The sequence below is a fragment of the Micrococcus sp. iso_229 genome (genome assembly GCF_058072725.1).
The window spans coordinates 1-107,925 of the sequence record NZ_JBYRDV010000002.1; the positions used below are offsets into that span (position 1 = coordinate 1).

General features: G+C 69.2%; 122 protein-coding genes, 1 tRNA gene, 2 pseudogenes and 1 other annotated feature (1 of these 126 only partly in view). Of the genes and pseudogenes, 72 read left to right on the forward strand and 53 right to left on the reverse strand.

Features of this window, described 5'->3' with window-relative positions; all coding sequences use genetic code 11:
- Nucleotides 1-1,020, forward strand: a 1,020-nt coding sequence (locus tag AC3RKA_RS11170; RefSeq protein ID WP_126860354.1) for a replication protein RepA, incomplete at its 5' end; no start/stop codon positions are given.
- A gap of 52 nt (nt 1,021-1,072) precedes the next feature.
- Here the strand turns inward: AC3RKA_RS11170 and AC3RKA_RS11175 are convergent.
- From AC3RKA_RS11175 to AC3RKA_RS11185, 3 genes are all read right to left on the reverse strand, one after another.
- Nucleotides 1,073-1,699, reverse strand: a complete 627-nt coding sequence (locus tag AC3RKA_RS11175) for a hypothetical protein (protein ID WP_250162140.1) — start codon at nt 1,697-1,699, stop codon at nt 1,073-1,075.
- Between the two features lies 1 nt (nt 1,700).
- Complete coding sequence (locus tag AC3RKA_RS11180; protein ID WP_031943869.1) at nt 1,701-2,624, reverse strand: ParA family protein; 924 nt, start codon at nt 2,622-2,624, stop codon at nt 1,701-1,703.
- Nucleotides 2,625-2,808: 184 nt separating this feature from the next.
- On the reverse strand, nt 2,809-3,105 hold the full coding sequence (locus AC3RKA_RS11185) for an ArsR/SmtB family transcription factor (protein ID WP_031943868.1): 297 nt from the start codon (nt 3,103-3,105) through the stop codon (nt 2,809-2,811).
- A gap of 171 nt (nt 3,106-3,276) precedes the next feature.
- Between AC3RKA_RS11185 and AC3RKA_RS11190 the strand changes: the two genes are divergently transcribed.
- The 28 genes from AC3RKA_RS11190 to eno (AC3RKA_RS11325) all read left to right on the forward strand — a co-directional run bounded on the left by AC3RKA_RS11190 (nt 3,277) and on the right by eno (AC3RKA_RS11325) (nt 27,408).
- Nucleotides 3,277-3,954 (forward strand): SAF domain-containing protein, encoded by a 678-nt coding sequence (locus tag AC3RKA_RS11190; RefSeq protein ID WP_250162139.1) that lies wholly within the window; start codon nt 3,277-3,279, stop codon nt 3,952-3,954.
- Nucleotides 3,951-4,775 carry a P-loop NTPase family protein gene (locus AC3RKA_RS11195; RefSeq protein WP_031943866.1) on the forward strand — a complete coding sequence of 275 codons (825 nt, stop codon included), beginning with the start codon at nt 3,951-3,953 and terminating at the stop codon, nt 4,773-4,775. The genes AC3RKA_RS11190 and AC3RKA_RS11195 overlap by 4 nt, the downstream gene beginning before the upstream one ends.
- A complete protein-coding gene (locus AC3RKA_RS11200; protein WP_061873037.1) occupies nt 4,772-6,355 on the forward strand; it encodes a TadA family conjugal transfer-associated ATPase in 1,584 nt (527 codons plus the stop codon). Before AC3RKA_RS11195 ends, AC3RKA_RS11200 begins: the two co-directional genes overlap by 4 nt.
- Complete coding sequence (locus tag AC3RKA_RS11205; RefSeq protein ID WP_061867357.1) at nt 6,352-7,218, forward strand: type II secretion system F family protein; 867 nt, start codon at nt 6,352-6,354, stop codon at nt 7,216-7,218. Before AC3RKA_RS11200 ends, AC3RKA_RS11205 begins: the two co-directional genes overlap by 4 nt.
- Nucleotides 7,215-8,087 (forward strand): hypothetical protein, encoded by an 873-nt coding sequence (locus tag AC3RKA_RS11210; protein WP_061867358.1) that lies wholly within the window; start codon nt 7,215-7,217, stop codon nt 8,085-8,087. Before AC3RKA_RS11205 ends, AC3RKA_RS11210 begins: the two co-directional genes overlap by 4 nt.
- Before the next feature lie 99 nt (nt 8,088-8,186).
- Nucleotides 8,187-8,369, forward strand: a complete 183-nt coding sequence (locus AC3RKA_RS11215) for a hypothetical protein (RefSeq protein WP_087114221.1) — start codon at nt 8,187-8,189, stop codon at nt 8,367-8,369.
- A gap of 42 nt (nt 8,370-8,411) precedes the next feature.
- A complete protein-coding gene (locus AC3RKA_RS11220; protein WP_250162137.1) occupies nt 8,412-8,822 on the forward strand; it encodes a hypothetical protein in 411 nt (136 codons plus the stop codon).
- Nucleotides 8,819-9,268 carry a pilus assembly protein gene (locus tag AC3RKA_RS11225; protein ID WP_250162136.1) on the forward strand — a complete coding sequence of 150 codons (450 nt, stop codon included), beginning with the start codon at nt 8,819-8,821 and terminating at the stop codon, nt 9,266-9,268. The genes AC3RKA_RS11220 and AC3RKA_RS11225 overlap by 4 nt, the downstream gene beginning before the upstream one ends.
- Before the next feature lie 2 nt (nt 9,269-9,270).
- Entirely contained in the window at nt 9,271-9,687 is a 417-nt protein-coding gene (locus tag AC3RKA_RS11230; protein ID WP_049159529.1) for a pilus assembly protein TadG-related protein, read from the forward strand.
- Between the two features lie 15 nt (nt 9,688-9,702).
- Nucleotides 9,703-10,404: a hypothetical protein gene (locus AC3RKA_RS11235; RefSeq protein ID WP_031943858.1), complete on the forward strand. Its 702-nt coding sequence runs from the start codon at nt 9,703-9,705 to the stop codon at nt 10,402-10,404.
- The gene (locus tag AC3RKA_RS11240) at nt 10,398-11,336 is read left to right on the forward strand and encodes a hypothetical protein (protein WP_250162135.1); all 939 of its coding nucleotides are present in this window, start codon (nt 10,398-10,400) and stop codon (nt 11,334-11,336) included. Before AC3RKA_RS11235 ends, AC3RKA_RS11240 begins: the two co-directional genes overlap by 7 nt.
- A gap of 163 nt (nt 11,337-11,499) precedes the next feature.
- Nucleotides 11,500-11,667 carry a hypothetical protein gene (locus tag AC3RKA_RS11245; protein ID WP_031943856.1) on the forward strand — a complete coding sequence of 56 codons (168 nt, stop codon included), beginning with the start codon at nt 11,500-11,502 and terminating at the stop codon, nt 11,665-11,667.
- 398 nt (nt 11,668-12,065) lie between these two features.
- Complete coding sequence (locus tag AC3RKA_RS11250; protein ID WP_489727608.1) at nt 12,066-13,118, forward strand: hypothetical protein; 1,053 nt, start codon at nt 12,066-12,068, stop codon at nt 13,116-13,118.
- Between the two features lie 94 nt (nt 13,119-13,212).
- Nucleotides 13,213-16,698 (forward strand): hypothetical protein, encoded by a 3,486-nt coding sequence (locus AC3RKA_RS11255; protein WP_135101135.1) that lies wholly within the window; start codon nt 13,213-13,215, stop codon nt 16,696-16,698.
- Nucleotides 16,679-17,314 carry a prepilin peptidase gene (locus AC3RKA_RS11260; protein ID WP_119218012.1) on the forward strand — a complete coding sequence of 212 codons (636 nt, stop codon included), beginning with the start codon at nt 16,679-16,681 and terminating at the stop codon, nt 17,312-17,314. The genes AC3RKA_RS11255 and AC3RKA_RS11260 overlap by 20 nt, the downstream gene beginning before the upstream one ends.
- Before the next feature lie 4 nt (nt 17,315-17,318).
- The gene (locus tag AC3RKA_RS11265; protein WP_119218013.1) at nt 17,319-17,873 is read left to right on the forward strand and encodes a hypothetical protein; all 555 of its coding nucleotides are present in this window, start codon (nt 17,319-17,321) and stop codon (nt 17,871-17,873) included.
- 96 nt (nt 17,874-17,969) lie between these two features.
- A complete protein-coding gene (locus AC3RKA_RS11270) occupies nt 17,970-18,818 on the forward strand; it encodes a glutaredoxin domain-containing protein (RefSeq protein ID WP_262391184.1) in 849 nt (282 codons plus the stop codon).
- Nucleotides 18,808-19,011: a hypothetical protein gene (locus AC3RKA_RS11275; protein WP_119218014.1), complete on the forward strand. Its 204-nt coding sequence runs from the start codon at nt 18,808-18,810 to the stop codon at nt 19,009-19,011. The genes AC3RKA_RS11270 and AC3RKA_RS11275 overlap by 11 nt, the downstream gene beginning before the upstream one ends.
- Nucleotides 19,012-19,056: 45 nt before the next feature.
- Complete coding sequence (locus AC3RKA_RS11280) at nt 19,057-20,826, forward strand: hypothetical protein (RefSeq protein ID WP_262391185.1); 1,770 nt, start codon at nt 19,057-19,059, stop codon at nt 20,824-20,826.
- A complete protein-coding gene (locus tag AC3RKA_RS11285; protein WP_153239422.1) occupies nt 20,819-21,598 on the forward strand; it encodes a hypothetical protein in 780 nt (259 codons plus the stop codon). Before AC3RKA_RS11280 ends, AC3RKA_RS11285 begins: the two co-directional genes overlap by 8 nt.
- Nucleotides 21,595-22,056 carry a hypothetical protein gene (locus AC3RKA_RS11290; RefSeq protein ID WP_135101137.1) on the forward strand — a complete coding sequence of 154 codons (462 nt, stop codon included), beginning with the start codon at nt 21,595-21,597 and terminating at the stop codon, nt 22,054-22,056. The genes AC3RKA_RS11285 and AC3RKA_RS11290 overlap by 4 nt, the downstream gene beginning before the upstream one ends.
- Nucleotides 22,057-22,066: 10 nt before the next feature.
- Complete coding sequence (locus tag AC3RKA_RS11295; protein ID WP_119218016.1) at nt 22,067-22,801, forward strand: DUF4145 domain-containing protein; 735 nt, start codon at nt 22,067-22,069, stop codon at nt 22,799-22,801.
- Between the two features lie 479 nt (nt 22,802-23,280).
- Nucleotides 23,281-23,787 (forward strand): universal stress protein, encoded by a 507-nt coding sequence (locus tag AC3RKA_RS11300; protein ID WP_002854163.1) that lies wholly within the window; start codon nt 23,281-23,283, stop codon nt 23,785-23,787.
- 5 nt (nt 23,788-23,792) lie between these two features.
- Nucleotides 23,793-24,530 (forward strand): 2,3-bisphosphoglycerate-dependent phosphoglycerate mutase, encoded by a 738-nt coding sequence (locus tag AC3RKA_RS11305; protein WP_063718739.1) that lies wholly within the window; start codon nt 23,793-23,795, stop codon nt 24,528-24,530.
- Nucleotides 24,527-25,030, forward strand: coding sequence for a fluoride efflux transporter FluC (locus AC3RKA_RS11310; RefSeq protein ID WP_002854165.1), 504 nt, complete (start codon nt 24,527-24,529; stop codon nt 25,028-25,030). Before AC3RKA_RS11305 ends, AC3RKA_RS11310 begins: the two co-directional genes overlap by 4 nt.
- Complete coding sequence (locus tag AC3RKA_RS11315; protein ID WP_002854166.1) at nt 25,027-25,398, forward strand: fluoride efflux transporter FluC; 372 nt, start codon at nt 25,027-25,029, stop codon at nt 25,396-25,398. The genes AC3RKA_RS11310 and AC3RKA_RS11315 overlap by 4 nt, the downstream gene beginning before the upstream one ends.
- Before the next feature lie 47 nt (nt 25,399-25,445).
- Nucleotides 25,446-25,931, forward strand: coding sequence for an inorganic diphosphatase (locus tag AC3RKA_RS11320; protein WP_002854167.1), 486 nt, complete (start codon nt 25,446-25,448; stop codon nt 25,929-25,931).
- 142 nt (nt 25,932-26,073) lie between these two features.
- On the forward strand, nt 26,074-27,408 hold the full coding sequence (eno, locus tag AC3RKA_RS11325) for a phosphopyruvate hydratase (protein ID WP_002854168.1): 1,335 nt from the start codon (nt 26,074-26,076) through the stop codon (nt 27,406-27,408).
- Here eno (AC3RKA_RS11325) and AC3RKA_RS11330 read toward each other — a convergent pair.
- Complete coding sequence (locus tag AC3RKA_RS11330; RefSeq protein WP_002854169.1) at nt 27,393-28,319, reverse strand: LysR family transcriptional regulator; 927 nt, start codon at nt 28,317-28,319, stop codon at nt 27,393-27,395. The genes eno (AC3RKA_RS11325) and AC3RKA_RS11330 overlap by 16 nt on opposite strands.
- Before the next feature lie 70 nt (nt 28,320-28,389).
- On the opposite strand from AC3RKA_RS11330, the gene AC3RKA_RS11335 reads away from it, so the two are divergent.
- The 5 genes from AC3RKA_RS11335 (at nt 28,390) to AC3RKA_RS11355 (ending at nt 33,081) form a co-directional block, all read left to right on the forward strand.
- Nucleotides 28,390-29,547, forward strand: coding sequence for a TDT family transporter (locus AC3RKA_RS11335; protein WP_002854171.1), 1,158 nt, complete (start codon nt 28,390-28,392; stop codon nt 29,545-29,547).
- A complete protein-coding gene (locus AC3RKA_RS11340) occupies nt 29,544-30,128 on the forward strand; it encodes a uracil-DNA glycosylase family protein (protein WP_002854173.1) in 585 nt (194 codons plus the stop codon). The genes AC3RKA_RS11335 and AC3RKA_RS11340 overlap by 4 nt, the downstream gene beginning before the upstream one ends.
- Nucleotides 30,129-30,268: 140 nt before the next feature.
- Nucleotides 30,269-30,871, forward strand: a complete 603-nt coding sequence (locus AC3RKA_RS11345) for a recombinase family protein (protein WP_002857200.1) — start codon at nt 30,269-30,271, stop codon at nt 30,869-30,871.
- A 6-nt stretch (nt 30,872-30,877) separates the two neighbouring features.
- Nucleotides 30,878-32,272, forward strand: coding sequence for a TnsB C-terminal domain-containing protein (locus tag AC3RKA_RS11350; RefSeq protein ID WP_002857201.1), 1,395 nt, complete (start codon nt 30,878-30,880; stop codon nt 32,270-32,272).
- Entirely contained in the window at nt 32,269-33,081 is an 813-nt protein-coding gene (locus AC3RKA_RS11355) for an AAA family ATPase (RefSeq protein ID WP_002857202.1), read from the forward strand. The genes AC3RKA_RS11350 and AC3RKA_RS11355 overlap by 4 nt, the downstream gene beginning before the upstream one ends.
- Nucleotides 33,082-33,236: 155 nt before the next feature.
- On the opposite strand, the gene AC3RKA_RS11360 is transcribed toward AC3RKA_RS11355, so the two are convergent.
- Nucleotides 33,237-33,908, reverse strand: coding sequence for a metal-dependent transcriptional regulator (locus tag AC3RKA_RS11360; RefSeq protein ID WP_049147408.1), 672 nt, complete (start codon nt 33,906-33,908; stop codon nt 33,237-33,239).
- A gap of 25 nt (nt 33,909-33,933) precedes the next feature.
- The gene (locus tag AC3RKA_RS11365; RefSeq protein ID WP_080981713.1) at nt 33,934-35,208 is read right to left on the reverse strand and encodes an Nramp family divalent metal transporter; all 1,275 of its coding nucleotides are present in this window, start codon (nt 35,206-35,208) and stop codon (nt 33,934-33,936) included.
- A 190-nt stretch (nt 35,209-35,398) separates the two neighbouring features.
- Between AC3RKA_RS11365 and AC3RKA_RS11370 the strand changes: the two genes are divergently transcribed.
- Both AC3RKA_RS11370 and AC3RKA_RS11375 read left to right on the forward strand, forming a co-directional pair.
- A complete protein-coding gene (locus AC3RKA_RS11370; RefSeq protein WP_002857209.1) occupies nt 35,399-35,551 on the forward strand; it encodes a hypothetical protein in 153 nt (50 codons plus the stop codon).
- A 46-nt stretch (nt 35,552-35,597) separates the two neighbouring features.
- A pseudogene (locus tag AC3RKA_RS11375) lies at nt 35,598-36,489 on the forward strand (IS5 family transposase); the annotation flags it as partial.
- A 328-nt stretch (nt 36,490-36,817) separates the two neighbouring features.
- Here the strand turns inward: AC3RKA_RS11375 and AC3RKA_RS11380 are convergent.
- From AC3RKA_RS11380 to AC3RKA_RS11420, 9 genes are all read right to left on the reverse strand, one after another.
- Nucleotides 36,818-37,873 (reverse strand): AAA family ATPase, encoded by a 1,056-nt coding sequence (locus AC3RKA_RS11380; RefSeq protein WP_489727609.1) that lies wholly within the window; start codon nt 37,871-37,873, stop codon nt 36,818-36,820.
- 136 nt (nt 37,874-38,009) lie between these two features.
- The gene (locus tag AC3RKA_RS11385) at nt 38,010-38,339 is read right to left on the reverse strand and encodes a DMT family transporter (RefSeq protein WP_020628217.1); all 330 of its coding nucleotides are present in this window, start codon (nt 38,337-38,339) and stop codon (nt 38,010-38,012) included.
- A complete protein-coding gene (locus tag AC3RKA_RS11390) occupies nt 38,339-38,683 on the reverse strand; it encodes a DMT family transporter (RefSeq protein WP_031943843.1) in 345 nt (114 codons plus the stop codon). Before AC3RKA_RS11390 ends, AC3RKA_RS11385 begins: the two co-directional genes overlap by 1 nt.
- Nucleotides 38,680-39,210: a TetR/AcrR family transcriptional regulator gene (locus AC3RKA_RS11395; protein WP_002857203.1), complete on the reverse strand. Its 531-nt coding sequence runs from the start codon at nt 39,208-39,210 to the stop codon at nt 38,680-38,682. Before AC3RKA_RS11395 ends, AC3RKA_RS11390 begins: the two co-directional genes overlap by 4 nt.
- 191 nt (nt 39,211-39,401) lie before the next feature.
- Entirely contained in the window at nt 39,402-40,214 is an 813-nt protein-coding gene (locus AC3RKA_RS11400; RefSeq protein WP_002857202.1) for an AAA family ATPase, read from the reverse strand.
- Nucleotides 40,211-41,605, reverse strand: coding sequence for a TnsB C-terminal domain-containing protein (locus AC3RKA_RS11405; RefSeq protein ID WP_002857201.1), 1,395 nt, complete (start codon nt 41,603-41,605; stop codon nt 40,211-40,213). The genes AC3RKA_RS11400 and AC3RKA_RS11405 overlap by 4 nt, the downstream gene beginning before the upstream one ends.
- A 6-nt stretch (nt 41,606-41,611) precedes the next feature.
- Nucleotides 41,612-42,214 (reverse strand): recombinase family protein, encoded by a 603-nt coding sequence (locus tag AC3RKA_RS11410; protein ID WP_002857200.1) that lies wholly within the window; start codon nt 42,212-42,214, stop codon nt 41,612-41,614.
- 140 nt (nt 42,215-42,354) lie between these two features.
- Entirely contained in the window at nt 42,355-42,939 is a 585-nt protein-coding gene (locus tag AC3RKA_RS11415; protein ID WP_002854173.1) for a uracil-DNA glycosylase family protein, read from the reverse strand.
- Nucleotides 42,936-44,093, reverse strand: coding sequence for a TDT family transporter (locus AC3RKA_RS11420; protein ID WP_002854171.1), 1,158 nt, complete (start codon nt 44,091-44,093; stop codon nt 42,936-42,938). The genes AC3RKA_RS11415 and AC3RKA_RS11420 overlap by 4 nt, the downstream gene beginning before the upstream one ends.
- A 70-nt stretch (nt 44,094-44,163) precedes the next feature.
- Here AC3RKA_RS11420 and AC3RKA_RS11425 point away from each other — a divergent pair, with 70 nt between their 5' ends.
- A complete protein-coding gene (locus AC3RKA_RS11425; protein ID WP_002854169.1) occupies nt 44,164-45,090 on the forward strand; it encodes a LysR family transcriptional regulator in 927 nt (308 codons plus the stop codon).
- Here AC3RKA_RS11425 and eno (AC3RKA_RS11430) read toward each other — a convergent pair.
- The 6 genes from eno (AC3RKA_RS11430) to AC3RKA_RS11455 all read right to left on the reverse strand — a co-directional run bounded on the left by eno (AC3RKA_RS11430) (nt 45,075) and on the right by AC3RKA_RS11455 (nt 49,202).
- Nucleotides 45,075-46,409: a phosphopyruvate hydratase gene (eno, locus tag AC3RKA_RS11430; protein ID WP_002854168.1), complete on the reverse strand. Its 1,335-nt coding sequence runs from the start codon at nt 46,407-46,409 to the stop codon at nt 45,075-45,077. The genes AC3RKA_RS11425 and eno (AC3RKA_RS11430) overlap by 16 nt on opposite strands.
- A 142-nt stretch (nt 46,410-46,551) precedes the next feature.
- Complete coding sequence (locus tag AC3RKA_RS11435) at nt 46,552-47,037, reverse strand: inorganic diphosphatase (protein WP_002854167.1); 486 nt, start codon at nt 47,035-47,037, stop codon at nt 46,552-46,554.
- 47 nt (nt 47,038-47,084) lie between these two features.
- Nucleotides 47,085-47,456, reverse strand: coding sequence for a fluoride efflux transporter FluC (locus tag AC3RKA_RS11440; protein WP_002854166.1), 372 nt, complete (start codon nt 47,454-47,456; stop codon nt 47,085-47,087).
- A complete protein-coding gene (locus AC3RKA_RS11445; protein WP_002854165.1) occupies nt 47,453-47,956 on the reverse strand; it encodes a fluoride efflux transporter FluC in 504 nt (167 codons plus the stop codon). The genes AC3RKA_RS11440 and AC3RKA_RS11445 overlap by 4 nt, the downstream gene beginning before the upstream one ends.
- Complete coding sequence (locus AC3RKA_RS11450) at nt 47,953-48,690, reverse strand: 2,3-bisphosphoglycerate-dependent phosphoglycerate mutase (protein WP_063718739.1); 738 nt, start codon at nt 48,688-48,690, stop codon at nt 47,953-47,955. Before AC3RKA_RS11450 ends, AC3RKA_RS11445 begins: the two co-directional genes overlap by 4 nt.
- A 5-nt stretch (nt 48,691-48,695) precedes the next feature.
- Nucleotides 48,696-49,202: a universal stress protein gene (locus AC3RKA_RS11455; RefSeq protein WP_002854163.1), complete on the reverse strand. Its 507-nt coding sequence runs from the start codon at nt 49,200-49,202 to the stop codon at nt 48,696-48,698.
- 300 nt (nt 49,203-49,502) lie between these two features.
- Here AC3RKA_RS11455 and AC3RKA_RS11460 point away from each other — a divergent pair, with 300 nt between their 5' ends.
- Together AC3RKA_RS11460 and AC3RKA_RS11465 are read left to right on the forward strand one after the other, a co-directional pair.
- Entirely contained in the window at nt 49,503-50,099 is a 597-nt protein-coding gene (locus AC3RKA_RS11460) for a recombinase family protein (protein WP_087114237.1), read from the forward strand.
- Nucleotides 50,100-50,325: 226 nt separating this feature from the next.
- Complete coding sequence (locus AC3RKA_RS11465; protein ID WP_127445826.1) at nt 50,326-51,156, forward strand: hypothetical protein; 831 nt, start codon at nt 50,326-50,328, stop codon at nt 51,154-51,156.
- 60 nt (nt 51,157-51,216) lie between these two features.
- Here AC3RKA_RS11465 and AC3RKA_RS11470 read toward each other — a convergent pair whose 3' ends face one another.
- Nucleotides 51,217-52,023 (reverse strand): YfbU family protein, encoded by an 807-nt coding sequence (locus tag AC3RKA_RS11470; RefSeq protein ID WP_087114241.1) that lies wholly within the window; start codon nt 52,021-52,023, stop codon nt 51,217-51,219.
- A gap of 172 nt (nt 52,024-52,195) precedes the next feature.
- Here AC3RKA_RS11470 and AC3RKA_RS11475 point away from each other — a divergent pair, with 172 nt between their 5' ends.
- The 3 genes from AC3RKA_RS11475 (at nt 52,196) to AC3RKA_RS11485 (ending at nt 56,681) form a co-directional block, all read left to right on the forward strand.
- Nucleotides 52,196-54,934 (forward strand): DNA methyltransferase, encoded by a 2,739-nt coding sequence (locus AC3RKA_RS11475; RefSeq protein WP_087114238.1) that lies wholly within the window; start codon nt 52,196-52,198, stop codon nt 54,932-54,934.
- Nucleotides 54,935-55,101: 167 nt separating this feature from the next.
- Complete coding sequence (locus AC3RKA_RS11480) at nt 55,102-55,767, forward strand: HNH endonuclease family protein (protein ID WP_087114239.1); 666 nt, start codon at nt 55,102-55,104, stop codon at nt 55,765-55,767.
- Between the two features lie 449 nt (nt 55,768-56,216).
- Nucleotides 56,217-56,681: a hypothetical protein gene (locus AC3RKA_RS11485; RefSeq protein WP_069941825.1), complete on the forward strand. Its 465-nt coding sequence runs from the start codon at nt 56,217-56,219 to the stop codon at nt 56,679-56,681.
- On the opposite strand, the gene AC3RKA_RS11490 is transcribed toward AC3RKA_RS11485, so the two are convergent.
- Both AC3RKA_RS11490 and AC3RKA_RS11495 read right to left on the reverse strand, forming a co-directional pair.
- The gene (locus AC3RKA_RS11490; protein ID WP_127435104.1) at nt 56,678-56,938 is read right to left on the reverse strand and encodes a hypothetical protein; all 261 of its coding nucleotides are present in this window, start codon (nt 56,936-56,938) and stop codon (nt 56,678-56,680) included. The two genes, AC3RKA_RS11485 and AC3RKA_RS11490, sit on opposite strands and share 4 nt — an antisense overlap.
- Nucleotides 56,939-57,090: 152 nt before the next feature.
- Nucleotides 57,091-57,267: a hypothetical protein gene (locus tag AC3RKA_RS11495; RefSeq protein ID WP_153239426.1), complete on the reverse strand. Its 177-nt coding sequence runs from the start codon at nt 57,265-57,267 to the stop codon at nt 57,091-57,093.
- 309 nt (nt 57,268-57,576) lie between these two features.
- On the opposite strand from AC3RKA_RS11495, the gene AC3RKA_RS11500 reads away from it, so the two are divergent.
- The 4 genes from AC3RKA_RS11500 (at nt 57,577) to AC3RKA_RS11515 (ending at nt 60,807) form a co-directional block, all read left to right on the forward strand.
- Nucleotides 57,577-57,876 (forward strand): hypothetical protein, encoded by a 300-nt coding sequence (locus AC3RKA_RS11500; RefSeq protein WP_031943823.1) that lies wholly within the window; start codon nt 57,577-57,579, stop codon nt 57,874-57,876.
- 3 nt (nt 57,877-57,879) lie between these two features.
- Nucleotides 57,880-58,329 (forward strand): helix-turn-helix domain-containing protein, encoded by a 450-nt coding sequence (locus AC3RKA_RS11505; RefSeq protein WP_119218018.1) that lies wholly within the window; start codon nt 57,880-57,882, stop codon nt 58,327-58,329.
- Nucleotides 58,330-58,430: 101 nt separating this feature from the next.
- Nucleotides 58,431-59,063: an HNH endonuclease family protein gene (locus tag AC3RKA_RS11510; RefSeq protein WP_238692754.1), complete on the forward strand. Its 633-nt coding sequence runs from the start codon at nt 58,431-58,433 to the stop codon at nt 59,061-59,063.
- 82 nt (nt 59,064-59,145) lie between these two features.
- Nucleotides 59,146-60,807, forward strand: a complete 1,662-nt coding sequence (locus AC3RKA_RS11515) for an RNA-guided endonuclease InsQ/TnpB family protein (protein WP_410992435.1) — start codon at nt 59,146-59,148, stop codon at nt 60,805-60,807.
- Nucleotides 60,808-61,292: 485 nt separating this feature from the next.
- On the opposite strand, the gene AC3RKA_RS11520 is transcribed toward AC3RKA_RS11515, so the two are convergent.
- From AC3RKA_RS11520 to AC3RKA_RS11590, 15 genes are all read right to left on the reverse strand, one after another.
- Nucleotides 61,293-61,844 (reverse strand): hypothetical protein, encoded by a 552-nt coding sequence (locus tag AC3RKA_RS11520; protein ID WP_127435106.1) that lies wholly within the window; start codon nt 61,842-61,844, stop codon nt 61,293-61,295.
- Between the two features lie 28 nt (nt 61,845-61,872).
- Nucleotides 61,873-62,142, reverse strand: a complete 270-nt coding sequence (locus AC3RKA_RS11525; RefSeq protein WP_119218020.1) for a hypothetical protein — start codon at nt 62,140-62,142, stop codon at nt 61,873-61,875.
- 79 nt (nt 62,143-62,221) lie between these two features.
- On the reverse strand, nt 62,222-62,491 hold the full coding sequence (locus AC3RKA_RS11530) for a hypothetical protein (RefSeq protein WP_119218021.1): 270 nt from the start codon (nt 62,489-62,491) through the stop codon (nt 62,222-62,224).
- Between the two features lie 160 nt (nt 62,492-62,651).
- Nucleotides 62,652-62,981 (reverse strand): DUF3846 domain-containing protein, encoded by a 330-nt coding sequence (locus AC3RKA_RS11535; protein ID WP_127435107.1) that lies wholly within the window; start codon nt 62,979-62,981, stop codon nt 62,652-62,654.
- A gap of 393 nt (nt 62,982-63,374) precedes the next feature.
- Nucleotides 63,375-64,040, reverse strand: coding sequence for a hypothetical protein (locus tag AC3RKA_RS11540; protein ID WP_119218023.1), 666 nt, complete (start codon nt 64,038-64,040; stop codon nt 63,375-63,377).
- A gap of 250 nt (nt 64,041-64,290) precedes the next feature.
- Complete coding sequence (locus AC3RKA_RS11545; RefSeq protein ID WP_127435108.1) at nt 64,291-64,941, reverse strand: hypothetical protein; 651 nt, start codon at nt 64,939-64,941, stop codon at nt 64,291-64,293.
- A 152-nt stretch (nt 64,942-65,093) separates the two neighbouring features.
- Nucleotides 65,094-65,324, reverse strand: a complete 231-nt coding sequence (locus AC3RKA_RS11550; RefSeq protein WP_087113807.1) for a hypothetical protein — start codon at nt 65,322-65,324, stop codon at nt 65,094-65,096.
- 191 nt (nt 65,325-65,515) lie between these two features.
- Nucleotides 65,516-65,806, reverse strand: a complete 291-nt coding sequence (locus AC3RKA_RS11555) for a hypothetical protein (RefSeq protein ID WP_087113805.1) — start codon at nt 65,804-65,806, stop codon at nt 65,516-65,518.
- Between the two features lie 112 nt (nt 65,807-65,918).
- Complete coding sequence (locus AC3RKA_RS11560) at nt 65,919-66,632, reverse strand: hypothetical protein (protein WP_087113804.1); 714 nt, start codon at nt 66,630-66,632, stop codon at nt 65,919-65,921.
- A gap of 265 nt (nt 66,633-66,897) precedes the next feature.
- Nucleotides 66,898-67,596, reverse strand: coding sequence for a hypothetical protein (locus AC3RKA_RS11565; RefSeq protein ID WP_087114598.1), 699 nt, complete (start codon nt 67,594-67,596; stop codon nt 66,898-66,900).
- Between the two features lie 268 nt (nt 67,597-67,864).
- On the reverse strand, nt 67,865-68,311 hold the full coding sequence (locus tag AC3RKA_RS11570) for a hypothetical protein (protein ID WP_087114597.1): 447 nt from the start codon (nt 68,309-68,311) through the stop codon (nt 67,865-67,867).
- A 256-nt stretch (nt 68,312-68,567) separates the two neighbouring features.
- A complete protein-coding gene (locus AC3RKA_RS11575) occupies nt 68,568-69,248 on the reverse strand; it encodes a hypothetical protein (RefSeq protein WP_087114596.1) in 681 nt (226 codons plus the stop codon).
- Between the two features lie 296 nt (nt 69,249-69,544).
- Complete coding sequence (locus AC3RKA_RS11580) at nt 69,545-69,802, reverse strand: hypothetical protein (RefSeq protein WP_087114595.1); 258 nt, start codon at nt 69,800-69,802, stop codon at nt 69,545-69,547.
- 209 nt (nt 69,803-70,011) lie between these two features.
- Entirely contained in the window at nt 70,012-70,989 is a 978-nt protein-coding gene (locus AC3RKA_RS11585) for a DUF4192 family protein (RefSeq protein ID WP_087114594.1), read from the reverse strand.
- 154 nt (nt 70,990-71,143) lie between these two features.
- Complete coding sequence (locus AC3RKA_RS11590) at nt 71,144-71,455, reverse strand: hypothetical protein (protein WP_087114593.1); 312 nt, start codon at nt 71,453-71,455, stop codon at nt 71,144-71,146.
- A gap of 77 nt (nt 71,456-71,532) precedes the next feature.
- Here AC3RKA_RS11590 and AC3RKA_RS11595 point away from each other — a divergent pair, with 77 nt between their 5' ends.
- The 3 genes from AC3RKA_RS11595 (at nt 71,533) to AC3RKA_RS11605 (ending at nt 74,390) form a co-directional block, all read left to right on the forward strand.
- Nucleotides 71,533-72,312 (forward strand): hypothetical protein, encoded by a 780-nt coding sequence (locus tag AC3RKA_RS11595; RefSeq protein WP_087114328.1) that lies wholly within the window; start codon nt 71,533-71,535, stop codon nt 72,310-72,312.
- 1,361 nt (nt 72,313-73,673) lie between these two features.
- Nucleotides 73,674-73,937 (forward strand): hypothetical protein, encoded by a 264-nt coding sequence (locus AC3RKA_RS11600; protein ID WP_087114329.1) that lies wholly within the window; start codon nt 73,674-73,676, stop codon nt 73,935-73,937.
- A gap of 213 nt (nt 73,938-74,150) precedes the next feature.
- Nucleotides 74,151-74,390, forward strand: a complete 240-nt coding sequence (locus AC3RKA_RS11605) for a hypothetical protein (RefSeq protein ID WP_061873209.1) — start codon at nt 74,151-74,153, stop codon at nt 74,388-74,390.
- A gap of 146 nt (nt 74,391-74,536) precedes the next feature.
- On the opposite strand, the gene AC3RKA_RS11610 is transcribed toward AC3RKA_RS11605, so the two are convergent.
- The 6 genes from AC3RKA_RS11610 to AC3RKA_RS11635 all read right to left on the reverse strand — a co-directional run bounded on the left by AC3RKA_RS11610 (nt 74,537) and on the right by AC3RKA_RS11635 (nt 80,726).
- Nucleotides 74,537-75,451, reverse strand: a complete 915-nt coding sequence (locus tag AC3RKA_RS11610) for an AbiTii domain-containing protein (RefSeq protein WP_087114330.1) — start codon at nt 75,449-75,451, stop codon at nt 74,537-74,539.
- Between the two features lie 444 nt (nt 75,452-75,895).
- Nucleotides 75,896-76,126 (reverse strand): hypothetical protein, encoded by a 231-nt coding sequence (locus tag AC3RKA_RS11615; RefSeq protein ID WP_031943917.1) that lies wholly within the window; start codon nt 76,124-76,126, stop codon nt 75,896-75,898.
- Nucleotides 76,127-76,329: 203 nt separating this feature from the next.
- Complete coding sequence (locus tag AC3RKA_RS11620) at nt 76,330-76,725, reverse strand: hypothetical protein (RefSeq protein WP_031943916.1); 396 nt, start codon at nt 76,723-76,725, stop codon at nt 76,330-76,332.
- Between the two features lie 33 nt (nt 76,726-76,758).
- On the reverse strand, nt 76,759-78,102 hold the full coding sequence (locus AC3RKA_RS11625) for a hypothetical protein (protein ID WP_087114331.1): 1,344 nt from the start codon (nt 78,100-78,102) through the stop codon (nt 76,759-76,761).
- Between the two features lie 103 nt (nt 78,103-78,205).
- Nucleotides 78,206-78,511: a hypothetical protein gene (locus AC3RKA_RS11630; RefSeq protein WP_031943914.1), complete on the reverse strand. Its 306-nt coding sequence runs from the start codon at nt 78,509-78,511 to the stop codon at nt 78,206-78,208.
- A gap of 1 nt (nt 78,512) precedes the next feature.
- Nucleotides 78,513-80,726, reverse strand: coding sequence for a type IV secretory system conjugative DNA transfer family protein (locus tag AC3RKA_RS11635; protein WP_489727610.1), 2,214 nt, complete (start codon nt 80,724-80,726; stop codon nt 78,513-78,515).
- Between the two features lie 552 nt (nt 80,727-81,278).
- On the opposite strand from AC3RKA_RS11635, the gene AC3RKA_RS11640 reads away from it, so the two are divergent.
- Nucleotides 81,279-82,007 carry a formylglycine-generating enzyme family protein gene (locus AC3RKA_RS11640; protein WP_489727611.1) on the forward strand — a complete coding sequence of 243 codons (729 nt, stop codon included), beginning with the start codon at nt 81,279-81,281 and terminating at the stop codon, nt 82,005-82,007.
- 18 nt (nt 82,008-82,025) lie between these two features.
- Here AC3RKA_RS11640 and AC3RKA_RS11645 read toward each other — a convergent pair whose 3' ends face one another.
- On the reverse strand, nt 82,026-82,382 hold the full coding sequence (locus tag AC3RKA_RS11645) for a hypothetical protein (RefSeq protein ID WP_061873204.1): 357 nt from the start codon (nt 82,380-82,382) through the stop codon (nt 82,026-82,028).
- A gap of 625 nt (nt 82,383-83,007) precedes the next feature.
- Here AC3RKA_RS11645 and AC3RKA_RS11650 point away from each other — a divergent pair.
- The 20 genes from AC3RKA_RS11650 (at nt 83,008) to AC3RKA_RS11745 (ending at nt 99,416) form a co-directional block, all read left to right on the forward strand.
- Nucleotides 83,008-83,217, forward strand: coding sequence for a heavy-metal-associated domain-containing protein (locus AC3RKA_RS11650; protein WP_006213359.1), 210 nt, complete (start codon nt 83,008-83,010; stop codon nt 83,215-83,217).
- Complete coding sequence (locus AC3RKA_RS11655) at nt 83,217-84,158, forward strand: DUF8832 domain-containing protein (protein ID WP_061873203.1); 942 nt, start codon at nt 83,217-83,219, stop codon at nt 84,156-84,158. Before AC3RKA_RS11650 ends, AC3RKA_RS11655 begins: the two co-directional genes overlap by 1 nt.
- A gap of 46 nt (nt 84,159-84,204) precedes the next feature.
- Complete coding sequence (locus tag AC3RKA_RS11660) at nt 84,205-86,475, forward strand: heavy metal translocating P-type ATPase (protein WP_061873202.1); 2,271 nt, start codon at nt 84,205-84,207, stop codon at nt 86,473-86,475.
- A 53-nt stretch (nt 86,476-86,528) separates the two neighbouring features.
- Nucleotides 86,529-86,780, forward strand: coding sequence for a YHS domain-containing protein (locus tag AC3RKA_RS11665; protein ID WP_006213356.1), 252 nt, complete (start codon nt 86,529-86,531; stop codon nt 86,778-86,780).
- Nucleotides 86,781-86,846: 66 nt separating this feature from the next.
- Entirely contained in the window at nt 86,847-87,200 is a 354-nt protein-coding gene (locus AC3RKA_RS11670; RefSeq protein WP_006214162.1) for a metal-sensitive transcriptional regulator, read from the forward strand.
- 47 nt (nt 87,201-87,247) lie between these two features.
- Entirely contained in the window at nt 87,248-88,393 is a 1,146-nt protein-coding gene (locus AC3RKA_RS11675; RefSeq protein WP_061867615.1) for an FAD-dependent oxidoreductase, read from the forward strand.
- Between the two features lie 45 nt (nt 88,394-88,438).
- Nucleotides 88,439-89,674, forward strand: a complete 1,236-nt coding sequence (locus tag AC3RKA_RS11680) for an MFS transporter (RefSeq protein WP_061873201.1) — start codon at nt 88,439-88,441, stop codon at nt 89,672-89,674.
- Nucleotides 89,671-90,000, forward strand: coding sequence for a ferredoxin (fdxA, locus tag AC3RKA_RS11685; RefSeq protein ID WP_061867617.1), 330 nt, complete (start codon nt 89,671-89,673; stop codon nt 89,998-90,000). The genes AC3RKA_RS11680 and fdxA overlap by 4 nt, the downstream gene beginning before the upstream one ends.
- Nucleotides 90,001-90,097: 97 nt before the next feature.
- Entirely contained in the window at nt 90,098-90,697 is a 600-nt protein-coding gene (locus tag AC3RKA_RS11690; RefSeq protein WP_061873200.1) for a YdhK family protein, read from the forward strand.
- 70 nt (nt 90,698-90,767) lie between these two features.
- Nucleotides 90,768-93,005 carry a heavy metal translocating P-type ATPase gene (locus AC3RKA_RS11695; protein WP_189290202.1) on the forward strand — a complete coding sequence of 746 codons (2,238 nt, stop codon included), beginning with the start codon at nt 90,768-90,770 and terminating at the stop codon, nt 93,003-93,005.
- 10 nt (nt 93,006-93,015) lie between these two features.
- Complete coding sequence (locus AC3RKA_RS11700) at nt 93,016-93,321, forward strand: metal-sensitive transcriptional regulator (protein WP_006214168.1); 306 nt, start codon at nt 93,016-93,018, stop codon at nt 93,319-93,321.
- 64 nt (nt 93,322-93,385) lie between these two features.
- The gene (locus AC3RKA_RS11705) at nt 93,386-94,039 is read left to right on the forward strand and encodes a DUF8185 domain-containing protein (protein WP_223246362.1); all 654 of its coding nucleotides are present in this window, start codon (nt 93,386-93,388) and stop codon (nt 94,037-94,039) included.
- 41 nt (nt 94,040-94,080) lie between these two features.
- A complete protein-coding gene (locus AC3RKA_RS11710) occupies nt 94,081-94,446 on the forward strand; it encodes an ArsR/SmtB family transcription factor (protein ID WP_061873197.1) in 366 nt (121 codons plus the stop codon).
- 13 nt (nt 94,447-94,459) lie between these two features.
- The gene (locus tag AC3RKA_RS11715) at nt 94,460-94,978 is read left to right on the forward strand and encodes a carboxymuconolactone decarboxylase family protein (RefSeq protein WP_061873196.1); all 519 of its coding nucleotides are present in this window, start codon (nt 94,460-94,462) and stop codon (nt 94,976-94,978) included.
- A 15-nt stretch (nt 94,979-94,993) separates the two neighbouring features.
- A tRNA-Cys gene (locus tag AC3RKA_RS11720) sits at nt 94,994-95,067 on the forward strand.
- Between the two features lie 44 nt (nt 95,068-95,111).
- Entirely contained in the window at nt 95,112-95,258 is a 147-nt protein-coding gene (locus tag AC3RKA_RS11725; protein ID WP_157554209.1) for a hypothetical protein, read from the forward strand.
- Nucleotides 95,259-95,581: 323 nt separating this feature from the next.
- Complete coding sequence (locus AC3RKA_RS11730) at nt 95,582-96,172, forward strand: LysR substrate-binding domain-containing protein (protein WP_197459321.1); 591 nt, start codon at nt 95,582-95,584, stop codon at nt 96,170-96,172.
- A 136-nt stretch (nt 96,173-96,308) separates the two neighbouring features.
- Complete coding sequence (locus tag AC3RKA_RS11735) at nt 96,309-96,698, forward strand: ArsR/SmtB family transcription factor (RefSeq protein ID WP_061867931.1); 390 nt, start codon at nt 96,309-96,311, stop codon at nt 96,696-96,698.
- A gap of 2 nt (nt 96,699-96,700) precedes the next feature.
- Nucleotides 96,701-97,642, forward strand: coding sequence for a cation diffusion facilitator family transporter (locus AC3RKA_RS11740; RefSeq protein ID WP_061873195.1), 942 nt, complete (start codon nt 96,701-96,703; stop codon nt 97,640-97,642).
- A 1,000-nt stretch (nt 97,643-98,642) separates the two neighbouring features.
- Nucleotides 98,643-99,416 (forward strand): alpha/beta hydrolase family protein, encoded by a 774-nt coding sequence (locus AC3RKA_RS11745; RefSeq protein WP_489727612.1) that lies wholly within the window; start codon nt 98,643-98,645, stop codon nt 99,414-99,416.
- A 129-nt stretch (nt 99,417-99,545) separates the two neighbouring features.
- Here the strand turns inward: AC3RKA_RS11745 and AC3RKA_RS11750 are convergent, their stop codons facing one another.
- Together AC3RKA_RS11750 and AC3RKA_RS11755 are read right to left on the reverse strand one after the other, a co-directional pair.
- A complete protein-coding gene (locus AC3RKA_RS11750; RefSeq protein WP_250162154.1) occupies nt 99,546-99,989 on the reverse strand; it encodes a hypothetical protein in 444 nt (147 codons plus the stop codon).
- Between the two features lie 10 nt (nt 99,990-99,999).
- Complete coding sequence (locus tag AC3RKA_RS11755; protein WP_081304916.1) at nt 100,000-100,746, reverse strand: AraC family transcriptional regulator; 747 nt, start codon at nt 100,744-100,746, stop codon at nt 100,000-100,002.
- Nucleotides 100,747-101,096: 350 nt separating this feature from the next.
- On the opposite strand from AC3RKA_RS11755, the gene AC3RKA_RS11760 reads away from it, so the two are divergent.
- Nucleotides 101,097-101,729, forward strand: a complete 633-nt coding sequence (locus tag AC3RKA_RS11760) for a LysE family translocator (protein WP_065572599.1) — start codon at nt 101,097-101,099, stop codon at nt 101,727-101,729.
- A 141-nt stretch (nt 101,730-101,870) separates the two neighbouring features.
- Here the strand turns inward: AC3RKA_RS11760 and AC3RKA_RS11765 are convergent.
- The 5 genes and pseudogenes from AC3RKA_RS11765 to AC3RKA_RS11785 all read right to left on the reverse strand — a co-directional run bounded on the left by AC3RKA_RS11765 (nt 101,871) and on the right by AC3RKA_RS11785 (nt 107,293).
- A pseudogene (locus AC3RKA_RS11765) lies at nt 101,871-103,047 on the reverse strand (IS3 family transposase).
- Nucleotides 102,643-102,776: a sequence feature (AL1L pseudoknot), on the reverse strand. Its footprint overlaps the pseudogene before it by 134 nt.
- Before the next feature lie 100 nt (nt 103,048-103,147).
- Nucleotides 103,148-103,936, reverse strand: a complete 789-nt coding sequence (locus tag AC3RKA_RS11770; protein WP_065572596.1) for an SDR family oxidoreductase — start codon at nt 103,934-103,936, stop codon at nt 103,148-103,150.
- Nucleotides 103,937-104,161: 225 nt separating this feature from the next.
- Nucleotides 104,162-105,184 carry a YdcF family protein gene (locus tag AC3RKA_RS11775; protein ID WP_135019348.1) on the reverse strand — a complete coding sequence of 341 codons (1,023 nt, stop codon included), beginning with the start codon at nt 105,182-105,184 and terminating at the stop codon, nt 104,162-104,164.
- Between the two features lie 43 nt (nt 105,185-105,227).
- Nucleotides 105,228-106,550: a hypothetical protein gene (locus AC3RKA_RS11780; RefSeq protein WP_065572594.1), complete on the reverse strand. Its 1,323-nt coding sequence runs from the start codon at nt 106,548-106,550 to the stop codon at nt 105,228-105,230.
- Nucleotides 106,550-107,293, reverse strand: coding sequence for an ABC transporter ATP-binding protein (locus tag AC3RKA_RS11785; RefSeq protein ID WP_065572593.1), 744 nt, complete (start codon nt 107,291-107,293; stop codon nt 106,550-106,552). Before AC3RKA_RS11785 ends, AC3RKA_RS11780 begins: the two co-directional genes overlap by 1 nt.
- Before the next feature lie 188 nt (nt 107,294-107,481).
- Here AC3RKA_RS11785 and AC3RKA_RS11790 point away from each other — a divergent pair, with 188 nt between their 5' ends.
- A protein-coding gene (locus AC3RKA_RS11790; RefSeq protein WP_210241381.1) for a mycothiol transferase crosses the window boundary here: on the forward strand, nt 107,482-107,925 show its 5' portion. It continues 531 nt past the right edge of the window; the window shows 444 of its 975 coding nt (coding positions 1-444); the start codon lies at nt 107,482-107,484; its stop codon lies off the right edge, out of view.

The window sequence follows — 107,925 nt, forward strand, 5'->3', positions numbered from 1 at the left end:
ATGAGCCCCCGTCACAAGATGCACGTGGATAACTCCCCGGCGACCGCAGTTCTCCACACCCGCTCCGTCCCCTCCACGCCCACCCGTCATCGGGTCCGAAAGGTCACCTCAGCCATGAACCACACGCCGGACATCACCTCCATCGAAGCGGCCACGCGCCCGGCCCTCTCACCCAGGCGCCTGCGGCTGCTCGAGCTCAGCGAGGAGATCGAGCAGAACCCCGGCGAGGTCGCCTTCTCCACCCGCATCTGGGCCCAGCTGAGCCTGCCCTACCGCGACCCCGGAGCCACGGTCCCCCACTGGAGCCGACGCAACGGAGACACCACCCTGACGCTCTCCCCCGGCCCGGCTGGCTTCCCCTTCGGCGTCCTGGCCCGCTCCCTGCTCACCTGGATGTCCACCGAGGCCGTGCGCACCCGCTCCCGCCACCTGGACCCCGGCCCCTCCCTGCGCGCGTTCCTCTCCAGCGTCGGCACCTACCCCTCCGGGGCGAATCAGCGCCGTGTGATGGACCAGCTCCACCGGCTCAGCACGACCTCGATCATCATCGAGACCAGCCGCGAGACGCCCGGCCGGCGCACCCTCAGCGGCCAGAACATGCACGTGGCCCACCGCTACGAGCTCACGTACCAGCGTGGGGCAGACCATGCGCGCATCGAGCTCAGCGAGCCCTACTTCGAGGAGGTCATGCGCTCCCCCGTTCCGGTTCTCTCCTCCGCCCTGGCAGCCCTGGGCGGCTCCCCCATGCGCATGGACCTCTACGTCTGGCTCTCCTACCGGATGTCCACGCTTCAGCGCACCACCACCGTCTCCTGGCACCAGCTGGAGACCCAGTTCGGCGCCCAGTACGCTCAGCCGCGCCAGTTCAAGGCCGCCTTCTTGAAGAACCTCGAGCCCGTGAAGCTGATCTACCCCCAGGCGAAGGTGGCCGTGGTGGACTCCGGCCTGCGCCTGCACCCCTCCGCCACCCACGTCCCGCAGGCAGCCCACCAGCGCCCCCGGCACCTGCGCGTGGGCTGATGCACCACGAAGGGGGCGGCCATGCCGGGCCGCCCCCCCTGCTCATGCCGGCTCAGCTCTTCGGCAGCCAGGCGTCGTACACCGAGGCGACCATGGCGCTCCGGGAGGGGGCGCCTAGACGGGCCACCTGCTCATCCAGCCAACCCCGCTGCTCCTGATCCAGGCGCAGCTGCACCTGCACGCCCCCCTGGCCGCGCGCGGCACCTCGGCGCCCACGCGGCATCCCCCCGTCCGCACGCGGCTTGTGCCCGCAGGCCGCCAAGAGCTGATCGTCGCTGAGCTCGTCGAACGCGTCGATCAGCAGGTCCGTGTAGGTCCGATGCCGCTTGGCGGCCGCGGCCCTCAGCCGCTCCAGGACCGGGACGGGGAGGTAGACGGCCGTGTTGCGCACGACCAGCTCTTCCTCTTCGGGGGCGTCCTCACGGTCCAGCTCGGCCACCTGCGCGCCTTCCTGCGGGACCGCGCGCCTCACGTCTGGCATCAGTTCCGGTGCGGTCTCCCGCGTGGCGACAGGTACCGTTTCCGGTGTGGTGTCCTGCGTGGATTCCGGTGTGGCATCTGGCGTGGTTTCTGGCATGGCGTATGGCACAGAGTCGACCTTCTCCGCCGGCTTCTTCTTGCCCCGGCCACGCGCGTTGAACACAGCGCCGAGTCCGTCTGCTCGATTGGGGGTCTCCATCTCAGGCGTCCTCCTCCTCGTCCTGGCCCAGGGCGCTCAGGCGTCCCAGAATCTCCTGGGCCAGTGCGGCGTAGTCCCCTGCCAGGCCATCCATGGTCGACGCATGGAAGGTCGAGGCTTCACCGGCCTTGATGCGCGCGAAGCGCTCTCGGTGAGCGCGGGCCACATCGCTCTCGAGCTCGTGCACCAGGCGTCCGCTCTTGCGCAGGTCCTGGGCGGCGCCGGCGGCGTGCCGAATACGGGCGGTGAAGACGGCCTCGTCGAAGGCCAGCCCCTGGAGCATCTGCTCGAGCGCCTGGCGGGCCTCTCGCTCGATCTTCACGGCGCGCGCCTCCACGTCGAACAGCGCCAGGCCCAACAGCTGCACGTCGGGGTTCGTGGTCTCGTGAACGGCCTGGAAGCGCTCGGCCGTCACAGCGACGCCGTCGAGGGAGCGGAGATCCGTCTTGGAGACGATGACCACGCCCTCGGCGACGCTGAAGGCGGCCTCGACCAGGGCGCGGTCTCCCGGGGGTGTGTCGATGACGACCAGGTCCCACTCCTCCATGACCTGGCTCAGGCTCCGGTGCAGAAGAGCCCCGAGGGGCGGGGCGTCGTAGCCGCGTGCCACCAGCAGGCTGATGATGTCGGCCAAACGAGGGCCGCCGCGAACGACGCCCAGGCCTGGGCGCATGGGATCCGTGGAGATCGGCAGCGGCGCCCCATCTTCGAGGGCTCGACGCAGCTCGATTCCGTCCGACTTCCCTAGACCGAGGTCGGGGGAGAGGTTGCCCTGGGGATCCAGGTCGATGGTGAGGGTGCGGATGCCGGCGGCCGCGGCCAGACCGGAGAGGTTGGCGACCAGCGACGTCTTGCCGGTACCGCCCTTGCCGTTGGCGACCGCCAGGACGCCTGGGATGGCGTATGAGCGCGCAGGGGTGGACATGAGGACCTCCTAGGTTCCCTGTGATCTGACTCCTCCAGTCTACTGCATCTCTCGGGAAATACCGAGAGATTTCCCTCAGTGGTATGGCGTGCAACTGGTGTAGCGGACGGTTGGGGACTGGCGCGCATACGGCGGTGTTATGGCATGAACGGCACTCCTGATGTGGTGCCGGTATGGCATGAGGTCACCGCTCGACGATCGCGCCCAGGGCCTCGATCATCGCGCTGTAGGCCTCCCGGTTGAGGCGGTAGGTCAGGCGTCGGCCCCGGCGCGCTTCGGAGGTGTCGCTGGAGGTCAGCAGGCCGGCTTCCTCGAGGGTGCGCAGGTTCAGGGAGAGGGTTGCGCGGGGGGTGTCCAGGGACGTGGCGAGGTCGTGGGCGCCGAGGCCGGGGGAGCGGGCGATCAGCACGAGGATGCGCATGCGCAGCGTGGAGTTGAACGCGACGACGGCCGTGTCGAGGGGGGATGCGGGGGCGCTCATGCAGAAATGTCTACCGTACAGAGGGACATGAGGGGGCGGTCCGGGCTTTATGTCTGGTGAAGGACCAAGCCACCTGCTATTACGGCTGGCAGGTTTGATACGCTCCCCGTGCAGTCCCCTCAGTAGCGAGAAAGGCAGGCCAAGGTGGCTCTGAGAAAGCGGTCGCCCAAGGTGACCCCCACCGAGAACCCGCGCGTCAGCGAGGCCGGCTCCAGCGCGGCGGCTCCCGTGGGCCGTCCTGCGCCGACGCCGGTGGCCAAGCGCCGCGTGGGCGGTGTGGCTGTCGCCGTCGCCCTGGCTGCCCTGGGCGGCCTCGGCGCGTTCGTGGGGACCCAGGCCAACGAGGCCAAGCCCTACCTGGTGGTGAACGCTCCCGTGGAGCGAGGGCAGAAGATCGAGTCCTCCATGCTCTCGTCCGTGCGCGTGGCTGGCGACCCCAGCGTGCTGGTCCCCGCGACCGAGGCCCAGCAGATCCAGGGGCAGGTGGCCACGACCGACCTCCAGCCGGGCAGCACCATCACGCGCACGTCCACGGCAACGTCCTTGGGCGTGGAGGACGGAGAATCGCTGGTGGGCCTGGCTCTGGAGGTCGGGCGCCTGCCTGCCCGGGAGATGGCCGCAGGAGATCACGTCCAGGTCCTCTTCACCCCGGGCAACCAGAACACCAAGGCCGGTGACGAGAACCAGAATCACGACCCCGTCGCGGCCGTGGTCGAGGCCAGCCACCATGACGAGAACAGCGGGAAGACCACCGTGGATCTGCGCGTGAAGCAGGCCGACGCCCAGAAGGTCGCCACCTGGGGTGCCGCCGGCACCGCCAGCGTGATCATGCAGGGAGCGCAGAAGTGAGCATCCTGACCCTTGCGGCCTTCGGCGTCAGCCCGGGGGTGAGCACCACGGCCGTGGCCATGACGTTGCAGTGGCCGCGCCCTGTGCTGCTCGTGGAGGCCGACGTCAGCAAGCCCTCATCCGTGCTCGCCGGGTGGTTGCAGGGCAGCATGCCGGCCGACAGCGGCCTGATGGGCATCGCCCACAACTCCATGCGACAGGCCCTGACGGAGCAGGACATCTGGGACTACGCCGTCGACCTGGGAACGGGCCAGGACGCTGGCCAGCCTTCCCGCTGGCTCCTGCCCGCCATGTCCGAGCCGCTGGCCGCGCGATCCATGCGGGGCCTCTGGCCGGAGTTGATGATGGCTCTGCGCGCCGTCTCCGGCCAGGACATCGACGTGATCGTCGACGCTGGCCGCTCCGAGAACGCCCACGGCCGGGAGGCGCTCTGGCGCGACAGCGACCACCTGAGCGTCGTGGTGCGCAGCGACCTGGTCTCCGTGGCCGCGGCGCGTGCCTATCTGCCGGCCGTGCTGGAGGCCCGCGCCACCGCGGGGGCAGTGGACACGTCCTCCCTGCTCGTGGTCGAAGATCGAGCCCAGGAGTTCCCCTCCAAGGACATCTCCAAGGTGCTGGGCCTGCCGGTGCGTGGACGCCTTCCCCAGAGCCCGGAAGCCGGCGCTCACTTCGGCGGGGGCGCCCAGGCGACGTCCTGGAGGCTGCGTTCCTACACGCGGGCCATCGGTGCCGCCAACGCCTCCCTCGCGGACGCGCTGATGGCCCGCCGCCAGCTCATCGAGGCGGATATGCCCACCGAGACCGGAGGAGAGCAGCGATGAAGGATCAGACCCCCGACATGTCCCTGGACCTGCTCAACCTCCCGTTCCTGACCGAGAGCACCCCGGCCAAGCCGGCCCGGCCGTCCCTGATCCCCGCCTCCGCCGGCGCTCACCTGGCTCGCCCGCTGGGCACTACCCCGTCTCCCACCGATTCCGCTGAGCTGCCCGGGCTGTCCCGGCCGCTGACTGCTGTGCCCGAGCCGGCACCGCAGGCCGAGCAGAGCGCCCCGGCCCGGCCGAGCAACACCACGGAGCTGACGGGCTTCTGGTCGATCGTCGACGTGCTGCGCGCCAAGGCCGTGGACTGGCACGCCGAGGAGACCGCCGACCGCATCGACCTGCCCGAGAGCGAGCTGCACGCCATGGGCTGGCGGCACATCGACCGCGCGATCATCGAGCAGATGCGTGAGAACGTGCAGACCGGCGGCCGCGACGCCGCATGGACTGCCGAAGAGCAGGCGGCACTGCGCCAGGCCACCTTCGATGCGATGTTCCGTCTGGGCCGATTCCAGGCACTCGTGGACGAGCCCGGGGTGGAGAACATCCACATGATCGGTTCCGACCACGTCTGGGTGGAGAAGGCCGGCGGCAGCATGGAGCGCCGCCCTCCCGTCTTCGAGACCGATGAGCAGATGATGGCCGAGCTCCAGTTCCTCGCCGCGAACGCGGGGGAGGAGTCCCGCCCCTTCTCTGCGGCCCACCCCGACCTGGACATGGACCTGATGGGCTCGGTCCGTCTGGCCGCCACCGCCCGCCCGGTCTCCACGCGGCCCACCGCCGTATTCCGCATCCATCGGCTGGTGAACATCACCCTGGAGCAGCTGGTCGACAACGGCACCCTGAGCCCCCTGGCCGCCGAGTTCCTCACGGCGCTCGTGCAGGCCGGCAAGACGATCGTCATCAGCGGCTTCGGCGGCGACGGCAAGACGACCCTGATGCGCGCCCTGGCGGAGAAGATCGGCCCGCTGGAGCAGATCGTGACCATCGAGAAGGAGCGCGAGCTGCACCTGGACCGGCTCGACTCTCGCCTGGTCCCGCCGATCGAGCTTCAGGCTCGCCCCGGATCGGGCGAGCGCGCCGCCGACGGCAGCACCATCGGCGAGTACACGTTGACCATGGCCATGGAGAAGGCCCTGCGTCTGAACTCCGCACGCATCCTGGTCGGCGAGGTCCGCGGTTCGGAGATCGGCGCGATGATCTCCGCGATGCAGACCGGCGCGGGAACTTACTGCACCGTCCACGCCTACTCCGGCGAGGAGGCCGTGCGCCGTCTGGTCGGCCTGGGCATGAACGAGTTCTCCGAGACCTACATGGCTCGCCAGCTGGGCTACCACATCGACGTCGTCGTGCAGATGCGCAAGGTGCCTCAGCCCGATGGCTCGGTGAAGCGCAAGATCATCTCGATCTCCGAGGTGCTGCCCGGCGACACCGACAAGGGCATTTCGGTGGCCGACCTGTTCCGCATGGGTCCCGGCGACGAGAACGCCGTGCCCGTGGCCCCTCCCGTGGACAACCGCCTGCGCAACGATCTCGAGCGCACCGGCTTCGACCTGCTGCGCCTGGCCGGAGGTGCCCGATGAGCTCGCTCCTGCTCCCTCTGAGCTTTGCCCTGGGCATCCTCGGCCTGGGCATGGCTGCCGTGAACTGGCTCTGGCCCGCCCCTCCCAAGGCCCCTGCACCCGATCCGCGCTGGCTCACCGCCCTCAAGGGACTCGGCCGCCGCATGGACCGCAACACGTGGATCATGGTGGGCATCGCCGCCGCCGTGGGCTTCTTCATTGCGCTGTTCACCGGCCTGCTCGTCTACCTCGTCGCCCTGCCCGGCGCCGTCATCCTCCTGCGCTTGGCCTTCGGCTCCGGCGGGGGATCGGCCCAGATCGAGAAGCTGGCGCAGATGGAGATGTGGACGCGCTCGCTCTCCGGCCTGATCGTCGCAGGAACCTCCCTGGAGACCGCACTGGCCGCTTCCATGCCCAACGCCGGCGACCTGATCCGGGACGAGATCGCCACGATGAATGCCCGCATCAAGGCCGGCTGGCCTACCGCAGACGCCCTCAAGCGCCTGGGCCTGGAATGGGGAGACCAGACCGGCGACCTGGTCGTCATGCAGCTGATCCTGGCCGCCAATCAGCGCGGCCAGGGCCTGGCGAACGCCCTGGACGACCTCTCCACCTCCGTGGAGGAAGAGGTCTCCAAGCGCCGGGCCATCTACGCCGACCGCGCCGGCGCCCGCCGTGAGGCCCGCATCGTGATCACCATCGTGGTGATTTCCCTGTGCCTGGTCCCCGGAATGGGCGGGCCCATGGCCGCCTACCAGACCCCGCTGGGCCAGGCGCTCTACCTCGTCCTGGCTCTGGTCACCGCAGGGCTCATCATCTGGATGACCCGCGTGGTAGCCCCGCCGCCGCAGGTCCGCCTGCTGACCGCTAGGAGCTCGTCATGATGATGATCATCATCGCCGGCATGCTGTTCGGCCTGGCCGCGACCGCGCTGATCTGGCCCCTGCTGCCCCAGCGTCCGCGCCTGCGCGCGGCGGCCTTCGACGGCATCGTGACCAGCACCTCCGGAGGCGGCGCGCTCTCTTGGCAGGAGCGGGCCTCGCAGTGGACGATGCGCACGCTGCCGCCGGCCCTGGTCAACGGCCTCACCGACGCCGACCTGGACATCCTGGGCACCACCCGCAGCCGCCACACCTGGGCCAAGATCTACGGCGCCACACTCGTGTTCGTGGTCTGCCTCGCCCTGAGCGTGGCCGCACAGGTGCTCTACTCCCTGCCGCTGTGGCTGTCCCTGCTGATCAGCCTGCTCGTCGCCGCCGTCGCCTGGCTGGCACCTGACTCGGCCGCCCGCAAGCGAGCGACCAAGGCACGCACTGACTTCGCACGCGCGGTCGCGGTATTCGTCGAGCTGCTGGCCTCTGAGCGCGGCCGCAACGCCCAGCCCACGGTGGCTCTGGAAAACGCAGCCGCCATCGGCGACACCTGGGCTTTCCAGCGGATCCGTCAGGAACTGGTCCGGGCTCGCTTCACCAAGGTCCAGCCCTGGACCGCCCTGGAGACCCTGGCCACGCAGCTCCACGTCCCCGAGCTCACCGATGCCGCCCGCATCATGCGCCTGAGCGGAGACAATGGGGCCAGCGTCTACGAGCCTTTGCGCGCGTTGGGTCGCAACATGCGCGTGCGGATGCTCAACGCCGAGGCAGCCCGTGAGAATGAGGCTTCCGGCCGCATGAAGAACATCATCATGTTCATCGCGTTGATGTTCACGCTAATCGTCCTCACCCCTCTGATGCTGACGCTGATGAGCGCGTGAGACGCGCGAGCTCCTCCCGGAGATCGTGATCTCCCATCCACCCACCCACCCGCATCGGGACCGTCCCGAGGCCATTTCCACCACACGAGGGGACTCACCATGAACAAGCTGATGCAGCAGTACCTGATCCTCCGTACCTGGATCCAGGACAAGCACGAGGACGAGGCTGGCGCCGAGACCATCGAGATCATCCTCGGCGTGCTCGCCGCCGTCGTGCTGGCCGCCCTGGTCTGGGCCGGCATCAACACCTTCGCCACCAACAAGGTCGGCGAGCTGGGCTGACTAGACCAGCCAGGGACGGAACACCACGAGCGGGGGGTCACCATGAACATCGCGGCACCGCTTCGAGCGCACCTCGAGGCCCATGCACGCAACGAGACGGGTTCCTCGAACATCGCCTCGCTGCTGATCGTGCCGGTGGCCCTCCTGCTCGTGTTCCTCGTCCCCCAGGCCGGTGCCTACTACCAGGCCTCGACCGTGGCTCAGTCCGCGGCCAACGCGGCCTACGCAACTTCCCGAGTCATGGGCGGCTCGAGCGCCGAGGGCCAGGCGGCCGCCCAGCAGGTCATCTCCCAGCACTCCGGCACCCTCCAGGGCGCCTCCGTGAACATCAGCACCACCGGGGAGCGGATGACCGTCACCGTCACCGGCACCGCGCCGGCCTACACCGGGCAGTGGATCAGCCCGTCCGTCTCCCGGTCCGTGACCGGGCCCGTCGAGAGGGTGGTCAAGTGAACCTCCGCGACATGTCCCTGGCCTGGCTGCGTGATGAGCGCGGCGAGTCCGGCGTCGGGCTGCTCATCGTGGCTCCGGCCATCGGGCTGCTCATCGCCCTCGCCGTCATGGGCGGCCGCATCGGAGCAGCACAGACCTCCATCGAGTCGGCGGCCGGCGTCGCCGCCCGCGAGGCCACCCTGGCCCGCAACCCCGGCCAGGCCGAGTCCAATGCGCGCCAGTCCGCCCGCATGACCCTGGACCAGACCGACTTCACGTGCGGCTCCCAGAACATCACGCTGGACACCTCCGCCCTGCGCAACGCCCCCGGCATCCCCGGGTCCGTCTCCGCCACCATCACCTGCGCGGTGCCGCTCTCCGACCTGGCCATCCCCGGCACTCCCGGGTCCTGGACCATCACCGCCGACGCCACGTCCCCCGTGGACACCTATCGAGAGAGGGGCTGAGCATGATCGCCCGCTTCCGCGCCTGGCTCGGCCGCGAGCACGGAGAGTCCTCCCTGCTGGTCCTGATGCTCGTCCCCATCATCGTGCTCGTCGGCTTCGGCATCGGCATCGACTGGAACGGCAAGGTGCGCGCCTCCGAGGAGGCCGTCACCATCGCCCACCAGGCCGCCCGCGCCGGCGCCAACGCTGGCACCACGGCCGGAGCCGCCCGCGGCGAGGACATCACCCTGGACAGAGCGGCCGCCGCGCGCGCCGCCCAGGGGATGATCGCCGAAGCCGGAGCCACCGGCACCGTCAACGTCACCCCCACCAAGGTCACTGTGGACGTCGACGTCCCCTACACCCCACGCTTCATCCCCACCGGCGTCCTGACCGGCCACGGCCAGGGCACCGCCCAGATCCACTCGAACACCCGCTGACCGCAAGGAGACACCATGAGCCGCGTCACCAAGACCACCGCATACACCGGAGCCGTCCTGGCTCTGGCGCTCACGCTCACCGGCTGCAACGGCGGCGGCCAGCCGAGCGGCGATTCCACGTCCGCGAGCGCCTCGCAGTCCTCGCTGGAGCCGATCCAGGATGTGCCGTCGTCCGCAAGCGAGGCATCTTCGTCAGCTGGGAGTGCAAGCTCTAGCAGCAAGGCTTCGACGTTCGCTGCGGTGACGTCCGACCGGCCGACGAATGATGAGATGGCGAAGGAGCACGGCTTCAAGGCTTTGCAGTTGTACTACGCCATCAACGACCACTTCTTGAAGCAGAACTCTGTGGATGGGGAGCTGCTGGGTCTCGCGGCTCGGGACCCCTACCTCAGTCAGGACCTCGAGCAGCTGAAGGCCATCGAGTCATCCGGTGAGACTTACACGGGAAAGTCTCGAGTCGAACTGCTGGAAGCGATCATCGGGGGGACTAGCAACGTGGAGGGCAAGCAGGTCCCTCACTCCAACGCCCAGCTGCTGGTGTGTGAGGACAACACCTCCGTTTCCGTGAAGGACAAGAATGGCAAGCCTGTCTCTTCTGGATCGGCGCTGCGCTACCAGACCACATACATCGTGACCTGGCAGGACGACGACAGCTCCTGGAAGGTTGCTACTCGAGACGTGATGCGAGACGAGAAGGGGAATCCGAAGTCATGCTGATGCAGATGCGAGGAGTCACCTGTCTGGGCAGTGCTCTGCTGGCGGCGGTGGCCATGATGATGGCGGCGGTCGTTGCCCCTCCCGTAGCCAGTGCCGCCGGCGACGCCGAGTGCCGATTCGGCGCTTGCACGGTGCGGGGGGAGAAGCCGGGAAGCCCTGGTGGCGGCGATCTGACGCAACCCGTCGTGGGGCCCGGGGAGAGCGAACCAACGTCGAACTACTGCCAGACGGGCTGGACGCACGAACGTGGGGAGTGCGACCAGAACGTCGACCCGGCCAAGAACTGCATGTGGCGCCTCATGGAGAACCAGCCGCCGCCTCCTGACGGCAAGGACCCGTCTCGCGGCGCGTGGGAGGAATGCGTGCCCGAGTGGCAAAGCGCAACCGACGTCTTCAGGAACTACCCCCAGCGCTGGTGGGAGCGGCCGTCCGCGGCAGGAGCGGCGGATGCGGAACAGGCGGCACGTGAGCTCGTGACGCAGATGCAGCTCGAGGGGATCGAGATCGGCATGGTGCCGTACTCCGTGCAGGAGGACGGCACCGGAGCGGTGGGCCTGCCCGCGTGGATGTGGGTGGAGAACACGGAAAATCCGCGGGCGTGGGGGCCGTACACGGTCAGCAAGGACATGAACGGGGTTGCGGTGCAGGCCACGGCGCGGCCGGTGCGCGTTACCTGGGATATGGGCGACGGTACGCAGGTGATCTGCGACGGGCCGGGCACGCCGTATGAGGACCGCTTCGGCAAGGAGGAGTCCCCGGACTGCGGGCACACGTACATGAAGATGTCGAACCCGACCTACACGGTCACGGCGATCACGGCGTGGTCTGTGGAGTGGACGGCCCAGGACCAGTCCGGGGTAATCGAGACCGTGACGCGCTCGTCGCAGGACGTGCGAATCGGGGAGTTCCACGCCCTGAACGTCCGGCCGTGAGCAATCGCCGGGGCAGACCTTTGGTCTGCCCCGGCGTGTTGTTTCCAGACACGGACTCGGACGAATCGGATTGGGATACTCTGTGACCATGCGCACGCCCCCGTCGAACCCTCGCCCCACCAGGCGCACTGGCGGTCGCCCGTCCAAGGGAGACCGCTTCAGCGTGACCACCAAGCTCCCCCGGTCCTACGAGCAGAAACTGCACGCCCGCGTCGACTACCGGGGCGAGACCGTCACCGACTACGTCGCATCCCTGATCCTGGCCGACCTCGACGCCAACGAGGTCCCCGAGTCGAACGGACAGGAGGCCTTCGACGTGAAGATCGCCTGAGCATGCAAGAAGGCGGCCCCGCGCCAACGGAACCGCCTTCTTGCGACTAGCACCCCGCCAAGGGTGCCGGTCTGAAGATTTCAGTTGTTCGAGAGCTGCTTCTCACTCGCCAGTGAAGCTCTCGATCTCGGGTGGATCCCCGCCAAGGGATCCGGCTCTGTCCCTCCCTGGAAGGAGGCACGTTGCTGTTGTCGTGCCCAAGTCTACCCAAAATCCCTCTCCGCGACACGTCCCCCCTCCCGTCGGCCGTGTCCTCGGCGCCGTGCCTGGGGGAGTCCACCCTCGCCCGACTGCTGCGTCATCGCCGGAAGTCGACCCGGCCCGTGCGGGGTCGGATCACGAATCCGTGCCGTCAGAACTGGCGCCGGCCCTCGCGTGCCCGGGAGGGCGACATCGACGTGATCTTGGCCGCGGTGCCCGCCGGGTCCCGGCGTCTGGAGCACCTGGGCGACGCCGTTCCCGCCCTGCGGGCACTGCCTGCCTGGCAGGACCTCTCCCGGACCCGTCGGCGGCTGATGGAGTCCCTAGTGGGTGCGCTGGTGGCCTGCGCGGACTGGTCGAAGATGATCTCCCGTCCCGGGCACAAGCGCCTGGCGAAGATGATCGGCCGGAGCGCCTCGACGGTGACCGCGGCCATCGCCTGGCTGATGCGACACGGGGTGATCGGACGCGTCGCCGCCGGACGCTCTGCCGCCTACGCGACCCCGGACGAGCGTGGCAAGCGGATCAACGAGGCGGCGGTCTACGTGCTGTGCTGCACTGCCCACCTGGACGTGGAGAAGATCCTCGCCAGGCACCGTGCCGACGCCGCGGCCGAAGCACGGGAGCGTGCAGGTCAGCGTCGGATCCGTGGGGCTGTGGAGAAAAACTGGCACCCTTCCTCGCTAGAGGATTCACTTACTAGAACTCGTAGAGGAACCACGCACGCGCGCGACCGCGGACTCGTCGAGCTCTGGCCCTGCAACCGCGCTGTGGCCACCCGTCGTCAGCAGCTGGCCGCCGCCCGCACCGTCCAGGATCGCGCTCTGGGTCTGCGCGTGCTCTCGGCCCGGGACGTCCGCTCGCTGATCCGTCCCTTCCTCGAGGCCGGCTGGACCCCGGCCGACCTGCTCCACGCCCTGGACCACACCCCCCAGGGCGCGCACCGGCTCCACAGCCTGGACGCCGGCCAGGACACCGCTCGAGCTCGCGGCTACCTGCGGTGGCGCCTGGAGCACTGGAAGGACGCCGGCGGGCTCGTGCTCGCCTCAGCCTCTGCCCGGGCTCGTGAGCGGGCGGAGGCGGCGCGCGAGGCGATGCACCGGGATCGCCAGGCGGATGCGCGAGCGCGCGCGGCGGCCGCGGGAGTGGAGTCTCCGGCTCGAACCGCGGCCCTGGCGGCCATGCGGATGCTGTTCCGGCAAGGTGGCGCGGAGCGTGACAGCCTTGAGGCGGCCCACCTCACCGCCTAAACTGACCTCAGATCAACTTAGAAGGGACATCGGGGGACCGCCCCAGCCTTCTACCCCGTGAAGACCTCTACCCACGCGAGCGGAGACACGCCCCATGCGCACCCTCAAAGGCCTTGCGGCCCTGCTGGCCCTGACCGCCCTGGTGGTCGGCATCCCCGCCGCCCTGATCCTGCTGGCCGGCAACCCCATCCCCAGCACCGCCGAGCTCCAGCAGGCCCTGACCGGCATCGACTTCGGCGGCACGTTCCTGATGGGCACCGTGCTGCCCCTGATCGCGTGGGGCTTCTGGGCCTCCTTCGTCTACTCGCTCGTGGTCGAGGTGATCAGCCTCATCCGCCGCGTCGAGACCCCCAACCTGGGCGGAGCGCTGCGCCCGCAGCAGGCCCTGGCCGGCGCGCTGATCGCCGCCGTGCTCGCCCTCGGCGGTGGCAGCCCCGCCTTCGCCCTGACCCCGCAGGACACCGCCTCCGCTCCCGCCGCCGTCGCCATGGCCCAGGAGGGCCAGACCACCCAGGACACCCCGGCCGCCGCGGGGGAGCGGACCTACACCGTGCAGGAGGGAGACACGCTCTGGGGCATCGCCCGGGACGAGCTGGGCCAGGGCAGCCGGTGGGGCGAGCTCGCCGAGCAGATGCGCTCCACGCCCCAGGCCGACGGCCAGACCCTCACCGATCCCGACCTCATCATGACCGGCTGGACCGTGGAGCTGCCCGACGGCCCCACCGGCGCCGGCTCCACTTCCGCGACACCGGCCCCCTCCCAGCAGGCCCCCGCCCCGGCGCAGACCGACACGGACGCCCAGCCGGCCCCCGCCCCGGCGGCGCCCTCCGCATCGGCGTCGGCCGAACCCTCCGCCCCTGCCGACGACTCGGCCACGGCGGCCCCCGAGGCGGCCGCCGCCCCGAGCGCCGCCTCGGACTCCACACCGGCCCAGGACGCCCAGCACCCGCTGCCCGGCGAGGCCGTGTCTGCGGCACCCTCCACGGCCCCCGCCGAGCAGGAGGGCCCCTCCGCCGTCCCCGGCGGCGCGTTCACGCAGACCGCGCCGGCCCCCGCCGATCTGTCCTCCCACCAGGAGCAGGCTGCCCCGGAGGAGGTCCCCGCATGGGCCACCATCGGCGGCATCGGCGCCTTCGCCGCGGCCGGACTGCTGGGCATCGTCGGCCTGCGCCGCCAGCTCCAGCGCCGCCGCCGCCAGCCCGGCCAGTCCGTCCCCATGCCCGAGGAGCAGACCGCGCAGCTGGAGACCCAGCTGCGCGTGGTCGCCGAGCCCGAGCAGGCCGAGGAGCTCGACGTCGTCCAGCGCTGGCTGGCCCGCTGGGCCCACGAGAACGGCCAGGACCTGCCCGAGCTGTTCCTCGTGCGCGTCTCGCCCGAGCAGATCGCCCTCTACCTCATGGCCCCCGCGCAGCTGCCCGAGCCCTTCGTGGCCGAGACCGACGACGGCGTCGTCTGGACGCTGGCCTCCGGCTCCATCGACATCGACCCCGACCTGCCCGCCGCCCCCTACCCCTCGCTGGTCACCGTCGGCCAGGACGACACTCGCTCCCAGGTCCTGCTCGACCTCGAGCGCCTGGGCACCCTCGGCATCGACGGCGACCCCCAGCTGACCACCCAGGTCCTCGACGCCATGGCCGTGGAGCTGGCCACCTCCAGCTGGTCCGAGAACGTCACCATCACGCTCGTCGGAGTCGCCGACGGCCTGGCCAAGGTCGTCAGCGACGGCCGCGTCCGCCAGATCGACGACCTGGACCAGCTGATCGGCCAGCTCGACGGCAAGGCCAAGGACATCCGCCGCGCCCTCGACGAGCAGGACGCCGCCACCCTCGACCAGGCCCGCGCCGCCAACCAGGAAGAGGCCTTCGGCCCCGAGATCGTCCTGCTGGGCCTGGAGCCCACCCCCGCCCAGGCACGTCGCCTCACCGACCTGGCCGGCGCCATCCCGCGGCTGGGCATCGCTGCGGTCACCACCGCCAACCCCCTGGCCTCCGACTGGATCCTGAACCTCGAGGACGAGGACCACGCCGACCTGCTCCCGGTCAATCAGCACCTGCGCCCGCAGAAGATCACCCCCGAGGAGGGCGAGCGGATCAAGGAGCTGCTGGCCACCGCCCTGGAGAACCCCCGCTCCACCGGCCGTGGGACGACCACCACGATCGACATCAACACCGTCCTGGACGAGCGCCTCCACCTCAGCGCGGTGGCCGATCTCGAGGAGATGCTCCACGAGGAGGAGAACACCCAGGACCTGCCCCTGACCCCCGAGCCCGCGGTCCCCGCCGCTGAGACCGCCGAGGACGAGACCGATCCGGCCGAGGAGAACGAGGAGGACGTGCTCGCCGCCCAGGCCGCCCGCCACACCCCGACCCCTGCGCCCGCCCCGCACGACACCATGGACGAGGACGAGGACGAGGACGAGGAGAGCCAGGACCAGGCCGCGGCGGCCGCCGTGCCGACCGAGCCCGAGGACATCACCCCCGAGCCCCAGGACCAGACCCCGGCCGTCGTCGCAGTCACCGAGACCGCGGGACCCGCCGAGACTGCCCCCGAGCCCGAGCCCGAGCCCGAGCCCGAGCCCGAGCCCGAGCCCGAGTCCGAGCCCGAGCCCGAGTCCGAGCCCGAGCCCGAGCCGGCCGCGACCGCCGAGCCGGCGCGGCAGGAGGCGGCCACCGATCTCCACGACACGTCCCCCGCGGAGGACGAGGACGAGAAGGACGCCGCCCCCGAGCAGCTGGCCTCGACCGACCCGCAGAAGCAGATCGACCTGGACGCCGCACACCTGCTGGAGCAGGCCACCACCCAGGCCCCGATGATCCTGATGCTCGGCGAGCTCAAGCTCGTCGGCGCCCAGGGCCAGGCCCCCGTCACCGCAGCCACCGGCGAGGTCTCGGCGACCCAGACCGCCCGCTGCGTCGCCCTGGCCGCCTACCTGGCCCTGCACCCCGGCGCGAGCGCCGAGGCCGTCCACGCCGCGTTCTGGCCCACCCAGCGCTCCGACGGCAAGTCCGCCTCCAGCAACCGCAACAAGCTCACCGGCCAGACCCGCCGCCTGCTCGGCCAGGCCGCGGACGGCACCCCCTACCTGCCCGCCGTGGGCAGCGAGGGCTACCGCGTCCACGAGGACGTGCTCACCGACTGGCAGGTCGTGCAGTCCCTGATCGGCGATGACCCCGTGAAGGCCTCCACCCCCGCCCTGGTCGCCGCCATGCGTCTGGTGAGGGGAGTGCCCTTCGAGCACGCCAAGGCCTCCAACGTCGCCTGGACCGAGACCCTGGTCCAGGAGATGGTCCAGACCATTTGCGACGCCGCCCACGAGCTCGTGGCCCGCTCCCTGGCCGCCGGCCACCGCGAGCACGCCCAGCTGGCCGCCCGCGTCGGCCGCGCGATCGACCCCGCCAACGAGGCCGCCTGGCGCGACGCTCTGGTCACCGAGGCCGCCGCCGGCAACCACACCGAGGTCACCCGCCTGATCGAGAAGCTCTACTCCTACCTGGAGTCCTTCGAGGAGGACCTCGAGCCCGAGGTGGAGACCACCGCCCTGATCGAGGAGCTGCGGGCCCATGGCTACCGTGTCGCCTGATCTCCACGACACGTCCCCCGCGGCCACCGACCCCGCGCCGGCGCCCTACACGGTGCCGCCGCGGACGGTGCGCACCCTGATCGGCCCCGGCGCGGCCCTGGCTGCCCTGCTGGGCATCACCGGCGCCGCGGTCGCCGGGCTGCCCGTGCTCATGGTCCACGCCGCGCTCGCCCTGATCGCCCTGGCCTGCCTGGGCACCTACATGGCGCGCGTGGACCGGGCCCACCGGCTCATCCCGAACTGGGCCGTGGCCGCCCTGGGCACCATCAACCTCGGCGCCGCGGTGGGCCTGCTGGTCACCGGCTACGGCGCCTGGGCCCTCCAGGGGCTGGTGGTCACCGTGATCGCCGCCGTCGTGCTGATGGTGATGCACCTGATCGGCGGCACCGGCATGGGCGACGTCAAGCTCGTCACCGTGGCCGCCCTGGCCATCGGCGCCCACGGCCCCGGTGCCTGGGTGCTGGCCATCCTGGCCAGCTACGTGCTCGCCGCCCTGTTCGGCGCGGTCCCGGCCCTGCTGCGCGGCCAGCGCAAGACCCGCGTGCCCATGGCCCCGTACCTCGTCGCCGGGCACGTGCTCGCCTTGCTCGCCGTCCTGGGCTACCTGGCATCCTGACCAGGTGCCCCGCACCTTCTCCGCCCGCGACCGCCGTGCACTGACCGGCCTGCTCACCGCCGGGCTCAAGCACGCCCAGCTCGACGACCTCACCGCGGCCCACCCCGTTCCCGGCGACCCCGGCCACGACTCCGGCAAGGCCGGCCGCGTGGGCCTGATCGTGGCCACCTGGCTCGCCAGCGGCGACCACACCGGACTCACCAGCGCCCTCGAGCTGCTCGAGACCGCCAAGCTGCCCCCGGACCGCCACGCCGACCTCGCCCGCCTGCAACGGAAGGCCGGCCTGAACTCCACACCACAACCCACGCCAGAAGCCGAGCCAGAAGGCACCCTCACTGCGGATGGTGCGACGGAGCCGCCGCTGCCGGCCGCGCCGGCCGAGGAAGCGGCGCCGCCCGCATCTCCGCGACACGTCCCCCTGGTCCTCCTCCAGGACCTGGCCGAGGACCATCCCGCGGTCCAGGCCCTGCTGGCCGCCGGCCTCAAGGTTGGGCACCTCGAGCACACCTCGACGATCCCCGCCGACGCGTTGCTGCTGCACCCGGCGCATGAAATCTGACCCCGGAACGGGGAGGGACATCAGCGCCGGATGCCGGCCTTATGGGAAGTGAGGGCCGGCCATGGCCCCGACCATCTCCCTGACCGAGGAGCACCCATGTACACGATCTACACCAGCCCCGGCTGTGGCCCCTGCATGACCGTGAAGGCCCACCTGCGCGCCCACAAGATCCCGCACACCCTCGTCGACGTCTCCCAGGACCCCGCGGCCGTCGAGAAGCTGCGCAAGATGGGCTACTCCAGCGCGCCGGTCACCGTGGACGAGGCCACCGGGGAGCACTGGTACGGCTACCTCCCCGACCGCTACGCCTCCCCGGCCCCGGAGGCCGCGCCGGCCGCCGACGTGCAGGCCACGATCGACGTGGGCCCCGCCGAGGCCGGAGAGCACGTGCTCTGGGACCCCCGCCAGGGTCACCTGCTGATCATCGGCGACCGCGACAGCGGCAAGAGCGTGATCCAGCGCGGGATCATGGAGACCGCGGTCTCCGTGGGCTGGCAGGCCTGGGGCCTGGGCCTGCCCGGGGAGCTGGACAAGGTCGAGGACCATCGGTATGCGCAGGTGGTCACCGCCGACGTCAGCGACCAGCTCGAGCGCATCCGTGCCGCCAGCGAGCTGATGCGCGAGCGCTACCACCTGGTGGAGGTCGCCTCCCTCGCCAAGGAGCGCCCCGAGCCCTTCCAGCCCATCGTTCTCGTCCTGGACGGCTACGCCCATCTGCGCCAGCGCTGGGCCGACCTCGCCCCGGCCGGGGAGCACGAGGCCGACGTCGCCGAGAACCTCCTGCTGGGCATCCACCGCCTGGGCCGCTCCGTCGGCATCCACCTGTCCGTCTCCTGCCGCGGCATCGCCCACCACCTGGGCCAGACCATGGCCGCCGGCTCCACCGTGGTGCACACCTCGCTCTGGCGCAGCTCCCTGGAGACGGAGATGGCCCATGCCAGGTGACCGTCGCCGCCTGGCCCGCCACCGCAGCCGCCACGGCGGTGCCCACACCCTGGCCGCCGAGCTCGCCCTGCTGGCCCGCGCCGGCCAGCCGACCCCGGAGGCCGGCACCGACGATCTCCACGACACGTCCCCGCCCGCGGTGCTGCCCGGCCAGCTCGACGCGCTGGACCTGCTCCCTACCGAGGAGGTTTAGCGCAATGTAGGGTTGTCCTAACTGTCAGATCGACCGGAGGTCCCCATGGCCTACTCCAACCGCGAGCGTCCCGGAGGGCGCGCTGGCCTGCGCGACAACACCCCCACCACGTTCCGCCCTGTGGCCTACCGCAACCTCGCCGCCCGCAAGAACCTGTGGGCGGACTACACCACGGGCCGGGGCGTGTTGGACAACGGGCAGGCGGTGCCGCCGAAGATCGGCCCGCGTCGGAAGAACCCGAACCTCACCGACATGCTCGACACTGCGGCCGCCGTCGGTGTGGACCGGATCTTCTTCACGGGCAAGACCCCGGTGGCCGCGCCGGGCAAGCGCCACTGGCTGCTGGTGCAGACTCCCGGCTGGATCGACGGAGGACACAACCTCGGCTCCCCGGCCACCGGCCGTTTCGAGCACCGCCAGACCGGCAAGCGCATGCTGGTGCAGTTCGTCTCCGGGTGGTTCGGCGACGCCCCGCTGAGCCCGGAGCAGGCCCGCCTGGCCTGGCAGGCCACCGAAGGCATCATCGGTGCGCACTTCCGCGGAGCCAAGCTCATGGACAGCCCCACCGCCACCGGCGCCAACCTCTGGGCCCTGACCCTGCCGAAGAACCTCGAGCCGTACCCGCTGACCGAGGACATCGCCGAGGAGCTGCACCGCACCTCCGGCCAGCACCACGTCGAGCACCTTGTGGCCGGATCCTCCTCGGACACTCACCCGGACTGCATCCCCCTGCACGACCCGGTGAAGACCCCCAAAATCGACGGCTTCGCCTACGTCGACGGCCGCTTCATGTACGGAGCCATGTGCAGTGAGCTGGGCATCGGCCCCGGGTACCGGCTGCGCCGCGACGACACCGCGGACATGCTCCGGGAGAACCCCTACGCCCGCGCTCGCGTGCACGTGCAGTTCAAGGTCCCCGACACCTGGGACCACATCGGCCTGATCGGCGTCCAGCACGAGAAGGCCTCCGAGGGCTGGTACTGGCCCAACCGCCCCGGCGCCACCGGGAGCGCCTGGATCGACGCCGCCGAGTTCTTCGTCGCCGCCCGCCACGGCTGGCAGCTGGACCCCATCGAGTCCGTCGCGTTCACCACCGATGTCCCCGGCGCCCGCGACCGCGACCGGCGCGTGCGCGCACGCCCGCTGGACACCTGGAAGGACAACCTGGTCAAGGCTCGCGCCGCCGTCGCCGGCGACCCGCTGATGGACGAGGTCATCAAGACCGCCGTCTCCGCGGCACTGCGCTCGATCCTGATCAACACGATCGGCAACTTCGCGGCCCGCGGGCGCGTGCAGACCCACATCACCTTCGACCCCAAGGAGGTCCCGGCCAACGCCCCCGACGTCAAGCAGCACGGCAAGGCCTTCATCTGGACCACCAAGCCGCGCTTCGACGGCCAGGCTCAGCGCTACTACCACCCCGAGTTCGCCGTGCAGGTCTGGGGCCGGGCCCGGGCGCGCATGCTCTCCGGACCCATGGCCGATGGCTTCCAGGGCGGGGCCCTGCACGTGCCGGCCCACACCCTGCTGGGCGTGCGCGGCGACGCGATCTACACCACCGAGGTCCCCTCCTGGTCCCTGACCGAGGAGCGTGGCGGCGGTGATGACGGCCGGGTGGGACGCATGCGCCTCCAGGGCTACGTCCCCGGACCGCTGAAGATTCCCGCCGACGAGACCGCCCGCAACAGGCTGCGCGCCAAGGCCGCGCGCCTGGGCGTGGACGCCGCCTACTCCGAATACGAGATGCAGGCCGCCCCCGTCGACGGGACGGACTACCTGCCCGGCGACGACGAGCAGGAGGCCGACGGTGAGTGACCCGGCACAGCTGAGCCCCGCCGAGCTCGTCACCCGGGTGCGCTCGGCCTACGGACTCACCTGGGCCGAACTCGGCGCGGCCATGAACCGCTCCCCGCGCATGATGCAGAAGATCGCCCGCGGGGAGACCTCGGGCGAGTCCTACCGGGACGCGCTGACCGAGCTGCACGAGACCGGCGCCGTCTCTAAGGCGCCCCGGCGCCGGCGCAACGCGGCCGGCAAGATCGTGCCCGTGCGCGCCAAGCGCGGAGCCAAGAAGCCCACCGTGGTCCCCAGGGACACCCGGCGCGGGCCCTCCCTGACCCGCCACTCCACCACGACCACCCACCTGCCCGACGGCAACCGGATCGTGCGGATCCAGCTGCCCAAGACCGTCGGATCGCCCGAGCGCGGGGCCGGCCTGCACGCGGCCCGCATGTCGATCGTCAACGTCGCCCGCGGCGCCCGTCACCAGGACAAGCGCGTGCACATCCGCGCCACCGTGGACATCGGCGGCGGCCGCACCCGCACCTTCGACGTCGGCTCCAAGGGCGGCTACCTGGCCGCCGACGTCGTCTCCGACGTGCGCGACCGCAACGGCGGGGACATGGGCGGCTGGATCGCCTCCCAGATGGGCGACCGCTACGCCCGCGACGCCGTCACGCAGGGCCAGCTGGTGGGACTGTCCGTGACCAGCTTCAACGCCGTGCGCTCCAAGGAGGAACGCGTGGCCCAGGATGAGGCCGGCGCCCGCCGGTGGGGACGACGAGGAGGACGCACCCGATGGGGATGAATCAGCACGAGAAGCCGGCCCCGCCGGCACGCCGGTGGGACGAGGCCCTGGACCCCCACGCCCACCAGGGCCCCTACCGGCCCCCCGCGGCACTGCTGGACATCCTCGCCCGCGCGGCCGGGGCCAACTCCTACGAGGCGGCCACCACCGCCGTGCGCCACCGCGCGGCCAGTGCGGCCACCGAGCTGCACGAGGCGGGCCTGGACCCGCGGGTGATCGGCCTGATCGCCGAGCCGCGGGTCAACGAGCTGCTGGGCGTGGCCGAGCGCTCGGCCCGCTCCCTGCGCCAGCGCGACCGCCAGTTCCCCGAGCCGGTCACCCGCGGACGGCTCTGGTGCGAGCCTGACGTCGTCGACTACCTGGCCTTCAAGCACGAGACCTCCCCCCGCCCCGGAGCGCTGCACAGCGCGCGTGTGGCCCAGCGTGAGCAGGCCCAGCCGCGCGGAGCCCGCCCCTAGACTGACCGGCATGAGCGAGGACTTCACCGACGGCACCGGCCTCTGCCCCCACTGCGGACACCACGTGGCAGCCCACCTCGTCGGCCAGGCGCAGGTGAGCCCGACCTGGGATCCGTACTACGCGCGCCAGCCCGTGCCAGACCCGGCTCAGGGGGGTGCGACCGGGTACCTCGAGAGGATGCGCCAGGCCAGGGACTTGGTCCTTGTCTACAGCTGCCAGTTCTGCGATCGCACCATCGTCCTCCTCGAGCACTCGAGGGAGCGTGAGGCCGACGACCGGACGATGACCGCTGAGGAACGGACGTCCCGGACGATGATCGTGCCGGCCAAGCCCCCGCGGCAGCTTCCCGAGGCCGCCCCAGCGGGCGTCGCCTCGATCTACGAGGAGGCCAGCATCTGCGAGGACGCCGGGGCACTGCGCGCCGCCGGCGTCCTCTACCGCGCGGCCACCGAGGAGATGGTCAAGGACCAGGGCGGCACCGGCCGGGACCTCAAGGCCAAGATCAACAGCCTGACCCCGCGGCTGGACGCCGAGGTGCTGGAGGACCTGCATGAGTCCCGCGTCGTGGGCAACGACAGCATCCATGCCGGCGTGCAGTACGCCCCCGAGGAGATCGCCGACGTCGCCGAGCTGCTCTGGGAGGCCGCCTTCGTCCTCTACGAGCAGCCGGCCCAGAAGGCCAGCATGCGCGCGGCCCGCAAGGCTCGCCACGACGCCGCCCGCGGACCGCGCGCGGCGTCGTGATCCCGGTCTACGAGCCGCCGGCCTTCCGCAGCCCCGAGGAGGTCCACTCCGCGCTCTACCAGGACGCCCCCTACGTGCGGGTCATGCTCCCCGACCGGGGACGGGTCGATGCGATGGCTGCCCGCTGGTCGAGCACCCATGTGCTGATCGCCTGGGAGGAGGCGCCCAGCACCGAACGGTTGCAGGCATGGGTGCCCGCTGGGTGGGTCACCCGCATTCAGGCAGAAGAATCGGCCTGGCGTGTGAACAGCTTCGCTCTGTGTCGTCCTTCAAGCTTCTCTCCCTGTCGTCCCGCGTCACGAAGCGGACCGGTTCTCGAGGTGCGGAAGATCGTCGGTGCGGGCATGGGGTGGTGGGTGCATACTGGTGGTGTCTTCGGACCCGGCAGTGGGGCTTGCCGGACCCAACCTCGACACTCGTCGACAACAGTCCCTATCTCAGCTGGTTGCGCTTCTGTGCGCCTGAGGTAGGGAGATGTCATGGTCGAGTCGAACACTGCCGGTGTTGTCGTGGTCGGTGTGCAGTCCGGGCAGGGGCACGACGTCGTCGGTGTCGCGGCTGCCGTCGCTGAACGCTTCAGCGCCCGCCTGGTGTGTGTGGTCGTCGATCCGGCGCTGCTGTCAGCGGGGGTGCGTGCGGACGGGTCGGAGATCATCGAACCGATCGACCCGGACACGGCGGACAGCGACCCGCAGCAGCTCCCCGACGAAGACATGCGGGTCATCAGAGATCTTGCTGCGGCGCGATCGGTCGACGTGGACTTCGTCTCCCGCGTCGGGGACCCGAGTCACGCACTCGCTGCGGTGGCTGAGGAACGTGACGCGGTGATGATCGTCGTCGGATCCCAGGCTGGCCGACGCCGGATAGCGGAACTGCTCACCGGGTCCGTCGCCGCGCACCTGACGCATCAGCAGCACCGGCCGATACTGGTCGTCCCGCACGACCCGGTCGGCGCCACCGTCCTCCTCCCGTCGGAAGCCCCGTGACGGGCATGCTGACGCTCCTGCGGCATGGGGAGAGCACCGCGAACGAAGCCGGCACCTTCACCGGGCTCCTCGACGTCCCGCTCACGCACCGCGGCGAACGGCAAGCATCCGCAGCCGGACAGCTCCTCCGGTCGAACCACATCACGCCGGACGTCGTGGTCACCTCCACATTGCGCCGTGCCGTCCGCACCGCCGAACTGGTCTGCGACGCCCTCGGGACACAGCTGCCCACGGAAGCGGTGTGGCAGCTCAACGAACGCAACTACGGTGCCCTGACCGGGATGACGAAGACCGACGCCCGTCGGATGCTCGGTGACGACGAGTACGTGCGGCTCCGCAGGTCCCGTACCGGCACACCGCCACCGATGTCGCTGCACCTGTGGGAGGAACTGCGGTCGAGCTCCGCGCTGCGCGGCCTGCCCGACGGCGCCCTCCGACGCACCGAGGCACTCTCGGACGTCATCAAGCGGGTCCGCCCCGTCTTGCACGACCGGCTCCTGCCGATGGTGCGGTCAGGGCGGAGCGTCCTCGTCGTCGCGCACGGGAACTCGCTCCGCGCACTCTGCGCATGCATCGACGACCTCACCGACCCGGAGCTCGAGCAGCTCAACCTGCCGACCGGGCAACCCGTGCAGTACCACCTCGCCCCGACGGGTGCTCTCGTCCCGCGGGGTGGGGCGTTCCTGGATCCGGTAGCAGCACAGCACGCCGCGGCGCTGGTCGCGGCAGAAGGCGGAACATGACCACCCGAACGGACACCCCGATGCCCGACGACCAGCTCCCTCCCGACCCGGACGTCGACGTCTCCGACCCGGCAACGACCATGCGGCCGGTGCATCTGCGGTGGCGGTACGTCGGCCTCGTCGCCGTCGGTGGGGCCGGCGGTACTGCCCTCCGCGACGTCATCAGTAGCGTGCTCCCTGCCGATGGCGGGGTGAGTTGGTCGATCTTCTGGATCAACATCACCGGGGCGCTGGCCCTCGGTGTGCTGTTGGAAGCGCTCGCGCACCGTGGGCCCGATGCCGGTCGCCGGAGGGTGCTGCGGCTGCTCCTCGGGACAGGGGTCCTCGGCGGGTTCACCACCTACAGCACCCTCGCCGAGTCCACCGCCGCCCTGTTCCTCGACGGCCACGGCCTCGCTGGCACCGGCTACGCGCTCCTCACTGTCCTATCCGGCGCGATCGCGACCGCCTGCGGTCTCGTCGTCGCCGGCTGGTTCCGTCCCCGAACGGAGGAAGCATGAACGCCGCCCTCATCGTCGTCGTCGCCCTCGGTGGCGGTGCCGGCGCTGCCGGTCGGTTCCTCCTCGACGGGCTGATCAACACCGGCCGGGAGTTCCGGCTCCCCGTCGGCACGCTGACGATCAACATCACCGGGTCGCTGCTGCTGGGGATCATCGTCGGCGCCGCCACGCACCTCGGCGCGGTGCCGGTCGCGGTCCTCGGCACCGGGGTGATGGGCGGCTACACCACGTTCAGCACCGCCAGCTTCGAAACCGTCCGCCTCGCCCGCAGCGGACGGATCACCGCCGCCGCGATCAACGGTCTCGGAATGCTCGTCGTCTCCGTCGCCGCCGCGACCGCCGGCATCCTCCTCGGCGGCACCCTGTGACCACCCCACTCACTGACCACCCACCCGCTCCAGCACCGGAGGTACCCATGCTGTTCGACGTCACGATCGAGATTCCCCGCGGCAGCGGCAACAAGTACGAGGTCGACCACACCACCGGCCGGATCCGGCTCGACCGGGCGGTGTTCACCAGCATGGTGTTCCCCCAGGACTACGGCTCCATCGACAACACCCTCGGCGATGACGGCGACCCCCTCGACGCCCTGGTGCTCCTGCCCCGTCCCACGTTCCCCGGCGTCGTCATCACGGTCCGGCCGGTCGGGATGCTGCGCATGGTCGACGAGAACGGCGGCGACGACAAGATCCTCACCGTTCCCGCTGGCGACGACCGCTTCGCGCAGCTGCGGGACATCACCGATGTGCCGGAACACACGCTGGCGGAGATCGAGCACTTCTTCGCCCACTACAAGGAGATCGAGCACGGCAAGCACGTCACCACCAACGGGTGGGCCGACCGTGCTGCTGCCGAAGCCGTCATCCGCACCGCACAGAACGCCCACACCCGACACCCGTGACCCACGGGTCCACAGACTGCCGCGGGGAGGCACTGGCGCTGAGTGATCGCCAGCAGGTCGTCCCTCCGCCTCCCCGCGGCTTCCCCTTCCAACCACAGACCAGCTCGACGCATGACCCGAACCGAACCGAAGGAGCGTCACCATGAACGACTACATCAGCGGCATCCACCACCACGGAGCCCATCAGGGTGAGTACGTCACCCACCACGACCACCCCGTCACCATCGACGCCGTCCACGGCGCCCGCATCCTCGACTCCCGCGGCTACCCGACCGTCCGCGTGTCCCTCGAGCTCGACGACGGCCGCACCGTCACCGGGGACGCCCCCGCGGGCGCATCCACCGGCGCCCACGAAGCCGTCGAGCTCCGCGACGGCGGTTCCGCGTTCGGCGGCCGCGACGTCACCCAGGCGCTCCACCTGATCGACACCGACATCTCAGGGCTCCTCACCGGCCGGTCGTGGTCGGCGATCGGGCAGATCGACGCCGCCCTTGCCGAACTCGACGGCACCACCGGGTACCGCCGGCTCGGCGCGAACAGCGTTGTCGCCACCTCGATCGCCGCATCCAGGGCCCTCGCCCATGCCGCGGACCTCCCGCTCTGGCAGTGGATCGCTGAGATCACCGGCTCGACGCCGCGGATGCCGGTCCCGCACTTCAACGTCCTCAACGGCGGCGCGCACGCAGCGAACGAGCTGGACTTCCAGGAGTTCATGATCGCTCCCGTCAACGCAGGCTCGATGGCAGACGCCGTCCGAATCGGCGCAGACGTGTACCACGCTCTCGCGGCGCTGGTTCGGGACCGGTTCGGCAGCCTCGGCCTCGGCGACGAGGGCGGTTTCGCACCGTCGATCGCTGCGCCCGAGGAAGCGCTCGACCTGCTCGTCGACGCGATCCGTACCGCCGGCTACGAGCCGGGCGTCGATCAGGTGGCGATCGCGCTCGATCCGGCCGCGAACGAGTTCTCCCAGGGCGACGGCTCCTACCGGGTGCTCAACGACAGCCTCGACCGGGACGGGCTGGTCGACTACTACCGGCACCTCATCGACACGTATCCGATCCGGAGCATCGAAGACGCGTTCGCGGAAGACGACCATGAGGGGTTCCGCCGCATGCAAGCGGCGCTCGGCGACCGGATCCAGATCGTCGGCGACGACCTCTACGTCACCGACCCACAGCGGATCCGCGACGGCGGCGAGCAGCAGCTGACGAACGCGGCACTGATCAAGCCGAACCAGATCGGGACCGTCTCCCAGACCCTCGGCGCGATCGCCACCGCCAAGAGCATCGGGATGGCCAGCATGGTCTCCCACCGTTCTGGGGAGACCACGGACACGTTCATCGCGGACCTCGTTGTCGGGACCGGCACCGGGCAGATCAAGTCCGGCGCACCCGGCCGCGGGGAACGCGTCGCGAAGTACAACCGGCTCACCGAGATCGCCGAGCAGCACCCGGAGCTGCCCTACGGACTGATCTGACCACCGGTACTCGAGCTGCGAGCAGTGTCCAGGAACGCCGTCACAGCGGGCCCCGGGCGGCCTGACCAGATCGCTCGCAGCGGCCGGATCAGTGGCGGGCCGAGCAGTAGCGCCCGGACGAGGGCACCGTCTTCGAGGTCAGTGTCGACGGTGCGGAGACTCATCACCGCGGGCGCGATGCCCGCTCGAGCGTTGGCGCGGATGATGCCAGTCGTTTCCAGCACTGCAGCCGGCGGGACCAGGGTCAGACCCGCGTCGTCGAGCCACGCTTCGACCGTGGAGCGGGTGCCGGACCCTTCCTCACGGAGCAGCAGGGGTGTCTCCGCGAGGTCATCCGAGGTGATGGCCGAAGCGCTTGCCCAAGGATGGTGCGGGGCGACGACGACCACGAGTTCGTCCTCATCGACCACCAACGATGAGAGGCCAATCGGCGCAGCAGGAGTCTCCGTGAACCCGACGTCGGCAGCGCCGGAACGGACGAGGTCGGTCACGTCGGCGGAGTTCCCCGCGATCAAACGCACCGACGCATCCGGCGTGGCAGCACGGTGGGTGAGCAGCCATCCGGGCAGCAGGAGTTCGGCGATCGTCTGCGACGCTGCGATCACGAGGGATCCCGCCGGTTCCCGCAGCGCGGCGACGCCTGCTTCAAGCCGCCGGGAGGCCTCCAACACCGGGACGGCGAGACCGAGCACCACCCGGCCGGCGTCGGTCAGCGCGGTCCCGGATGCCGTCCGGTGCGCCAGCGGCTGACCGGTCGCCTGCTCCGCGGCACGCAAGCGCGCAGACACCGCCTGCTGTGTCACCCCCAACACCTCGGCCGCGCGGGTCAACGACCCGGTCTCCGCGACGCGGACGAGGACCTCGAGGGTGTCGAGGTCCAGGATCCGGTCCGTCAACCGCCGCAGTGCCACAAGCAACCATTGTGCCCTGCCAACGAGTCCGCCGTTCCCGAACCACGGGGCACACGCGCACGATGGGTGCATGTCCGCTCACCTCGCCCACGCACCCGCAGCCTCTGAGCACGGTGTGCGCGACCGGCGGCTGTTCCGGGAGCTGGAGCGGCCCGGCCTGATCGTGTCGAACCTGACCCCGAACTGGTTCGCGTCGATCATGGGGACCGGGATCGTCGCCGTCGCGGCCGCGTCGTTACCGCTGCAGTTCCCCGGTCTGCGCACGGCGGCGACGGTCGTCTGGGCGATCGCGGCGGTCCTGCTCGTCGCCCTCACCATCGCGACGGTCCTGCACTGGGTCCGCTACCGGAGCACCGCAGCGAAGCACCACCTCAACCCGGTGATTTCCCACTTCTACGGCGCACCGCCCATGGCGTTCCTCACCGTCGGCGCCGGCACGATCCTCCTCGGCAAGGACTGGATCGGCCTCCCCGCCGCCGTCACCGTCGACTGGGTCCTCTGGACCATCGGCACCATCGGCGGCCTGCTCACCGCGGTCCTGGTGCCGTACCTGGCGTTCACCCGCCACGAGAACACGCCCGAATCCGCGTTCGGCGGCTGGCTGATGCCGATCGTCCCGCCGATGGTGTCCGCCTCGACCGGTGCGCTCCTCCTGCCGTATGCCCCCGCCGGGCAGGCACGGGAGACCCTGCTGTGGTCCTGCTACGGCTTCTTCGGCCTCAGCCTCATCACGTCCCTGGTCGTCATTACGCTGATCTGGAACCGTCTCGCGCAACACAAGGTCGGTGCCGCCGGTATGGTGCCGACCCTGTGGATCGTCCTCGGACCGGTCGGACAGTCCATCACCGCGGTAAACCTCCTCGCATCGAACGCCCCCGCCGTCGTCGACGCGTCGACCGCCCACGCACTGCTGGTCGTGGCGCTGGTGTACGGGTTCGCGATGCTCGGCTTCGCGCTGCTGTGGACCGTCATCGCCCTCGCCATCACCATCCGCACCGCCCGCGAACACCTGCTGTTCAGCCTGACCTGGTGGTCATTCACGTTCCCCGTCGGCACCTGCGTCACCGGCCTGAACGGCCTGGCCCTGCACTCCGGACTCACCGTCGTCGCCGTCCTCGCAGTCGTCTACTACGTGGGCCTCGTCGCCGCGTGGATCACCGTTGCCGTCCGCACCTTCCACGGCTCCGTCATCCGCGGCACACTCCTCGCACCACCACAGCCGGCATGAGCACCCCCGACGAACTCGCGGACGAGGTCGCGGACGTTCGATCCCTGAACGCCCTCGCCGAGGCATGGCGCACCGCACCCGACGGTTCACGGCGGTTCGTCCCGAACTTCGACCCGAGATCCGGCGGCACATCCAGCCGCGTCCTGGTCCTCATGCAGTCGCCCGGCCCCCAGACGATCGCCGCAGCGCACACGGCGATCTGCAGCGAGGACAACCCGGGCCCGACCGCGGCCGCGTTCCGCGCAGCCCGCATCGAGTCCGGACTCGCACGCAACGACTACCTCCGCTGGAACCTCATCCCGTGGGAGATTCTCGGCCGCGTCCGACCTGTGGACATCGACGAGGGGCGACACGCCCTCGAAACTCTGCTCAAGGTGCTCCCCGTGCTCGATGCCATCGTCACGTACGGTACCGCCGCCCTCAACGGAGTCATGCGGCACCTCACCCTGGACGAGCACCCCCGACTCGTACCCGTCATCGCGGCACCACACCCCTCTCCGGCCAACGGCCGCCATCGCGCGGAACAACAACGACGTTCCGTCCAAGCGCTCCGGCTCGCGGCGCTGACTCACCGGCTGTAGCAAATACGAACGACTCCGCTACAACTGCCCGTGCCGACGGTTCGGCAGCGTGTGAGGCGGCGTGTCTTGTAACGGAACCCAATCCCGGAATCTACGTGCCGCCACTACCCCTCCTGGTCGAGTTTCGCTACGTTCTCTCCATGGGTCACCTCCTCGGGTACGCGCGCGTGTCCACCACCGACCAGGACGCGTCGCTACAGATCGACGCGCTGGGCGCCGCCGGCTGCTACCGCGTGTTCGTCGACACCATGTCCGGGTCGCTGCAACACCGGCCCGAGCTCGACAAGCTCCTCGACCAGCTCCGCCCCGGCGACACTCTCGTCGTCTGGCGACTCGACCGGCTCGGTCGATCCATCCGGCACCTCATCGACCAGCTGCACGCACTCGCCGAACGCGGCATCGGGTTCCGGTCGCTGCAGGAGACCATTGACACCACCTCACCCGGTGGCCGGCTTGTGTTCCACGTCTTCGCTGCGCTGGCGGAGTTCGAACGGGACCTCATCAAGGAACGCACCAACGCCGGCCTCGCCGCCGCCCGAGCCCGCGGCAGAACCGGCGGCCGACCATCTCGGCTCTCCGCGGACCAGGTGCGCACCGCACGCCGGCTCTACGAACAGCAGGACATGACCGTCGCGCAGATCGGCGATGTCCTCGGCGTCAGCCGCACCACCATCTACCGGACGCTCGCGAAGCACGCCGAACCCGTCGCCCGCCGACGCGCAAAGCCCTCACCGACGATGTAGCCGGTCATGGACGCGAGCGAGCGGTGGCGAATCCTTCGACTGCACGTCGAGGACGCAATCCCGCTTGCCACTCTGGCCCGCAGCACGGGCGTCACCGAGCGCACCCTGCAACGCTGGCTCGCCCGCTACCGGACAGGCGGATACGCCGCCCTCGCCGACGACGCTCGCGCCGACCATGGCGTCCGACGCACAGCACCGGAACTCGTCCGCCTGGTCGAAGGGCTTGCGCTCACCAAGCCGCGGCCGTCGATCGCCACCATTCACCGTCAGGTTGGCGTCCACTGCGCTGAACGGGGACTGCCGTCGCCGTCGTACTCCGCCGTGCGGTCGATCGTGAACGGGCTCGATCCCGGAATGGTGACGCTCGCACTCGAGGGGCCAGCGTCATACCGTGACAAACACGAGCTGCTGCTCCGACGTCGCGCGGACCGCCCGAACGCGATCTGGCAGGCGGACCACACGATGCTTGACCTGCTCATCGTCGGGCCCAACGGCAAGCCCGCACGGCCGTGGTTGACGGTGATCCTCGACGACTACTCCCGCGCGATCTGCGGGTACATGGTGTTCCTCGGTGCCCCGTCAGCGGCGAACACCGCGCTCGCGCTGCGCCAAGCGATCTGGCACAAGCCGGAACCGGACTGGCCCGTCTGCGGGATCCCGGACGTGCTCTACACGGACCACGGGTCCGACTTCACCAGCCATCGTCTCGGCGACACCGCCGCTGTGCTGCACCTCCGCATCATCCACTCGCAGGTCGCCCGGCCCCAGGGGCGCGGGAAGATCGAGCGGTTCTTCGGCACGATCAACACCGAACTGCTCCCAACGCTCCCCGGCCATTTCGCAGCCGGATCCTCGGCGCCGACGCCGGCGCTGGATCTCGGCGGCGTCGACAGTGCCATCAGCACGTTCATCCGCAGCTACAACGCCCGCACCCACCGCGAGCTCCGGACGAGCCCACTGCACGCGTGGATTGCAGACGGGTGGCTGCCACGGCTCCCGGAGTCCCTTGAACAGCTCGACGGGTTCCTGCTCACCGTCCCCACGACGCGGGTCGTGCAGCGCGATGGCATCCACTTCGAGGGCCTCCGCTACACCGCGGCCACTCTCGCGCCGTTCGTCGGTAGCACCGTGAGTGTCCGGTACGACCCACGCGACGTCACCGAGATCCGCGTCTTCCACCGCGACGTGTTCCTCTGCACCGCGATCAGCACCGAGCACCAGACCGAGACGATCAGCCTCAAGCAGATCCAAGCCGCCAGGAACGCTCACCGCCGGGCTTTACGCGGGCAGATCCACGAACGCATCGCGATCGTCAATCCCAAACTCGACGACACCACCACACCGGCAGCCGTCGAGACGGATCGGCCGCGACTGAAGACCTACGAGGAGGACCGGTCATGACGAGCCAGTTCATCGTCACCAAGGAGCACCGCCGGTTCGCAGAGTTTGCCGACGCGGTCCGGAAGCAGAACACCATCGGCGTCTGCTTCGGGCCCGCCGGCGTCGGCAAGACCCTCTCAGCGCGCCGCTACGCGCACTGGGACAGCATCGGCCCGTTCATCGCCAGGTGGGCCGCACGCAGTGAAGACGACACCAAGATCTATGCCGCGGCCCACCGCGCCCGGACCGTCTTCTACACGCCCGAGGTCTCCGCGACGATGCGCGCCCTGCAAGAGGACCTCCGGCACGACATGATCCGCACCGAACGCTGCATCGAGGAACACCTCGTCCTCCACGGCGGCCACGTCGACCACGCGCACGGCCCCAACCCGTCACTGCTCGAGCTGATCATCATCGATGAGTCCGAACGCCTCACCGGCAACGCCATCGAGTGGCTCCGCGACCAGTACGACCGAACAGGCATCGCGATGATCCTGATCGGCATGCCCGGCATCGAGAAGCAGTTCACTCACTACCCACAGCTCTACAGCCGACTCGGGTTCGCCCACCAGTACCGCCCCCTCGGCCACGACGAGCTGCTGTTCGTCCTCGAACGTCAATGGCGCAAGCTCGGCAAGACCCTCGACCCCGACGACTTCACTGACGCGCAAGCCATCGCCGCCGTCGAACGCATCACCCGCGGCAACTTCCGTCTCCTCGAACGTCTCCTCCCACAGATTCAACGTGTCCTGAAGATCAACGAGCTCGACGTCATCACCAACGACGTCGTCGAAGCCGCCCGCAGCACCCTCGTCATCGGCACCACCTAACCCGACACGGAACGCAGCGAAAACCGCGACACAGAGCGAAGCTGCTCACACGTGATGGTCTCGTGGGCGGGCAGGGTGTGTAAAGGGGTATACCCCCTTGGACAGCCTGCTTCTCGACGGGGGCGGCACCGATGCGCAATGAAGGTGAGGACGATTCATCCTCGAGTCGCGCTCGGCACCAGCCAGATGGCAGCCGCATCCGTCTCGATGAGTTCCACGGGCCCGACTGCGACCACGCGCAGTCGGGAGTGGCCCGCCTCGGTCACCTCGACGACAGTGCCGGGAACGAGTCCGGCCTGCTGGAAGCGGACCAGACGCTGCGGGTCGGCGTCGGAGATGCGTAGGACCCGGTAGAACCCCGGCTCGGCCACGTCCAGGCGGACCGCGTGGGCTGGCTGTGCCCGCTGCCCTTCGGGAGTGGGAATGGGGTCGCCGTGGGGATCGCGCGTGGGGCGGCCCAGCATCTGATCGATCCGCTCGATCAGCTCGTCGGAGGCGGCGTGCTCGAGTCGTTCGGCTTCCGCGTGGACTTCGTCCCAGGAGTAGCCCAGGGTCGCGGCGAGGAAGCTTTCCAGCAGCCGGTGTCGGCGCACCATCGCGATCGCGTGCTCGCGTCCCTTCCCGGTGAGGGTCACGGGCTTGTAGGGCTGGTACTCGACCAGGCCCTGAGCTGCCAGGCGCTTGACCGTCTCGGTGACGTTGGGCGCGGTGGTGCCCATTCGTGCGGCCAGGCTATTCGTGCTCAGCGGCGCGTCTCCCCACTCCGTGGCAGACCAGATTGCCTTGAGGTAGTCCTGGGCCACCGGAGTGATCTCGTCAAGGCTCATGGCCTGCACGATAGCGGGGCCTCCTTCACTCCTGCCCGGTCAACGTCAGCCACAGCAGCACGGCGTTCAGGGCCACGATCAGAGCCACGACCACCCATGCCGCCGTCTGCAGGGGCGCGGAGTTCACGTGTCGGCCCATCACGGCCCGGGCGCCGGTCAGGCGGACTAGGGGGATCATGGCGAAGGGGATGCCGACACTGAGCAGCACCTGGGAGAGGACGAGCGCCCAGGTGGGATCCACCCCGGAGGCGATGACCAACAGCGCGGGGATCAGCGTGAGCACCCGTCGCACCATCTGAGGGATGCGCCAGTGCAGCAGCCCGCCCATGATCTCCGACCCCGCATAGGAGCCCACCGCGGTGGAGGCCAGCCCGGAGGCCAGCAGGCCGACGCCGAAAAGGACACCCACCGTGGGGCCCAGCGCGGCCGTAATCGCCGCATGGGCACCTTCGATGCTGTCCGTCCCGGAGACCCCGGAGAGATTGGCCGCCGCCAGCAGCAGCATCGCGATGTTCACCGACCCTGCCACCAGAAGCGACAGCCCCACATCCCACCGGGTGGCCCGCAGCAGCCTGCCAAGGGTGCCCGGATGAGCGTGGGCCCCCTGATGGCGGTCACGCGCCAGAGCTGAGTGCACATAGATCGCGTGGGGCATCACCGTGGCCCCCAACATGCCGGCCGCCAGGAGCACCGTCTGGGTTCCCTCGAACCGGGGGACCATGCCCGCCACGGCCTCACCCCAGGAGATGGGCCCGTAGAACAGTCCCGAGACGAACCCGAGGGTGATCACGGCCAGCAGGCCCATGACGACGAACTCGAAGGGCTGCTGCCCGCGCCGGGACTGCACACCCAACAGGATCATCGAGACCACCCCGACGATCACCCCGCCGGCCAGCAGGGGGATACCGAAGAGGATGTGCAGGGCAATGGCCCCTCCGATCACCTCGGCCAGATCCGTGGCGGCGGCCACGATCTCCGCCTGCACCCAGTACGCCAAACGCCGCCCGCGCGGCAACCGGTGCCCCAGCAGCTCCGGAAGCGAGCGGCCGGTGACGAGCCCGAGCTTCGCCGAGAGGTACTGCACGAGCATGGCCATCAGGTTCGCTGCGACCAGCACCCAGACCAGCAGGTACCCGTACTGGGCCCCCGCCGTCAGGTTCGCAGCCACATTGCCGGGGTCCACATAGGCCACCGCCGCCACGAAGGCCGGCCCCAGCAGCCGCATTCCCCGACGACCGGGGCGATCCACCCTCTCCACGGCGACCTTGCCATCCGCCGGCCGATCCACACCGGCGGTCATCCGAGGCTCCAATGGCGATGCATGCATGAGATTTAACATACCTGAACTCTGAGGAGACAGGTGGTCTGACCACACCCCGGCACCCCGGCAGTCTCAGATGCACCGACGGCCGTAGCCGAACACTCCTGCTTTCACGAACCTAATCGTGTGCACCTGAATTCTTTTGTGTGCCCTAACTGGAGTACCCCTCATGGAAATCTCCCGCCGTTCAGTAGCCACCGGCCTCGCCTGGGCCGTGCCGGCCGTGGCCGCATCGACGGCCGCGCCCGCCATGGCCGCCTCCTCCTGCGCGGGGTACACCGCAGGCAAGCCCCTCCCAGCCTCGGCGTTCACCCTGACCTAGGGCGTGTCTGAGAATAGATGCACGAGTCAGCTGAGACCCTGGGGACATGTCCCGGTTCCAGATGCTCTCCGACGCACAATGGGAGTTGATCGCCCCGATGCTCCCGACCCGGACCGGCCGCGCCGGCAGGCCGTTCGCCGACGCCCGCACCATGGTGGAGGCGATCATCTACCGGTACCGGTGCGGAATCGCTTGGAGGGATCTGCCCGAGGTCTACGGGCCCTGGCAGACCGTGTGGACCTGGCATCGGCGCTTGGCCGAAAAAGGCACATGGGACACGGTGCTGGCCACGCTGACCGCCGCCGCTGACGCCGAAGGCCTGATCGATTGGTCGGTCTCGGTGGACTCCACGATCGCCCGCGCGCATCAGCACGCGACGAACATCACCCGCCACACAGGGGGATGGGTCGAACTACAAGAATCCGCGTGAGGAGCCGGCCGATCACGGCATCGGGCGCTCCCGTGGCGGGCTGAGCACGAAGATCCATCAGCTCGTCGATGGGACCGGGCTGCCGCTGGTCAGCCTGATCACCCCCGGCCAGGCAGGGGACTCCCCGATGCTGCTTCCTCTTCTGGCGCAGCTGCGCGTGACCCGGCCAGTAGGGCGGCCCCGGACTCGCCCCGAGGCCGTGCTGGGCGATAAGGCGTACTCCTCCCGGGCGATCCGCACCCACCTACGTGCCCGTGGGATCAAAGCGGTCATCCCCGAACCGGCCGACCAGCAGGGCCACCGCAGACGGCGCGGTGCCCGCGGCGGGCGCCCCGTCAGCCTCGACGCGGACGCCTACAAGGGCCGCAACGTCATCGAGCGTCAGTACGCTCACCTGAAGCAGTGGCGGGGTCTGGCGACCCGGTATGACAAGTACGCGATCATCTACAGGGCCGCTCTGGTCCTGAATGCTGTGCTCGCATGGTCAAAACGATTGTCAGACATGCCCTACCTGCGCATCACCAACGAGACGCTCGGCAGGCTGTCCAACAAGCAGGTGGCCCTCGATTTCGACTTCCGCCTCAGCGACGAGGCCGCGGCCTGCGGGGTGCGCACCGGATCCGTCTCCTCCACCAGCAACGGCGGCACCTCCCGGATCGCCTTGAACAACGGGAAGACCTACAACGCGACCAACGGCCTCGCCGTCCCGGCCAACGGATCCGTAGGACGCACCGACGGTACCTGCCGGCTCGGCCTGGACCGCACTGAGGCCTGCGGCACCACGGGTGTGAGCAGCTTCGCTCTGTGTCGCGGTTTTCGCTGCGTTCCGTGTCGGGTTAGGTGGTGCCGATGACGAGGGTGCTGCGGGCGGCTTCGACGACGTCGTTGGTGATGACGTCGAGCTCGTTGATCTTCAGGACACGTTGAATCTGTGGGAGGAGACGTTCGAGGAGACGGAAGTTGCCGCGGGTGATGCGTTCGACGGCGGCGATGGCTTGCGCGTCAGTGAAGTCGTCGGGGTCGAGGGTCTTGCCGAGCTTGCGCCATTGACGTTCGAGGACGAACAGCAGCTCGTCGTGGCCGAGGGGGCGGTACTGGTGGGCGAACCCGAGTCGGCTGTAGAGCTGTGGGTAGTGAGTGAACTGCTTCTCGATGCCGGGCATGCCGATCAGGATCATCGCGATGCCTGTTCGGTCGTACTGGTCGCGGAGCCACTCGATGGCGTTGCCGGTGAGGCGTTCGGACTCATCGATGATGATCAGCTCGAGCAGTGACGGGTTGGGGCCGTGCGCGTGGTCGACGTGGCCGCCGTGGAGGACGAGTTGTTCCTCGATGCAGCGTTCGGTGCGGATCATGTCGTGCCGGAGGTCCTCTTGCAGGGCGCGCATCGTCGCGGAGACCTCGGGCGTGTAGAAGACGGTCCGGGCGCGGTGGGCCGCGGCATAGATCTTGGTGACGTTCACCTCGTCGGGCGTCGGTTCGTGGTTTGTGAGCTCGTTCCCGGTGCCGGCGCGGCCGGCCCACCAGGTGTTCGAGAGAATCTGGCCCGGGTTAAGAACCGGGATGGGGCGTTCGTAGCGCTTGACGAGGTAGGGCGCGAGGAGCCGGTCGGAGTCGTCGGGGATGACTATGGGCGGATTAAAGGTGACGGTGATGTCTCGCGCGGGGGTCGGTCCGAGGTTGGTGATGATGAAGTCGATGGAGGAGTCGCTATCGACCGCGGGGCGGAACTCGGCGGCGATCATCGGCTGGGATCGGGCTTTGCTGTCCAGGGCGGCGGAGATGAGCGCGATGATCGCGACGAGCGCGGCGACAACGCCGGCGACGGCGCCGATCGCGCTGCCGTACTCGTTGATCCAGGTCCAGGCCTCGAGCACGCTCATCCGGGTCATGAGGTGAGCGTAGCTGCGAGGCGGAACTGGCTAGAGAGACGGGGCGCGTCGTCTGGACATCGTGCCGCCGCAGGCTCTGAGGCGCCGGCGGCCGCGGATCGCGCCTGAGATGGATCGGCGGCCACCGGCGCGGGGGTCAGTGCGCGGCTCCGAGCTCGATCATGAGCACCCCGACGATGATCAGGCCGATACCGGCCGCCATCACCTTGGTCAGCGGTTCCTTGAAGAGGATGCGGCTGAGGACCGCGGTGAGCGCGACACCGGACGCGGCCCAGATGCCGTAGGCGACTCCGAGGGCCAGGCCCTCCACGAGGGCCATGGTGATGCCGAAGAACGCGATGCCGTAGCCGCCGAGGACGGCGAGCAGCCACAGGCCCTTCTTCTTGGAGCCGGAGGTCGCCATGCGCAGCGAGAGGGCGCCGGCGACCTCGAAGATGATCGCGATGATGAGGAACAGGTAGGCCATCAGACGGTCCCTTCACGCTTCTTCGTCGCGGCCTGCGAGCCGAGCTCGACGCACAGGACCCCGCCGATGACGACGGCGATGCCGAGGGTCATCAGCGCGGTCAGCGGCTCTCCGAAGATGACTGCGGAGAGGATCGCGGTCAGGGCCACTCCGGCGGCTCCCCAGATGCCGTACCCGACGCCGAGGGGCATGCCCTGCTTGAGCGCGCCGGCCAGGAGCGTGAACGCTCCGATGTAGCCGACCGCGACGAGCGCGAAGAATCCGGGGGCGTCGACGGCAGCTTTCAGTGACAGGGAGCCTGTCACCTCGAGCGCGATCGCCCCGGCGAGGAACACCCACTTCATTTCTGTACTCCTTCATCGATCAGTCGTTGGGCGATGCCGCGCACGAGTGCACGCTGCTCACCGGTCATGCTCAGAAGTCCGAGCGCCTGGTCGGTCCAGGCGCCGTCAGCGATCAGACGCGCCGACTGCAACGCGGCTTTCTGGCCAGCGTCGCCGGGTGCGTCCTCCCCGAACCAGGGCCGCAGGCGCTCCCGCCACTGGGCGGCGAGAGTGTCGCGCAGCTTCACATCCGCGAGCAGCGCGAGATCGCCCCCGTCGAAATCGGAGAGCACCTCGAAGTCCACATACGCGCGCAGCCGCTCGACCGGATCGGTGACCTCCCCGATCGTCGCGGCGAGCTGTCCCTCCCAGAGGTCCATCACCCGATTGACGACGCCGACCATCAGCGCCTCCTTCGAGGAGAAGTGATGCACCACCCCCGCCTTACTCATGCCTGCTTCGGAGGCGACGGAATCGATCGTCACCACGCCACCGCGCCGCAGCACGGCGATCGCATCATCGAGCAGCTGCTCGGTCGTCTTTGCCATGCCCCGAGAGTACCGACCAAACGTTTGGTCGGTCAAGTGACATAGCGCTATGGGTAGCAGGCGTCCCGTAAGGGGATCGCTTACCGGCACACACAGATACGACGCCGAGCGCCGCGAAAATCCGCGGCGCCGAGTGTCCCGTGTGAGCAGCTTCGCTCTGTGTCGCGGTTTTCGCTGCGTTCCGTGTCGGGTTAGGTGGTGCCGATGACGAGGGTGCTGCGGGCGGCTTCGACGACGTCGTTGGTGATGACGTCGAGCTCGTTGATCTTCAGGACACGTTGAATCTGTGGGAGGAGACGTTCGAGGAGACGGAAGTTGCCGCGGGTGATGCGTTCGACGGCGGCGATGGCTTGCGCGTCAGTGAAGTCGTCGGGGTCGAGGGTCTTGCCGAGCTTGCGCCATTGACGTTCGAGGACGAACAGCAGCTCGTCGTGGCCGAGGGGGCGGTACTGGTGGGCGAACCCGAGTCGGCTGTAGAGCTGTGGGTAGTGAGTGAACTGCTTCTCGATGCCGGGCATGCCGATCAGGATCATCGCGATGCCTGTTCGGTCGTACTGGTCGCGGAGCCACTCGATGGCGTTGCCGGTGAGGCGTTCGGACTCATCGATGATGATCAGCTCGAGCAGTGACGGGTTGGGGCCGTGCGCGTGGTCGACGTGGCCGCCGTGGAGGACGAGGTGTTCCTCGATGCAGCGTTCGGTGCGGATCATGTCGTGCCGGAGGTCCTCTTGCAGGGCGCGCATCGTCGCGGAGACCTCGGGCGTGTAGAAGACGGTCCGGGCGCGGTGGGCCGCGGCATAGATCTTGGTGTCGTCTTCACTGCGTGCGGCCCACCTGGCGATGAACGGGCCGATGCTGTCCCAGTGCGCGTAGCGGCGCGCTGAGAGGGTCTTGCCGACGCCGGCGGGCCCGAAGCAGACGCCGATGGTGTTCTGCTTCCGGACCGCGTCGGCAAACTCTGCGAACCGGCGGTGCTCCTTGGTGACGATGAACTGGCTCGTCATGACCGGTCCTCCTCGTAGGTCTTCAGTCGCGGCCGATCCGTCTCGACGGCTGCCGGTGTGGTGGTGTCGTCGAGTTTGGGATTGACGATCGCGATGCGTTCGTGGATCTGCCCGCGTAAAGCCCGGCGGTGAGCGTTCCTGGCGGCTTGGATCTGCTTGAGGCTGATCGTCTCGGTCTGGTGCTCGGTGCTGATCGCGGTGCAGAGGAACACGTCGCGGTGGAAGACGCGGATCTCGGTGACGTCGCGTGGGTCGTACCGGACACTCACGGTGCTACCGACGAACGGCGCGAGAGTGGCCGCGGTGTAGCGGAGGCCCTCGAAGTGGATGCCATCGCGCTGCACGACCCGCGTCGTGGGGACGGTGAGCAGGAACCCGTCGAGCTGTTCAAGGGACTCCGGGAGCCGTGGCAGCCACCCGTCTGCAATCCACGCGTGCAGTGGGCTCGTCCGGAGCTCGCGGTGGGTGCGGGCGTTGTAGCTGCGGATGAACGTGCTGATGGCACTGTCGACGCCGCCGAGATCCAGCGCCGGCGTCGGCGCCGAGGATCCGGCTGCGAAATGGCCGGGGAGCGTTGGGAGCAGTTCGGTGTTGATCGTGCCGAAGAACCGCTCGATCTTCCCGCGCCCCTGGGGCCGGGCGACCTGCGAGTGGATGATGCGGAGGTGCAGCACAGCGGCGGTGTCGCCGAGACGATGGCTGGTGAAGTCGGACCCGTGGTCCGTGTAGAGCACGTCCGGGATCCCGCAGACGGGCCAGTCCGGTTCCGGCTTGTGCCAGATCGCTTGGCGCAGCGCGAGCGCGGTGTTCGCCGCTGACGGGGCACCGAGGAACACCATGTACCCGCAGATCGCGCGGGAGTAGTCGTCGAGGATCACCGTCAACCACGGCCGTGCGGGCTTGCCGTTGGGCCCGACGATGAGCAGGTCAAGCATCGTGTGGTCCGCCTGCCAGATCGCGTTCGGGCGGTCCGCGCGACGTCGGAGCAGCAGCTCGTGTTTGTCACGGTATGACGCTGGCCCCTCGAGTGCGAGCGTCACCATTCCGGGATCGAGCCCGTTCACGATCGACCGCACGGCGGAGTACGACGGCGACGGCAGTCCCCGTTCAGCGCAGTGGACGCCAACCTGACGGTGAATGGTGGCGATCGACGGCCGCGGCTTGGTGAGCGCAAGCCCTTCGACCAGGCGGACGAGTTCCGGTGCTGTGCGTCGGACGCCATGGTCGGCGCGAGCGTCGTCGGCGAGGGCGGCGTATCCGCCTGTCCGGTAGCGGGCGAGCCAGCGTTGCAGGGTGCGCTCGGTGACGCCCGTGCTGCGGGCCAGAGTGGCAAGCGGGATTGCGTCCTCGACGTGCAGTCGAAGGATTCGCCACCGCTCGCTCGCGTCCATGACCGGCTACATCGTCGGTGAGGGCTTTGCGCGTCGGCGGGCGACGGGTTCGGCGTGCTTCGCGAGCGTCCGGTAGATGGTGGTGCGGCTGACGCCGAGGACATCGCCGATCTGCGCGACGGTCATGTCCTGCTGTTCGTAGAGCCGGCGTGCGGTGCGCACCTGGTCCGCGGAGAGCCGAGATGGTCGGCCGCCGGTTCTGCCGCGGGCTCGGGCGGCGGCGAGGCCGGCGTTGGTGCGTTCCTTGATGAGGTCCCGTTCGAACTCCGCCAGCGCAGCGAAGACGTGGAACACAAGCCGGCCACCGGGTGAGGTGGTGTCAATGGTCTCCTGCAGCGACCGGAACCCGATGCCGCGTTCGGCGAGTGCGTGCAGCTGGTCGATGAGGTGCCGGATGGATCGACCGAGCCGGTCGAGTCGCCAGACGACGAGAGTGTCGCCGGGGCGGAGCTGGTCGAGGAGCTTGTCGAGCTCGGGCCGGTGTTGCAGCGACCCGGACATGGTGTCGACGAACACGCGGTAGCAGCCGGCGGCGCCCAGCGCGTCGATCTGTAGCGACGCGTCCTGGTCGGTGGTGGACACGCGCGCGTACCCGAGGAGGTGACCCATGGAGAGAACGTAGCGAAACTCGACCAGGAGGGGTAGTGGCGGCACGTAGATTCCGGGATTGGGTTCCGTTACAAGACACGCCGCCTCACACGCTGCCGAACCGTCGGCACGGGCAGTTGTAGCGGAGTCGTTCGTATTTGCTACAGCCGGTGAGTCAGCGCCGCGAGCCGGAGCGCTTGGACGGAACGTCGTTGTTGTTCCGCGCGATGGCGGCCGTTGGCCGGAGAGGGGTGTGGTGCCGCGATGACGGGTACGAGTCGGGGGTGCTCGTCCAGGGTGAGGTGCCGCATGACTCCGTTGAGGGCGGCGGTACCGTACGTGACGATGGCATCGAGCACGGGGAGCACCTTGAGCAGAGTTTCGAGGGCGTGTCGCCCCTCGTCGATGTCCACAGGTCGGACGCGGCCGAGAATCTCCCACGGGATGAGGTTCCAGCGGAGGTAGTCGTTGCGTGCGAGTCCGGACTCGATGCGGGCTGCGCGGAACGCGGCCGCGGTCGGGCCCGGGTTGTCCTCGCTGCAGATCGCCGTGTGCGCTGCGGCGATCGTCTGGGGGCCGGGCGACTGCATGAGGACCAGGACGCGGCTGGATGTGCCGCCGGATCTCGGGTCGAAGTTCGGGACGAACCGCCGTGAACCGTCGGGTGCGGTGCGCCATGCCTCGGCGAGGGCGTTCAGGGATCGAACGTCCGCGACCTCGTCCGCGAGTTCGTCGGGGGTGCTCATGCCGGCTGTGGTGGTGCGAGGAGTGTGCCGCGGATGACGGAGCCGTGGAAGGTGCGGACGGCAACGGTGATCCACGCGGCGACGAGGCCCACGTAGTAGACGACTGCGAGGACGGCGACGACGGTGAGTCCGGAGTGCAGGGCCAGGCCGTTCAGGCCGGTGACGCAGGTGCCGACGGGGAACGTGAATGACCACCAGGTCAGGCTGAACAGCAGGTGTTCGCGGGCGGTGCGGATGGTGATGGCGAGGGCGATGACGGTCCACAGCAGCGCGAAGCCGAGCATCGCGAACCCGTACACCAGCGCCACGACCAGCAGTGCGTGGGCGGTCGACGCGTCGACGACGGCGGGGGCGTTCGATGCGAGGAGGTTTACCGCGGTGATGGACTGTCCGACCGGTCCGAGGACGATCCACAGGGTCGGCACCATACCGGCGGCACCGACCTTGTGTTGCGCGAGACGGTTCCAGATCAGCGTAATGACGACCAGGGACGTGATGAGGCTGAGGCCGAAGAAGCCGTAGCAGGACCACAGCAGGGTCTCCCGTGCCTGCCCGGCGGGGGCATACGGCAGGAGGAGCGCACCGGTCGAGGCGGACACCATCGGCGGGACGATCGGCATCAGCCAGCCGCCGAACGCGGATTCGGGCGTGTTCTCGTGGCGGGTGAACGCCAGGTACGGCACCAGGACCGCGGTGAGCAGGCCGCCGATGGTGCCGATGGTCCAGAGGACCCAGTCGACGGTGACGGCGGCGGGGAGGCCGATCCAGTCCTTGCCGAGGAGGATCGTGCCGGCGCCGACGGTGAGGAACGCCATGGGCGGTGCGCCGTAGAAGTGGGAAATCACCGGGTTGAGGTGGTGCTTCGCTGCGGTGCTCCGGTAGCGGACCCAGTGCAGGACCGTCGCGATGGTGAGGGCGACGAGCAGGACCGCCGCGATCGCCCAGACGACCGTCGCCGCCGTGCGCAGACCGGGGAACTGCAGCGGTAACGACGCGGCCGCGACGGCGACGATCCCGGTCCCCATGATCGACGCGAACCAGTTCGGGGTCAGGTTCGACACGATCAGGCCGGGCCGCTCCAGCTCCCGGAACAGCCGCCGGTCGCGCACACCGTGCTCAGAGGCTGCGGGTGCGTGGGCGAGGTGAGCGGACATGCACCCATCGTGCGCGTGTGCCCCGTGGTTCGGGAACGGCGGACTCGTTGGCAGGGCACAATGGTTGCTTGTGGCACTGCGGCGGTTGACGGACCGGATCCTGGACCTCGACACCCTCGAGGTCCTCGTCCGCGTCGCGGAGACCGGGTCGTTGACCCGCGCGGCCGAGGTGTTGGGGGTGACACAGCAGGCGGTGTCTGCGCGCTTGCGTGCCGCGGAGCAGGCGACCGGTCAGCCGCTGGCGCACCGGACGGCATCCGGGACCGCGCTGACCGACGCCGGCCGGGTGGTGCTCGGTCTCGCCGTCCCGGTGTTGGAGGCCTCCCGGCGGCTTGAAGCAGGCGTCGCCGCGCTGCGGGAACCGGCGGGATCCCTCGTGATCGCAGCGTCGCAGACGATCGCCGAACTCCTGCTGCCCGGATGGCTGCTCACCCACCGTGCTGCCACGCCGGATGCGTCGGTGCGTTTGATCGCGGGGAACTCCGCCGACGTGACCGACCTCGTCCGTTCCGGCGCTGCCGACGTCGGGTTCACGGAGACTCCTGCTGCGCCGATTGGCCTCTCATCGTTGGTGGTCGATGAGGACGAACTCGTGGTCGTCGTCGCCCCGCACCATCCTTGGGCAAGCGCTTCGGCCATCACCTCGGATGACCTCGCGGAGACACCCCTGCTGCTCCGTGAGGAAGGGTCCGGCACCCGCTCCACGGTCGAAGCGTGGCTCGACGACGCGGGTCTGACCCTGGTCCCGCCGGCTGCAGTGCTGGAAACGACTGGCATCATCCGCGCCAACGCTCGAGCGGGCATCGCGCCCGCGGTGATGAGTCTCCGCACCGTCGACACTGACCTCGAAGACGGTGCCCTCGTCCGGGCGCTACTGCTCGGCCCGCCACTGATCCGGCCGCTGCGAGCGATCTGGTCAGGCCGCCCGGGGCCCGCTGTGACGGCGTTCCTGGACACTGCTCGCAGCTCGAGTACCGGTGGTCAGATCAGTCCGTAGGGCAGCTCCGGGTGCTGCTCGGCGATCTCGGTGAGCCGGTTGTACTTCGCGACGCGTTCCCCGCGGCCGGGTGCGCCGGACTTGATCTGCCCGGTGCCGGTCCCGACAACGAGGTCCGCGATGAACGTGTCCGTGGTCTCCCCAGAACGGTGGGAGACCATGCTGGCCATCCCGATGCTCTTGGCGGTGGCGATCGCGCCGAGGGTCTGGGAGACGGTCCCGATCTGGTTCGGCTTGATCAGTGCCGCGTTCGTCAGCTGCTGCTCGCCGCCGTCGCGGATCCGCTGTGGGTCGGTGACGTAGAGGTCGTCGCCGACGATCTGGATCCGGTCGCCGAGCGCCGCTTGCATGCGGCGGAACCCCTCATGGTCGTCTTCCGCGAACGCGTCTTCGATGCTCCGGATCGGATACGTGTCGATGAGGTGCCGGTAGTAGTCGACCAGCCCGTCCCGGTCGAGGCTGTCGTTGAGCACCCGGTAGGAGCCGTCGCCCTGGGAGAACTCGTTCGCGGCCGGATCGAGCGCGATCGCCACCTGATCGACGCCCGGCTCGTAGCCGGCGGTACGGATCGCGTCGACGAGCAGGTCGAGCGCTTCCTCGGGCGCAGCGATCGACGGTGCGAAACCGCCCTCGTCGCCGAGGCCGAGGCTGCCGAACCGGTCCCGAACCAGCGCCGCGAGAGCGTGGTACACGTCTGCGCCGATTCGGACGGCGTCTGCCATCGAGCCTGCGTTGACGGGAGCGATCATGAACTCCTGGAAGTCCAGCTCGTTCGCTGCGTGCGCGCCGCCGTTGAGGACGTTGAAGTGCGGGACCGGCATCCGCGGCGTCGAGCCGGTGATCTCAGCGATCCACTGCCAGAGCGGGAGGTCCGCGGCATGGGCGAGGGCCCTGGATGCGGCGATCGAGGTGGCGACAACGCTGTTCGCGCCGAGCCGGCGGTACCCGGTGGTGCCGTCGAGTTCGGCAAGGGCGGCGTCGATCTGCCCGATCGCCGACCACGACCGGCCGGTGAGGAGCCCTGAGATGTCGGTGTCGATCAGGTGGAGCGCCTGGGTGACGTCGCGGCCGCCGAACGCGGAACCGCCGTCGCGGAGCTCGACGGCTTCGTGGGCGCCGGTGGATGCGCCCGCGGGGGCGTCCCCGGTGACGGTGCGGCCGTCGTCGAGCTCGAGGGACACGCGGACGGTCGGGTAGCCGCGGGAGTCGAGGATGCGGGCGCCGTGGACGGCGTCGATGGTGACGGGGTGGTCGTGGTGGGTGACGTACTCACCCTGATGGGCTCCGTGGTGGTGGATGCCGCTGATGTAGTCGTTCATGGTGACGCTCCTTCGGTTCGGTTCGGGTCATGCGTCGAGCTGGTCTGTGGTTGGAAGGGGAAGCCGCGGGGAGGCGGAGGGACGACCTGCTGGCGATCACTCAGCGCCAGTGCCTCCCCGCGGCAGTCTGTGGACCCGTGGGTCACGGGTGTCGGGTGTGGGCGTTCTGTGCGGTGCGGATGACGGCTTCGGCAGCAGCACGGTCGGCCCACCCGTTGGTGGTGACGTGCTTGCCGTGCTCGATCTCCTTGTAGTGGGCGAAGAAGTGCTCGATCTCCGCCAGCGTGTGTTCCGGCACATCGGTGATGTCCCGCAGCTGCGCGAAGCGGTCGTCGCCAGCGGGAACGGTGAGGATCTTGTCGTCGCCGCCGTTCTCGTCGACCATGCGCAGCATCCCGACCGGCCGGACCGTGATGACGACGCCGGGGAACGTGGGACGGGGCAGGAGCACCAGGGCGTCGAGGGGGTCGCCGTCATCGCCGAGGGTGTTGTCGATGGAGCCGTAGTCCTGGGGGAACACCATGCTGGTGAACACCGCCCGGTCGAGCCGGATCCGGCCGGTGGTGTGGTCGACCTCGTACTTGTTGCCGCTGCCGCGGGGAATCTCGATCGTGACGTCGAACAGCATGGGTACCTCCGGTGCTGGAGCGGGTGGGTGGTCAGTGAGTGGGGTGGTCACAGGGTGCCGCCGAGGAGGATGCCGGCGGTCGCGGCGGCGACGGAGACGACGAGCATTCCGAGACCGTTGATCGCGGCGGCGGTGATCCGTCCGCTGCGGGCGAGGCGGACGGTTTCGAAGCTGGCGGTGCTGAACGTGGTGTAGCCGCCCATCACCCCGGTGCCGAGGACCGCGACCGGCACCGCGCCGAGGTGCGTGGCGGCGCCGACGATGATCCCCAGCAGCAGCGACCCGGTGATGTTGATCGTCAGCGTGCCGACGGGGAGCCGGAACTCCCGGCCGGTGTTGATCAGCCCGTCGAGGAGGAACCGACCGGCAGCGCCGGCACCGCCACCGAGGGCGACGACGACGATGAGGGCGGCGTTCATGCTTCCTCCGTTCGGGGACGGAACCAGCCGGCGACGACGAGACCGCAGGCGGTCGCGATCGCGCCGGATAGGACAGTGAGGAGCGCGTAGCCGGTGCCAGCGAGGCCGTGGCCGTCGAGGAACAGGGCGGCGGTGGACTCGGCGAGGGTGCTGTAGGTGGTGAACCCGCCGAGGACCCCTGTCCCGAGGAGCAGCCGCAGCACCCTCCGGCGACCGGCATCGGGCCCACGGTGCGCGAGCGCTTCCAACAGCACACCGAGGGCCAGCGCCCCGGTGATGTTGATCCAGAAGATCGACCAACTCACCCCGCCATCGGCAGGGAGCACGCTACTGATGACGTCGCGGAGGGCAGTACCGCCGGCCCCACCGACGGCGACGAGGCCGACGTACCGCCACCGCAGATGCACCGGCCGCATGGTCGTTGCCGGGTCGGAGACGTCGACGTCCGGGTCGGGAGGGAGCTGGTCGTCGGGCATCGGGGTGTCCGTTCGGGTGGTCATGTTCCGCCTTCTGCCGCGACCAGCGCCGCGGCGTGCTGTGCTGCTACCGGATCCAGGAACGCCCCACCCCGCGGGACGAGAGCACCCGTCGGGGCGAGGTGGTACTGCACGGGTTGCCCGGTCGGCAGGTTGAGCTGCTCGAGCTCCGGGTCGGTGAGGTCGTCGATGCATGCGCAGAGTGCGCGGAGCGAGTTCCCGTGCGCGACGACGAGGACGCTCCGCCCTGACCGCACCATCGGCAGGAGCCGGTCGTGCAAGACGGGGCGGACCCGCTTGATGACGTCCGAGAGTGCCTCGGTGCGTCGGAGGGCGCCGTCGGGCAGGCCGCGCAGCGCGGAGCTCGACCGCAGTTCCTCCCACAGGTGCAGCGACATCGGTGGCGGTGTGCCGGTACGGGACCTGCGGAGCCGCACGTACTCGTCGTCACCGAGCATCCGACGGGCGTCGGTCTTCGTCATCCCGGTCAGGGCACCGTAGTTGCGTTCGTTGAGCTGCCACACCGCTTCCGTGGGCAGCTGTGTCCCGAGGGCGTCGCAGACCAGTTCGGCGGTGCGGACGGCACGGCGCAATGTGGAGGTGACCACGACGTCCGGCGTGATGTGGTTCGACCGGAGGAGCTGTCCGGCTGCGGATGCTTGCCGTTCGCCGCGGTGCGTGAGCGGGACGTCGAGGAGCCCGGTGAAGGTGCCGGCTTCGTTCGCGGTGCTCTCCCCATGCCGCAGGAGCGTCAGCATGCCCGTCACGGGGCTTCCGACGGGAGGAGGACGGTGGCGCCGACCGGGTCGTGCGGGACGACCAGTATCGGCCGGTGCTGCTGATGCGTCAGGTGCGCGGCGACGGACCCGGTGAGCAGTTCCGCTATCCGGCGTCGGCCAGCCTGGGATCCGACGACGATCATCACCGCGTCACGTTCCTCAGCCACCGCAGCGAGTGCGTGACTCGGGTCCCCGACGCGGGAGACGAAGTCCACGTCGACCGATCGCGCCGCAGCAAGATCTCTGATGACCCGCATGTCTTCGTCGGGGAGCTGCTGCGGGTCGCTGTCCGCCGTGTCCGGGTCGATCGGTTCGATGATCTCCGACCCGTCCGCACGCACCCCCGCTGACAGCAGCGCCGGATCGACGACCACACACACCAGGCGGGCGCTGAAGCGTTCAGCGACGGCAGCCGCGACACCGACGACGTCGTGCCCCTGCCCGGACTGCACACCGACCACGACAACACCGGCAGTGTTCGACTCGACCATGACATCTCCCTACCTCAGGCGCACAGAAGCGCAACCAGCTGAGATAGGGACTGTTGTCGACGAGTGTCGAGGTTGGGTCCGGCAAGCCCCACTGCCGGGTCCGAAGACACCACCAGTATGCACCCACCACCCCATGCCCGCACCGACGATCTTCCGCACCTCGAGAACCGGTCCGCTTCGTGACGCGGGACGACAGGGAGAGAAGCTTGAAGGACGACACAGAGCGAAGCTGTTCACACCATCACGTCAGAGACGGTCCCAAAACGGGCCGTTAGACAGAAGTGTCGGAGGGTCTAAGACGTGGTTGGACAGACTGTGGCCTATGTGCGGGTCAGCTCGGCCGAGCAGAACCTGGATCGTCAGCTCGAGGCGGTGGGGGAGTGCGACCGCGTCTTCCAGGACAAGATCTCCGGCAGTTCCCGAGCCAAGCGCACCGGATTGGCCGAGCTGATGAAGTACGTCCGCGAGGGGGACCTGGTGAAGGTCGCCTCCATGGACCGGCTCGGCCGGGACACCCGGGACCTCTACGCAATCGTGGACGAGCTCACCGGCAAGGGGTGCGCGGTGCAGTTCGTGTCAGAGCGAATCACCGTGGACAAGTCCGGCAACTCCCCAGTCGATGGGCTCATGCTGGGCATCCTGGCGGCATTCGCTGAGTTCGAGCGCCGCCGGATCAAGGAGCGTCAGGCCGAGGGCATCGCCCTAGCCAAGGCCCGCGGCAAGTACGTCCAGACCCCGAAGCTCTCGGACACCGACGTGGAGCAGGCGCGCGTGATGATCGAGATGGGGATCCCGAAGGCCGAAGTGGCGCGCGCGTTCGGGGTGAGCCGGCAGACCCTATACACCTCTTTGAGACGTTCCGGATCGCAGACGCAGGCCGCAGGGGCCATCAATTAGATCTATTTGTCGGACGCCCCTGTATGCGAGTAATTCAAGTCTTTGTAATAAATCGGAGAATGGGAGAAAATTGATGAGCCAACTATCCCCGTCAAATTCAGGGATTATAATGCCTGGAAAAAAGTTTCCAGGCGGACGAAGCGTGCCAGTTTTTCTTCGGGAAGCGGGATCGACCGAAGTCAAAAAGATCTTCACAATATCCATTCTAAAAAAGGATGGAGGGATCATGATCTTCCCCGTCATGGACACCTGGGCAGATGTTACATACTCTCGTCTCGTGGTTCCGGAAGGTGGCGGTCTTTATTCTGACCCCTCATCGGAAATCGTCCGGAGCTCAGATGACCGGCCTAAACTCCATTACCACCGTTCCGGTATGACCTCGGTGCAACCCTCGAAGAAAACCGGCGGGCAGGATCGTAAAGTCGCCCGTCTGCCATCGATTGACATGGTGGACCGGGTACAAATTTTCTCGGCAATGATGAAGCTTCCCGTGCGTCTCCCCGCAGCATCGGACGCAGGCATTGGGATATACGTCATGGGAGACCTTATGATCGCTCAAAGCTTGGGCGTCTCCGGTGTGCTTTATCGAAGGGACAGTCTCAATGAGGTGCAGTTGCGCCAGTTGACCCTAGGGGAGCCAATTATTCAGTCTCCCAGTTGTGACTCCACGTTCATAATTGACTTGTCGGGCTATGGGTCCAACACTTTGCTCTGCATCAGCATGATTTTTTCCCCGACCCCGTTACCAGATACGGCTTCAGATTTTACCTTGACTTCATTTTTCCCCGCGATTATTCATGAGGCGGGTGCAGTCTGCATTCATGCGGGGGATGGTTCCCCGGTGCCAGGCCTCACTCATTCACCGCCGGAGCTCAAGGACATACTGCCGACAGAGTCAGGGGCCTATAAGGAGTCCCCACTGGAACGGGTAGCAAGGATTGCAGCTGGCGCAGATCGTTTGAACCGACAATCCAAAGCCGACCCGGCTGCACTTCCAGATCCCATCGATGGCATTTTGAGGCCTGTCCCGAGGGGGGTTTACAAGGGCGGCGCTTAGTCGGATCCTTAGGGCGCCCTCCTCACTTTCGTAGCGCAAGGAGGGTGCCCCGGCCGGGTCTCAGTCTGTCTGCTGTGAGGTGGCCTCTGCCTGGTCCCCAGAGGGGTGCCGGCGGTGAGACGGGTGGATGCTGGCCTGGGCGATCTGAGTGAGCTCTTCGGCCGAGAGCTTGAGCCGGCCGCGGTAGTCACCCGGGCGGCGGGTGGCCATGATCGTGCTGTACTCGTTCAGCATGCGGCGGTAGGCGCCGAGCATGGGCACGTGTGAGTTTCCCCGGTCGCTTGCATTGAACTGCTCCTGCAGGTCTGTCCACCGGCCATCGTTCATGAGGAACTCGGTGTACTCCGCCATCTGTGCTTCCAGTGGCTCGTGGAAGTCGAAGCCGCGGAAGACGAGGTTGTACTCGATCTTGGGATCGAGGCTGACCTCTTCCTTATCCAGCCGGGCTCGGCTGGCGGTGATGACGCGGAACATGTCGAGGATGTCCATCAACAGGGTCGAGTCGGGTTTGGAGAGCTCGTGGCTGAAGCCGGCCACCTCCGTGTGGTACTCGCCCGTGTAGCCCTTCTCGAGCACTTCTGCCCGCCGCAGCTGGTACTCGCGGTCACCGTCGGGGCCGTTGGCGTCCTTGGGCAGGACGTTGGCCAGGATGCGATGAAGCAGGGCGAGCTGCTGGCGCTCGTGCAGAGGGATGGAGTCAGGGGGCGGAACTTCTCCCCCCAGCGTGTCACTGGGCCGCTGCGCTGAGGGCAGGGCCGTGTGCAGGGCGGCCCGGACGAACTCGCTCAGGGTCACCCCTTCGTCTTCGGCCGCTTGCTTCACTGTGACGTGCTCCTGGTCGGTCAGTCGGATGGTGATTGTGGGCATGATGCCTCCCTTGTTCATGTATGACGGTATTGTCGTACTGAAATACAGTATATCATAGGCGCTGAATCGGCGGGTGGGGTGGTGGGGCCACGACTGCAGCCGCCCGCCACTGCCTCCACTGCCCGAAGGGGCGGGGCATGATGGATCGATCACCGTCGAAAGGCCGGCCCTCATGCAGACCAAACCCCTGTCCTGGGACCAGATCCGGGCGAACGCTGCCGCGTTCGTGCACGAGTGGGCGGGGGAGTCCTACGAGCGGGGTGAGTCCCAGTCGTTCTGGACGGAGCTGTTCGCGGTCTACGGAATCCGTCGCCGCAAGGTGGCCCAGTACGAGAGCCGGGCGAAGAAGGCCGACGGCGGAGCCGGGTTCATCGACGTGTTTTGGCCCGGCATGCTCATCGCGGAGCAGAAGTCCCTGGGCAAGGACTTGGCGGCCGCCGAGGATCAGGCGCTGACGTACCTGGCGAACGTGCCCGACGCGGAGCAGCCGCGGTACGTGATCACCTGCGACTTCGAGACGTTCCGCCTGCGCGACCTGGACGCCCCGGCCGGGGAGGAGGCTGTGGTCGAGTTCCCGCTGGAGCAGCTGCCAGTGGAGGCCGAGCGGTTCGGGTTCATCGCCGGTTACCAGAAGCGCGAGTTCGGTTCGGCCGAGCAGGCCGCGGCGTCCGTGAAGGCCGCGCAGTTGATGGCTGACCTCTACGTGGAGCTCGAGGGCTCCGGGTACGACGAGCACGAGGCGTCGGTGTTTCTCGTGCGGACGTTGTTCGCGCTGTTCGCGGACGATTCGGGTCTGTGGGAGCGGGATCTGTTCTTGGAGTTCATTCAGACCCGCACCGCGGAGGACGGTTCGGACCTGGGCGCGCAGTTGACCGCGCTGTTCCAGGTGCTGAACCGTCCGGTGAACAAGCGCATGGCCGGCACGGACGAGCTGATGCTGCGCTTCCCGTACGTGAACGGGTCCGTGTTCGGGGAGTCCATCTCGATTCCATACTTCAACGCCTCCATGCGACAGAAGCTGATCGAGGCGTGCCTGTTCAACTGGGGGTCGATTTCGCCGGCGATCTTCGGGTCGCTGTTCCAGGCGGTGAAGTCGAAGGAGGCGCGCCGGGAGCTGGGGGAGCACTACACGACCGAAGAGAACATCCTGAAGCTGATCGGCCCGTTGTTCCTGGATGAGCTGCGCGCGGAGTTCGTGAGGAGCATCCACGACCGCGCCGCCCTGGGCCGGCTGCACGAGCGACTTGGGCAGCTGCGGTTCTTGGACCCGGCGTGCGGATGCGGGAACTTCCTGATCGTGGCCTACCGGGAGCTGCGTGCCCTGGAGTTGGAGATCTTGGTGCGCCGGCAGGAGCTGTCGAAGAAGCGCTCCCAGACGGCGCTGGTACTGGATGAGGACGAGACGGTGAAGGTGCGCATGCCGCACTTCCACGGGATCGAGCTGGAGGAGTGGCCGGCGACCATCGCCCGGACGGCGATGTTCCTGGTGAACCACCAGGCGAACCAGGACATGTCGTTGAAGATCGGCATCTCCCCGGAGCAGCTGCCCCTGTCGGAGTCGGCGCACATTGTGGTCGGCAACGCGCTCGAGCTGGACTGGAACTCGGTTCTTCCGGCGTCGGAGGACGTGCGGGTGATGGGCAACCCTCCGTTCATCGGGGCACGATTGATGACGGCCGAGCAGAAGGCTGAAACGAACGCGTTGTGGCCGCGTGGCAAGGCTGGGCTTCTGGACTACTGCGCGGGCTGGTACGCCAAGGCCGCGGCCTACCTGGCCGACACCGAGCAGGCGAGCTTCGCGTTCGTGACGACGAACAGCATCACTCAGGGGCAGCAGGTGGCTGCGCTCTTCAGTGATCTGCTCGAGGACGGGTGGACAGTGCTGTTCGCGCATCGCACGTTCACTTGGACCTCTGAAGCGGCGAACGCCGCGGCCGTGCACTGCGTGATCGTCGGAATGGTCAAGGAGCGGCGCTCCTCGAGGCCGCTCTTCTCCTACCGGGCCGGCGCAGGGACACCGGAGATGCAGCCGGTGAGCCGCATCAACCCGTACCTGGTTGAAGGGCCTGACGTGTTTGTGCAGCCCCGAAGCAAGCCGCTCAGCACAGACCTTCCGGGGGCGGTGTTTGGGAGCATGGCCAACGACGGCGGCAACCTGCTCTTGGACACGGAGGGCCATGCCACCGCGCTGGCTGACGCGAGGGCCTCCAAATATGTGCGCCGATTCGTCGGCGCCCGCGAGCTCATCCACGACCTCGACCGTTGGTGCCTGTGGCTGGTCGACGTCGATGCCGATGATGTCGCTCGCTCTCCGTTCCTGCGCGAGCGCATCGAGCGGAATCGGGAGTACCGGGCCGCGAGCAAGCGCGCGGCCACGCGGAAGCTCGCAGCCACGCCGCACCTGTTTGGAGAACGCCGGGCTCCCTCCCAGGCGTACTTGTGCATTCCCCGCCACGTGTCGGAGAACAGGGCTTTCTTCACGGCCGCACGCTTCGATCCCGAGGTCATCGCGGGAGATGCAAACTTCGTCGTCCCGGACGAGGATGGCCTAGCCTTCGCAGTGATCTCGTCGTCGGCGTTCATCGCATGGCAGCGCATGGTCGGTGGACAGATCAAGTCGGACTTGCGGTTCTCGAACACGCTGGTGTGGAACACCCTGCCGTTGCCGGAGCTGTCCGAGACGGACCGGTCGAAGCTCATAACCGCAGGTGAGGGGGTGCTCGAGGCCCGCGCGTTGCACCCGGAGCGTTCGCTGGCCCAGCACTACAACCCGCTGGCGATGGACCCTGCGCTGGTGAAGGCGCACGCCGGGTTGGATCGCGTCATGGACGGCCTTCTCAGCCTGCCGGCGGGGGCGACCGAGAAGGACCGTCAGACGCGCCTGATGGAGCTGTACGCCGAGCGCGCCTGAGCGCTCCCGGCGCGGAGATGGGTCAGCGTTCGAGGCCGCTGGTCTGTTCGGCTACGACCGCACACGCGGCGTGAGACAAACTGTCACCTATCCGTGTACCAGTCCCCTTAGGCTCAGCTGCGATGCGACTTCGCATCGCGTCATCCACTCGAGCAAGGAACTCGCCCATGTCACGACGCTCTCTGGCTTCTCTGGCCACTGCTGCTGTTTTCGTCGCCACCGCTGTCCTGGGGGGTGCGGGCCCGGCGGCGGCCGGCACCACGTACTCGGCCCCGTTGCGCACGGCTGTGGCGTCGTTGCCGGTGGCGGCGGAGAAAAATGCCGGCTATGACCGGGCCGCCCAGTTCGGGGACTGGAAGGATGCGAACAGGGACTGCCAGAACACGCGGGCGGAGGTGTTGATCGCGGAGTCCAAGACCACCCCGAAGTTCACGACGGCCCGTAAGTGCACGGTGGCCACGGGCAAGTGGGTGAGCAGCTGGGATCTGCGCACGCACACGTCTGCATCGACGCTGCAGATCGATCACTTGGTGCCCGTGCATGAGGCGTGGGGCTCGGGAGCTCGGTACTGGACCAAGGCCAAGCGGGTGGCGTTCTACAACGACTTGGGGGATGACCGGTCGCTGAACGCGCAGACCTCGGCGTTGAACTCGGCCAAGCAGGCCCGCGGTCCGGAGCAGTGGCTGCCGCCGAAGAACCAGTGCAAGTACATCGCTGACTGGACCGCGGTGAAGATCCGCTGGGGGTTGAAGGCTGACGCCACGGAGAAGGCGTTCTTGGTGAAGAAGGCCGCCTCCTGCACGAACACCACCCTTAAGGTGACCCGGTACTGAGGCTGCGCGGCCGCAATGGCGCCCATCCCCTAGACGTTGACGGCTGCGGGTGTGGGCATTGGTCTGTCCGGGGGGCTGGTTCGAGGACTTGTGCTCGTACCCATGTCTGTCACGGCCACCCCTGAGATCCACAAGCGAATCGTGGGCGTGTTGCGCTTTTACCTGCGCGGCGAGGACGACTGAAACGGCGCCGAACTACCTGAACGGAGAACGACCATGACCGAGAGCACGGGTCTTGAACACGTGGCGCTGAGTCCCGGGTAGACGCCCCGACACACCCGCGTCCTCGAGAGGGGGTGCTGAGGATGTCGCGCGCACCGAGGCGCAGGAGCGGATCGCTGAACGTGGTCGATTGGGTGCTGGGGGTGTGCGGAGTGGTAGCTGCTTTCCGCGCTGTGGTTGCCCAAGATCGAGCACCACGGCCCGCTGACCCACTGCCCGATGATGTGGTGGCTGCTCGCGCGAAGGAGCTGCAAGAGAAGTGGGCGAGGAAGGGGAGATACAGAGCGGCGGTTATCACGTTGTTGGCCTCCGTGATAACGGCGGGGGGTGCTCTGCTGGCGGCGGCTGGCGCGACCGCCGACGAGCCTGCATGGGTAAAGGAGTCTGCTGTCCTTGCGGTCTTGGCGGCAACCAGCTTGCGGGTGCTGGCGAGTCTTCGCCCTACGGGATGGAAGCGGTTTCCGTGGTCCGCATGGGCGACGATCCTTTACGGGTCTCTGTGGCTACTGGTGATGGGCCTTGCGGCGGAGATGTGGTCTGCTCCGGGCTACATCCTCAGTACTCTCACTCCGTTGTTTCTGCTCGTCGCGGTGGTAGTGCAGGACAAGGCAACCATGAGGGGCCAGGCAGACGCTCCCGAGACCTTTCGAGAGATGATGGTGGATGCCATTCCGCAGAAGTGGCGGGACTAGGGCGCGGTCAGCACGGCGCCTGCGTGCGCGGGCACCAGCCCGTGGGCGGCGGCGTACTGGAAGCGCAGCATCTGGGCCAGGTGGGCCTGGGCTTGCATGAACGCGAGGACCTGAGCGGCGTCGGGCCGGTAGGCGGTGCCGTCGGCGGTCTGGGCGCGCACCATCTCGGGACGGTCGTGGGCGACCCAGCGGGCCACCTCGGAATCTGTGGACGGCAGGGACGTGGTCATCCGCCCTTGCCAGGACACCTGGATCATCAGGGACACCTCCACCCTTACGTTGATCTGACGTCAACATACTAGGTGGGCTGGCAGGTGGAGGGCAACAAGCTCTGGGCGCGCGAAAGCGCCCCGCGAGGTTCCTGCGACTGTCAGATCAACGGGAAAGCGGGGCGCTTCTGGGGTCGAGTCTAGGCGATCGGCGCCACAGGCGGGAAGGCGTCCGGGGTGTCGATGAACCGCTGTAGCACCTGGCAGCAGTGCCACCAATGGCAGGCTGCGGTGCTCGCATGTGCGCGCTCGCTGTCGGTCACCACCTCGCTGGCCTCGGCCAGGGCGGCCTCCAGGTGCTCGACCTCGATACTCATGGCTCCTCCGATCCGCGGGTGTCCTTCACCGTGGATAAGGCCGTCGCGCGGCCGTGATGTCCCTTCTGGGCGCCAGGCAGAGCGAAGCCCTCCCGGCGCGGAGGGGGGATGGCCAGGAGGGCTTCTAAGTCGCAGGCCCTACGGGATGGGCTCACGTTCGACCTGTGCAAACCGTAGCAGGGGCAGTGGTGACGGGGGGAAGGTTGTGGATAAGGGTTGCGGGGGTATGGAATGACGCGTATGGTTTGACGTGTATCGCTAGACCTACGTGAGGTGATTCTGTCGCCTCCAGATTGAGAGAGCACCCCCATGACCACCTTCTACTACTCCGTCAACGAGATGGCTCGGCAAGCCGGCTTCACCTCGCCCTCCACCTGGACCCGCATCAAGAACGACCTGCGCGCCCCCGACGCCGTCATGGTCAGCAAGATCCAGGGCGCCGGCTGGACCCTGGACAGCTGGGAGGACGCCGCCAACAACGAGCTGCACACCCGTCGCGAGCCCCTGATGAAGGCCATCACTCGCCTGCGCCTCGAGGAGGAGGCCCTGCGTCAGGAGTACGGCGTGACCGACCAGGACGAGCCGGCCGACCAGAAGGCGGAGGGCTGAGCCATGAACGCTATCGAGCTGAAGTGCCGCCGAGAGGCCCTCGGTCTGTCCCGCGACGCCCTCGCCGACACCCTGGGTGTCGCGGAGAAGAGCATCACCCGCTGGGAGTTCGGCAAGAACCCGCCGCGGGACTGGTCCTGGATCGACTCGGCCATGACCCGCCTGGAGGACTACCGCGAGCGCCTCGTGGAGGAGCTGATCGCCGAGACCTTGCGCGTGCATGAGCAGGCCGGTGCCGCGCTGATGTTGACCTACGCTTCCCGCGGTTCCTTCTACAGGTGGTTGCCGGAGATGGAGGAGCCGGACATGGGTGATGGCATCGAGGTGATTCCCGTGGAGCTGCACCGGGCGGCTACCGCCGAGGCCGCGCGCCGGCTGCGGGTGAGCCATGGGCTGCACGCCGTGATCGAGGCTGTGCCCACTCCGCAGGAGGGTGAGGGGGCGGGCTCGTGAGCGTGCGTCGATGGGTCTCGAGCGTCGTCGCCGTGGTGGCCGCTCTGGGTGTGGTTGGCGCCGTCGGGGGTGGACATGTGCAGGGGGTCCAGGTGCCAGAGGTGAAGCTTCCCAAGGTGGCGTTGCCCAGCGGAGTGGAGCTGCCCTCACTCGGCGACACGTCCCCGACGCCGGCGGCCGGCCCGGTCGGGGGCCAGCTCGAGCAGCTGGCCCTGACCTCCGCGGCACCGGCCAGCGCCTACACGCGAGACGCATTCGGCCAGCGCTGGGCGGACGTGGACCGCAACGGCTGTGACACCCGCAACGACGTGCTGCGGCGCGACCTGACACAGGTGCAGATCAAGCCCGGCACGCAGGGGTGCAAGGTGCTCTCCGGCCAGCTCGTGGACCCCTACAGCGGCGCTACGATCCCCTTCTCCTCCCAGGACTCCCAGGCCGTGCATATCGACCACACGGTCTCCCTTGCCGATGCCTGGGCCTCCGGGGCGTGGGCGTGGGACGAGTCCCAGCGCACGGCGTTCGCCAACGACCCGGCGAATCTGCTGGCCGTGGATGGGCCGGCGAACACCTCGAAGTCGGATGCGACCGCGGCGGACTGGCTGCCGGACACCGTTGCGGGCCGATGTGAGCTCGTGGAGCACCAGGTGGTGGTGAAGGCCAAGTGGGGGCTGAGCGTCACCGAGCGCGAGCGCGCGGCGATGCGCAGGGTGTTGGCCTCCTGCCCGTCTGGGTGAGCGAGGCCGTAACGTGTCCGGGGGGTGGGTGACCATGCCACTGAACGGATGGACGATGCTGGCGCAGGAGGAGGTGCGAGCGATGACGACTACCACGGGTACCGACCTGGTCCCGAGGCTGCGCGCGTTCAAGCACCGCCTGGACCCCAACCCCGCCCAGGCCACCCTGCTGGCCCAGTACGCCGGCGCCGCGCGCGTCGCCTACAACATGCTCACCGCCCACAACCGGGCCGCCCTGGCCGCCAGTGCCGCCCGTCGCACCGAGCTGGCCGAGACCGGGCTGGCCGGCCCCGAGCTGGCCGCACGCATGAAGGCCGAGCGCGCCGCCGACCCCACCCTCCGCGTGGCCAGCTACCAGTCGTACTCCACGACCCACCTGACCCCGCTGATCCGCCGCCACCGCGAGGCCGCCGCCGCGATCGCCGCAGGCGCCGACCCGGCCGAAGCATGGACCGACGAGCGATACGCCGAGCCCTGGATGCACACCGTGCCCCGCCGCGTCCTGGTCTCCGGCCTCCAGAACGCCGCGAAGGCCACCGAGAACTGGATGGCCTCCGCCTCCGGCACGCGCGCCGGCGCGCGCGTCGGCCTGCCGCGGTTCAAGAAGAAGGGCCGGTCCCGGGACAGCTTCACCATCCCCGCCCCCGAGGTCATCGGCGCCGCGGGCACCCCCTACAAGCGCGGCGAGCCCCGCCGCGGGGTGATCACCGACCACCGGCACCTGCGCCTGGCCTCCCTGGGGACCATCCGCACCTACGACAAGACCAGCCGCCTGGTCCGCGCCTGCCGCCGCGGCGCCCAGATCCGGTCCATGACCATCTCCCAGGCCGGCGGACGGTGGTACGCCTCGATCCTCGTTGCCGACCCCACCCCCATCCGGACCGGGCCCAGCCGTCGCCAGCGCGCCAACGACGCCGTCGGCGTGGACCTGGGCGTCAAGCACCTGGCCGCCCTCTCCACCGGCGAGGTCATCGACAACGGCCGTCCCGGTGCCCGCCAGGCCGCCCGCCTGACCCGCCTCCAGCGTGCCTACGCCCGCACCCAGCCCGGCTCGAACCGCCGCGAGCGCGTGCGCCGGCAGATCGCGGCACTCCATCACGGGATCGCCCTACGTCGGGCGGGGCTGCTGCATCAGGTGTCCACGAGACTGGCGATGGACTTCGCGGTGGTCGCCCTGGAGGACCTGAACGTGGCGGGGATGACCCGTTCGGCTCGCGGGACGCTCGAGGCGCCGGGTAGGAACGTGGCCGCCAAGTCCGGGTTGAACCGGGCGATCCTGGATGCCGGGCTGGGGATGCTGCGCCGGCAGCTGGACTACAAGACCTCCTGGGCAGGGTCCCAGGTGAAGATGATCGACCGATTCGCGCCCTCCTCGAAGGCGTGCTCGCGCTGCGGGACAGTCAAATCCACGCTGTCCCTGGCCGAGCGGACCTTCGAGTGCGAGGCCTGCCACCTGGTGATCGACCGCGACGTGAACGCCGCGATCAACATCCGGGCGTGGGCTGTGCAGGAGGAGCGTGGAGCAGGGGTCGGGCTCGCCCGAGGCCGTCGGGAGAGTCGAAACGGACGTGGAGCTGCTGTCTCGGGCCCGCCATCTGGCGGGGCCGCGGGGCAGGGGCGTGGAAGCGTCAAGCCCGCACCCCAGGGTGTGGGCATGTCCAGCCGGGCAACTGGCTGGTCATCCCAACCCCCCTCAACCGAAGGGGAAAGCGCAGAGCGCGGAGCATCCGCCCTAGCCAGGTAGTGGAAGCCCCGCGCACGCAGGGATGAGCCCAGGGGAACAGGGGAACAAACACTCGCTCACCGGGGAAGCCCCGCGCACGCAGGGATGAGCCCTACGTCAGCCAGATCATGCAGCTCGCCCAAGCGGAAGCCCCACGCACGCAGGGATGAGCCCTTGCACCCCTCCCCCGTTAGAGGGTGGAACAGGGAAGCCCCGCGCACGCAGGGATGAGCCCACGAACGTGTTGCGCTCGCCCTCGTGGACCTGGGCGACCCCGTGCACGCAGGGATGAGCCCCAGATGGCGGCCTTGAATCGGATCGAATACCGGGAAGCTCCGCCCGCGCAGGGATGAGCCAGACTCCCAGGGGCATTCACGGCTCCTGGGTTGAGCTGTCGTAGGGATCTGGGCTGGTCCCCGGTTCTTCCTAGACGCCAGCCAGTGCTCGTGACAGCTGCGGGTGTCGTGGAGGTGCTGCGGGGACGTGTCGCGGTGTCCGCGGGATGCTCAGCTGGTGGGCTCGGGGACGGTGGCCTCGCACTGGACCATGGGCATGCCCTTGGGGTCGCCGGTCTGGGCGTCCAGGGGGGCGGTGGTGCCGTCGGCGATGATCTCGCAGTGCAGGTCGCCGGCGGCGGGCAGCTGCGGGACGTTGGCGATCACCTGGATCTTTTCACCGGGCTTGGCCTGGGTGCGCAGGGTCAGGGGGGTGGTGCCGGCGGGCTCGGCGGGGATGGTCTCGTTGGTGTGGGTGTCCGCGCCGGTGCCGCCCACGAAGAGGTTCACGCCGCCGCGGGCTGCCGTGGTGGTGGTGCCGTCGCGGGGGATCCACTGGATGCGGATCTGCACGTCCACGGGCTTGGCGGGGGCCGAGCTGGAGGGACGTGTCGTGGGGGTGGCCGAGCTGGCGGCCGCAGTGGGTGCCGTGGTGCTGCTCGCGGCTGCCGTAGGGGCCGCGCTCGCGCTCGTCGACGGGGCAGGAACAGGTGTGGCGGTGCACCCCTGGAGGGCGAGGCCGGCCAGGGCCAGGGGGAGCAGGATCAGGGGGCGGGTGCGCATCAGGGGGTCTCCTTCGGTGCGGGGCGGATCAGGCGTCCAGGATGGTGATGGTGGCCCCGGGCTCCAAGCGCTCGAGGTCGGCCGCGGTGAGGACCGCGAGGTTGTGCTCCAGGCTCGCCTCGCGGACGTCGCCGGTGTCGGGGAGGCGGCAGGCGCGGTGCAGGGACTGCTCCAGCGCGGTGATCGCGGACGGGTCGGCGTGGCGGCCGTGGCGGATCAGGCCGCCGACGGTGCCCTCGAAGGACTCTTCGGAGCCGTGGGGGGTGATCGGGATGCGGGAGCGGGCGTTCAGGGGCATGGGGTCTCCTGGGGGCGTGGAGGTCGTGATGGTCATCCTGCCCGCCCTCCCGCCGGTGTGGCGGGAGGGCGGGGGAGGATCAGCGGATCACCAGGACGGGGCCGGTGATGATCTCGCGGGCGTCGAAGCCGGCGTCGTGGATCATCTCGGTGGCCGTGGAGTTGAACGGGCGGGAGGAACTGTGGCGGGCGTCGGCCCAGAGCGACCAGTCGCCGTCCATGCCGTCGTAGTCGCCGGGGTTGTAGATCTCAGCGGTGGCGCCCAGCAGGCGGTCGACGTCAGCGGGGATGGTGTGGAGCTCGACGTCGGCGGTGGTGCCGTCGGGGTGGATCATCGTGGCCTTGGTCATCGGAGTCCCTTTCGTCGGGGGTGCGGGGGTCCGGATAACCCCTGCTGATGTGTATAACCATACACGCGCAAGAGGGACGGAGCAACAGGGGCGTGGGATTCGTGGGTGGCCCCGGTGCGGCCGGGGCGGGCGGGCCGCGGGGCCCGCCCGCCCGTGGGGCTCAGTCGTCGAGGCCGAGCCGCTCGCGCAGAGCCTTGGTGGGGGGCAGGTAGGTCTCCCCGTCGTCGGCCAGGTCGCCGGTGATCAGCACCGGGCCGACGATGACGTCGTCCGGGGCGAGGATGGTCAGCTCGTGGACGATCCGGTGACCCTTGGAGTTGACCGGCAGGCCGGCGATCTTGCCCTCCTCGTTGAGCCAGATGGTGTGGTCGCCATCGTCGGAGGACAGGGCCTCCACGTAGCCGCCGACGTGCTGCTGGAAGTCCTTCAGGCCGTTGACCTGCTCCTCGGTGACGTCGCCGGTGGGGGTGATCAGGATTGCGTTGGCCATGATGGCTGTCCCTTCTATGGGGTGCGGGGATCCGGGTGATCCCTGCTGGTGTGTCTAACCATACACATATGCGGGCGGATTTGCAACACCCTGCATCGCATCAGCCGCCGGCTGTGCGACGGATGCAGCCGGCCCTGCATCTCCGCGACACGTCCCCGGGGTGCCGCGAGCGCGGGGCCAGGGTGGGCCCCGCGCTCGCGGGTGGGGGGTCAGCCCAGGGCGGTACCGAGCTCGTGGTGGGCGACCCTGTCCAGGGCCGCGACCAGCTCGGGGTGCAGCTGGGTGAGGACCTCCACGGCGCGGCGGCCGCGCGGCTCCTCACGCAGTGCCTGCTACTGCTGGGCCGCCGTGTAGGCGTGGTCGCCGCGGCGCACGCTCGCGGGCCGGTAGGGGTCAGCGGGCGGGGTTCAGGATGGACTCGGGCAGATGGAAGGGTGGCTGGTGGGTGCTGACGGCCTCGGCGGGGTCCTGGCGCATCATGCCGTGGGCCCAGCCGCTGAGGTCCCATCCGAGGTAGCCGGGGCGGCCGCCGGCGAGCAGGCGCAGGGGACCGAGGCGGCGGTGACGGTGGGCGGTGCGGGTCAGCTCGGCGAGGACTCCGGCGGGGACGTGGGTGTCCAGGCATCGGCAGGCGATCAGCGCGTCCGGGTCGATCAGAGCGGAGTCCACCACGGGCGGGCGGACGGTGGCGGCGATGTTGGGCAGGCGCAGGGTCGAGTCGGCCAGGTGGAGGTAGACCAGCTCGTCGTCGGCCTCCACGGCCACCGGGTGCAGGGTGCGCTCGGGCAGGGCGCGCAGGGTCTTGATGAGGTGGTGGGCCTGGTCGGCGCGCAGCATGGCCCCGGACTCGAGGGGGCCGGTGCTGGCGTCGAGGGCGCGGGCGCCGGCGCGGGAGGTGTGGGTGCCATCGGAGCCGGTCAGCTCCAGGCACTGCTGGCGGGCGCGCAGGATCACCGCGGGCGTCGGGGTGCCGGGGGTGTGGGTGGCGGGCAGGCGGGTGGGCCAGGCGGCCAGGTCCAGGGCTCGGTACAGGTGGTCGGCGGTGGTGATGATGCCCATGGGGCTCCTCCTTGGAAGGGGTGCTGGGGGCTTCATGCCCCCTGCGACGTGTCCAACCATACACATGCAACGGCGGCCGCACAACATCATCCGCGAGCGCGGATCGGCGCGCCCCTGGTGGTGACGCGGAGCGGGCGGGGACGTGTCGCGGTCCCCGGTAGCCGGCGGCAGCTCGAAGCAGCCGGCAGCTCGTCTCCGCGACACGTCCCCCCGTCCCCGCCGGCGCGCGGCCGGCGGGGACGGGTGCCGGTCAGCCACGCGGGCTCACGTGGGCGGCGTGCGTGCGGCCCAGCGCCCAGTCGCCCAGGTGCCAGGCCAGCAGATCGTCGCGCTCGCGGACGGCCCAGGCGTCGAGGCTGTCCTCGGGGCCCATGGCCGGCCCGCCCGTGAGCAGGTCCAGGCACAGGCCGGCGTGGAGCCCCCACAGGGGGCCGGGGACGGCGCCGCCCGGGGTGCTCGGGGGCACCGGGCCGGCCATGTCGCGCGGACGAACGGCGAGCGTGTCCACCGGGGAAAGCGTGTCGGCCTTGTTGCTGGCGGAGGCGAAGATGACCCAGAGGTCGCGCACCAGGTAGACGCCGACGGCGTCGGCGCGCAGCTCCACGGTCTCGTAGGTGTCGTCGAGTTCGGCCAGGCGGGCCAGCAGGGTCTGGGTGCCGTGGAGCGAGAGCACTGCGAGCAGGGCCTCGTCGCCGGTGTCCGTGCGCGGGGCCGGGTCGGCGTAGGCGCGGGAGAAGCTCTCCCCTGCCGCGGAGTAGATCCGCAGGGAGCCGTCGGGCTGGAGGGCCAGGCCCACGCCGCCGGCGTCGGGGTCCGTGTCTGTGGCGGCCGCGCGGGCAGCCTGGGAGCCGGCGTAGAGCGCGCGGGCGAGGGTGGCGGGGCGGTAGAGCAGCTGGGACATCGGGGGCCTCCTTGGCCTCGGGGCGCGGGGGGCCTCGTGCCCTCTGCGATGTGTCTAACCATACACGTCCGGATGGGTGGGTGCAACACTGAAGCACAGCAGGTCTCCGCGACACGTCCCCCCAGGATCCCGGCCCGCGAGCGCGGGCCGGCTCAGAGGCCCAGGACTTCCAGCAGGGCGGCAGCGTCGGCGCGCGGGTCGCGCGCGGTCGTGGTGGTCTCCTCGTGGACGTCGTCGCCGCCGACCAGGGTCTGGTGCAGCTCGAAGCCGGCAGCGGTGGCGGTGACCGTGGCCCGACGGTGGAGCATGCAGAAGGCCTGGTGGATGGCCCACTCGGGCAGGCGCAGGGCCAGCGCGCGCAAGTGCTCGGCAGCCCGGATCATGTCCGCGCCCGGGGTCGCCGGGTCCAGATCCGCCGGCAGGCCGAAGGTGATCTCCCGCAGGCCCGGGTGCAGCTCGAGGATCTCCAGGTAGGCGTCATCGGCGGCGTCGCGGGCCTCGTCCGGGCCGGCGTCCTCAGCCTTCTCGTCCTCCAGTCGGGCGGGCCGCCAGGTGGCGGCCCGTCCGGGGTGTGTCAGGCGATGTAGACGTCGCCCTCGATGTAGCGCAGGCGCTCGCGGCCGTCGGGGCTGGTGAGGGTGTAGGCGTAGTGGGCCTCGTACTCGCTCACGGTCCATCCGGCATCGGCCAGCGCGCCGGAGAGGGTGTGGTCGGCGTTGGCGCCGGAGTAGAACGCGTCGCCGACAGAGCCGGGACCGTGGGGGTCGTACTGGTGCAGGACGTCGATAACGCCCTGGGCGGTGGTGGGCTCGTGCAGGCGCAGCATGGCCTCGGTGATGCGGATCTGGTCCCAGTAGTCGTCCATGGCGGTCTCCTTGGTCGGGGTGCCGGGGGCCTCGTGCCACCTGCGATGTGTATAACCATACACATCAAGTAAGGCGGATGCAACACCATCCGTGAGCGGCGTGCGTGTGGGGTCAGAGGGAATGGGTGGCGGCGTCATGGGCCGCGTGGAGAGCCTGCGCGCGCCCCACCTCCTGGGCTGCGCAGGCCGCGCGGGCGGCCGCGGCCTCCTGAGCCGCGCGCCGCTCCAGCAGCGCACGGGCGACGTCCTCGGCAGTGCCTTGCTGCCCGGCGTGCCACAGCACGCGCAGGGCCGGGACGCCGTCGACGTCGGGCAGGCTCGCCAGAGCGGAGTCGATCCGCTCGGGGGAGAGCGGGTCCTCCGGGCGCTCGCGGCCTTGGGCGACGGCGAGCTGGAGCGTCTGGCGGTAGTGATGCTCCCGCTCCAGGGTCTGGCCCCAGAGCACGGGCGGGGCCTCCACGGCGAGCCCGGACTCCTCCAGCCTCGTGCGGGCCCGTCCCGCCCGCGCCCGGTCCTGCGCTCGCAGGATGGAAGGGGCCAGCAACAGACCAGCTGCGGCCGTGAGCACCGCCCCAAAGACCTGGCTGATCGCCAGGCCGGCGGAGTCAGGGTGAGGTGTGGCGGACGCGGCGGTGGGGGGCGGGACCAGCACCACCCAGGCCAACGCCGCCACGAGCGGCACCACCAGGGCCAGAAGGTCGTGCCAGAGCGGTCTGGTCGGCGGGGCGGCCGCATGGACAGCGTCCAGCAGATCCTGGCCCTCGGGGGTCGCGGGGATGAGCCAAGTTCCGGCGGCGGTGTGGTGGGCGGTGATGGGGGTGGGCATGAGGACTCCATCTCGGTAGGGGCGCCGGGGTCAGCGCCCGGGGGCATCTACCGGGGATAAGGCCGCGATCGGCCCCGCATGTCCCCCCGCACGGCAGAGAAGCCGGCGGGGACGGGGGCGCGGTCAGGGCGGGGACGTGTCGTGGTCCTCGAGTGCCGGCAGCAGCTCGATGCAGCCGGCAGCTCATCTCCGCGACACGTCCCCGCCCCGCCCTGGCCCGACCGCGAGCGCGGGGCGCGCGGCCGGGCCGGGGGTGCGGTGGGGATCAGGGCAGGTAGAGGACGGCGGCGTCGTGCCGGGCGGCGAGTCCGGCGTGCTCGTCGGCCAGGTCGCGCGGGCGGGTGCGGTGGCGCGGGGGCGTGTAGAGCCGCCCGTGGGCCCAGTCGCCGATGCTCCAGTCCGTCAGGGCCGGCTGGCCGGGGACGGTGTAGAGGCGGGGGCTGGAGGCCAGGTGGGCGCTTGCGCCCAGCAGGGACGCGAGGGTGCCCGCGTGCGTGGGGGCCGGAGAGGGGATCAGCTGGTCCGCCTGCGGCAGGGGGAACGGGCCCGAGGGGGCGCTGGCCCCCTCGGGGGTGGCGGTGCGGTAGACGCGATGGCGGTAGGCGTGGCCGGGGCGGTCCGGGTTGTGCACCTTCAGGAACAGGCAGGGGGCATGCATGGCCAGGTGTGCCGGGTAGGTCCCGGGCAGGCTGTCCAGCTCGTGGCTGAGGAGCAGGGCGTCCGGGAAGGACAGGGCCACCGGGGCCAGGCCCTGTCCGTGGGTGACCGGCTCGCAGGGAGCGTAGGCGCGCGCCCACTCCCGGGGCCGGCAGACGGTGAGGCGGTAGCCGGCATCGGTCAGCTCGAACCAGACGCGCCCGTGCGTGCGGGCGTGGTCGCTGGCCCAGCCCAGCGTCGCCAGGGCCGCGTGGAGGGCCTGGCGCAGGGATCGGATCGTGGTGGTGGGGTTGTTGATGATGCTCACGGGAGCCTCCTTGGAAGGGGTGCCGGGGGCCTCATGCCCCCCGCGACGTGTCCAACCATACACATACACCGACGCGCGCACAACCCCATCCGCGAGCGCGGGCCGGAGCGCCATCGGTCGTGTCACAGGAAGGGCGGGGACGTGTCGCGGTGCCCGGCAGCCGGCGGCAGCTCGATGCTGCCGGCAGCTCATCTCCACGACACGTCCCCCGGCGGCCGCGAGCTCGGGGGTCTCCCGCGCTCGCGGCCGCCGGGGGCTGGCGAGGTGGTCAGCGGCTCAGGCGCAGGCGGTCCACGTCATGGCAGGCCTCCACGGCGGCGCGGTCGTCGGCGGCCCTCCTGGCCAGGGTGGCGTGCTCGGGGTGGGCGGTGTTCGCGCGGGCCAGGGCCTCGGAGTCGGTGGCGATGCGCTCCAGCAGGTCCCGCCGCTGGCAGCTCAGCCGGATGGCCTCCTCCAGGGCCGGGACCAGGTCGGGGTGCGGCTCGTCGCGGCGGGCCAGGCGCTTGTAGCGGGCGCGCGCGGCGGCGGCGGGGGCCGCGAGGGCGTGGGCCTGGCGGCGCTGGTCCTTCAGAGTGGCCACAGCCTGGCGGCGCCGGGCGCGGTCGTCGCAGTCCTCGCCCCGCGGGTCGGGCTGGCACATCACGTCGCCGCACTCCGGGCAGGGATCGAAGGCGGAGGGCAGGGAGTCGAGGTTGAGAAGGTGGTGCTCAGGCATCGGAGGTGCCTCCTTGGTCGGGGTGCCGGGGGCCTCACGCCCCCCGCTATGTGTCCAACCATACACATACCACGGCGCGCGCACAACATCATCCGCGAGCGCAGGTCCACGCGCCCGTGGTCGTGACGCGGAGGGGGCGGGGACGTGCCGCGATCCAGGGGAGCCGGCAGCAGCTCGATGCAGCCGGCAGCTCAGCTTCACGACACATCCCCGGGATGCCGCGAGCGCGGGGTCTCCCGCGCTCGCGGCCTGCCGGTCAGGCGGTGGGCAGGGCGGCCAGGCTGTCGCGGTCGGCCAGGGCGGCGGCATCGCGGGCGGCCGGCGTGTAGCCGTCCAGGGGGGCGACGTAGGCGCGTCCGTGTGCCCAGGTGCCGATGCTCCAGCCGATCAGGTCCAGTGCGCCGGGCACGCCGTGGATCCGCTGGCGCAGGTAGCGGGTGCCGTGGAGGCGGCCGCCGCCGCTCAGCACGTCCATCAGCAGCCCGGGCAGGCCCAGGGTCGCGGGCAGGGCGGGCAGTTCGACGTCGGGGCCGGGGGCCTGGGGGATGGCGGGAGTGGGCACGCCGGGGGCGGCGAGGTTGGCGAACGTCCAGCGCTCGCGGCCGTCGACGACGTCGACGTGGACGCGGTCGGCGGTTGCGGTGACGTTGACGGGGGTCTCGGGCAGGGGGAGCGCGTCCAGGTGGCGCATCAGCTGGGAGACGTCCAGGGCGCACAGCGCCACCGGCGGCAGGCCCGCGAGCGCGGCGGGGGCCGGGCGGTCGGAGTCGGCGTAGGCGCAGGCGTAGGCGTCCTCGTGGGTGCTGATCACGCGCAGGGCGTTCTCCGGGAGCACCTCCAGGTGGACGGGGCCGCGGTGGGGGGAGACGCGGGCGGCGAGGGAGCCGGTGCTCAGGGCTGCGCGCAGGGAGCCGGCGGAATAGATGTGCTTGGACATGGGGGCCTCCTTGGCCGTCGGGGTGCCGGGGGCCTCATGCCCCCCGCGACGTGTCCAACCATACACAGTCAATGGCACGCGCACAACATCATCCGCGAGCGCGGGCCGGCGCGCCATCGGTCGTGTCGCAGGAAGGGCGGGGACGTGTCGCGGTCCTCGGGAGCCGGCAGCAGCTCGATGCAGCCGGCAGCTCATCTCCGCGACACGTCCCCACGCGGCAGCGAGCGCGGGACCCGCCCGCGCTTGCGGCCAGGGGCGACGACGGGGGCGGCGCGTGCGCGCCGCCCCCGTCGTGCTCAGTCGCCGTACACCTCGGCGGCGGGCATGCAGTAGGCCCAGCCGTCCCCGTACCACTGGTCGGAGATGGTGTAGGCCTGGCGGCCGCGCATGTCCTGGTAGCTGACGGTGTAGGTGCGGTGCTCGGGATCGACGGCGGTCACGACGCCGTCGTTGGAGCTGGAGCAGTTGCCCAGGTAGGTGCGGTGGTAGATGACCACCTCCTGGCCGATGTGCACGTTCTGGGAGGTGCAGATGGTGGTCTGGTCGGTGTCCATGTCGGGCCTCCTGGCCGCTCGGGGTGCAGGGGGCCTCATGCCCCCCGCGACGTGTATAACCATACACAAGCGCGGCCGAGCGGTCAACAGCGATTTGGGCAGCGCCCGCCCACGCGTGGGCCGGGCTACGCTGGCGGGCGTGCACCGTCGGGGCACCGTCTCCACGGACGACGGGGGGCCAGCGTTACGCGCTGGCCCCCCGGTCACGCTCAGCGGCCCTCAGTGGCCCTCGTGTGCTTGCCCCAGGCCCACGCCGGGTCGGTGGCCACGACGGCCACGGGCGTGGCCCGCGTCATCCGGCGCACGGCGCGCACGTGCGGGTGGTGCGGGGCGCATCGCTCGGCGAGGTTCAGGCGGTCATCGGCCACCGCTCCCGCGCCGCGGATCCAGGCCACGTAGGCCAGCACCGCCAGCGCCCCGGCGCAGGCGTGGCCCGGGCCGAGGGCCACGGCGGCGTTGAGCACCGTCTCGGCCTCCACGCTCGCCTTCCAGCGCAGACCGTGCGGGAACGCGCCCCGGGTGAAGTCCACCGCCTCCAGCCGGTTCGGGGCCGTGCAGGCCACCAGCGCCGCGATCAGGTACTCCGGGTCACGGTGGTTCAGGGTGGCCAGCACGACGGCGGCGGCCCCGGCGTCGTTCTGATCCTTCAGTAGGCGGTTGATGCCCTCGATCAGCGCCGGAGCGTCCGCGTGCATGTCCGTCAGCGTGGCCGCGTGAGCCGCCACGGCCTCCGTCAGGGCGTCCGACTCGCTCGGGGTGGCGGTGGGGTACTCGGCCCGCGCACCGTCGAGCAGGGCCAGGTGCAGGCCCAGCGTGGAGGTGCCCGGAGCGTAGGCCACGGCCTCGCCCGTGCCCAGGTTGGTGCACATGCGCCCGTCCACGTGGATCAGCCCCTCCACGCTCAGACCGTGGCCGGTCAGGATGGACTCCAGCTCGAGCCAGCGCAGGGCGCGGTCCTCCGGGCCGTAGCCGATCAGGAAGACGCGCGTGCAGTCGGCGCGGCGCATGCTGGCGGCGATCACTCCGGCCATGGTGGCGGGGGCGGCGACATCGTCAAGGCGCATCACCGGCCCCAGCCGCGAGCCCTTCAGGCCGATGGCCACCACGGAATCCGCGGGGGTGGACGGCAGGGCGGCGGCGGCGTAGTCGGTCAGATCGAGCGGGGTGCGGGCGGTCAGAGCATCCATCGTGTCCTCCTAGAGGGGTGCGGGGGGCCTGGTGCCTCCTGCTGAGTCAAACCATACACAAGGAAAGCCGGGAATGCAACGTTGAGCATGGCGGAGATATGGCGAACGTATGGCATGGCCCTGCCCCGCCGCGAGGCGGGGCAGGGAGTCGGAATCAGCGAGGATCGGAGGCCGGAGCGCGCCAGGCCGAGCGCGCGGCACGTGTTGTGCCGAGCACCAGGCGCGCGGTGACACGCGCGGCGGTGGTGAGCATCAGGGCGAGCACCAGCGCACACCACAGGGCGAAGGCGATCAGGGCCGGCGTGGACAGCGCGGGCACGTACACCGGCGCCAGCCCCCCGAACGCGGCGACGAAGATCAGGACGGAGCCGACGCACAAGGCGTGCCGGGCGACGAGAGCGCAGCGGTCGAGTCGGGCCGTCAGGGTGGCGCGGGTGGTGGGGCGACGGGTGCGAGCACGTTTCACGGTGTCCTCCTTGAGGGGTGCAGGGGGCCGGGTGCCTAGGCACCCGGCCCCCTGCACCCCAAGCCTTGGAGGCTCTCATGCTCACGTTCAACGCCCGCCAGCTGCTCCGCGGTCTCGATGTCGCTTCCTACCCCGCCCGCCTCGCCGACGAGCCGGTCGGGGCTCGCCTGACCACGGTCCCTCTGGAGGTGACCGACCAGGGCCTGATCGCCTACAGCACGGACCGCTACCAGCTCGCCCGCACGCTGACCGAGTACGCCCTGGAGGCGCCCGCGCACGGCGCGGGCCTGCCGCCGGTGCGCCTGCACCGCTCGGGCCTGAAGGTTCTGCTCCCGGTGCTCCGCGCCGCGAAGAAGGACGGCACGGTGGAGCTGACGGCCGACAAGGACACCGTCACGTTCACCGTCCACGCGGCGAACGGGCAGGTGCAGACGGTGCCGCTGAAGAACTACGCGGACGCGGACGAGTATCCGAAGATCGCTTCCCTGTTCCGCCTGCACACCCAGCCGCGGGGCGCGCTCGAGGAGGGCACGTTCACGGTCAATCCGAAGTACGTCAAGGCGCTGGCCGACGTGACGGCGCGGTACACCAGCGACGGTGAGGTGCTCACGTTCGACCCGGACACCAACCACGCGGGCAAGCCCGTCGCGTGGGTCCACGGCCAGTGGGCGCACGGCATTCTGATGCCGATCCGTCGGGATCAGCTCCCCACGATCGACGCCGAGTACGAGGGCGTGGGACGTCTGTTCCGCGCCGTGCCGCTGATGCAGTCCCCGGAGTCCGCCAGCGTGCGGGAGGGCTCCGCCGTGGAGCGGGCCAGCACCCGCGGAACCGCCGAGGCTCCGGCCACGGCCTGATTCCCTCTCCCTCTCGGCGGGGTCGTCGCACTGCGGCGGCCCCGCCGCTGACCGCCCGGGCCGCGAGCGCCCACACCCCCCGGTGGCCCCGCCCGCACGATGCGGGCGGGGCCGTCCGCCCGCGGCGGCTGCCGCTGTCTCCGCGGCACCACGAGCTCGCAGGGCGGCGCCGGCAGCTGGCTGCCCCTCCACGACACGTCCCCCGCCGGTCGCCGGCCCAGACATCGCCCCCACGGCGGGGCCCTGTCGTGCCGCCGTCTCCGCGCCCTCCCCCCTTGCTGAGCTTCCAGCCGTCGGCGGCCCCACGCGCTCTCGGCTGCTGGCCGTGAGGGCCCCGCTCCGGACCGTGTCGGGGAGATGACCCGGGCCCGCGGCTCCAGCTGCCGCGGCGGCCGGCAGCTCGAGCTGGCGCGGCCGGCAGCGTCCTTCCGCGACACGTCCCCGCCCGGCCCGCCATCCAGAGGCTGCTCGGCCTGCGGACTCCAAGCGCCCGTAGACCCAGGCCTCCCGCCACCCCGAGCACGCCAGTCGCGGCCGCGCACCGGCCGCACCCCGTGCCACCAGCCCCCACGCATCGCTTCCAGACCCCGCGGCGTGCCGGGGACATGCCCTGGATGCCCAGCTCCAGCAGCCGCGGCGGCCGGCAGCTCGAGCTCGCGGAGCCGGCAGCCTCCCTCCGCGACACGTCCCCGCCCTCCACACTCGCTCGCCACTGATGGCCGTGGGCACTGGGTCGCTCTCCCAGGTGCCAGTGGTGGTGTTCAGTAGACGCTAACCAACTGCCCTTCTTTGGCCTACTCTTCCCGGATTCGTGCGGGTTATCAGAGGTGCATTCACTAAACCCCTTCTGATTTGCTTTTCTGTCCCTCCTTTGCTATACTTGAAAGGCTGGGGAACTCCCGGTGCGCCCCGCGGAACTCGCCGCGCGGGTGCCTCACATAGAGAGGAAACGAAGCATGACCCATGGCAGAGTACGAGGCCGCTGCAGCGGCCTGACACGTGCACATCACGACCGTCACGAGACAGGGAGAGGCTCCTGTGAGAGTCAGTTAGGCACGCACCGCCCGTCCACCTTGAGCAGGTGGATCAGACGCATCAAGACAAACTCAATACTCATATTCATTTTCGTTTTTGCCGACCGCATGGTCGAAGTCATCGACACCGTAGAGGCTGCCGAGAAGGTTGCCGAGTGGCTTCATGCAGTCCCCTGGGAGGCGGTCGCTTCCCTCGCATCCGATCTCTTACCCCCCATCGTGGAACTACTGATTTGGATACTTCTACTCCTTTGATTAGGAGACAATGCAAAATTGAGCCCCTCTGGAGGATCTTCCTTCAGGGGGGCTTTTGCATGCCCGCCCGCCATGGCGACCCTGGATCGCCAGGATCCCGAGTACCTCTACGTGGCCATGGGTCCGCGTGAGGCCGCCGCCGGCGCGCTGGCCGTGCTGGCCTACGTGTCCTGGCTCCGGGGCCAGGGGACCCAGGCCGACGAGCGCCTGGCGCTCGCCAAGGCGTGCGTCCCGTGCCACGCACACGGGCGCGCCGTGTCCGCCATGATCCGCGCCACCTCGGTAGCCGTGGTCGCCGGCGACCTCGACCTGTCCTGGAAGCCCGTCAAGGGCTGACCGAACCGGCCCGGGGGCCGCTCACCGGCGGCCCCCTGTCGCGGACTCGACCGCGCAGCCGGCAGCTCCAGGTGAAGCTGCCGGCTGCGGATCTCCGCGACACGTCCCCGCCCTGCCCGCGCTCGCGGGTTCGACGCCACACCATCGTGAGTGTATGGTTTGACACAGCGGGAGGCATTCGGCCACCTGCACCCCTACCGGAGGAGGCAGCTCATGGAGCAGCAGACCACCACCCCCACCTACGCCGACGGCTACAAGGCCGGGTACCAGGACGCCAAGGCCTTCTACACCCGCCGCGACAACCACGCGCGCACCGTGGCCCGCCACTGGCGCGCCGTCGCCGACCACCCCAAGGGCGCCCGCTCCATCGAGGTGCTGACCATGCTCTTCCCCGAGCTGGTCCGCACCCTGGACGCCATGGCCGCTCACGAGCTGGATCACCCACAGCCCTGAGCCGCCACCTCCCCCGACGGGCGCGGACCACACGGCCGCGCCCGTCGGCGTCCCCGGCCCGCTCTCTCGGATCGGGGGGCTGAGATCCTGGCGCACGCCGGCGGGGCGACGTCGCCCGCCCTCGGCGGCACGCGGCCCCCGGGCCCTCAGCCGAAGACGCCGCCGAAGGCCATGGCGGTGGCAGTCTCCACCACCCCCGTGACGGCGGACCCCAGGGCCGCGCTCCCTACGTTGGCGGCGAGACGACGCAGGCGACCGGCTCCCTCAGCCACAGGGCCGACGGCGGGCTGGTCTTCCTGGAGCGCCTGCTGGAGTTCGTCGATGGCCTCGGTCAACTCCTCCTCCCCCTCCTTCTCCGCCATCACACGCAGGTCTGCAAGCGCGCGAGAGAGGTCTTCGACCGCGCCCTGAGCATGGGCGCCCTCGCCGATAGCCACAGGGCCAGACGGCGCGTGGAGATAGGTGATGTACTGCACGCCCACGCGATCGCTCAGCGCGGCATCGACCGCGGCGCGGCTGGGCAGCTCACCGAGGGGGGTGTCGGCGGTGAGGTCGGCGACGAGCTCGACCAGGCTGGTGCGGATGCGGTCCACGATGCCGCGGAGGGTCGGACCGGGCACCGCGTACATCAGGCTGGTGATCTGCTGATGCGGCGGCAGGATGGCGTTGAACACCATCTGCGCTGCACTGAGCGGGCCGGTCCCGTAGTGGAACGCCTCCCGAGTCGCCATCTCCTCGATCTCCACCAGAGGCCCCTTGAGGGTCAGCAGTTCGGGGACCACCTCCCGGACGTCGTCGGGGAAGTCGTACCACGAGACGGGTTGCCTGCTCACGACGGTGTTGCCGCTGATGGAGGACATGAGCATGCCGGCATGGATGCTCCGGTAGGCAGGCGCGTCGACATCGTCCGGGTAGCCGTTGAGCTCGAACCTCGCCCACTCCCGCAGGCTCTGCGAGCCGGTCTGCGCGCCGAGCATCAGGCACTTGCGCAACAGGCCGGGCAACGGTTCCGCCTCGTCGATGACGCGCTCGCGGAGGTCAGTGAGCAGTGAGCTGGTCATGGTGTCCTTCGCCGGATCCGGTGGGATGCTGATCGTATCCATCCCCCGGCTGAACAGGCCTCGCTCTCCCCCGCCCCGCGCGGCTCCGCGCCCGCCCCGCAGCCGTGCCGGGGACATGCCCCGGACCTCCAGCTTCCGCAGCCGAGGCAGCCCGGCCGGCCGGGCTGAAGCAGCCGGCCGCCCATCTCCACGACACGTCCCCGGCCGACCCGCGCTCGCGGACGCGTTCGCTCCGGGCCGGCCGGGCCGGGACGCCCGCACGCCGGCGTCGCCGTCGAGTGGACGGGTCCGCCCACGCTGCGACCATGGGTGGCCCTGGCGGTGCTGCCCCCGTGTGCGCGTCCCCCCGGCTCCGCAGGTGTCTTGCTGGCCCGGGGCTGGAGCGTTGGCGCATGAGACGACGGCGGCCCCCCTCCAGTGAGGGGGGCCGCCGTGGCGGGGAGGTCAGCAGAGGTTTGCCTGGCAGTCGGGGCAGATCTGGGAGATGATCCGCTCCCGCTCCACCTTGGTGCGGTGGGGCAGGACCTCGTGGACGGGCTGGCCGGCGTCCAGGGCGTCCGCCTCGTCCTGGGTGATGGAGACGTAGTCGGCCTTGCCGCAGAGGGGGCAGAGGCAGTCGATGTCGGCGCTGTCCGGGCCGTAGACGTTGTAGATGCGGTGGGCGATGCGTCCCATGGGGCGCTCCTTCGACGAGGGGTGCAGGCCCCCTGATGGGGCCCGCTACGTGTCTAACCATACACGCTCCCCGCCTATCGCACAAGCGTCTTTCGCGGTCGGTTCAGCAGCAGCTCATGCTGCATCTCCGCGACACGTCCCCGTCCGATCCGCGGGCCCAAGCTGCGGCCGCGAGCTCATCCGCACGCGATCGCCGCGGCCGGTCATGCCGGCTCGGCCGCGGCCTCCTTGGCTGCGGAGCTGCCCGCGATGAGCTGCGCGATGAGCTCGGCGCTACCAGGGGAGCTGGCGGCCGGCGCCTGCGGCTGCTCCAGCAGCTGCTCGACCCAGTCCGGCGTCTGGTCATGACGCTGGGCGAGCACGTAGGGCCCGCGGAGCAGGGCGGGCAGGTTGTAGGCCCACACGACGGGATCCTGGGCGTAGGTGGCGCGCCGGCGCTCGCCGCGACCGCGGTCGTCGACGGTGGGGGTGGGCAGCTCGAGGTCGAGGTGCCCCTCGGGGTCATGGATCTGGACGTCCTCCCCGTCAACGTGCACGTATCCGACGTGCCGCTGGAGGCCGGAGGGGCCGTCCAGGTGGTGGATGGTGATGGTGAACATCAGATCTCCTTATGTTGATCTTGTATCAGTTTATCAGCGCTCGTAGAGATTCGACAGGCTCAGGATCCGGCCCTTGCTCTGCATCAGGCGTGCCCGCCGGCGCACCTCGTGGAAGCGGCCTTCCTCGATCGTGCCGCGCAGGCCCAGGCCGTCTTCGGAGTCCAGGAAGCGGGCCAGGATGGCCTTCTCCTCCCGAGTGGTCGCGCGGGCCTGCGGGTGCTGGGAGCGCGCGGCGACGAACATCGAGGCGTTCACGCCGCCGACGCCGTCGGTGAAGGCGAATCCGTTGTCGATCGCCGAGAGGCCGCGGCGATCCATCAGGACGTTGCTGCCGTGGCGGTCGACCTGCCCGATCAAGCAGTCGAAGAAGGCCAGATCACTGGCCTGATCGGAGTGGTGCGCCGCCATTTGCATCACGTTCGCCTCTGTCCGCATCGGCCCCCCGGGGACTCCATAGGAGATGGAGCCCCACTGGCCCTCGTACTTGACCAGGGCCACCGGAGGCACCAAAGCCGCGTACTTCGGGCCCAGCGCCTGGGCGAACTGCGAGGCCGCGGCCTCATGGGTGGGCTGGAGCCGGCCGTCGTGGCCATAGGCCTCGGCGGTGTCCATATCCAGCTCGTCGTAGGGCTTGAAGTAGCCGCACGCGCCGTCGTCCCACACCAGACGCTTGATGTCGTTGACACCCTTGCCCGCGACCGGCGCACCCTCACGCGCCGAGTCCATCCGCATCAGCTGCCGCTCTTCGGCGGTGCGCCCCTGCCGCTCCACCAGCAACGCCACGCGCGCGGCCTCTTCCTCGCCGCACTGGTACTCCCACTCCGACCACTCAGGTCCGCGAGCGCCCGTCGAGGCTGAGCCGGGAGCCGGGGTCGGGGTGCGGTGGTCGCGGCCAGCGCCTGCGCCTGCGCCGCCGCCCGCACCGGCGACCGCGACGCCGCCGCCGACTCCGCCGCCACCGGCCACTCCGGCGCCGCCAGCGCCCCCACCGCCGCCGACGCCTCCTGCTCCGCCGGCGGCTGCGGCGGCCGACGCTCCCCCGCGGGCCGGGGCGCGGCGGGCTGGGGCCTTGGGGTCGTTGCGCAGCTCGGTCTTGGCCGCCTCCCATCCCTTCTTGGCCGGGCCCGCGGCGCGGGCGAAGACGCTTTCCGGGGCACCGGCCTGACCGGCCCACTCCTTGATCTCGTTGACGGGCTTGCGCTGCCTCTTCAGCTCGGCCAGCTCGTCAGCCTTGCCCTCGGCCTTGGCCCACCGGGCGATCTGCTGTCCGATCGCCCGGTTCTCCCGTCGACGCTTCAGCGCGGCATCCCGTGCCGTTGCATTCGGGGGGCATCGACGTCCGTGGGGACACCCCGCCTCGCCCTGAGCCCTGCACATGCCAACCTCCTGGTCCGATCCATCCGCCCTGCACGGGCGCCTTCACTGACCACAAGGCCGGGCTCTCCGCGACATGTCCCTAGCTGCTGACGAGTCCGTCAGGTCAGTCGTCCAGGCCGCGGGCCCGGCGTCTGGCGGACCGATAGGCGGCGATCATGACGATGGCCACGAGCACGGCGCCGGCCCCCAGGACCAGGGGGAGGCTGACGCCGACGCCGGTGTCTGCGAGCTCGAAGGCGGCCTGGTCTGCGGGGACGAGCAGGCCGATCTCCAGCAGGCTCTGGCGCACGGAGTTCATGGCGCTGGCGGCCCAGGCGGTGAAGGCGCCGGTGCCCAGGAAGAACATGCCGGCCAGGGTGATCCAGATGATGTCGGTGCCGTCGCTAGTGCCGTTGGTGTTCGCGCTCATCTCAGTTCTCCTCGTGTTCGATGTGGCGGGTGGGCAGCATCTCGGTGGCGGCCACGGAGATGCCGCCGGCCTCCCCGGTGTCGCGCTCGATGTACTCCAGGTAGATCCCGGCCTCGTCCTCCTGGGGGTCCTCGGCGAGCACCGCCCAGGTCTCGGCGTCGGGGTCGATCTGGATCAGGTCGCCGGCCTGCAACTCCTCGGCCGGGGACTCGACGGGCTCGCCGTAGCCCTCGAAGAGGTCCTGTTCGTCGTCGGGCACGTAGGGCACGTGCTTGCGCTCGGCGATCACGGGGCGGCTGGGGTCGGCCAGCACAGCCGGAGAGGGTCGCCCGGTCGGGCGTTCCTCGACCGCGGCAGTGGCGGGAGCAGTGTTCAGGGACTGCAAGGCCGCGAGCGCGCCGGCCGGGACGGCCGCGCTGGCGGCGGGCGCGGTGGCCGGCTGCACCTGGGGCTGGTCGGGGGCCTCGTAGACGCGGGCGTCCATGTAGTCGGCGTAGCTGGTGGGGTTCTCGTTGCCGTCCAGGTCCACCGTGACCGGCTCGAGGATCTCCACCAGCATCTTCTTGTGCACGACTTCGCGGGGGCGCACCGCGGCGACGCGCTGGGGGTCGTAGTCGTCGGATCCCGGGTCGGGGTTGGGGGCGTAGATGGTCTGGATCATGACGGGCACACCGGCGGAGTTCAGGGCCATGCCGCGGCCCTTGATGTGCCGGGGGATGGTGGTGCCGACCACATAGGAGTCCCACATCATCTTGGCGCCGTCGGGGCTGAGGCGGGACATGGCCACGCGCATTCCGAGGTTGTCGCGGAACTCACCGGAGATGAAGCGGGTGTCCGCGCGCTGGAGGCCTATGAGCATGTGGATCTTCGCCGAGCGGCCCAGGCGGCCGATGTCGCCCAGGCGCTTGAGCACCGCGGACTTGGAGGATCCGCCCTTGGGCTTGACCTCGGCCCACCAGTCGTCGGCGGCCTCGAGCAGCGTGGTGGCCTCGTCGACGATCAGGGCCACGGGCTCGAAGTCGGCGGAGGTCGCCTTGCCGGCCTCGATCAGCGCATAGCGCTCGTTCATCAGGTCGTGGGCGTCCTCGATCAGCTTCACCTGGTGCTCGATGCGCGAGGCCAGCCGTTCCACGTTCGGCCAGTCCCGCAGGCCGATGAACTCGATCCGCTTGCCGTCGATCACCCAGACCTTCCAGCCGGCCTGGGTCAGGCGCTGGACGACGTTCTGCTCCACGACGGTCTTGCCCGAGCCGGTGGTGCCGACCACCACCATGTGGGGCTGCTTGCGGGGGTGCCAGGAGAGCTGCTCGCCGTCCTCGTCCACACCCAGGGGGATCTGGAAATCTCGGTAGTCGGCGTGGGTGCGCACCAGCGGGGAGTGCTCCGGCGGGGGCAGGACCAGGGAGGGCATCGGCTCGCGGGCGGAGAACACGACGGTGTCCTCGACCAGGTTCCACTCCGGGACCCAGTCTCCGGGCACGCGGGTGGCCAGGACCCGCTCCACGCGCAGCCGCTTGGAGGCCATGGCCATGTTGCTGCCCTGCTCGTGGGCGACCTCGATGCGGGTCGCGTCGCCGTCGTCGTTGAGCTCGACCTTCACGCGGGCGGACTCGCCCAGCAGGTCCCGCACCACCCGGGATGCGCGGTCCACGGTCGGGTCGGTCTTCTCCACCTGCTCGGCCCCCACGGCACCGAGCACCACGCGTCGCTTGCGCGGCAGGTGGGCCTCCACCTTGTACTTGGCCCCGAGGCTGACCGAGGCGACCTCGGCCAGGGACTTCAGCCACTCCGGGTCCGGCACCACCCTCGCGTGGTAGGTCAGCTGCACCTGCTGGGGAAGGCCGATGAACCCCCCACGCCAGCGGGAGAGCTTCACCGCGGCCCGGGACGGCCGCGGGCGGATCATCATCACCGGGCAGATCTGCTCGGTGAAGTGGTCGGCGATCTCCGCCCGCTGCCGCGCCCGCTCGGCCACCACCAGGGATGCCGTCGAGACGCCGGCACCACCGCCGGCCACCGCGTAGGCCAGGGCCGGGTCGGTGGCGGCGAACATGCCGGCGGCCAGCGCGCCGGCGGCGACCAGTCCCGATCCGATCCCGAAGAACTTCGCCGGCTGCGGCTGAGGGGCCAGCGCCCTGAGCCCCTCGTCGACCTCCTGATGCGCGCCGGCCTGCGCCGTGCCCACACCCCTCTGCGGCTCCATGTCCACGCTCATCTGCGTCCTCACCCTCTGGCCCCGAGGACGGGGCCGACGACTCTCGTTCACTTCCCATAAGGCCCGCCCGCGCCGCCGATGTCCCTCCCCCCGCCTCGCCGACGCACCCCACCCTCTGCGCCTCCCGGTACCCCCTGCTGTAAAAACTCAATCATGCGGAAGGCAGATCACCCCGGTACCCCCTTCCATGGACTTGACACGTCGGGTAGCCTCCTCAGCGAGACGGAGTCGAGAGGAGGAGGCTAACCCGAGCGAATCAGCCCATTCCAGAGGGCAATATCTCGCTTTTCTTTCTTCCCCGTCCTTCAGGATTTCCCGATGGGTGGAGGCGCTCGACTCCCGCTCTTCCCGCGGGCTTCCCGCTCGCGTTATGGCACCTGAACGGCACTCCTGCGGTGCCGTCTCCGGCGCACTTCTGTCGAGATGCAGCGAAGATTTCACAAACGCGCAAATATGTTTCATACGACCACGAGCCACTTAGGTATTGACAGTTGAACCCTGTCCGGGTGCAGCTCGTGGTTCTCCAGTCAGCCCGTGTGCGACGCTGACACCATGAACCAGCCCTCCATGGCCACCCTGTCTTCGGGAAAAATCACCCTGCGCGACGCCCGCCGCGGGACCACACGGGATGTGGAACTGGAGCCCTTCGAGATGGCCGTGCACCCCCTCCATGACCGGAGCACCGGACGCCCGCTCACGCCTCTGACATGGTTCGAGACCATCAACCTCTGCAACGAGCTATCCAATGCCGAAGAGCTGCAGCCGGCCTACACGCGTGCTGGGGACGGACGCTCCGTTACCTGGAACACGAGCGCTGACGGGTACCGATTGCCCACCGAGGCCGAGTGGGAGTACGCCTGCCGCGCCGGAACGACCTCGCCCACCTACGGGCCGCTTGAAGACATCGCCTGGACCAGCCTCGACCACCTTGAGGGCCCCCAGCCCGTCGGCATGAAGAAAGCCAACCCGCACGGTCTGCACGACATGCTCGGCAACATCTGGGAATGGTGCTGGGACTACGCCGATCCCGCCCGCTACGGCGACTACCGCAGTCTGCGCGGGGGTGGCTGGGCGGATGAACCCTGGAGCGTGCGCGCCTCAGTGCGCCGGGGCAGCGCCCCGGACGCCGTCCTGGAGGACGTGGGACTCCGCCTGGCCCGGGGTCTGGTCGGCAGCCCGGGACAAGCTCAGGGCTGGTCCCATGAGGCAGACAGGCAACGAGCCGCCATCTGCGGGCCGCTTCCCGTGGGGTGGACACCCTTGCGGGAGATCTTCGCCTGAGAAGGGAACCGCCCAGCCTCATTCGGCGGAACGGAGCCGATCCGTCGGCAACGACAACATCACCGTCGCGGTGAGATCCGGCGCCTTGGCCACCGCCCTGTCATCGAGCCGCGGCGCCACTGTGACGGCCTCTCGTGAGAACTCCTGGATGCCCACGGGCACCCATGCGTCACCCTCGGTGCGAAGCAGCCACTGTTCGCCCAACGCCTGCAAACCGACGGTGTCAAGCAGTTCTTCGGCCTCGGTCGACTCCATGGGTTCACCGCATCGCCGACGCAGGAGGTCGTAGGGGATGAAGAGGCCTTCGTCGGTCATCTCGATGTACCCGACGTGCTCGCGGTCATCAGCGCGGAGGTGATCTAAAACAGTGGTCACGGTGACAGCCTAGAGTTGTCGACTCGATACCCCAGCCTGCTCCCCGCCCCAGCACGGCAGGGGCGTCCGGCCAGGCTCCCTCACACACCGGATCCCGCCCCCTCTCCGAACGGTTCACGGCGAGTCGCGTGCAGTCTTTGCTGCATCTCGACAACCCCGAGGGTGACGACGTCCTCCACGGGATCGGCCCGGCCACTGACTGTCCCCGTGCTGCTGCGCCCGCGCGCCTTCACCAGGGTCACCGTCAGAGACCCCTGCCTGGGGTCTCCGGCACCGCGCTTCCCGAGCGTTGACCCCACTCACTGACGGGTCTGGGCGCGAGTCGGTTTCGTACCAGTCTTCGCTGCCTTCGTCGATGCGGCAAGGCAGTCCACGGTTCTGATGAGCCGAGGGGTCACTACTCTCCGACGCGCAGCGCCAGAACCCAGCGGATCGCCCCGCAGCATCGGTGCACCACAAGGCACACCTCGGACGCTCCAACCATTGTTTGCAGCACTTGCGCAATGCAGCTCACACGATCGCCTCCCTCCTTGCGGAATACCTGACATGGGTATACGTTTGACTAGTACACGTACCCGGTAGGGGTACTCCCGACGTACAACCCGACATACAAGGAGGACACCTGATGGCTTCGAACGATTACCAGGTGACGGGCATGACCTGCGGCCACTGCGAGATGTCGATCCGCGAGGAGGTCAGCGAGATCCCCGGCGTCCAGGACATCCAAGTCAGCGCGCAGACCGGCAAGCTCAACGTCACCGCCGAGGGCGAGATCGACGACGCCAAGGTCCTCGCGGCGGTCGAGGAGGCCGGCTACTCGGCGGTGCGCGTCTGATGAAGGCCGGAGGACGGCTCGCGCTCTACGGGGCCGGGTTGGTGGTGGCGTTCGGCGGGGCCTTCGGCCTCGCCGGCGCCGTCATTCCCGATAGCTTCGCAGCAGCATGGGCAGAAGGAAGCGGCGTGAACGCACACGGTGAAGGGCACGGCGACGCTGCGCAGGAAACCGCGGAGCCCGCTCTGAACGGGGTCTCCGCAAGCGCGGACGGCTTCGTGCTCTCTCCGGTCCAGGCCCCCACGGCCGCAGGCGAGGATGGAGACCTGAGCTTCCAGATCCTCGACGAGTCCGGCGAACCGGTGACCGAATACACCACCGCGCACGAGAAGGACCTGCACCTGATCGCCGTGCGCACCGACGGCGCCGGCTTCCAGCACGTGCACCCCGAACTCGACACGAGCACAGGCACCTGGTCGGTGCCGTGGACCTGGGACGAGGCGGGCACCTACCGCGTGTACGCCGACTTCACACCCGCGGGCGAGGAAGCCGAAGGCATCACTCTCACCCGCGCAATCGAGGTCGCGGGCGACTTCACCCCTGTCGAGACCGAGGCGCAGCCCACCGACGAGGTCGACGGATACACCGTCTCCCTCAACGGCGACCTCACTGCGGGCACCTCAAGCGAGCTCACCATCTCGGTCGAGCGTGACGGTCAGCCGGTGACCACGCTGGAGCCTTACCTGGGCGCGTTCGGCCACTTAGTGGCGCTGCGCGAGGGTGACCTCGCCTACCTGCACGTCCACGCCGAGGGCGACCAGCCCCAGGCCGGGGACACGGCCGGACCCGACATCGGATTCGCAGCGGAGGCCCCGACCGCCGACCGTTACCTGCTCTACCTGGACTTCCAGGTCGACGGGCAGGTGCACACCGCCGAGTTCGTGATCGACGCCGAGCATGGTGACGGCACGAAGACAGACGATTCGCATTCCGACGGCCACTGACCCGCAGGGCCCGGCGTCGCACGAGAGCTGAGAAAGAAGGAAGAGGATGAGCACATCAGCGCCCCCAACGGGTGGGCCGGACATCGAGTTGGAGATCGGCGGGATGACCTGCGCCTCCTGCGCGAACCGGATCGAGAAGAAGCTGAACAAGCTCGATGGCGTCGCGGCCACCGTCAACTACGCCACTGAGAAGGCTAAGGTCACCGTGCCTGCCGGCTACGATCCGTCACTGCTGGTCGCCGAGGTCGAGAAGACCGGGTACACGGCCGCACTGCCCAAGCCCAAGGACACTACGGCGAACACGTCGGAGACCGAGGCCGGGGAGGAGGAAGACAGTGAGCTCACCTCGCTGCGGCATCGGCTGATCGGCGCGATCGTGCTCACTGTTCCCGTAATCGCGATGGCGATGATCCCCGCGCTGCAGTTCACGTATTGGCAGTGGGCCTCACTCGCCCTGGCCGCACCGGTGATCATCTGGGGAGCTTGGCCGTTCCACAAGGCGGCGTGGACAAACCTCAAGCACGGTGCGGCGACGATGGACACGCTCATCTCGATGGGCACCTCCGTCGCACTGCTCTGGTCGCTCTACGCGCTCTTCCTCGGCACTGCCGGCACTCCCGGCATGACGCACCCCTTCGAGTTCACGATCGCTCCGTCGGATGGCGCGGCGAACATCTACCTCGAAGTCGGCGCGGGCGTGACGATGTTCATCCTCGCCGGCCGCTACTTCGAGAAGCGATCCAAGCGCCAGGCCGGGGCCGCGCTGCGCGCCCTCCTGGAGCTGGGCGCGAAGGAAGTCGCCGTACTCCGCGACGGCGTAGAGGTGAAGATCCCCACCTCTGAGCTGGCGGTCGGCGACGAGTTCATCGTCCGTCCAGGCGAGAAGATCGCCACCGACGGTCTCGTGACCTCCGGCTCCTCCGCGGTGGACGCCTCGATGCTCACCGGCGAGTCCGTGCCGGTCGAGGTCCGCGAGGGCGACTCGGTCACCGGTGCCACCGTCAACGCCGGCGGCCGCCTGGTCGTGCGGGCGACTCGTGTGGGTTCGGACACACAGCTCGCACAGATGGCGAAGCTCGTCGAGGACGCGCAGACCGGCAAGGCCGAGGTGCAGCGTCTGGCCGATCGCATCTCCGGCATCTTCGTGCCGATCGTCATCGTCGTCGCGTTCATCACCCTCGGCGCCTGGCTGGGAGGCGGGTTCCCCGTCGCCGCCGCGTTCACCGCAGCGGTCGCCGTGCTCGTCATCGCCTGCCCCTGCGCGCTGGGTCTGGCAACCCCGACCGCGCTGCTCGTCGGCACCGGGCGCGGTGCGCAGATGGGCGTCCTCATCAAGGGTCCGGAGGTGCTGGAGTCCACTCGCAAGGTCGACACCGTCGTGCTCGATAAGACCGGCACCGTCACCAGCGGCAAGATGACTCTGACCGACGTGATCACTGAGCCCGGTGTGGATCGTGCGGAGCTGCTGCGTTTCGCCGGTGCACTGGAAGACTCTTCCGAGCATCCGATTGCGCAGGCGATCGCCAAGGGCGCGACCCAGGAAGTCGGCCAGCTGCCTACTCCAGAGGACTTCGCCAATGTCGAGGGCAAGGGCGTGCAGGGCATCGTCGAGGGGACCCCGGTCGTCGTCGGCCGCGAGTCTCTGCTGGCGGACTGGTCGCAGAAGCTCTCTCCGGAGGTCGCACAGGCGAAGGCCCAGGCCGAGGGCGAGGGCAAGACGGTCGTCGCGATCGGCTGGGACGGTGCTGCGCGTGGCATCCTGGTCGTCGCCGACACCGTCAAGCCCACGAGCGCCGAGGCGATCCGCGGGCTCAAGGAGATCGGCCTGACCCCGGTGCTGCTCACCGGTGACAACGAGGCCGTGGCCCGCCAGATCGCGTCCGAGGTCGGCATCGACGAGGTCATCGCCGAAGTGCTACCCAAGGACAAGGTCGACGTCGTCACCCGCCTCCAGGAAGAGGGCAAGATCGTCGCGATGGTCGGCGACGGCGTCAACGACGCCCCCGCGCTCGCGCAGGCCGACCTGGGCCTCGCGATGGGCACCGGCACGGACGTCGCGATCGAGGCCTCCGACATCACGCTCGTGCGCGGTGACCTGCGGGCCGCCGTCGACGCGATCCGCCTGTCCAGGAAGACCCTGTCGACGATCAAGACCAACCTGTTCTGGGCATTCGCCTACAACACCGCCGCGATCCCGGTCGCTGCGCTCGGCATGCTCAACCCCATGCTCGCAGGTGCGGCGATGGCGTTCTCCAGCGTCTTCGTCGTCGGCAACAGCCTCCGCCTGCGCGGGTTCACGAGCGTCGCCTCGAAGTGACGTACGAGAACCCACCCATCCACACGAATCCAATAACGAAGGAACACCAGAGAATGAGCAGCTGCTGCAGCACGAACGAGACCAACCCGGCCGTGGAGAACGGTGGACGCGAGAACCTTCTTGGCGGGGGCGCCGATGACATGACCACCTGCCCGGTCATGGTCGGCACCCCGGTCAGCAAGAAGACCGCCGAGGCCGCCGGCCTCTACCGCGACTTCGAGGATGAGCGCTACTACTTCTGCTGCGCTGGCTGTGGGCCCGCGTTCGATTCGGACCCAGCCAAGTACGCCGCCAACATGGCGTAATCCACCAGCGTGCGGGGTGCCGCGGCACCGCTGCGGCACCCCGCCACCTGATCGGAGCGAACCGACATGACCACTACGACTCCCACCACCGAAACCCACCTCGACACCTGCCCCGCAGGAGGCGACGGCGACGCGTCCGTCCACGGATACATCAGCGATAAGACGAAGTACCGCAATCGCCTGCGCCGCCTGGAAGGCCAAATCCGCGGCATCGATCGGATGGTCGACGAGGACCGCTACTGCATCGACATCCTCACCCAGATCTCCGCAGTCACCAGGGCACTCGAAAACGTCGCCCTCGGCCTGCTCGACGATCACCTCAAGCATTGCGTCCTCGACGCCGCACTCGCCGGCGGACCAGTCAGCGAGCAGAGGCTCGGCGAGGCGTCCGAGGCCATCGCCCGCCTCGTGCGCTCCTGACGCCGGCGCATCAGTTCGATCACGACCAGCAGTTCAGGAGTTCTTCTATGACCCCACAGCACGTCCTCATCCTCGGATCGGGAGCAGCCGGGGCCGCAGCCGCCCGCACTCTCGCCTCACGCGACGATGTCCGGGTGACGCTGGTGACCCGCACCGGGGAGACGCCCTATACGCGGATGCTCATCAAGGGAATCGCGTTCGGTCCGACACCGCCGGAGATGATCAAGCTCCCGCTGCCTCAGATCGAGGTCATCGCCGACACCGTGCTCAAAGTCGATACCTCGGCGAAGCAGGCCCAGTTGACCTCCGGCGCACAAGTCTCCTACGACGCGCTCATCGTCGCGACCGGGAGCATGCCCCGCTCCCTGCCCGCTGACGTGTTCGGCGGCGACGACGCCGGACAAGGGCGGGTCACCGCTCTTCACTCCGTGGAGGATGCCCTGGGCATCCGAAAGCTGCTGACCGGACTGGGGCGACCCGCGCGGGTAGCGATCTACGGCGGTGGAATCATCGCAGCCGAGACAGCCTCGTCTCTGCAAGCCGACGGACACATGGTCACGCTGGTCTCCCGCAGTTCAGTTCCCGGCGTCGGAGCGTTTGGGGCGCCCGTGGCTGAGCGCCTCGCCGCCGACCATGCCGCCAAGGTGCAGGCCCGATTCGGTCGCACTCTCCAGCATGTCGACGAAACAGAATCCGGTGTCACCATCACCCTCAACGACGGAAATCCCGTCGTGGCTGACTTCCTTCTCCTCGCGCTCGGCACGACGCCCGCAGCCCCGTCACCGTGGACGAACGGTATCGACGTCGACGATCACCTCCGCGCCGCGGCAGAACACGTCTACGCAGCCGGAGGCGTGGCCACGCACCACGACGAAGCACTGGACGCCTGGCGCATCGACCATTGGGAAGACGCCGCCGCACAGGGTGCGCATGCCGCGCAGGCCGCATTGCACGACCTCGGCATTAGCGACGATCCGGGCGCCTACCTGCCACGCAGCCCTTACATGGCAATGGTCTACGGTCAGATGATCTCCGGAGTCGGGTACACAGCCGGCGCAGACGCCCACCTGGAAGCCGGTGAGGAGTTCATCGTCCGCCACGAGACCGACGGCATCGTCGTCGGCGTCACTGGCATCGACGCAGTCGGCACCGTCTACCAGTGGGGGCAGCAGCTCCACGGCGTGCGGGCATAGGCAATGGCGGGAGACTGTATTAGGCAGATCCCACGGCGGGGCTTCGTGCTCTCGCTGGCAGCGACCATTCTCATGATGGCCGCTGCCAGCGCGCCGTCCTTGTTCTACCCCCAGATCGCCGAACGGCTCGGACTCATCCCCGTCGCCACCACACTCGTGTTCGCGGTCTACACCTTCACCCTCCTGGCCGCGCTGCTCTACCTCGGACCACTCTCCGACCACGTCGGCCGACGTCCGGTCGTGGCCGCCGGTTCTTTGGCGCTGGCGCTGAGCGTGGCCATGTTCTGGTTCGCCGGTAGCCTCGCGGCGCTCCTGGTCGCCCGAGCCTTGCAAGGGCTCGCAGCGGGTCTGCTGATCCCGGCGCTGTCGGCGATGATGATCGACTTCGAGTCCCCGTCACATCGGAACATCGCAGCCCTGTGGAACACGATCGGCCCGATGATTGGCCTTGGGGCCGGGGCTCTCGGTGCTGCACTTCTCCTCGATCTCACCTCCGAACCGACAACTGCCGTCTTCGGGTCGCTCGTGCTTGCCTTCCTCATCGTGGCAACGGTCGTGTGGAGCACACCGGAACTGGCCCCGAAGACCCAGATACGACGTGGCGACCTCCGTCCGCGGTTCACCGTGCCACCGCACCTACGCCGCATGTTCACCGCCGGAGTGCCCGTGATCATCGCCGGGTGGGCGACCAACGGACTCTTCCTTGCGCTCGGAGCCGACCTCGTCGGCAGTGAGCTTGGGGGCTCCACGCACACCCAAGCTGGGATCGTCATCTTCGCACTGGCGATCTCCGGAGTCACCGCCTCCTCCGTCCTACAGCGGCGTTCCGCCCGCACCATCAGCCTGTATGCGACCAGTGCCCTGGCGTTCGGCACCGCAGTGAGCATCGGCGCCCTCGCACTCGGTTCCTACCCAGCCTATGTCGCCTCGGTCGCGATCGTCGGTTCCGGGTTCGGCACAGCGTTCCTCGGGGTACTGCGCACACTCATGCCCCACACGGCATCGTCGGAACGCGCCGCCGTGATGGCTGTGATCTACACAGTTGCCTACCTGGCATTCGGCGTGCCCACCATCGTCGCCGGATTGCTCGTGCCGGTGCTCACCCTGTCGGGGACGATGACGATCCTCGGTGCGATCATCATCGCCCTCAGCCTCGTCGCCACCGTCCTGCGCCTGCGCATCCCGCACCCGGCCGCAGGCCCGGCAGAGACTGACGACTTCCCCGAGCCTCCCACCGGCTCTCACCGCCGATCCGCACCCGACCGAGAGGAGCAGCCATGACCTACGTGATCGCGCTTCCCTGCGTGGACGTCAAGGACCGCGCCTGCATCGACGAATGTCCTGTCGACTGCATCTACGAGGGCGAACGCTCGCTCTACATCCACCCCGACGAATGCGTCGACTGCGGAGCCTGCGAACCGGTCTGCCCCGTCGAGGCCATCTACTACGAAGACGACCTGCCCGACGAATGGTCTGACTACTACAAGGCCAACGTCGAGTTCTTCGACGAGTTGGGTTCTCCCGGAGGAGCCGCGAAGACCGGACCGACGGGCTTCGACCATCCCCTCATCGCCGCATTGCCCATCCAACACGAGCAGACCCTCTGAGAAGGGGCTTCCGATTGATCCATACCGACACAACACACAATCCTTGACTAGTACCCCCTAGGGGTATATGGTAGGCATATTGATGAAAGGAAATGACATGCAGAGGAGACTGCGAACAGGACTGGCAGCGGGAGCCCTCGGAGTGGCGCTCGTGCTCGCCGGTTGCGCCAGCGGAGCAGACGACAACCAGCAGACCGACCCCTCGGCTACTGAGGAGCATCAGGGCCACGGCGGCAACAACGCAGAAAGCGGTGATGAAGAGATGGAGCACCCGATGGACGGCGGACCGGCACCCGAGGGTATCGCCGAAGCCAGTGAGCCCACCTACCCTGTCGGTACCGAGGTGCAGCTCACGGCCGACCACATGGAAGGCATGGAAGGGGCTACAGCAACGATTTCCGGCGCATTCGACACGTACACGTACTCCGTGAACTACACGCCCGCAGGTGGCGGCGACCCCGTCGCTGATCACAAGTGGGTCGTGCAGGAAGAAATTGAGGATGCCGGCGACGCGCGCCTGGCCGACGGCACAGAGGTGACTCTGCTCGCCGAGCACATGGAAGGCATGGAAGGCGTAAAGGCCACCATCGCTTCGTCCACCGATGAGACGGTCTACATGGTCGACTACGAGACGGACGGCATGAAGATGACGAACCACAAGTGGGTCGTCGAGAGCGAGATCCAACCAGCGTCCTGAGCCGACGTTCGCTTGCCCGGCCACCGGGTGAGCGGCAATCGGCCTGGCTCGATGACGGAGGAGAGGAATCATGACGGACCCGAACTCACACCAGCACCACGGTCACGAAACCGATACACCCGCCCACGGCGAGCATCACCACGGGTCTGTGTCCGCGCACGCCTCGGCGGATGCGCACGGCACGCGCGAGGGTCAGCACACCGGGCATCAGGGCCACGCCATGGACCACGGGCAGCACTCAGGCCACACGGGCCTCGACGAGCACGGCGGCCACGATGAGCATGCCCAGCACGGTGGGCACGGAGATCACAGCGGCCATGGCGGGCACGGGGACCACGTTGGCCAGTTCCGCCGGCTGTTTTGGATCAACCTCGTCATCGCCATCCCCGCGGTCGCCCTCTCACCGATGTTCGCCATGCTGCTGGGCTACGAGGTCCCCGGCTGGGCGGGCTGGGTCGCCGCGGCACTGGGCACCGTCATGTACGTCTGGGGCGGCAGGCCCTTCCTCACCGGTGCCGTCAGCGAGTTGAAGTCCCGCAAGCCCGGGATGATGCTACTCATCGCTCTGGCGATCACGGTGGCCTTCTTCGCCTCCTGGGCCGCCACGCTCGGGCTCGTCCATCACGAGCTCGAATTCTGGTGGGAACTGGCGCTGCTGATCGTCATCATGCTGCTGGGCCATTGGATCGAGATGCGCTCCCTGGCCCAGACCACCTCGGCGCTCGACTCGTTGGCGGCACTGCTGCCAGACGAGGCCGAGCGCGTCGAGGGCGAGAACGTCGTCAAGGTGGCCCCAGCCGACCTCGACGTGGGCGACGTGGTCATCGTGCGCCCCGGCGGCAGCGTCCCGGCCGACGGAACCATCGTCGACGGCCGCGCCGACATGGACGAGTCCATGATCACCGGCGAGTCCCGCCCGGTCTCTCGCGGCGAGGGCCAGACCGTCACCGCCGGCACCGTCGCCACCGACTCCGGCCTGCGGGTGGAGATCACCGCCACCGGTGACGACACCGCCCTGGCCGGCATCAACCGGCTCGTCGCCGAGGCGCAGAACTCATCCTCCCGCGCCCAGCGGATCGCCGACAAGGCCGCGGCCTGGCTGTTCTGGTTCGCTCTTGGCGCGGCGCTGGTCACTGCGGTCGTCTGGACGCTCATCGGCATGCCCGACGAGGCCGTCGTGCGCACCATCACCGTGCTCGTCATCGCCTGCCCCCACGCCCTCGGCCTGGCGATCCCGCTGGTCGTCTCCATCGCCACCGAGCGAGCCGCCCGCGGAGGCGTCCTAGTGAAGGACCGCCTGGCGCTGGAGTCCATGCGGCAGGTCGACGCGGTCCTGTTCGACAAGACCGGCACGCTGACCAAGGGCGAGCCCACCGTCACCGGCGTCGAGCCGACCGGCGAACTCGACGCCGACCAGGTCCTCGCCCTCGCTGCCTCGGCCGAGGCCGACAGCGAGCACCCGCTCGCCAAGGCCATCGTCACCGCCGCCAAGGACAAGGGCCTTGCCCTCCAGCAGGCCAGCGGCTTCTCATCCTCGCCCGCCGTCGGCGTCACCGCGACCGTCTCCGGCCAGGAGGTCCGCGTCGGCGGGCCCCGGCTGCTCGAGGAGACCGGTCAGCACGAGGTCGGCACGGCCGAGGCATGGCGCTCCGAGGGCGCGATCATTCTGCACGTTCTCCGCGGCGGCCAGGTGGTCGGCGGGCTGAGGCTCGCCGACGAGGTCCGGCCAGAATCCCGCGACGCCGTCGACGCCCTCCACGCCCTCGGCGTCGAGGTCGTCATGATCACCGGCGATGCCGAGGCGGTCGCGAACGAGGTCGGCAAGGAGCTCGGCATCGACCGCGTCTTCGCCGGCGTGCGCCCGGAGGACAAGTCCGCGAAGGTCTCCCAGCTGCAGGAAGAGGGCAAGAGGGTCGCGATGGTCGGCGACGGCGTCAACGACGCCCCGGCTCTGGCGCAGGCCGATGTCGGCATCGCGATCGGCGCGGGCACCGATGTCGCCATCGCCTCGGCCGGGGTGATCCTGGCCAGTTCCGACCCACGCAGCGTGCTCTCGATCATCCAGCTGTCGCGACGCGCATACGGCAAGATGAAGCAGAACCTGTGGTGGGCCGCCGGCTACAACCTTCTTTCGGTGCCGTTGGCGGCCGGTATCCTCGCACCGGTGGGACTCGTCCTGCCAATGTCGATCGGCGCGATCCTGATGTCAGCCTCCACCGTGGTTGTCGCGCTCAACGCCCAGCTGCTGCGGCGCATCGACCTCACACCCGAAGCCAGCACGCGTTCCGTCCTGGAGCGCCAGAAGTAAGGACATGCCCATGTCTGTCGATACCGATTCCCACCAGCACGGCTACATCAGCGACAAGGAGCGCTATCTCGGCCGCATGAAGCGCATCGAAGGACAGGCGCGTGGGATCGCGAAGATGATCGATGAGGAGAAGTACTGCATCGACATCCTCACCCAGGTCTCCGCCCTGACCCGTGCCCTCCAGGGGGTCGCGACTGGTCTGCTCGACGACCATCTCAAGCACTGCGTGCTTGATGCCGCCAAGCTCAGCGACGAGGCGGCCGTCGAGAAGATCCAGGAAGCCACCGACGCCATCAACCGGCTCGTTCGCTCCTGAACCCGGACCCTGACCACCGCGTTCCAGGACACGGCGGGCACAAACCCTCAGGATGCCAGCGCGCTTGATCCTCGCCGACGCGCCGCCCGCCCGCGACGCGCTCACCTTCGCTCAGCGGGCCGCGCAGGCCGGTGCCCATGGCGTGCGCTTGCAGGCCGCAGCCGCGCTAACGCCCCGTGGCCCGCTCGACCGCACTCCTACGATCCTCGTCCTTCGCACGCTCCGCTCCGACCCCGAGCTGCAGTGCGACGTCACCGTCGACACCCTGACCGCGACCGCCGACCCCCTGACCCTGGCGCTGCCGGAGACCGCGCTGGCACCCGCCTGGACCAGCGTCGAACCCCCGCAACACGGGTGGAGACTTATTGCCGATGTGACCAGCCTGACGCTGATGCGCAGCGCCCGTGCCGGCATCGAGGCCGTCGCCCAAGCACTTCCCGACAAACCCGGCGACGATGTCGTCCGCAAGATCCGGGGCACGGTCTGGGGCACCCCGGACACGGCACTCGCATCGCTGCCACAAGGCGTTGCGTTCGCCGCCTACGTCTTCGGGTTCCTCAGCCGAGGAAACGGGGCCACGATCTCAACCGCCGGCCGTTGGACGCGGTTGACCCTCCCGACTGGACACGTGCTCCTGCGCGGACCCGTCGCCTCTGGCCTCACCCCGATCCGCCGCACCCGGCCACGCGTTTCCGAGTCCGTCACATCGATTGAATAACCCTTGATACCCTATAGGGGTATGGGGTAGTATTGATGACTATGAAGAAGGTTGAGCACGTGCACGCCACGTATGACACACCGCATCTGAATGCGGCGGTCGGAGTCTTCGCGTTGCTGGCGAATCCGGTGAGTGTGAAGATGATCCTCGCCATTCGCGACATCGAGGTCTCTGCCAATCATCTGGCGGACATCGTCGACCTTCCCGTCGACCAGACCTCCCACGAGCTTCACCGCCTGGAGTCGGCCGGGATCGTGAGTCGGCAGCGACGCGAGTCCGGCGACTTCTACCTATTGAACGGTGTGCATGCCGGGGCGCTGGCTGAGGCTGCGATCTTCCATGCCGAACATCAGCAGCAGGAACGCACTCGTGCGGGTTCTCCCACCTCGAACTCGCGACCGAACTGACAGAGGAGGCATCATGCCCCGTTTTTCCCGATTGACCCCTGAGACCGCAGTGGGGGCCTCACGAGACTTGCTCGGCGATCTCGTCGAGCGGCACGGCCAGGTCGGAGACATGGTCTCGACGATGGCGCACTCCCCGGCGGTGCTCGGCGGCTATCTGCAGCTGAGCAAAGCCATGCGTCGCGCCAAGCTCGACCGTAAGGTCAGCGAGCTCGTTTCGATCGCCGTGCAGTCGAAGCAGGGATGCGGAATGTGCCTGGCCTCGCACATCAGCGCGGCACGATCGCTCGGGGTCAGCGATGACGAGATCGCACTCGCCCAGCAGGGTACGGCGATGACCGGCCCGGTCGCGGCGATGATCGCGCTCGGCCTCCAGATCTACCGTGAGCCTACGTCGATCACCGACGAGCAGATTGACGAGCTTCGGGGATACGGGTACAGCGACCGTGAGATCTCTGATGTCGTCGGGGTCGTGTCGCTGAACATTCTCACCGGCGCCTTCAACCTGGTTGCTGGCCTCACGCCGGGCGACTGACTTCGCCGGCGACTTGGTGCCTTGGCCGAGAGGATAGGCAGCGGTCTGCAAAACCGTTTACACGGGTTCGAATCCCGTAGGCACCTCCACTTCCCGCTGAGCCCAATAGGACACACGTCGTTGGAGGCGAGTGATGGAGAGCCAGCACATCTTCAACGGTGACATGACACGCGTCGCGCGCATCCTCGTGAAGGTGAGCGCCCAATATATCGCCCGTGAAGCCAACGTGACCAAGGAAGAGTTGCGCGACTTCGAGAAGGGGCGACACGACTTGTCGTAGAAGAAGCAGGAGCGTGTGCGGGCCGCCCTCGAAGAATTGGGGGCAGAGTTTCTGCCTGACGGACCCAACGGCGGCTACGGCATCCGTCTGAAGTTCGGCCGTTCCAGGATCTACTCACTTGAACGTTGCGAGGGCGAGGGCGGGCCGCGGCTCACAACAGAGTCTGATCGTCGGACCCAGGCCCATGTGCCCTTCTCGGAACCGGATTCAAACCTACCTTTTCACCTGGAAGATCGCACCACGGCCTCACTGCGCATCCTGGTGCCGTTGCGCCTGGGCCGGCTTTGGCCGTCACACCTTGCCTCTGTTCCAGGAATGGAAGCGTGGGCACGCTGAGCTCATCGAATACAGTCGCCCGACGGACCCGATCTGGGCCCTGCGCGACGGGGGCGATCGATGCCGCACTCATCCGCTCTTCTTCACCCAAACGTGCCATTGGTCCGGGTTTGGAGCGGTTACCGCTGTTCACCGAACGCCTGGTTGCATCGGTGACGAGTACCGACTCGCGTGCCCGGCAGGAGTCGGTGACCCTAGCCGATCTCGCTGACGGGCCGGTGGCGGTCTGGGCGACCGCTCCGACGGCCACCGGGGAGCTGTGGAGTACGACTGCTCGCATGCCGCGCACGATCTCGGTGGCGAACACGGACGAGTGGTTAACCCGCATCGCTGTCGGCGACGCCATCGGCATCACTGCAGAGGCGACAACGCACAATCACCGCGCGCCGGAGGTGGTCTATCTGCCCATCGAGGATGCCCCACGGGTGACCGTGGCGCTGACCTGGCCAGGGCAGAGGAGGAGCCACCCGCAGGTAGGGGTCTTCGCCACCTGCGCACAGGACTACTTCACCCGACTCATCGACATCGGCTCCCCACCCCGCCTGCTCTCCACCGGGGCCGATGGTCAGCTGACGTAGCTCCCCACTGCAGCTATGCGACCGACCATCCCCCAGGTAGCCCATCCTCGGGTGCGACGGGACCCCTGAGCTTCATTCCGTGTCGGAGCAACAGATCACACTCGACAATATCGCTCTAGCGCGATATGATCGCCCTATGACGATGATTCAAGAGGAGGGGGCAACCCTCGACGAAGTGGCGACAGTAGCGTACGCCCACCTGTTCCAGGCATTTGCGGAGCCGACGAGGTTAGCGATCGTGCAGCACCTCGCCTCCGGGGAGCACCGGGTCCGGGACCTGGTCGAGCACATGGGCCTGGCCCAGTCCACGGTGAGCAAGCATGTCGGCTTCCTCGTCGAGTGCGGCCTGGCGACGATGCGCCCGGAAGGGCGCTCCACCTGGTACTCGCTGGCACAGTCCGAGCTCCTGCGTACCCTCATCGCCGCTGCCGAACGCCTCCTCGATGCCACCGGCACGCAGACCCTGCTCTGCACGCACCTGCGACTCCCACATACCCACCACGCGACAGATACGGACAAGAAGTAGTCATGGGCGCAGGACACAATCACGGCCCCGCCGCCAGCGAGACCGGTCACCCCGGAGATTTCCGCAAGAAACTCTGGATCGCATTCTCGATCACCGCGACGATCGTCGTCGCCCAGGCCATCGGCTCGATCATCACCGGCAGCCTCGCACTGCTGACCGACACCGCCCATGCCATTACCGATGCCTCCGGGCTGCTGGTCGCACTGATCGCCGCGACGCTGATGCTCAAGCCCGCCAACTCCAAGCGCACCTGGGGGTTCCGGCGTATCGAAGTGATCGCAGCCCTCGGACAGTCGGCACTGCTGCTGGCGGTGGGCACCTACGCCGCCATCGAAGGCATCCGGCGACTGTTCGAGCCGCCGGAGGTGCCCGCAAGCGAACTGCTGATATTCGGCATCATCGGCCTGGTCGCGAACATCATCGCCATCACCATCCTCGCCTCCAGCCGCGGTTCGAACTTCAACATGCGTGCCGCGTTCCTCGAAGTTCTCAATGATGCCCTCGGGTCGCTCGGAGTGATCATCGCGGCGATCGTCATCGCCACGACCGGGTTCATGCAGGCCGATGCCATCGCCGGACTGCTTATCGCCACATTGATCGTGCCTCGCGCGTTCAAGCTCATGCGCGAGACCACCGGCGTCCTTATGGAGTTCACTCCCAAGGGCCTCGACCTCGACAAGGTGCGTTCGCACATCCTCGAACTTGACCATGTCAAAGATGTCCATGACCTGCACGCCTCCACTGTGGCGACCGGCCTGCCGATCCTGACCGCCCACGTCGTCGTCGAGGACGAGTGTTTCACCGACGGTCGTGCCGCGCAGACGCTCCACGAGATCAAAGATTGCGTCGCAGGACACTTCGAGGTCTCCATCCATCACTCGACCTTCCAGATCGAGACCGAGCACATTGCCGAACATGAACCGGAAATCAGCAAGCACGACTGAACGCAGTGCCCCTCCCGGGCTCGTTCCGGGCGGGGGCGCTTCCGCGTCACGCAGGTAGGCACTACCCCTATGGGGTAGTAAGGCCAATTGGCACCACGGGCAGACACGGGAAGGAATCCCATGAAAAACTTCAGGCCATTCCCGAAGTACGGCGGAACGAAAACCGCTGCAATCACCGTCGTGGTCGGTGCTTTCCTGCTCACCGGATGCACGGCCGCCAACGACTCATCCTCAGCCTCCCGGCACTAACGATCAGCTGTCACCAGTTCCTGCTTCACGCCCGCCAGCTGTTTCTCAACTGCTGACCTTTGCCTCGCAGCACGCTTCAGCACAGATTCGCAAGGCTGCACGCGAGAGCATCCCCGACTGATAGCCCGCCGTCGACCACGAGAGGTGACTCCTCTGCACCCGGTGCCTGAGGCGGAAGTCGAGCGGCAGGTGGCACGGCCTCAGAATCGCCTTCCCGGCATGAGCGCACTGTCAGGCGCGCGCCTGGGACATGTCCGCGACGCAGCGGTCAGGGTGGTCGGCTAGATGTACTGACCCTGGGCGTTGATGACTCTCTCGGCGGCCGAGGGGTACATTTCACAGACCCCGCTGAAGGTTTTGCTCCGAGAAGGGTTCACCGCGTGTCGTGTGAAATCTTCGCTGCATCTCTACAACTTCCCGCCGCCGTGTGGCCCATGCACATCGCCTCGCCACTGCTGCTCATCCCCCGAACGGAGCCGCCCCTGATCCAGGCCCAGAGGGGGTCTCTGGGGCGTGGATCAGGGGCGGCTCGCTGGCCTGGATCTGGCGGGCCTACCTCGAGGTTCCCGTGGATCTGTGTGTCGAGATGCAGCGAAGATTGCACAAACGCGCGGGTATGCTGCATACCGGTCTGGGGGCCTGAGATCTTGACACAGTCGGTGTCGTCGGGCCATAGACCACGCCCTGCTCGCCACCCGAGCACTCCACTGGGGATCTTGACGTGCGCGCACCACGGGACTGCCATGGGTTCATGGAGAGCCCGCTGACCCCACACCCAACCGGCACCACGGTGCTGCCCCGTCTTCCCGGCGCGGTCCCGGTGTTGTTGGAGTTCGAGGACGTGCAGCTGGGCGGGTACGCCTGGTGGTGTGACCGGCAGGCGCCAGCAATCCTGTTGCTGCACGGGTGGGGTGAGGATGCTTCGACCATGGCCCCGGTCGCACGCCAGGTGCTCGATCGTGGATGGCACGCGGTGAGCATCTCCCTGCGCGGCTGGCACGGTTCCACCGGCGTCGACGACTACGGGCTCAGCGCCTCCCTTGACATCTCACGAGTCCTGGCCTGGATGCGCTGGCAGCCGGACGTGTCAGGCATCGTGCTGGTGGGGTTTTCCATGGGAGGGCTGATGGCAGCCCTGGCCGCAGCGGATCAGCCTGCCGGGGCCCTCGACGGCGTAGTGCTGGTCAGCGCCCCAGCTGAACTGCGCTCCTTCGCGCGGGACACGGCTTTCGGCGGGGCCCGTCGGTATCTGGAAAAGACCCTGCAGCCACGGCAGTGGCAGGACTCTTCCCCGCTGAATCACGCGGATCGGCTGATCCATCCGCTGCTGGTCGTGGTCGGAACAGAAGACACCATGACACCACCTGATCAGGGGCGCAGACTCGCCTGCGCCGCCCCAGGCAGCGCACGGTTCGAGGTCGCCGGGATGGGTCACCACCCAACGCACGGGGAATGGGCGCAGATCTTGGAAGCGGCAGATACGCAGTTCGACCTAGGGCATGGGCTCGCTACGCGTGACCGGTGAGACGAGCCCGTGCGAGTGGTAGTAACCGAAGCCGTACTGCAGCTTGCGAGATGACACTCTCGTGCACACTTCGGCGCATCTCGGCAACAAACCTCAAGGTCTGATGGTGAGAACAGTGGCTCGTCTCGCTCAGGAAGCGGCCTCGACGCGGATGGCGAGTCGTTCCACGCCTCCGCGGACCATCGCCCCGTAGCCCTCGGCGGGGAGCAGGTGAACTGCTGATTGAGCTTCCTGCACCTGGACGCGCGCCTTGGCCAGCTCGCCAGCGCGGAGGTAGCCGTCTCCGAGGTTCAGGTGCAGACTGACAGCAAATCCGGCCGTGGACGGCACCCCCACAGGGACAAGTGCGTCCTCAGCGACGTCAGCGAATGCCGCCAGTGCTCGCTCGTCCCACGCGATCTCATCGTGGAGATCGTCTTGCTGGTCGGCCAAGTAGTGGGCGATCACGCAACGTTGCGCGGCGTCACGAGGGTCCGAGCGGCCCCAGCATGCTTGCAGGGCCTCTCGCGCTTCGGCACTACGCCCAGCAAGTGCCGCCTGGATGGCTTCGATGATCTCTTCCCACGTCTGCATACCCGGGACACTAGAAGGTGGGCCGAGGGGCCGGCTTGAACGAATCAGACACTGCGACACCTCCAGGGATGAGGGCACGGGAAGGCGGGGCCAATGTGAGCGCGCGGCACTCCCGTGCCAGATGCGCCTGGTCGCTGAACCCACTTTCCGCCGCCAACGAAGCCAGGGTCGCTGTGGCCCCCCTTCCCCGCGCCGCGCTGGTTCGGTGAAGTCGGATGATCCTGCGCAGAGTGGACAGTGGCATGCCGAAGACATCCTGGGACCGACGATGCACCTGACGCGTCGAGAGGCCGAGTCGAGCGGCGACTGCCGACACCGAATCTCCCCTCCGTGCCGCCTCCAGCATCTGGACTGCTGCATTGTCGGCAGAGGTGGCATGTGCGGATGCGTACCCCAAGAGGACTGCTGCCTGTCGAGCAGGTGAGGTGCATGCGGCCAGCGTGAGCTTCAGCTCGGCGGCTTGTGCTGCGTGGCTCTGCAACTCGCTGAGCTCAACTCGCATGTCGCGCCACGGGCCCAGCGAGGTCCCGGCGAACCCGTGTCCGGTCACATAGCTGAAGCGGATCCCGATGACGGTGTCGAGCGCTCGGTCAGGAATCCAGGGACGCGTCGCCGGGCCAAGCCACCACACTGTGGAGTCTGCCCAGACGAGGCCGCATCGGCCGTCGGGGACATTGACATGCCCACCTGGCGCCACGGGCCCGACGGCATAGGCGAGGGCGAGACCGCTTGCTGGACGACGCCACACCTGAGCCATGGCATCAACCTAGGGCACCCAGCCGTCTCCGTTGCTAATCACTCGCCCTGCACACGGAGTAGCGGCAATCCGGAAAGAGCGATCCTGCAGGCGTGGCCTGTGCCATCTTCATCGCATCTCGACAGCCTCGGCGCCTGAAGTGTCGAGATGCAGCGAAGATTGCACAAACGCGCGAATATGATGCATACCCGCATCGGGGCCCTGGAGCTTGACCGGTGGGGTGCTCGTCCTGCGGCATCGGACCGCAGTTCGCGGCGGGGTGAAGGATCACGGGCACCTTGGGGTGTCGGTGGAACCGGCTAGGCTGGCCCGGCCCGAGCCCTCCCACGACTATAAGGCGCCGCCCAGTCATGCTCGATTTCACCGTCCTGCCCGCCTTCATCGGGGTCATCCTCGTCTTCCTGGCACCCCCGGGCCCGGACATGACCTACATGCTCGCCGTCGGGCTCCAGGGCGGTCGCGCGGCCGCGATCCGAGCGATCCTGGGCATCGGCACCGGCATGGCCGCCTACGCCGGCGCCGTCGCCTTCGGCCTCGGCGCCCTGGCCGCGGCCTACCCCGGGGCCCTGGCGTTCGTGAAGCTACTCGGCTGCGCCTACCTACTCTGGCTGGCCATCAGCACCGCCCGTCATGCCCGGACCACCGCAGCCACCCCTGCCGAGGCGCCGTCCCAGCGCTGGTACCTGCGGGGCCTGCTGGTGAGCCTGACTAACCCGAAGCTGATCCTGTTCTTCCTGGCCGTGCTGCCCCGATTCATCGGTGAGGCCTCTAACACCACCGCCCAGCTGCTCATGCTCGGCGCCGTGAACGTCTCCACCGAAGTCCTCCTCTACGGTGCGATCGGCGTGGCCGCCAGCGCCCTGAGCAGTCGCTTCACCGAACGCCCCGGCGCGCAGATGGTCTTCAACTACATCGCCGCGGCGGTCTACCTGGCGCTCGCGCTGGTGATCGGGGTGGACGCGGTGCGCAGCCTCACTGCCTAGAACCGCGCCCAGCTGAAGTCGCCGGTCACTCGGCTCCACGCGAGTCGATGGGCCAGCGACCTTCTGGGTCTGTGCAGGTGAAGCGCCCTGGGTTTCGTTCCGAGGTCAGGACGCAACGGGCACTGGGTCCTGGTCGTGAGTCTAGGCCGCCTCGACCTCCGCCGGCGTGTGGTAGCCCAGGGCCTCGTGGAGGCGGGCGGTGTTCCACCAGTGCACCCACCCCATGGTGGCCATCTCGACCGCCTCGACGGACTCCCACACCCGCTTGGCGTGGATGAGCCCGGCCTTGAAGAGCCCGTTCACGGTCTCGGCCAGGGCGTTGACGTAGAAGTCGCCCACGGTGCCCACCGAGGCGCTCACCCCCGCGGTGATGAGCGCGTCCGAGCAGGCCAGAGAGACGTACTGAGAACCCCTATCGCTGTGGTGCACCAGGCCCTGCCGGCCACGGCTGGCTCCCGTGCTCACGAGGGCGAGCAACGGCGGCCCCGCGGTATGAAGGCTGCCCGAGACCGCCCATCCCACGATGCGCCGGGAGAAGACGTCGGTGATGAACGCGACATAGCAGAACCCGGCCAGGATCCGCACGTAGGTGATGTCAGCGACTCAGAGCCGGTGCGGGCCTTCCGCGGCGAAGCGGCGCTCGACGAGGTCAGGACGAGCATCCGGCTCACCTGCAGGGCGGGTCGTGATCGGCTTGTGGCCGCGCCGAACCCCTTCCATGCCGGCGAGCTTCATCAGTCGGGAGATCTGGTCACGGCCGATCTCCCACCCGGCGCGGCGCATCGCGTGGTGCATCTTCCTGACGCCGTAGACGCTGCAGTTCTCGGCATGGATTCGCTTGACCTCTTCGAGCAGCAGGACGTCTCGCAGGGCCCGCGCGGAGGCCGGTCGTGTCTTCGCGGCGCGGTAGCCGCGGGAGGTGATGAACCCACATTCCGTCGTGCTGAGCAAATGGCAGATGGCCTCGACCCCGAACTGATCACGGTGTTCGTCGATGAACACGATCATCTCGTCGTGGGGCGGTCGAGCTCCGCTGCGAAAAAAGCCGACGCCGCCTTGAGGATCTCGTTGGCCCGGCGGGCCTCGGCCAGCTCGCGTTTGATCCTGCGGATCTCCTCCGCAGGGGTCTGTGAGGCCGATGCCGGGGCTACTTCGGGGCCGTGGCGCTGGCACCACATCCGCAAGGTCTCGTCGCTGACATCGAGCTGCGGGGCTACCGCGCGGATGGAATGGAACGGGGCCCTCCCTGCGTGGCTTGGCGTTCCAGGACCATCCTGATCGCGCGCTCACGCAGCTCGGGGCTGAACTTCTTGGGCATGTTCCGATTCTCCTTCGTTGGGATCGGAACGAAACCCAGGGCGCTTCATCCCACGACCGGTGGCTGCGACGTCGCTGGACCGGTGAGGTCCTGCAGCTGATCACCCCCGGCGGAACCCGCCCTCGGAGTCGATGACCTGCCCCACGATCCATCCACCGGCCTGGGTGACCAGGAACTCGATCAGCCGGGCCGGGTCGTCCGGCTCTCCGAACCGGCCCAGCGGGAACGCCGCCTTGATCTCATCCAGGCGGTCGGGTCGGTCCGTGGTCTCCGGGTCCAGGTATCCCGTGTTCACTGGGCCCGGGTTCACGGCGTTGAGCCGGATGCCGGCATCGATCAGCTCATCGGCCACCGTGGGCACCAGGCCGGCGAGCATCGCCTTCGCACCGGCGTAGGCGACCTCGCCGCGCATCGGCCCCCTGGCCTGACCCGAGGTCAGCCAGATCACCCGCCCGTCCTCACCCTCGAACCGGTTGGCGAAGTGCTGGGTGAGCAGCAGCACGGACTGGGCATCGATGCGCCAGTGCTGCTCGAGGGTCTGCGGGGTCATCTCGGCCAGGGTGCCGTCCCCGCCGGACCGGGCGTGATTGGCCACCAGGATCTCAACGGACGGCCCAGCCCAGTTGATGACGCGGGCGGGCTCATCCGGGTCGGCGAAATCGGCGTCGGTGTGCTCCAGCGTCGCACCGTCCACGAGCTCGGCACGCAGCTCAGCCATCACGGTCTCGACGTCGTCGGCGCCCCAGGGTTGACCGGCGTCGTGCGGGGTGTGGTGGACCAGGCGCAGGCTCGCCCCGGCACGGGCGAGGCGCCGGGCGACGGCGAAGCCGATGCCCTTGCGGCGGCTGACGCCGGTGATCAGGGCTGTCCGTCCCGTCAATGTGGTCATGGCGGGGATACTACCGAGCGAGCCATACGCCGTCACCCCACCTCAACGTGAGGTGTGAGGCCTCTCGTGAGGCCCGTGACTGATCGTCAGCCAGGACCGGCTCGGCTGACGCGGGACGCAGGCGCGCGGAGGGCTCCGGGCAGCGGTCGCTGGGCGAAAGCAGGCGGTCTCGAGGGGTTCCTCGAGTCCGCCTCAGGCAGACCTGCTCGGCCTTGACCGGGCACATCACCCTCCGTGAGCGAGGGCGACGACCCAGCCGGTGCACGACGCCAGCACGACGCCCAGGACAGCGAACGTGATCTGCAGCTGCAGGTGCATGCGCAGTACGGCCATGAACTCGCGGATGAAGGCGCTGGGCACGAAGTAGCGCGCGGTCGGGGCGCCGATCACATCCGCGTCGATCCCGAGGCTCCGGGACAGCAGCGCCGTGCGAGGCACGTGGTAGCCGTTGGTGACCACGAGCAGCTGCCCGTCCCGGTCCGGGCGATGTGCCCTCAGCAGGTCTTGGCTGAACCGCAGGTTCTGCTCGGTGGTGGCCGCCCGGGTCTCCGGCAGCACCGCGCCCGCAGGGATGCCGTGCTCGACCAGGTACTCCCCCATGGCCTCCCCCTCACTGCGTGGCTCGTCCGGACCCTGCCCACCGGAGGGCACGATCACCAACCCCGCCTCAGGCCCGCCCCGTCGTGTCAGGGCGTCGGCGCCACGGTCCAGGCGACTGGCCAGCAACGGCGGCACGCGCCCGTCGATCAGGCCGGAGCCGAGGACGACGATCCCGGCCGGGTCCGGCCGCGGCGCACGGTGCTCATAGAGCCGGGCGAACACGTAGAACACCAGGAACTGCGAACCCAGCACCGTCGCGCCGAGAAAGATCAGCACCGCCGCCCCGACGCCGACGGGGTGGGCGGTCGCTACCAGGACGACGGCGGCCACCGGCGCGATGATCAGGGCCAGGCCGGCCAGCAGGGATAGGGAGTTGCCCAGCGACCGGCCCTCCCGGGTCAGCATGTGCATCCCGTTGCGGATCAGGATCACGGCCAACGCCACCACCGAGAAGGGCAGCAGCAGGGCGCCCAGTGGCAAGACGAGGGCGGCCGGCACGCCGAGGTACGCACTGATCTCCAGCAGCGCCCAGAACCCGAACCACGCCCCCACCAGGGTCAGCGCGGCGATGCGCAGCCGCCGAGGCTCCTCTGCCCACATGCGGCGGGCCGCCCAGATGCAGGCGGTGGCGAGGAGTGCACTGATCATCCGGCCACCGTCCTGCCCGGCCGCAGGGCCAGCAGGGCGCCGGTCATGCGGTGGCCACGGAGCGGCGCAGGGCCGGTGCGGTGACGTCCACTCCGGCGCGCACGAGCAGCACTCCTGCCACCAGGGTGCCGACCACCACGAGCAGGCTCAGGGGGGCGAAGAGCACGCTGGCACTGATCAGCGGAGCCCCGGTGATCATCGCGGCGCCGACACTGACGACCATGACGGTGCCCAGGGCGAGCATCACGCTGGTGCGGCGCATCGCGTGGATACGCTGCACCGGCATGCCCGCGTAGGACAGCCCGCGGTGCAGCTCGGCCCGGTCCACGACCTGGGCCGACTGGTTCAGGGCCACGGAGCAGGCGGCCAGCACGAAGGAGATCAGCACGGTCACCAGCACCCCGGTGCGCAGGTCCTGCATGAGGATCAGCTCCTCCGGCCCGGAGACGGTTGCCTCGCCCTGGGTGGCCAGGCTCAGCCCAGCACCGGCCATCACGCCCACATAGGTGGTCACGGACAGCGCCCCGACCTGCTGCCACGCCTGCCGTGGGGCGTCCAGGACGGTGCGGGCGGCCACGAGCGCCTCTGGTGTGCGGGCCCGGCGCAGCCGGAGCTTCGCACCGAGGCTGAGCACCCAGGGCCCGAGCAGATGCAGGGCCAGCAGCGGCACGGCCAGGGCTACCAGGACCACGGCGATCGCGATGCCCATGTCCGCGGAGCCACGCGCAGCGGCGATCATCAGCTGCCCGCCGACCACCAGGGCCCCGAACACGAGCAGCCGCACCCAGTGGACGGCCTGCGCGCGCTGCCGGGTGCGCACCCCCAGCGGGGTGATCGCGATCCGGCGCAGCCCGGTGAGCGAGGACACGGCGGCGACCAGGGTCAGGCCGGCGAGCACGGCCAGCACACCGGGCACTCCGATCCACTGGGCTGGCACGCCGATCCGTCCGCCGGCGAACGGCAGCAGCCCGATCAGGGGCATCAGCACCGCCCACCCAGCGACGCCGGCCAGCGCCCCGACGGCGGCGAGCACCGTGGCCTCCACCACGGCCAGACCGGTCAGGGTGGCGGTCGAGGCGCCGATCAGGCGCAGGGAGGAGAGCCGCTCGTCCCGGCGGCGGGCCAGCAGCCGGGCGGCGGCCCCGGCCAGGGAGGCCAGCGGGAGCACGAGCAAGGCCAGGGCGATGCTGGAGAGGACCTTGTAGAACGCGCCCATCTCCCCCGGGATGGTCCAGAAGAAGTGCACGCCGCCGGCCACGGCGAGGGTGAGCGCGGAGGCCACGGCGAAGGCGGTCACCGGCAGCACCCAGATGGTGCGCTCCCGGAAGAGACGGCGGACGAACAGGCCGATCACGGACAGGTTCATCAGCGCACCGTCCCCTCGGAGGCCGGCTGCGCCGGCCGCTGGGCGGTGTCGGACTCGATCCGCCCGTCCCGGACCCGGACAAGGCGGGAGCACGCGGCCGCCACGGACGGGTCATGGGTGACCACCACCAGGGTCCGCCCGCGGGAAACGGTGGAGGAGATCAGGCTGGCCAGCACCGCGTCGGAGGTGTCCGAGTCCAGGGCACCGGTGGGCTCGTCCGCGAACACGACGTCGGGCTCCACGGCCTGGGCACGGGCGATCGCCACACGCTGGCGCTGACCGCCGGAGAGCTCCCCCGGACGGCGGTCTCCCATGCCGGCCAGTCCCAGCGACTCGAGCCACCGGGCGGCAGTCTGCTCCGCCGCCTTGCGGTGGGCGCCATTGAGCATCAACGGCATGGCCACGTTCTCCCGCGCGGTCAGCTCGGGCAGCAGCAGGCCCTCCTGGAACACGAAGCCCAGTCGCTCACGGCGCAGCCGCGCCCGATGCTCCTCGTTGAGGCCGGTGAGCTCATGTCGGGTGCCGTCGGCGCCGGCCAGGGTGACCTGCCCGGCGTCGGGGACGATGATCCCGGAGAGCACGTGCAGCAGCGTGGTCTTGCCGGACCCGGAGGGACCCATCACGGCGACGGACTCACCGGGGCGGATGGCCAGGTCCACGCCGGCCAGGGCGCGCGTGGGGCCGTAGGACTTGGTGAGCCCCCGGGCCGTGAGGACGGGCGGGGTGAGGGGTGCGTCGTTCATGCCCTCCACTCTCCGCGGGTCCGCGGCCGACGACGACGGCCCGCGGGATGGACCTGGGCGCCGCGGCCTGCGACCGGGGTCGGATCCGGCCTGGCCCCGGGTGGCCCTCGGGGATGAGTGGGCGGTCCGCGCCGGATCGCGGGACCGTGCGGCTTGCGGGCCCCCGAGCCCGCCCGCAGACTCGCAGCATGGACCACAAGACGATCCTCCACGAGGGTCTGCGCCGCCAGCGGGAGGCCCTGCTAGCCAAGCTCGACGGCCTCCCCGAGCACGAGCTGCGCCGCCCCCGCACGCCCACCGGGACCAACCTGCTGGGCCTGCTCAAGCACGCCGCCGCCGTCGAGCTGGGCTACTTCGGCGAGGTGTTCGGCCGCCCCTCGGACCTGCCCTCCGGCATGAGCGAGGACGACCCGAACGCCGACCTCTACGCCGCAGCGGACGAATCCCCGGAGGACGTGCTGGCGTACGCGCGGGCCTGCTTCGCCCACGCCGACGCGACCATCGGGGCCCTCGACGCCGACGCCGAGGGGCGCGTCCCCTGGTGGCCGCCGGAGAAGGCGACGGTCACCCTGGCCCAGGTCCTCGCGCACGTCGCCCTGGACGAGGCCCGTCACGCCGGCCACGCGGACATC

What these genes read in the sequence shown, in the direction of transcription:
- AC3RKA_RS11205 (WP_061867357.1), top strand. Translation starts at nt 6,352, where the DNA reads ATGAGCTCGCTCCTGCTCCCTCTGAGCTTTGCCCTGGGCATCCTCGGC.
- AC3RKA_RS11390 (WP_031943843.1), bottom strand. Translation starts at nt 38,683, where the DNA reads ATGAAGTGGGTGTTCCTCGCCGGGGCGATCGCGCTCGAGGTGACAGGC.
- AC3RKA_RS11635 (WP_489727610.1), bottom strand. Translation starts at nt 80,726, where the DNA reads ATGAGCGTGGACATGGAGCCGCAGAGGGGTGTGGGCACGGCGCAGGCC.
- AC3RKA_RS11290 (WP_135101137.1), top strand. Translation starts at nt 21,595, where the DNA reads ATGAATCAGCACGAGAAGCCGGCCCCGCCGGCACGCCGGTGGGACGAG.
- AC3RKA_RS11385 (WP_020628217.1), bottom strand. Translation starts at nt 38,339, where the DNA reads ATGGCCTACCTGTTCCTCATCATCGCGATCATCTTCGAGGTCGCCGGC.
- AC3RKA_RS11655 (WP_061873203.1), top strand. Translation starts at nt 83,217, where the DNA reads ATGAAGGCCGGAGGACGGCTCGCGCTCTACGGGGCCGGGTTGGTGGTG.
- AC3RKA_RS11630 (WP_031943914.1), bottom strand. Translation starts at nt 78,511, where the DNA reads ATGAGCGCGAACACCAACGGCACTAGCGACGGCACCGACATCATCTGG.
- AC3RKA_RS11710 (WP_061873197.1), top strand. Translation starts at nt 94,081, where the DNA reads ATGAAGAAGGTTGAGCACGTGCACGCCACGTATGACACACCGCATCTG.
- AC3RKA_RS11660 (WP_061873202.1), top strand. Translation starts at nt 84,205, where the DNA reads ATGAGCACATCAGCGCCCCCAACGGGTGGGCCGGACATCGAGTTGGAG.
- fdxA (WP_061867617.1), top strand. Translation starts at nt 89,671, where the DNA reads ATGACCTACGTGATCGCGCTTCCCTGCGTGGACGTCAAGGACCGCGCC.
- AC3RKA_RS11560 (WP_087113804.1), bottom strand. Translation starts at nt 66,632, where the DNA reads ATGCCCACCCCCATCACCGCCCACCACACCGCCGCCGGAACTTGGCTC.
- AC3RKA_RS11175 (WP_250162140.1), bottom strand. Translation starts at nt 1,699, where the DNA reads ATGGAGACCCCCAATCGAGCAGACGGACTCGGCGCTGTGTTCAACGCG.
- AC3RKA_RS11585 (WP_087114594.1), bottom strand. Translation starts at nt 70,989, where the DNA reads ATGGATGCTCTGACCGCCCGCACCCCGCTCGATCTGACCGACTACGCC.
- AC3RKA_RS11615 (WP_031943917.1), bottom strand. Translation starts at nt 76,126, where the DNA reads ATGGGACGCATCGCCCACCGCATCTACAACGTCTACGGCCCGGACAGC.
- AC3RKA_RS11525 (WP_119218020.1), bottom strand. Translation starts at nt 62,142, where the DNA reads ATGCCCCTGAACGCCCGCTCCCGCATCCCGATCACCCCCCACGGCTCC.
- AC3RKA_RS11240 (WP_250162135.1), top strand. Translation starts at nt 10,398, where the DNA reads ATGCTGATGCAGATGCGAGGAGTCACCTGTCTGGGCAGTGCTCTGCTG.
- eno (WP_002854168.1), top strand. Translation starts at nt 26,074, where the DNA reads ATGAACGACTACATCAGCGGCATCCACCACCACGGAGCCCATCAGGGT.
- AC3RKA_RS11360 (WP_049147408.1), bottom strand. Translation starts at nt 33,908, where the DNA reads ATGAGCCTTGACGAGATCACTCCGGTGGCCCAGGACTACCTCAAGGCA.
- AC3RKA_RS11775 (WP_135019348.1), bottom strand. Translation starts at nt 105,184, where the DNA reads ATGATCAGTGCACTCCTCGCCACCGCCTGCATCTGGGCGGCCCGCCGC.
- AC3RKA_RS11475 (WP_087114238.1), top strand. Translation starts at nt 52,196, where the DNA reads ATGCAGACCAAACCCCTGTCCTGGGACCAGATCCGGGCGAACGCTGCC.
- AC3RKA_RS11480 (WP_087114239.1), top strand. Translation starts at nt 55,102, where the DNA reads ATGTCACGACGCTCTCTGGCTTCTCTGGCCACTGCTGCTGTTTTCGTC.
- AC3RKA_RS11675 (WP_061867615.1), top strand. Translation starts at nt 87,248, where the DNA reads ATGACCCCACAGCACGTCCTCATCCTCGGATCGGGAGCAGCCGGGGCC.
- AC3RKA_RS11530 (WP_119218021.1), bottom strand. Translation starts at nt 62,491, where the DNA reads ATGACCAAGGCCACGATGATCCACCCCGACGGCACCACCGCCGACGTC.
- AC3RKA_RS11700 (WP_006214168.1), top strand. Translation starts at nt 93,016, where the DNA reads ATGTCTGTCGATACCGATTCCCACCAGCACGGCTACATCAGCGACAAG.
- AC3RKA_RS11575 (WP_087114596.1), bottom strand. Translation starts at nt 69,248, where the DNA reads ATGTCCAAGCACATCTATTCCGCCGGCTCCCTGCGCGCAGCCCTGAGC.
- AC3RKA_RS11545 (WP_127435108.1), bottom strand. Translation starts at nt 64,941, where the DNA reads ATGTCCCAGCTGCTCTACCGCCCCGCCACCCTCGCCCGCGCGCTCTAC.
- AC3RKA_RS11405 (WP_002857201.1), bottom strand. Translation starts at nt 41,605, where the DNA reads ATGGACGCGAGCGAGCGGTGGCGAATCCTTCGACTGCACGTCGAGGAC.
- AC3RKA_RS11200 (WP_061873037.1), top strand. Translation starts at nt 4,772, where the DNA reads ATGAAGGATCAGACCCCCGACATGTCCCTGGACCTGCTCAACCTCCCG.
- AC3RKA_RS11415 (WP_002854173.1), bottom strand. Translation starts at nt 42,939, where the DNA reads ATGAGCACCCCCGACGAACTCGCGGACGAGGTCGCGGACGTTCGATCC.
- AC3RKA_RS11275 (WP_119218014.1), top strand. Translation starts at nt 18,808, where the DNA reads ATGCCAGGTGACCGTCGCCGCCTGGCCCGCCACCGCAGCCGCCACGGC.
- AC3RKA_RS11770 (WP_065572596.1), bottom strand. Translation starts at nt 103,936, where the DNA reads ATGACCACATTGACGGGACGGACAGCCCTGATCACCGGCGTCAGCCGC.
- AC3RKA_RS11295 (WP_119218016.1), top strand. Translation starts at nt 22,067, where the DNA reads ATGAGCGAGGACTTCACCGACGGCACCGGCCTCTGCCCCCACTGCGGA.
- AC3RKA_RS11305 (WP_063718739.1), top strand. Translation starts at nt 23,793, where the DNA reads ATGCTGACGCTCCTGCGGCATGGGGAGAGCACCGCGAACGAAGCCGGC.
- AC3RKA_RS11400 (WP_002857202.1), bottom strand. Translation starts at nt 40,214, where the DNA reads ATGACGAGCCAGTTCATCGTCACCAAGGAGCACCGCCGGTTCGCAGAG.
- AC3RKA_RS11600 (WP_087114329.1), top strand. Translation starts at nt 73,674, where the DNA reads ATGGCGACCCTGGATCGCCAGGATCCCGAGTACCTCTACGTGGCCATG.
- AC3RKA_RS11540 (WP_119218023.1), bottom strand. Translation starts at nt 64,040, where the DNA reads ATGGGCATCATCACCACCGCCGACCACCTGTACCGAGCCCTGGACCTG.
- AC3RKA_RS11465 (WP_127445826.1), top strand. Translation starts at nt 50,326, where the DNA reads ATGATCTTCCCCGTCATGGACACCTGGGCAGATGTTACATACTCTCGT.
- AC3RKA_RS11470 (WP_087114241.1), bottom strand. Translation starts at nt 52,023, where the DNA reads ATGCCCACAATCACCATCCGACTGACCGACCAGGAGCACGTCACAGTG.
- AC3RKA_RS11780 (WP_065572594.1), bottom strand. Translation starts at nt 106,550, where the DNA reads ATGAACCTGTCCGTGATCGGCCTGTTCGTCCGCCGTCTCTTCCGGGAG.
- AC3RKA_RS11340 (WP_002854173.1), top strand. Translation starts at nt 29,544, where the DNA reads ATGAGCACCCCCGACGAACTCGCGGACGAGGTCGCGGACGTTCGATCC.
- AC3RKA_RS11595 (WP_087114328.1), top strand. Translation starts at nt 71,533, where the DNA reads ATGCTCACGTTCAACGCCCGCCAGCTGCTCCGCGGTCTCGATGTCGCT.
- AC3RKA_RS11355 (WP_002857202.1), top strand. Translation starts at nt 32,269, where the DNA reads ATGACGAGCCAGTTCATCGTCACCAAGGAGCACCGCCGGTTCGCAGAG.
- AC3RKA_RS11745 (WP_489727612.1), top strand. Translation starts at nt 98,643, where the DNA reads ATGGAGAGCCCGCTGACCCCACACCCAACCGGCACCACGGTGCTGCCC.
- AC3RKA_RS11335 (WP_002854171.1), top strand. Translation starts at nt 28,390, where the DNA reads ATGTCCGCTCACCTCGCCCACGCACCCGCAGCCTCTGAGCACGGTGTG.
- AC3RKA_RS11725 (WP_157554209.1), top strand. Translation starts at nt 95,112, where the DNA reads ATGGAGAGCCAGCACATCTTCAACGGTGACATGACACGCGTCGCGCGC.
- AC3RKA_RS11760 (WP_065572599.1), top strand. Translation starts at nt 101,097, where the DNA reads ATGCTCGATTTCACCGTCCTGCCCGCCTTCATCGGGGTCATCCTCGTC.
- AC3RKA_RS11610 (WP_087114330.1), bottom strand. Translation starts at nt 75,451, where the DNA reads ATGACCAGCTCACTGCTCACTGACCTCCGCGAGCGCGTCATCGACGAG.
- AC3RKA_RS11280 (WP_262391185.1), top strand. Translation starts at nt 19,057, where the DNA reads ATGGCCTACTCCAACCGCGAGCGTCCCGGAGGGCGCGCTGGCCTGCGC.
- AC3RKA_RS11640 (WP_489727611.1), top strand. Translation starts at nt 81,279, where the DNA reads ATGAACCAGCCCTCCATGGCCACCCTGTCTTCGGGAAAAATCACCCTG.
- AC3RKA_RS11230 (WP_049159529.1), top strand. Translation starts at nt 9,271, where the DNA reads ATGATCGCCCGCTTCCGCGCCTGGCTCGGCCGCGAGCACGGAGAGTCC.
- AC3RKA_RS11785 (WP_065572593.1), bottom strand. Translation starts at nt 107,293, where the DNA reads ATGAACGACGCACCCCTCACCCCGCCCGTCCTCACGGCCCGGGGGCTC.
- AC3RKA_RS11620 (WP_031943916.1), bottom strand. Translation starts at nt 76,725, where the DNA reads ATGTTCACCATCACCATCCACCACCTGGACGGCCCCTCCGGCCTCCAG.
- AC3RKA_RS11520 (WP_127435106.1), bottom strand. Translation starts at nt 61,844, where the DNA reads ATGCGCACCCGCCCCCTGATCCTGCTCCCCCTGGCCCTGGCCGGCCTC.
- AC3RKA_RS11750 (WP_250162154.1), bottom strand. Translation starts at nt 99,989, where the DNA reads ATGCAGACGTGGGAAGAGATCATCGAAGCCATCCAGGCGGCACTTGCT.
- AC3RKA_RS11270 (WP_262391184.1), top strand. Translation starts at nt 17,970, where the DNA reads ATGTACACGATCTACACCAGCCCCGGCTGTGGCCCCTGCATGACCGTG.
- AC3RKA_RS11235 (WP_031943858.1), top strand. Translation starts at nt 9,703, where the DNA reads ATGAGCCGCGTCACCAAGACCACCGCATACACCGGAGCCGTCCTGGCT.
- AC3RKA_RS11185 (WP_031943868.1), bottom strand. Translation starts at nt 3,105, where the DNA reads ATGAGCGCCCCCGCATCCCCCCTCGACACGGCCGTCGTCGCGTTCAAC.
- AC3RKA_RS11440 (WP_002854166.1), bottom strand. Translation starts at nt 47,456, where the DNA reads ATGAACGCCGCCCTCATCGTCGTCGTCGCCCTCGGTGGCGGTGCCGGC.
- AC3RKA_RS11320 (WP_002854167.1), top strand. Translation starts at nt 25,446, where the DNA reads ATGCTGTTCGACGTCACGATCGAGATTCCCCGCGGCAGCGGCAACAAG.
- AC3RKA_RS11260 (WP_119218012.1), top strand. Translation starts at nt 16,679, where the DNA reads ATGGCTACCGTGTCGCCTGATCTCCACGACACGTCCCCCGCGGCCACC.
- AC3RKA_RS11550 (WP_087113807.1), bottom strand. Translation starts at nt 65,324, where the DNA reads ATGATCCGGGCTGCCGAGCACTTGCGCGCGCTGGCCCTGCGCCTGCCC.
- AC3RKA_RS11490 (WP_127435104.1), bottom strand. Translation starts at nt 56,938, where the DNA reads ATGATCCAGGTGTCCTGGCAAGGGCGGATGACCACGTCCCTGCCGTCC.
- AC3RKA_RS11735 (WP_061867931.1), top strand. Translation starts at nt 96,309, where the DNA reads ATGACGATGATTCAAGAGGAGGGGGCAACCCTCGACGAAGTGGCGACA.
- AC3RKA_RS11255 (WP_135101135.1), top strand. Translation starts at nt 13,213, where the DNA reads ATGCGCACCCTCAAAGGCCTTGCGGCCCTGCTGGCCCTGACCGCCCTG.
- AC3RKA_RS11665 (WP_006213356.1), top strand. Translation starts at nt 86,529, where the DNA reads ATGAGCAGCTGCTGCAGCACGAACGAGACCAACCCGGCCGTGGAGAAC.
- AC3RKA_RS11345 (WP_002857200.1), top strand. Translation starts at nt 30,269, where the DNA reads ATGGGTCACCTCCTCGGGTACGCGCGCGTGTCCACCACCGACCAGGAC.
- AC3RKA_RS11670 (WP_006214162.1), top strand. Translation starts at nt 86,847, where the DNA reads ATGACCACTACGACTCCCACCACCGAAACCCACCTCGACACCTGCCCC.
- AC3RKA_RS11755 (WP_081304916.1), bottom strand. Translation starts at nt 100,746, where the DNA reads ATGGCTCAGGTGTGGCGTCGTCCAGCAAGCGGTCTCGCCCTCGCCTAT.
- AC3RKA_RS11695 (WP_189290202.1), top strand. Translation starts at nt 90,768, where the DNA reads ATGACGGACCCGAACTCACACCAGCACCACGGTCACGAAACCGATACA.
- AC3RKA_RS11420 (WP_002854171.1), bottom strand. Translation starts at nt 44,093, where the DNA reads ATGTCCGCTCACCTCGCCCACGCACCCGCAGCCTCTGAGCACGGTGTG.
- AC3RKA_RS11740 (WP_061873195.1), top strand. Translation starts at nt 96,701, where the DNA reads ATGGGCGCAGGACACAATCACGGCCCCGCCGCCAGCGAGACCGGTCAC.
- AC3RKA_RS11455 (WP_002854163.1), bottom strand. Translation starts at nt 49,202, where the DNA reads ATGGTCGAGTCGAACACTGCCGGTGTTGTCGTGGTCGGTGTGCAGTCC.
- AC3RKA_RS11370 (WP_002857209.1), top strand. Translation starts at nt 35,399, where the DNA reads ATGGAAATCTCCCGCCGTTCAGTAGCCACCGGCCTCGCCTGGGCCGTG.
- AC3RKA_RS11380 (WP_489727609.1), bottom strand. Translation starts at nt 37,873, where the DNA reads ATGACCCGGATGAGCGTGCTCGAGGCCTGGACCTGGATCAACGAGTAC.
- AC3RKA_RS11570 (WP_087114597.1), bottom strand. Translation starts at nt 68,311, where the DNA reads ATGCCTGAGCACCACCTTCTCAACCTCGACTCCCTGCCCTCCGCCTTC.
- AC3RKA_RS11450 (WP_063718739.1), bottom strand. Translation starts at nt 48,690, where the DNA reads ATGCTGACGCTCCTGCGGCATGGGGAGAGCACCGCGAACGAAGCCGGC.
- AC3RKA_RS11445 (WP_002854165.1), bottom strand. Translation starts at nt 47,956, where the DNA reads ATGACCACCCGAACGGACACCCCGATGCCCGACGACCAGCTCCCTCCC.
- AC3RKA_RS11625 (WP_087114331.1), bottom strand. Translation starts at nt 78,102, where the DNA reads ATGTGCAGGGCTCAGGGCGAGGCGGGGTGTCCCCACGGACGTCGATGC.
- AC3RKA_RS11220 (WP_250162137.1), top strand. Translation starts at nt 8,412, where the DNA reads ATGAACATCGCGGCACCGCTTCGAGCGCACCTCGAGGCCCATGCACGC.
- AC3RKA_RS11435 (WP_002854167.1), bottom strand. Translation starts at nt 47,037, where the DNA reads ATGCTGTTCGACGTCACGATCGAGATTCCCCGCGGCAGCGGCAACAAG.
- AC3RKA_RS11555 (WP_087113805.1), bottom strand. Translation starts at nt 65,806, where the DNA reads ATGGACGACTACTGGGACCAGATCCGCATCACCGAGGCCATGCTGCGC.
- AC3RKA_RS11715 (WP_061873196.1), top strand. Translation starts at nt 94,460, where the DNA reads ATGCCCCGTTTTTCCCGATTGACCCCTGAGACCGCAGTGGGGGCCTCA.
- AC3RKA_RS11210 (WP_061867358.1), top strand. Translation starts at nt 7,215, where the DNA reads ATGATGATGATCATCATCGCCGGCATGCTGTTCGGCCTGGCCGCGACC.
- AC3RKA_RS11690 (WP_061873200.1), top strand. Translation starts at nt 90,098, where the DNA reads ATGCAGAGGAGACTGCGAACAGGACTGGCAGCGGGAGCCCTCGGAGTG.
- AC3RKA_RS11515 (WP_410992435.1), top strand. Translation starts at nt 59,146, where the DNA reads ATGACGACTACCACGGGTACCGACCTGGTCCCGAGGCTGCGCGCGTTC.
- AC3RKA_RS11365 (WP_080981713.1), bottom strand. Translation starts at nt 35,208, where the DNA reads ATGACCGCCGGTGTGGATCGGCCGGCGGATGGCAAGGTCGCCGTGGAG.
- AC3RKA_RS11535 (WP_127435107.1), bottom strand. Translation starts at nt 62,981, where the DNA reads ATGGCCAACGCAATCCTGATCACCCCCACCGGCGACGTCACCGAGGAG.
- AC3RKA_RS11580 (WP_087114595.1), bottom strand. Translation starts at nt 69,802, where the DNA reads ATGGACACCGACCAGACCACCATCTGCACCTCCCAGAACGTGCACATC.
- AC3RKA_RS11310 (WP_002854165.1), top strand. Translation starts at nt 24,527, where the DNA reads ATGACCACCCGAACGGACACCCCGATGCCCGACGACCAGCTCCCTCCC.
- AC3RKA_RS11315 (WP_002854166.1), top strand. Translation starts at nt 25,027, where the DNA reads ATGAACGCCGCCCTCATCGTCGTCGTCGCCCTCGGTGGCGGTGCCGGC.
- AC3RKA_RS11180 (WP_031943869.1), bottom strand. Translation starts at nt 2,624, where the DNA reads ATGTCCACCCCTGCGCGCTCATACGCCATCCCAGGCGTCCTGGCGGTC.
- AC3RKA_RS11500 (WP_031943823.1), top strand. Translation starts at nt 57,577, where the DNA reads ATGACCACCTTCTACTACTCCGTCAACGAGATGGCTCGGCAAGCCGGC.
- AC3RKA_RS11215 (WP_087114221.1), top strand. Translation starts at nt 8,187, where the DNA reads ATGAACAAGCTGATGCAGCAGTACCTGATCCTCCGTACCTGGATCCAG.
- AC3RKA_RS11605 (WP_061873209.1), top strand. Translation starts at nt 74,151, where the DNA reads ATGGAGCAGCAGACCACCACCCCCACCTACGCCGACGGCTACAAGGCC.
- AC3RKA_RS11495 (WP_153239426.1), bottom strand. Translation starts at nt 57,267, where the DNA reads ATGAGTATCGAGGTCGAGCACCTGGAGGCCGCCCTGGCCGAGGCCAGC.
- AC3RKA_RS11410 (WP_002857200.1), bottom strand. Translation starts at nt 42,214, where the DNA reads ATGGGTCACCTCCTCGGGTACGCGCGCGTGTCCACCACCGACCAGGAC.
- AC3RKA_RS11650 (WP_006213359.1), top strand. Translation starts at nt 83,008, where the DNA reads ATGGCTTCGAACGATTACCAGGTGACGGGCATGACCTGCGGCCACTGC.
- AC3RKA_RS11300 (WP_002854163.1), top strand. Translation starts at nt 23,281, where the DNA reads ATGGTCGAGTCGAACACTGCCGGTGTTGTCGTGGTCGGTGTGCAGTCC.
- AC3RKA_RS11505 (WP_119218018.1), top strand. Translation starts at nt 57,880, where the DNA reads ATGAACGCTATCGAGCTGAAGTGCCGCCGAGAGGCCCTCGGTCTGTCC.
- AC3RKA_RS11395 (WP_002857203.1), bottom strand. Translation starts at nt 39,210, where the DNA reads ATGGCAAAGACGACCGAGCAGCTGCTCGATGATGCGATCGCCGTGCTG.
- AC3RKA_RS11350 (WP_002857201.1), top strand. Translation starts at nt 30,878, where the DNA reads ATGGACGCGAGCGAGCGGTGGCGAATCCTTCGACTGCACGTCGAGGAC.
- eno (WP_002854168.1), bottom strand. Translation starts at nt 46,409, where the DNA reads ATGAACGACTACATCAGCGGCATCCACCACCACGGAGCCCATCAGGGT.